General features: G+C 47.8%; 118 protein-coding genes and 1 riboswitch (2 of these 119 only partly in view). Of the genes, 49 read left to right on the top strand and 69 right to left on the bottom strand.

All coding sequences use genetic code 11. The features are described 5' to 3' along the window. A protein-coding gene (gene dndD / locus NOM72_RS12265) for a DNA sulfur modification protein DndD (RefSeq protein ID WP_255999248.1) crosses the window boundary here: on the bottom strand, window positions 1-331 show its beginning. It extends 1,925 nt beyond the left edge of the window; 331 of the gene's 2,256 nt are visible here — the first part of the coding sequence; its start codon is at window positions 329-331; its stop codon lies beyond the left edge, outside the window. Window positions 332-518: 187 nt separating this feature from the next. Here dndD and NOM72_RS12260 point away from each other — a divergent pair, with 187 nt between their 5' ends. After that, a complete protein-coding gene (locus tag NOM72_RS12260; RefSeq protein WP_075642729.1) occupies window positions 519-908 on the top strand; it encodes a RidA family protein in 390 nt (129 codons plus the stop codon). A 56-nt stretch (window positions 909-964) separates the two neighbouring features. Here the strand turns inward: NOM72_RS12260 and NOM72_RS12255 are convergent, their stop codons facing one another. Beyond that, window positions 965-1,780, bottom strand: coding sequence for a hypothetical protein (locus tag NOM72_RS12255; RefSeq protein ID WP_075642730.1), 816 nt, complete (start codon window positions 1,778-1,780; stop codon window positions 965-967). Window positions 1,781-2,132: 352 nt separating this feature from the next. Between NOM72_RS12255 and NOM72_RS12250 the strand changes: the two genes are divergently transcribed. After that, complete coding sequence (locus NOM72_RS12250; RefSeq protein WP_053452486.1) at window positions 2,133-2,684, top strand: DUF4352 domain-containing protein; 552 nt, start codon at window positions 2,133-2,135, stop codon at window positions 2,682-2,684. A gap of 19 nt (window positions 2,685-2,703) precedes the next feature. On the opposite strand, the gene NOM72_RS12245 is transcribed toward NOM72_RS12250, so the two are convergent. Both NOM72_RS12245 and NOM72_RS12240 read right to left on the bottom strand, forming a co-directional pair. Beyond that, on the bottom strand, window positions 2,704-3,057 hold the full coding sequence (locus tag NOM72_RS12245; RefSeq protein WP_255999247.1) for an SND2/TMEM208 family protein: 354 nt from the start codon (window positions 3,055-3,057) through the stop codon (window positions 2,704-2,706). Next, on the bottom strand, window positions 3,054-3,434 hold the full coding sequence (locus NOM72_RS12240) for a hypothetical protein (protein ID WP_255999246.1): 381 nt from the start codon (window positions 3,432-3,434) through the stop codon (window positions 3,054-3,056). Before NOM72_RS12240 ends, NOM72_RS12245 begins: the two co-directional genes overlap by 4 nt. A gap of 149 nt (window positions 3,435-3,583) precedes the next feature. Between NOM72_RS12240 and NOM72_RS12235 the strand changes: the two genes are divergently transcribed. The 5 genes from NOM72_RS12235 (at window position 3,584) to NOM72_RS12215 (ending at window position 8,516) form a co-directional block, all read left to right on the top strand. After that, entirely contained in the window at window positions 3,584-4,264 is a 681-nt protein-coding gene (locus NOM72_RS12235) for an ABC transporter ATP-binding protein (protein ID WP_255999245.1), read from the top strand. Beyond that, window positions 4,257-5,288, top strand: a complete 1,032-nt coding sequence (locus tag NOM72_RS12230) for an ABC transporter permease (protein ID WP_255999244.1) — start codon at window positions 4,257-4,259, stop codon at window positions 5,286-5,288. The genes NOM72_RS12235 and NOM72_RS12230 overlap by 8 nt, the downstream gene beginning before the upstream one ends. 73 nt (window positions 5,289-5,361) lie before the next feature. After that, window positions 5,362-7,440, top strand: coding sequence for a methyl-accepting chemotaxis protein (locus NOM72_RS12225; protein ID WP_174315941.1), 2,079 nt, complete (start codon window positions 5,362-5,364; stop codon window positions 7,438-7,440). A gap of 21 nt (window positions 7,441-7,461) precedes the next feature. Next, complete coding sequence (locus NOM72_RS12220; RefSeq protein ID WP_255999243.1) at window positions 7,462-8,112, top strand: Type 1 glutamine amidotransferase-like domain-containing protein; 651 nt, start codon at window positions 7,462-7,464, stop codon at window positions 8,110-8,112. Further along, the gene (locus tag NOM72_RS12215) at window positions 8,109-8,516 is read left to right on the top strand and encodes an NUDIX hydrolase (RefSeq protein ID WP_075642738.1); all 408 of its coding nucleotides are present in this window, start codon (window positions 8,109-8,111) and stop codon (window positions 8,514-8,516) included. The genes NOM72_RS12220 and NOM72_RS12215 overlap by 4 nt, the downstream gene beginning before the upstream one ends. 47 nt (window positions 8,517-8,563) lie before the next feature. On the opposite strand, the gene NOM72_RS12210 is transcribed toward NOM72_RS12215, so the two are convergent. After that, window positions 8,564-9,655, bottom strand: a complete 1,092-nt coding sequence (locus NOM72_RS12210) for a GGDEF domain-containing protein (protein ID WP_255999242.1) — start codon at window positions 9,653-9,655, stop codon at window positions 8,564-8,566. Between the two features lie 145 nt (window positions 9,656-9,800). Here NOM72_RS12210 and NOM72_RS12205 point away from each other — a divergent pair, with 145 nt between their 5' ends. Together NOM72_RS12205 and NOM72_RS12200 are read left to right on the top strand one after the other, a co-directional pair. Beyond that, a complete protein-coding gene (locus tag NOM72_RS12205; RefSeq protein WP_193748178.1) occupies window positions 9,801-9,977 on the top strand; it encodes a hypothetical protein in 177 nt (58 codons plus the stop codon). 89 nt (window positions 9,978-10,066) lie between these two features. After that, window positions 10,067-11,716 (top strand): methyl-accepting chemotaxis protein, encoded by a 1,650-nt coding sequence (locus tag NOM72_RS12200; protein WP_255999241.1) that lies wholly within the window; start codon window positions 10,067-10,069, stop codon window positions 11,714-11,716. A 48-nt stretch (window positions 11,717-11,764) separates the two neighbouring features. Here the strand turns inward: NOM72_RS12200 and NOM72_RS12195 are convergent, their stop codons facing one another. Next, entirely contained in the window at window positions 11,765-12,292 is a 528-nt protein-coding gene (locus NOM72_RS12195) for an NUMOD4 domain-containing protein (protein ID WP_058265510.1), read from the bottom strand. A 132-nt stretch (window positions 12,293-12,424) separates the two neighbouring features. Here NOM72_RS12195 and NOM72_RS12190 point away from each other — a divergent pair, with 132 nt between their 5' ends. Then, window positions 12,425-13,003, top strand: a complete 579-nt coding sequence (locus tag NOM72_RS12190; protein ID WP_174315936.1) for an AAA family ATPase — start codon at window positions 12,425-12,427, stop codon at window positions 13,001-13,003. A gap of 38 nt (window positions 13,004-13,041) precedes the next feature. Here NOM72_RS12190 and NOM72_RS12185 read toward each other — a convergent pair whose 3' ends face one another. Genes NOM72_RS12185 through NOM72_RS12175 form a run of 3 tightly spaced genes read right to left on the bottom strand, consistent with a single transcriptional unit; the run spans window position 13,042 to window position 15,470 of the window. Beyond that, the gene (locus NOM72_RS12185) at window positions 13,042-13,383 is read right to left on the bottom strand and encodes a GNAT family N-acetyltransferase (protein WP_052017220.1); all 342 of its coding nucleotides are present in this window, start codon (window positions 13,381-13,383) and stop codon (window positions 13,042-13,044) included. Next, on the bottom strand, window positions 13,384-14,430 hold the full coding sequence (locus NOM72_RS12180) for a DNA alkylation repair protein (protein WP_035399137.1): 1,047 nt from the start codon (window positions 14,428-14,430) through the stop codon (window positions 13,384-13,386). It abuts the gene before it with no gap. Further along, window positions 14,427-15,470, bottom strand: coding sequence for a bifunctional transcriptional activator/DNA repair enzyme AdaA (locus NOM72_RS12175; RefSeq protein ID WP_087681842.1), 1,044 nt, complete (start codon window positions 15,468-15,470; stop codon window positions 14,427-14,429). Before NOM72_RS12175 ends, NOM72_RS12180 begins: the two co-directional genes overlap by 4 nt. Before the next feature lie 162 nt (window positions 15,471-15,632). On the opposite strand from NOM72_RS12175, the gene NOM72_RS12170 reads away from it, so the two are divergent. The 4 genes from NOM72_RS12170 (at window position 15,633) to NOM72_RS12155 (ending at window position 20,150) form a co-directional block, all read left to right on the top strand. Beyond that, window positions 15,633-16,208, top strand: a complete 576-nt coding sequence (locus tag NOM72_RS12170) for a class I SAM-dependent methyltransferase (RefSeq protein WP_255999240.1) — start codon at window positions 15,633-15,635, stop codon at window positions 16,206-16,208. After that, window positions 16,186-16,875 (top strand): response regulator transcription factor, encoded by a 690-nt coding sequence (locus NOM72_RS12165; protein WP_023466854.1) that lies wholly within the window; start codon window positions 16,186-16,188, stop codon window positions 16,873-16,875. The genes NOM72_RS12170 and NOM72_RS12165 overlap by 23 nt, the downstream gene beginning before the upstream one ends. Continuing rightward, window positions 16,872-18,221: a sensor histidine kinase gene (locus NOM72_RS12160; protein ID WP_174315933.1), complete on the top strand. Its 1,350-nt coding sequence runs from the start codon at window positions 16,872-16,874 to the stop codon at window positions 18,219-18,221. Before NOM72_RS12165 ends, NOM72_RS12160 begins: the two co-directional genes overlap by 4 nt. Window positions 18,222-18,356: 135 nt before the next feature. Further along, window positions 18,357-20,150 carry an acyltransferase family protein gene (locus tag NOM72_RS12155; protein WP_053452470.1) on the top strand — a complete coding sequence of 598 codons (1,794 nt, stop codon included), beginning with the start codon at window positions 18,357-18,359 and terminating at the stop codon, window positions 20,148-20,150. A gap of 50 nt (window positions 20,151-20,200) precedes the next feature. Here the strand turns inward: NOM72_RS12155 and NOM72_RS12150 are convergent, their stop codons facing one another. The 3 genes from NOM72_RS12150 to NOM72_RS12140 all read right to left on the bottom strand — a co-directional run bounded on the left by NOM72_RS12150 (window position 20,201) and on the right by NOM72_RS12140 (window position 23,148). Continuing rightward, complete coding sequence (locus NOM72_RS12150) at window positions 20,201-21,253, bottom strand: copper resistance D family protein (RefSeq protein WP_081637447.1); 1,053 nt, start codon at window positions 21,251-21,253, stop codon at window positions 20,201-20,203. Further along, entirely contained in the window at window positions 21,187-21,714 is a 528-nt protein-coding gene (locus NOM72_RS12145; protein WP_255999239.1) for a copper resistance CopC family protein, read from the bottom strand. The genes NOM72_RS12150 and NOM72_RS12145 overlap by 67 nt, the downstream gene beginning before the upstream one ends. Window positions 21,715-21,777: 63 nt before the next feature. Beyond that, window positions 21,778-23,148 (bottom strand): hypothetical protein, encoded by a 1,371-nt coding sequence (locus NOM72_RS12140; RefSeq protein WP_023466846.1) that lies wholly within the window; start codon window positions 23,146-23,148, stop codon window positions 21,778-21,780. A 245-nt stretch (window positions 23,149-23,393) separates the two neighbouring features. On the opposite strand from NOM72_RS12140, the gene NOM72_RS12135 reads away from it, so the two are divergent. Continuing rightward, entirely contained in the window at window positions 23,394-24,413 is a 1,020-nt protein-coding gene (locus NOM72_RS12135) for an MSCRAMM family adhesin SdrC (RefSeq protein ID WP_255999238.1), read from the top strand. A gap of 66 nt (window positions 24,414-24,479) precedes the next feature. On the opposite strand, the gene NOM72_RS12130 is transcribed toward NOM72_RS12135, so the two are convergent. The 3 genes from NOM72_RS12130 to NOM72_RS12120 all read right to left on the bottom strand — a co-directional run bounded on the left by NOM72_RS12130 (window position 24,480) and on the right by NOM72_RS12120 (window position 27,183). Beyond that, entirely contained in the window at window positions 24,480-24,965 is a 486-nt protein-coding gene (locus tag NOM72_RS12130) for a FixH family protein (RefSeq protein ID WP_075642746.1), read from the bottom strand. Next, entirely contained in the window at window positions 24,958-26,325 is a 1,368-nt protein-coding gene (locus NOM72_RS12125) for a PepSY-associated TM helix domain-containing protein (RefSeq protein ID WP_255999237.1), read from the bottom strand. Before NOM72_RS12125 ends, NOM72_RS12130 begins: the two co-directional genes overlap by 8 nt. A 276-nt stretch (window positions 26,326-26,601) precedes the next feature. Further along, complete coding sequence (locus NOM72_RS12120) at window positions 26,602-27,183, bottom strand: DedA family protein (protein ID WP_053452466.1); 582 nt, start codon at window positions 27,181-27,183, stop codon at window positions 26,602-26,604. 272 nt (window positions 27,184-27,455) lie between these two features. Here NOM72_RS12120 and NOM72_RS12115 point away from each other — a divergent pair, with 272 nt between their 5' ends. After that, entirely contained in the window at window positions 27,456-28,241 is a 786-nt protein-coding gene (locus NOM72_RS12115; protein WP_023466838.1) for an NUDIX domain-containing protein, read from the top strand. A 48-nt stretch (window positions 28,242-28,289) separates the two neighbouring features. Here NOM72_RS12115 and NOM72_RS12110 read toward each other — a convergent pair whose 3' ends face one another. Then, window positions 28,290-29,138: a VOC family protein gene (locus tag NOM72_RS12110; protein WP_058713453.1), complete on the bottom strand. Its 849-nt coding sequence runs from the start codon at window positions 29,136-29,138 to the stop codon at window positions 28,290-28,292. Between the two features lie 121 nt (window positions 29,139-29,259). Between NOM72_RS12110 and NOM72_RS12105 the strand changes: the two genes are divergently transcribed. After that, on the top strand, window positions 29,260-29,610 hold the full coding sequence (locus NOM72_RS12105; RefSeq protein WP_023466835.1) for a winged helix-turn-helix transcriptional regulator: 351 nt from the start codon (window positions 29,260-29,262) through the stop codon (window positions 29,608-29,610). Window positions 29,611-29,714: 104 nt separating this feature from the next. Next, window positions 29,715-30,497 (top strand): nucleotidyltransferase domain-containing protein, encoded by a 783-nt coding sequence (locus NOM72_RS12100; RefSeq protein WP_058265499.1) that lies wholly within the window; start codon window positions 29,715-29,717, stop codon window positions 30,495-30,497. A gap of 260 nt (window positions 30,498-30,757) precedes the next feature. Here NOM72_RS12100 and NOM72_RS12095 read toward each other — a convergent pair whose 3' ends face one another. The 3 genes from NOM72_RS12095 to NOM72_RS12085 all read right to left on the bottom strand — a co-directional run bounded on the left by NOM72_RS12095 (window position 30,758) and on the right by NOM72_RS12085 (window position 34,028). Further along, complete coding sequence (locus NOM72_RS12095; protein WP_058713454.1) at window positions 30,758-31,342, bottom strand: DUF4352 domain-containing protein; 585 nt, start codon at window positions 31,340-31,342, stop codon at window positions 30,758-30,760. 168 nt (window positions 31,343-31,510) lie between these two features. After that, window positions 31,511-32,446 carry an NADP-dependent oxidoreductase gene (locus NOM72_RS12090; protein ID WP_255999236.1) on the bottom strand — a complete coding sequence of 312 codons (936 nt, stop codon included), beginning with the start codon at window positions 32,444-32,446 and terminating at the stop codon, window positions 31,511-31,513. Between the two features lie 112 nt (window positions 32,447-32,558). Beyond that, window positions 32,559-34,028: a methyl-accepting chemotaxis protein gene (locus tag NOM72_RS12085; protein ID WP_058713456.1), complete on the bottom strand. Its 1,470-nt coding sequence runs from the start codon at window positions 34,026-34,028 to the stop codon at window positions 32,559-32,561. A 153-nt stretch (window positions 34,029-34,181) separates the two neighbouring features. On the opposite strand from NOM72_RS12085, the gene crcB (NOM72_RS12080) reads away from it, so the two are divergent. Next, a complete protein-coding gene (gene crcB, locus NOM72_RS12080) occupies window positions 34,182-34,580 on the top strand; it encodes a fluoride efflux transporter CrcB (protein WP_058713457.1) in 399 nt (132 codons plus the stop codon). Then, window positions 34,581-34,931, top strand: coding sequence for a fluoride efflux transporter CrcB (gene crcB, locus NOM72_RS12075; protein ID WP_255999235.1), 351 nt, complete (start codon window positions 34,581-34,583; stop codon window positions 34,929-34,931). 54 nt (window positions 34,932-34,985) lie between these two features. Here crcB (NOM72_RS12075) and NOM72_RS12070 read toward each other — a convergent pair whose 3' ends face one another. From NOM72_RS12070 to NOM72_RS12020, 11 genes are all read right to left on the bottom strand, one after another. Further along, a complete protein-coding gene (locus NOM72_RS12070; RefSeq protein ID WP_255999234.1) occupies window positions 34,986-35,840 on the bottom strand; it encodes a DegV family protein in 855 nt (284 codons plus the stop codon). Between the two features lie 70 nt (window positions 35,841-35,910). Continuing rightward, window positions 35,911-36,939: an aldose epimerase family protein gene (locus tag NOM72_RS12065; RefSeq protein ID WP_081637451.1), complete on the bottom strand. Its 1,029-nt coding sequence runs from the start codon at window positions 36,937-36,939 to the stop codon at window positions 35,911-35,913. 92 nt (window positions 36,940-37,031) lie between these two features. Continuing rightward, entirely contained in the window at window positions 37,032-38,708 is a 1,677-nt protein-coding gene (locus tag NOM72_RS12060) for a LytS/YhcK type 5TM receptor domain-containing protein (protein WP_255999233.1), read from the bottom strand. Window positions 38,709-38,887: 179 nt separating this feature from the next. Then, on the bottom strand, window positions 38,888-40,204 hold the full coding sequence (locus NOM72_RS12055) for a hemolysin family protein (RefSeq protein ID WP_023466825.1): 1,317 nt from the start codon (window positions 40,202-40,204) through the stop codon (window positions 38,888-38,890). Between the two features lie 36 nt (window positions 40,205-40,240). Next, a complete protein-coding gene (locus NOM72_RS12050) occupies window positions 40,241-40,609 on the bottom strand; it encodes a MerR family transcriptional regulator (protein ID WP_035399153.1) in 369 nt (122 codons plus the stop codon). 156 nt (window positions 40,610-40,765) lie between these two features. Then, complete coding sequence (locus NOM72_RS12045; protein ID WP_053452457.1) at window positions 40,766-42,901, bottom strand: (Fe-S)-binding protein; 2,136 nt, start codon at window positions 42,899-42,901, stop codon at window positions 40,766-40,768. 177 nt (window positions 42,902-43,078) lie between these two features. Next, on the bottom strand, window positions 43,079-44,413 hold the full coding sequence (locus NOM72_RS12040) for an alkaline phosphatase (protein WP_050677287.1): 1,335 nt from the start codon (window positions 44,411-44,413) through the stop codon (window positions 43,079-43,081). 104 nt (window positions 44,414-44,517) lie between these two features. Further along, on the bottom strand, window positions 44,518-44,955 hold the full coding sequence (locus tag NOM72_RS12035; protein WP_053452455.1) for an NUDIX domain-containing protein: 438 nt from the start codon (window positions 44,953-44,955) through the stop codon (window positions 44,518-44,520). A 57-nt stretch (window positions 44,956-45,012) separates the two neighbouring features. Beyond that, complete coding sequence (locus NOM72_RS12030) at window positions 45,013-45,432, bottom strand: hypothetical protein (protein WP_023466820.1); 420 nt, start codon at window positions 45,430-45,432, stop codon at window positions 45,013-45,015. Next, the gene (locus tag NOM72_RS12025) at window positions 45,422-45,844 is read right to left on the bottom strand and encodes a YwiB family protein (RefSeq protein ID WP_235147615.1); all 423 of its coding nucleotides are present in this window, start codon (window positions 45,842-45,844) and stop codon (window positions 45,422-45,424) included. The genes NOM72_RS12030 and NOM72_RS12025 overlap by 11 nt, the downstream gene beginning before the upstream one ends. A gap of 108 nt (window positions 45,845-45,952) precedes the next feature. Further along, a complete protein-coding gene (locus tag NOM72_RS12020) occupies window positions 45,953-47,611 on the bottom strand; it encodes a glycoside hydrolase family 13 protein (RefSeq protein ID WP_255999306.1) in 1,659 nt (552 codons plus the stop codon). Between the two features lie 391 nt (window positions 47,612-48,002). On the opposite strand from NOM72_RS12020, the gene NOM72_RS12015 reads away from it, so the two are divergent. The 9 genes from NOM72_RS12015 to NOM72_RS11975 all read left to right on the top strand — a co-directional run bounded on the left by NOM72_RS12015 (window position 48,003) and on the right by NOM72_RS11975 (window position 57,783). After that, entirely contained in the window at window positions 48,003-49,439 is a 1,437-nt protein-coding gene (locus tag NOM72_RS12015; protein ID WP_023466816.1) for an NAD-dependent succinate-semialdehyde dehydrogenase, read from the top strand. Further along, window positions 49,436-51,064 (top strand): acetolactate synthase large subunit, encoded by a 1,629-nt coding sequence (locus NOM72_RS12010; RefSeq protein ID WP_255999231.1) that lies wholly within the window; start codon window positions 49,436-49,438, stop codon window positions 51,062-51,064. The genes NOM72_RS12015 and NOM72_RS12010 overlap by 4 nt, the downstream gene beginning before the upstream one ends. A 5-nt stretch (window positions 51,065-51,069) precedes the next feature. Further along, entirely contained in the window at window positions 51,070-51,396 is a 327-nt protein-coding gene (ytxJ, locus tag NOM72_RS12005; RefSeq protein WP_029343222.1) for a bacillithiol system redox-active protein YtxJ, read from the top strand. Window positions 51,397-51,700: 304 nt separating this feature from the next. Continuing rightward, the gene (locus NOM72_RS12000) at window positions 51,701-53,236 is read left to right on the top strand and encodes a DHA2 family efflux MFS transporter permease subunit (RefSeq protein WP_023466811.1); all 1,536 of its coding nucleotides are present in this window, start codon (window positions 51,701-51,703) and stop codon (window positions 53,234-53,236) included. 119 nt (window positions 53,237-53,355) lie between these two features. After that, window positions 53,356-53,652, top strand: coding sequence for a metal-sensitive transcriptional regulator (locus tag NOM72_RS11995; RefSeq protein WP_023466810.1), 297 nt, complete (start codon window positions 53,356-53,358; stop codon window positions 53,650-53,652). A gap of 13 nt (window positions 53,653-53,665) precedes the next feature. Next, on the top strand, window positions 53,666-55,795 hold the full coding sequence (locus NOM72_RS11990) for a heavy metal translocating P-type ATPase (RefSeq protein WP_255999230.1): 2,130 nt from the start codon (window positions 53,666-53,668) through the stop codon (window positions 55,793-55,795). After that, window positions 55,792-55,998: a heavy-metal-associated domain-containing protein gene (locus NOM72_RS11985; protein WP_023466808.1), complete on the top strand. Its 207-nt coding sequence runs from the start codon at window positions 55,792-55,794 to the stop codon at window positions 55,996-55,998. The genes NOM72_RS11990 and NOM72_RS11985 overlap by 4 nt, the downstream gene beginning before the upstream one ends. A gap of 86 nt (window positions 55,999-56,084) precedes the next feature. After that, the gene (locus NOM72_RS11980) at window positions 56,085-56,309 is read left to right on the top strand and encodes a hypothetical protein (protein ID WP_023466807.1); all 225 of its coding nucleotides are present in this window, start codon (window positions 56,085-56,087) and stop codon (window positions 56,307-56,309) included. Window positions 56,310-56,481: 172 nt separating this feature from the next. Then, window positions 56,482-57,783, top strand: coding sequence for a globin-coupled sensor protein (locus NOM72_RS11975; RefSeq protein WP_023466806.1), 1,302 nt, complete (start codon window positions 56,482-56,484; stop codon window positions 57,781-57,783). A 56-nt stretch (window positions 57,784-57,839) separates the two neighbouring features. Here NOM72_RS11975 and NOM72_RS11970 read toward each other — a convergent pair whose 3' ends face one another. Together NOM72_RS11970 and NOM72_RS11965 are read right to left on the bottom strand one after the other, a co-directional pair. Continuing rightward, on the bottom strand, window positions 57,840-58,448 hold the full coding sequence (locus NOM72_RS11970) for a class F sortase (RefSeq protein ID WP_035399163.1): 609 nt from the start codon (window positions 58,446-58,448) through the stop codon (window positions 57,840-57,842). After that, window positions 58,420-59,208: a DUF4397 domain-containing protein gene (locus NOM72_RS11965; RefSeq protein WP_023466804.1), complete on the bottom strand. Its 789-nt coding sequence runs from the start codon at window positions 59,206-59,208 to the stop codon at window positions 58,420-58,422. The genes NOM72_RS11970 and NOM72_RS11965 overlap by 29 nt, the downstream gene beginning before the upstream one ends. Before the next feature lie 220 nt (window positions 59,209-59,428). On the opposite strand from NOM72_RS11965, the gene NOM72_RS11960 reads away from it, so the two are divergent. Both NOM72_RS11960 and NOM72_RS11955 read left to right on the top strand, forming a co-directional pair. Continuing rightward, complete coding sequence (locus NOM72_RS11960; RefSeq protein ID WP_023466803.1) at window positions 59,429-59,887, top strand: Lrp/AsnC family transcriptional regulator; 459 nt, start codon at window positions 59,429-59,431, stop codon at window positions 59,885-59,887. Beyond that, entirely contained in the window at window positions 59,887-60,480 is a 594-nt protein-coding gene (locus tag NOM72_RS11955) for a LysE family translocator (protein ID WP_023466802.1), read from the top strand. The genes NOM72_RS11960 and NOM72_RS11955 overlap by 1 nt, the downstream gene beginning before the upstream one ends. 45 nt (window positions 60,481-60,525) lie before the next feature. Here the strand turns inward: NOM72_RS11955 and speB are convergent, their stop codons facing one another. The 3 genes from speB to NOM72_RS11940 form a co-directional block, all read right to left on the bottom strand. Continuing rightward, window positions 60,526-61,398, bottom strand: a complete 873-nt coding sequence (speB, locus tag NOM72_RS11950) for an agmatinase (protein ID WP_023466800.1) — start codon at window positions 61,396-61,398, stop codon at window positions 60,526-60,528. Between the two features lie 114 nt (window positions 61,399-61,512). Beyond that, complete coding sequence (speE, locus tag NOM72_RS11945) at window positions 61,513-62,355, bottom strand: polyamine aminopropyltransferase (RefSeq protein ID WP_023466799.1); 843 nt, start codon at window positions 62,353-62,355, stop codon at window positions 61,513-61,515. 144 nt (window positions 62,356-62,499) lie between these two features. After that, window positions 62,500-63,171, bottom strand: a complete 672-nt coding sequence (locus NOM72_RS11940) for an NAD(P)H-dependent oxidoreductase (RefSeq protein ID WP_035399166.1) — start codon at window positions 63,169-63,171, stop codon at window positions 62,500-62,502. Between the two features lie 377 nt (window positions 63,172-63,548). On the opposite strand from NOM72_RS11940, the gene NOM72_RS11935 reads away from it, so the two are divergent. Both NOM72_RS11935 and NOM72_RS11930 read left to right on the top strand, forming a co-directional pair. Further along, window positions 63,549-65,105: a BCCT family transporter gene (locus tag NOM72_RS11935; protein WP_035399263.1), complete on the top strand. Its 1,557-nt coding sequence runs from the start codon at window positions 63,549-63,551 to the stop codon at window positions 65,103-65,105. Between the two features lie 90 nt (window positions 65,106-65,195). Beyond that, window positions 65,196-66,041 (top strand): metallophosphoesterase, encoded by an 846-nt coding sequence (locus tag NOM72_RS11930; RefSeq protein WP_023466795.1) that lies wholly within the window; start codon window positions 65,196-65,198, stop codon window positions 66,039-66,041. 35 nt (window positions 66,042-66,076) lie between these two features. Here NOM72_RS11930 and NOM72_RS11925 read toward each other — a convergent pair whose 3' ends face one another. Together NOM72_RS11925 and NOM72_RS11920 are read right to left on the bottom strand one after the other, a co-directional pair. Further along, window positions 66,077-66,571: a YwhD family protein gene (locus NOM72_RS11925; RefSeq protein ID WP_023466794.1), complete on the bottom strand. Its 495-nt coding sequence runs from the start codon at window positions 66,569-66,571 to the stop codon at window positions 66,077-66,079. Window positions 66,572-66,636: 65 nt separating this feature from the next. Then, entirely contained in the window at window positions 66,637-67,161 is a 525-nt protein-coding gene (locus NOM72_RS11920) for a hypothetical protein (protein WP_023466793.1), read from the bottom strand. Window positions 67,162-67,329: 168 nt separating this feature from the next. Between NOM72_RS11920 and NOM72_RS11915 the strand changes: the two genes are divergently transcribed. Next, window positions 67,330-67,515, top strand: a complete 186-nt coding sequence (locus NOM72_RS11915) for a 2-hydroxymuconate tautomerase (RefSeq protein ID WP_023466792.1) — start codon at window positions 67,330-67,332, stop codon at window positions 67,513-67,515. 72 nt (window positions 67,516-67,587) lie between these two features. Continuing rightward, on the top strand, window positions 67,588-68,232 hold the full coding sequence (locus NOM72_RS11910) for an NAD(P)-dependent oxidoreductase (RefSeq protein ID WP_255999229.1): 645 nt from the start codon (window positions 67,588-67,590) through the stop codon (window positions 68,230-68,232). A gap of 54 nt (window positions 68,233-68,286) precedes the next feature. Here NOM72_RS11910 and NOM72_RS11905 read toward each other — a convergent pair whose 3' ends face one another. From NOM72_RS11905 to NOM72_RS11895, 3 genes are all read right to left on the bottom strand, one after another. Next, complete coding sequence (locus tag NOM72_RS11905) at window positions 68,287-69,465, bottom strand: NupC/NupG family nucleoside CNT transporter (RefSeq protein ID WP_023466789.1); 1,179 nt, start codon at window positions 69,463-69,465, stop codon at window positions 68,287-68,289. A 122-nt stretch (window positions 69,466-69,587) separates the two neighbouring features. Next, the gene (locus NOM72_RS11900; protein ID WP_255999228.1) at window positions 69,588-70,445 is read right to left on the bottom strand and encodes a phosphotransferase family protein; all 858 of its coding nucleotides are present in this window, start codon (window positions 70,443-70,445) and stop codon (window positions 69,588-69,590) included. After that, on the bottom strand, window positions 70,442-71,749 hold the full coding sequence (locus NOM72_RS11895; RefSeq protein WP_023466787.1) for an HD domain-containing protein: 1,308 nt from the start codon (window positions 71,747-71,749) through the stop codon (window positions 70,442-70,444). Before NOM72_RS11895 ends, NOM72_RS11900 begins: the two co-directional genes overlap by 4 nt. A 145-nt stretch (window positions 71,750-71,894) precedes the next feature. Here NOM72_RS11895 and lipL point away from each other — a divergent pair, with 145 nt between their 5' ends. Together lipL and NOM72_RS11885 are read left to right on the top strand one after the other, a co-directional pair. Beyond that, on the top strand, window positions 71,895-72,716 hold the full coding sequence (gene lipL / locus NOM72_RS11890) for an octanoyl-[GcvH]:protein N-octanoyltransferase (protein ID WP_023466786.1): 822 nt from the start codon (window positions 71,895-71,897) through the stop codon (window positions 72,714-72,716). Between the two features lie 16 nt (window positions 72,717-72,732). After that, window positions 72,733-73,581: a DegV family protein gene (locus tag NOM72_RS11885; protein WP_255999227.1), complete on the top strand. Its 849-nt coding sequence runs from the start codon at window positions 72,733-72,735 to the stop codon at window positions 73,579-73,581. A gap of 67 nt (window positions 73,582-73,648) precedes the next feature. Here NOM72_RS11885 and NOM72_RS11880 read toward each other — a convergent pair whose 3' ends face one another. From NOM72_RS11880 to NOM72_RS11840, 9 genes are all read right to left on the bottom strand, one after another. After that, a complete protein-coding gene (locus tag NOM72_RS11880) occupies window positions 73,649-73,864 on the bottom strand; it encodes a hypothetical protein (protein WP_255999226.1) in 216 nt (71 codons plus the stop codon). Continuing rightward, on the bottom strand, window positions 73,857-74,267 hold the full coding sequence (locus NOM72_RS11875; RefSeq protein ID WP_255999225.1) for a hypothetical protein: 411 nt from the start codon (window positions 74,265-74,267) through the stop codon (window positions 73,857-73,859). Before NOM72_RS11875 ends, NOM72_RS11880 begins: the two co-directional genes overlap by 8 nt. Continuing rightward, window positions 74,267-75,787 (bottom strand): flotillin lipid rafts scaffold protein FloT, encoded by a 1,521-nt coding sequence (locus NOM72_RS11870; RefSeq protein ID WP_023466783.1) that lies wholly within the window; start codon window positions 75,785-75,787, stop codon window positions 74,267-74,269. The genes NOM72_RS11875 and NOM72_RS11870 overlap by 1 nt, the downstream gene beginning before the upstream one ends. Beyond that, on the bottom strand, window positions 75,784-76,305 hold the full coding sequence (locus NOM72_RS11865; RefSeq protein WP_133208251.1) for an NfeD family membrane protein: 522 nt from the start codon (window positions 76,303-76,305) through the stop codon (window positions 75,784-75,786). The genes NOM72_RS11870 and NOM72_RS11865 overlap by 4 nt, the downstream gene beginning before the upstream one ends. Continuing rightward, window positions 76,295-76,522 (bottom strand): hypothetical protein, encoded by a 228-nt coding sequence (locus NOM72_RS11860; RefSeq protein ID WP_255999224.1) that lies wholly within the window; start codon window positions 76,520-76,522, stop codon window positions 76,295-76,297. Before NOM72_RS11860 ends, NOM72_RS11865 begins: the two co-directional genes overlap by 11 nt. Before the next feature lie 152 nt (window positions 76,523-76,674). Next, window positions 76,675-77,862: a multidrug effflux MFS transporter gene (locus tag NOM72_RS11855; RefSeq protein WP_255999223.1), complete on the bottom strand. Its 1,188-nt coding sequence runs from the start codon at window positions 77,860-77,862 to the stop codon at window positions 76,675-76,677. Window positions 77,863-77,873: 11 nt separating this feature from the next. Next, window positions 77,874-79,007 carry a YfbR-like 5'-deoxynucleotidase gene (locus NOM72_RS11850; protein WP_023466777.1) on the bottom strand — a complete coding sequence of 378 codons (1,134 nt, stop codon included), beginning with the start codon at window positions 79,005-79,007 and terminating at the stop codon, window positions 77,874-77,876. A 51-nt stretch (window positions 79,008-79,058) separates the two neighbouring features. Further along, a complete protein-coding gene (locus NOM72_RS11845; protein WP_133208250.1) occupies window positions 79,059-79,823 on the bottom strand; it encodes a TerC family protein in 765 nt (254 codons plus the stop codon). Window positions 79,824-79,988: 165 nt separating this feature from the next. Continuing rightward, window positions 79,989-80,846 (bottom strand): TerC family protein, encoded by an 858-nt coding sequence (locus NOM72_RS11840; protein ID WP_035399265.1) that lies wholly within the window; start codon window positions 80,844-80,846, stop codon window positions 79,989-79,991. Window positions 80,847-81,175: 329 nt separating this feature from the next. Here NOM72_RS11840 and folE2 point away from each other — a divergent pair, with 329 nt between their 5' ends. From folE2 to NOM72_RS11820, 4 genes are all read left to right on the top strand, one after another. After that, window positions 81,176-82,081, top strand: a complete 906-nt coding sequence (gene folE2, locus NOM72_RS11835) for a GTP cyclohydrolase FolE2 (RefSeq protein WP_035399184.1) — start codon at window positions 81,176-81,178, stop codon at window positions 82,079-82,081. 109 nt (window positions 82,082-82,190) lie between these two features. Next, entirely contained in the window at window positions 82,191-83,957 is a 1,767-nt protein-coding gene (locus tag NOM72_RS11830) for a LytS/YhcK type 5TM receptor domain-containing protein (protein WP_023466773.1), read from the top strand. Then, window positions 83,938-84,633, top strand: coding sequence for a LytR/AlgR family response regulator transcription factor (locus NOM72_RS11825; RefSeq protein ID WP_023466772.1), 696 nt, complete (start codon window positions 83,938-83,940; stop codon window positions 84,631-84,633). Before NOM72_RS11830 ends, NOM72_RS11825 begins: the two co-directional genes overlap by 20 nt. A 139-nt stretch (window positions 84,634-84,772) precedes the next feature. Further along, window positions 84,773-86,566, top strand: coding sequence for a carbon starvation CstA family protein (locus NOM72_RS11820; RefSeq protein WP_023466771.1), 1,794 nt, complete (start codon window positions 84,773-84,775; stop codon window positions 86,564-86,566). Between the two features lie 61 nt (window positions 86,567-86,627). Here the strand turns inward: NOM72_RS11820 and NOM72_RS11815 are convergent, their stop codons facing one another. The 12 genes from NOM72_RS11815 to pta all read right to left on the bottom strand — a co-directional run bounded on the left by NOM72_RS11815 (window position 86,628) and on the right by pta (window position 100,057). Next, window positions 86,628-87,452: an energy-coupling factor transporter transmembrane component T family protein gene (locus NOM72_RS11815; RefSeq protein ID WP_023466770.1), complete on the bottom strand. Its 825-nt coding sequence runs from the start codon at window positions 87,450-87,452 to the stop codon at window positions 86,628-86,630. Further along, the gene (locus NOM72_RS11810; RefSeq protein WP_255999222.1) at window positions 87,443-89,146 is read right to left on the bottom strand and encodes an energy-coupling factor transporter ATPase; all 1,704 of its coding nucleotides are present in this window, start codon (window positions 89,144-89,146) and stop codon (window positions 87,443-87,445) included. Before NOM72_RS11810 ends, NOM72_RS11815 begins: the two co-directional genes overlap by 10 nt. 70 nt (window positions 89,147-89,216) lie before the next feature. Beyond that, entirely contained in the window at window positions 89,217-89,768 is a 552-nt protein-coding gene (locus NOM72_RS11805) for an ECF-type riboflavin transporter substrate-binding protein (RefSeq protein WP_023466768.1), read from the bottom strand. Continuing rightward, window positions 89,765-90,622, bottom strand: coding sequence for an SAM hydrolase/SAM-dependent halogenase family protein (locus NOM72_RS11800; protein ID WP_029343188.1), 858 nt, complete (start codon window positions 90,620-90,622; stop codon window positions 89,765-89,767). Before NOM72_RS11800 ends, NOM72_RS11805 begins: the two co-directional genes overlap by 4 nt. A 372-nt stretch (window positions 90,623-90,994) precedes the next feature. Then, entirely contained in the window at window positions 90,995-91,438 is a 444-nt protein-coding gene (locus NOM72_RS11795; protein WP_023466766.1) for a GDYXXLXY domain-containing protein, read from the bottom strand. After that, window positions 91,435-92,622 carry a DUF2157 domain-containing protein gene (locus tag NOM72_RS11790; RefSeq protein ID WP_255999221.1) on the bottom strand — a complete coding sequence of 396 codons (1,188 nt, stop codon included), beginning with the start codon at window positions 92,620-92,622 and terminating at the stop codon, window positions 91,435-91,437. The genes NOM72_RS11795 and NOM72_RS11790 overlap by 4 nt, the downstream gene beginning before the upstream one ends. A 168-nt stretch (window positions 92,623-92,790) precedes the next feature. Then, entirely contained in the window at window positions 92,791-94,770 is a 1,980-nt protein-coding gene (locus NOM72_RS11785) for a methyl-accepting chemotaxis protein (protein WP_023466764.1), read from the bottom strand. Between the two features lie 155 nt (window positions 94,771-94,925). Further along, complete coding sequence (locus tag NOM72_RS11780) at window positions 94,926-95,225, bottom strand: rhodanese-like domain-containing protein (RefSeq protein ID WP_023466762.1); 300 nt, start codon at window positions 95,223-95,225, stop codon at window positions 94,926-94,928. 120 nt (window positions 95,226-95,345) lie between these two features. Then, window positions 95,346-96,722 carry an amino acid permease gene (locus tag NOM72_RS11775; protein WP_058714056.1) on the bottom strand — a complete coding sequence of 459 codons (1,377 nt, stop codon included), beginning with the start codon at window positions 96,720-96,722 and terminating at the stop codon, window positions 95,346-95,348. Window positions 96,723-96,942: 220 nt separating this feature from the next. Further along, on the bottom strand, window positions 96,943-98,244 hold the full coding sequence (locus tag NOM72_RS11770) for a nucleobase:cation symporter-2 family protein (RefSeq protein WP_035399197.1): 1,302 nt from the start codon (window positions 98,242-98,244) through the stop codon (window positions 96,943-96,945). Next, window positions 98,241-98,825 (bottom strand): xanthine phosphoribosyltransferase, encoded by a 585-nt coding sequence (locus NOM72_RS11765; protein ID WP_023466757.1) that lies wholly within the window; start codon window positions 98,823-98,825, stop codon window positions 98,241-98,243. The genes NOM72_RS11770 and NOM72_RS11765 overlap by 4 nt, the downstream gene beginning before the upstream one ends. Before the next feature lie 75 nt (window positions 98,826-98,900). After that, window positions 98,901-99,000: riboswitch (purine riboswitch) on the bottom strand. A gap of 70 nt (window positions 99,001-99,070) precedes the next feature. Continuing rightward, on the bottom strand, window positions 99,071-100,057 hold the full coding sequence (gene pta, locus NOM72_RS11760) for a phosphate acetyltransferase (RefSeq protein ID WP_035399200.1): 987 nt from the start codon (window positions 100,055-100,057) through the stop codon (window positions 99,071-99,073). Between the two features lie 345 nt (window positions 100,058-100,402). Between pta and hemQ the strand changes: the two genes are divergently transcribed. After that, window positions 100,403-101,179, top strand: coding sequence for a hydrogen peroxide-dependent heme synthase (hemQ, locus tag NOM72_RS11755; protein ID WP_023466755.1), 777 nt, complete (start codon window positions 100,403-100,405; stop codon window positions 101,177-101,179). Window positions 101,180-101,282: 103 nt separating this feature from the next. Further along, on the top strand, window positions 101,283-101,432 hold the full coding sequence (locus NOM72_RS11750) for a hypothetical protein (protein ID WP_023466754.1): 150 nt from the start codon (window positions 101,283-101,285) through the stop codon (window positions 101,430-101,432). 97 nt (window positions 101,433-101,529) lie between these two features. Here NOM72_RS11750 and NOM72_RS11745 read toward each other — a convergent pair whose 3' ends face one another. Then, on the bottom strand, window positions 101,530-101,898 hold the full coding sequence (locus tag NOM72_RS11745) for a DUF423 domain-containing protein (protein WP_023466753.1): 369 nt from the start codon (window positions 101,896-101,898) through the stop codon (window positions 101,530-101,532). A gap of 2 nt (window positions 101,899-101,900) precedes the next feature. After that, entirely contained in the window at window positions 101,901-102,506 is a 606-nt protein-coding gene (locus tag NOM72_RS11740; RefSeq protein ID WP_023466752.1) for a trimeric intracellular cation channel family protein, read from the bottom strand. Between the two features lie 165 nt (window positions 102,507-102,671). On the opposite strand from NOM72_RS11740, the gene NOM72_RS11735 reads away from it, so the two are divergent. From NOM72_RS11735 to NOM72_RS11720, 4 genes are all read left to right on the top strand, one after another. Continuing rightward, complete coding sequence (locus NOM72_RS11735) at window positions 102,672-104,300, top strand: ABC1 kinase family protein (protein WP_255999220.1); 1,629 nt, start codon at window positions 102,672-102,674, stop codon at window positions 104,298-104,300. Window positions 104,301-104,442: 142 nt separating this feature from the next. After that, a complete protein-coding gene (locus NOM72_RS11730; RefSeq protein WP_200934669.1) occupies window positions 104,443-105,294 on the top strand; it encodes a GRP family sugar transporter in 852 nt (283 codons plus the stop codon). A 17-nt stretch (window positions 105,295-105,311) separates the two neighbouring features. Continuing rightward, entirely contained in the window at window positions 105,312-106,097 is a 786-nt protein-coding gene (locus NOM72_RS11725; protein WP_023466749.1) for a glucose 1-dehydrogenase, read from the top strand. A 32-nt stretch (window positions 106,098-106,129) separates the two neighbouring features. Beyond that, a complete protein-coding gene (locus tag NOM72_RS11720; RefSeq protein WP_023466748.1) occupies window positions 106,130-107,107 on the top strand; it encodes a cation diffusion facilitator family transporter in 978 nt (325 codons plus the stop codon). 41 nt (window positions 107,108-107,148) lie between these two features. On the opposite strand, the gene NOM72_RS11715 is transcribed toward NOM72_RS11720, so the two are convergent. The 3 genes from NOM72_RS11715 to NOM72_RS11705 all read right to left on the bottom strand — a co-directional run bounded on the left by NOM72_RS11715 (window position 107,149) and on the right by NOM72_RS11705 (window position 108,912). Continuing rightward, window positions 107,149-107,841 (bottom strand): thermonuclease family protein, encoded by a 693-nt coding sequence (locus NOM72_RS11715; protein WP_255999219.1) that lies wholly within the window; start codon window positions 107,839-107,841, stop codon window positions 107,149-107,151. A 93-nt stretch (window positions 107,842-107,934) separates the two neighbouring features. Further along, on the bottom strand, window positions 107,935-108,585 hold the full coding sequence (locus tag NOM72_RS11710) for an SDR family NAD(P)-dependent oxidoreductase (RefSeq protein ID WP_255999218.1): 651 nt from the start codon (window positions 108,583-108,585) through the stop codon (window positions 107,935-107,937). Between the two features lie 60 nt (window positions 108,586-108,645). Beyond that, window positions 108,646-108,912 (bottom strand): DUF5327 family protein, encoded by a 267-nt coding sequence (locus tag NOM72_RS11705; protein ID WP_058265458.1) that lies wholly within the window; start codon window positions 108,910-108,912, stop codon window positions 108,646-108,648. A 57-nt stretch (window positions 108,913-108,969) separates the two neighbouring features. Here NOM72_RS11705 and NOM72_RS11700 point away from each other — a divergent pair, with 57 nt between their 5' ends. After that, entirely contained in the window at window positions 108,970-109,938 is a 969-nt protein-coding gene (locus NOM72_RS11700) for a Gfo/Idh/MocA family oxidoreductase (protein WP_255999217.1), read from the top strand. 32 nt (window positions 109,939-109,970) lie between these two features. After that, a complete protein-coding gene (locus NOM72_RS11695; RefSeq protein WP_035399214.1) occupies window positions 109,971-111,632 on the top strand; it encodes a glycerol-3-phosphate dehydrogenase/oxidase in 1,662 nt (553 codons plus the stop codon). A 46-nt stretch (window positions 111,633-111,678) separates the two neighbouring features. On the opposite strand, the gene bcaP is transcribed toward NOM72_RS11695, so the two are convergent. The 3 genes from bcaP to msrA form a co-directional block, all read right to left on the bottom strand. Continuing rightward, window positions 111,679-113,115: a branched-chain amino acid transporter BcaP gene (gene bcaP / locus NOM72_RS11690; RefSeq protein WP_255999216.1), complete on the bottom strand. Its 1,437-nt coding sequence runs from the start codon at window positions 113,113-113,115 to the stop codon at window positions 111,679-111,681. Between the two features lie 208 nt (window positions 113,116-113,323). Then, window positions 113,324-114,637, bottom strand: a complete 1,314-nt coding sequence (locus NOM72_RS11685; protein WP_023466741.1) for a DUF2252 domain-containing protein — start codon at window positions 114,635-114,637, stop codon at window positions 113,324-113,326. A 68-nt stretch (window positions 114,638-114,705) separates the two neighbouring features. Next, on the bottom strand, window positions 114,706-115,343 hold the 3' portion of the coding sequence (gene msrA, locus NOM72_RS11680) for a peptide-methionine (S)-S-oxide reductase MsrA (RefSeq protein ID WP_255999215.1). It continues 310 nt past the right edge of the window; 638 of the gene's 948 nt are visible here — the last part of the coding sequence; its start codon lies off the right edge, out of view; it ends in the stop codon at window positions 114,706-114,708.

Below are 115,343 nucleotides of genomic sequence, written 5' to 3'. Positions count from 1 at the left end.
TTTCTTCAGACTGAACAGGCATTTTAAAATTTAATGTCTGTTTCCCATAATATGTTTTATAGTTATTTAACTTCAACTCAATAAAATCAACCGCTTGAACTTGGAGTTTTAGCGCTGAATCGTCCGATAAAATCTTTTTCTCTTTCGAGTATTGAATAATTTCTTCTTTAATTCGTTGTCTTCTTTTAGCACTTGATCCGTTTTCTGAGTAATGATCAATTTTTGCACTTTGTAAAATTTTATAAAGTGTATTAGGGAAAATATTATTATTAAGAGCCGCTTCTTTAAGAATATCGACTTCTGTTTTACTTTTAAGTGAAGAATCTTGCATTGTTACTACCTCCGTTATCTTTACAAAAAGACTAAATCTTATTACATTAATCAAGAAGTGACTAAACTTATTTTGTAACTTCAAAAAAATTGTATCTATTAACTAATTTTATCATGCGTATTTACATTTTAGTTCATAGATTACCACTATATTTTTCAAATCCCAAAAAAATAATGGAGGTCAACTAATGAATAACTTTAATGCTATAAACACAACGAACGCCCCTGCTGCGATCGGTCCTTACTCGCAAGGCTTTATCGCAAACGGAACACTCTATGCTTCCGGTCAAATCCCGATTGATCCGGCAACAGGTGAACTCGTACCAGGCGGAATCACGGAACAAACGGAACAAGTTATGCGAAACGTCGATGCCATCCTGAAAGAGGCAGGACTAACTCCCGACCGCGTAGTCAAGACAACATGCTACTTAACGAGCATGGAACACTTTGCTTCTTTTAATACGATCTATTCCGATTACTTCGCACCACACAATCACTTCCCAGCTCGGTCTTGTATCGCGGTTAAGGAACTACCAAAAGGTGCATTAGTTGAAGTCGAGATTTTAGCTATACTTTAAAAAAAGCTCCCGCCTAACATTTGTATTACGTAAAGGCGGGGAGTTTTTTAAGAAATTTATTTTTCTTTAAATCTTACTTCATTAATACTGCTTATATAGATAATGTCCCCGTTAGAGATGTTCAAACTATACTTTTGAATTCCATTTTCACCTGATTCATCTAAAATTTCATTCACATTATTCCCAACCTCACTATATACAAAAAAATTACCTGTCCCCGATGGAGTTACATCATATCGTCCTTCTGCTATATCTAATCCGACTTGCCAATAGCCAGGCGTTAATTTATTCATTTTCTCCGTGACAGCTGGTTTAAAGTTAACTGAATTGATTCCTGATATTTCAATTTCAAGTCCCTCATTTATCTGGGTAGTCACACTTTTTACACCAAATTCTTCTGTAGGATCTAGAATCTCGTTTATAGGTATATCGCCTTTAATAAAAAAATTACCTGAATTACTAGCCGTTATTACATATCTACCTACCGGAACATCTTGTCCACCAATAAACTTGCCAGAATTTAAATCAGTTTCACGTGCTGTAGAATTATCTCTTGTCAGTTGATTGTTTTCTTCACTATCACTTGTGTCTTCAGACTCATCTGAAGATTCAGATTCACTAATTTCTTGTGTTTCTTCTATTGATTGTCCTTGTTCTATTTGAGACTTATCTTCACCAATTTCGCTTTGATCAGACGAAAAATTAGACACGAATATGGTGACAAAAATTATTGAACCAACAGTAGAAAAAAATATTCTAACTCCTTTAGTAAATGCTCTCTCCCTCCACATCAAAATTAATCCAACTGGAAAAAACACAAATAATAATATAAGTATGAACAAATCAGATTGAAACACAGTTTTTTTATTCATTTTTATCTCCTTTCAGGAAATCACAAAATAAATAGTTAATATATATTATATAGTATTTTTATTTTACTTTATGTAATTATTTATAATATTATTTTTATAATTTCCTATTTTTTCGATTTATAGGATATTAAAAAAATGAGTTTAAGATTAGAAGCATGCAAAAGTTTAAAAATTATTTTAATATAAATAAATTATGGTATTAATTTGGTTTTTATGATAGATTATTATTAATTCTTACTTATTTTATATTAAAATTTGTTATTTGGTAAAAAGTATAGCATTTTTTCCATTTTAATAAGTGTAGGAAATACATAGCAATTCTTATTGAATTCGAAGGGATCGGTTTATCAGTATGAAAAAGCTTCTTAAATTGGTACTTGGTTTGATCATCGCAATCGTCATTCTTATCGTTGCAATGGTCGCATGTACATCATTCTTCGCAAACGAAGTAGACAAAGAGCTCAAAAAAGGAGGAGAAGTCACTGCAGTCGATTCAAAACAGGCTAAGGGCGATAAACAAAAAAATACACCTAAGCATTTTGCATTCGGCGATACGATCAAAGTCGGTGATGTACAGCTCACGATTTCAAAAGCTCAAAACCAGTCTCCTGCTCAATACAGCGAATCAAAAAATGGCAATGTCGTTGTATTTGATGTAACAGCAATCAATAAAGGCGATGATTCTGCTTTCATCGATGATACGGAATTCAACCTCTATATCAATGATGAACAAGTCGATTCTTATTTCGGAGATGACATGGCAATCAGTGGTGATTTAAACAAAGGTAAGACGTTAAAAGGTAAACTCTTTTACGATGCACCAAAAGGTCAGTCCCTCGAACTTATCTACAAACCTTCTTTCTCATGGAACGATAACGAAGTCGTCTTTAAAGGTAAAAATTAATGAGTAAGCGCTCCTAGTTTTAAGGAGCGCTTTTACTTTGTTTTGCTCGTCGTTGAATCGCATGCATCACGATTGGTATTTGTACAACCAGATTCAAGATACTTACTCCGATCACCAGTTGACTGACCGTCAATGGATTGAAGTACCCTTCGCCATATCCTCTCCCTACGCTGAGCGCGATCCCGTATGAAATCGCAAACGAAACTAGATTGCCGATGACAATATATTTCGGTTTCCCACTCCGCGCAAGTGAATACGATAGAGCACCGAGTCCAAACAAAAATAAGACATAGCCTAGAAGTGAACCTTCTTTCCAATCAAAATAGGGTCCAAACCAAGCAAAGGGAATCACATACAACCATGTTCGTTTCATCGCTGCCCCTCCTGACTCGCTTGTGATGTGAAAAAAAGATACAACGCGTCACGGATGTTTCTCCATCCAGGTGGATAGACATTTGACTTGCTGATACAGACGGTTTGGTTATTCGTTGTTACTTCAAGCGTCCAATCCGTCCCGTCTAGCATCTCATGGACTGACTCAGGATACGTCCCCCACGCTACTAGATCATACTTACTCATCCACGTATCCATGAACGCTAGATCGTCTTGTGTCAGTATGCGTTCTCCAAGTGCTGTCAATCGATTTTCTTCATCTTCTGCTCGAACTGTTTGACTTGCACGGTCCCACCAAAACGTTTGTCCTATTCCCCTTCCGGACTCGCGGTAATAGATCTGTTTTACTGTCTCCATCATAATCATCCCCTAAATTTGATGTTCCCAGTATACTCCATTTATTATTTTCAACCTGTTACATTTTTTACTATGGTTCTACTGATTTCTATTGCTGTGAAACATTTTTCTTCTTCTATCAGTAGATGGAGTGAAAGGAGATGTTTACTATGCATGTATCCATACAGCAAGCTGGATATGACGTCGGTCAGCCTGTCTTACAAGAGATTGAGTTTACCTTACAGCCTGGAGCCATCACCGGTTTGATTGGTACGAACGGTGCGGGAAAAAGTACGACGATTCAAGCGATGTTCGGTACGCTACCTTGGGTCGAAGGAGAGATCGATTTACCGGTCTCACTCGCCTATATTCCGGAGCTGCCGACCTATTACGAATATTTGACGCTCGCCGAGCACCTTGAGCTGGTCGCCTCGCTCCACGAGACGGATCATGCCTATACAGAACGACTCTTACAGACGTTTGAACTGCATGCCGTCACAGGTGACTATGTCTCTTCTTTCTCTAAAGGAATGAAACAGAAGGTGATGCTCGTCTGTGCTTTGATGCAACGCGCGGACTGCTTAATCATCGATGAACCGTTCGTTGGTCTTGACGCGGTCGCGACGATTCGCTTGTTACATTTACTCGAAGCAGAACGAACGCGTGGCGTAGCGATTCTGCTCGTCACCCATGTCCTCGATTCCGCGGAACGTCTGTGTGACGACTTCGTCTGGATTGATCAGGGGCGCATCAAACATCAAGGAACACTCGCTCAAATCGGTGAAGCCTCTGGTCAACCCGGCGCTCGCTTGTTCGACATCATGGAAGCGATGGTGCTCGAGCATGATTGAAACCTTTTTGAAGCAACGGATCCGTCGACGGCACGCGGAACAACGTCGCTTCTTTCGAGAAATCTTTGACTGGACGATCTTGCTGTATCTCGTCGTTCCTGTCGGTCTGTTCATCATCTATGAGACGGTTCAGATCTTAAACGGTCAAGCTGACTGGGTTCAAACAGTTCCGGTCGCTTGGATTTTACTCGGTTGGATCTTGTATGGATTCCTGCCCGCTTTTTACGCTTGGTTCGAACCCGCAGATCGCCTCTTCTTCAAACCGGTTCCTAGAGCGATCGTTCGAATGAAGTGGTATTCCGTTCGGTATCACTTCGTGCGGATTTTTCTAATGACTGCCGGATTACATCTACTCTGTTTTCCGTTACATAGCATCCGGTTTGACCAATCTAGTATCACCGTACTGCTGATTAGTCTCGTGCTCTCTTTGCTCCAACCGTTCTTTAGCTTCTGGACGTATCGGTTATCCGGGCAACGGTTCTTGCGGAAATGGAGCGGTCATCTCGTCCTAGCAACCGGACGTATCACTCTGTTGCTCCTGCTTTGGCTGCAACCGCATCCTGTCCTCTTCGTTGTCGCACTGTGTGTGTTGTTGCTCGGATCCCTTCATGTCCGGCGCTGGTCACGGCGCGAGGACGGATTAACGGAGGACATCCTGCTATCGACGAAACGACAGTCGAGTTTATCGGCGACCGTCCTTGAATTGAACGGTGCCTTACCAAAACCGTCGCATCGAAAGCGTCCGTTCCTTCATCTGCGATTATTCAATCAGACGCATCAGCAACTCCCGCTGATCACGTATCTGCGGGATTCGAGTAAACGTCGTTTCTTACTTCAGCTGTTTGCTGCGATGAACTATGGTCTTCTCGTCTTACCATGGATCGGACGTGGTCTTGTCATCGCCTTCGTTCTGTTCGTCCTGTATCAAGAAGTAAAACAACACGCTCTGTGGTTTAGACAGCAGCGCTTCTATCGGCTCGTTGACTCTCGTATTACAGCTTCTGCGGAAAATAAAGTCATTTAAAAGATATGGGAATCCAATATCTCTTCTCGTATTCCTTTCGTACACTAAAGGTAACCTAAAACGAACGGAGTGTATGCGTATGAAGTGGGGTCTGTATCCGAAAATGTTACTCGCTTTCCTCGGTCTTGCGATCGTACCGATCGTCTTGATCGGTTCGTTTTTGTATGTTGAAACGAAGAGTGCCTTAACGGACGAAGCTTACGCGAAACTTGAGGCGATTCGTGATGCTAAAAAAGCGACTGTCACGCAACATATCGATGAGAAATTTTTGAACCTCGAAGCATTAGCAGAGAACGAACAAGTCCAGCAAGCATTCGCTCCCTTAACGAAACAGTTTGCGGACGGTGGACTGGCAAACGACGCCTACCAACAAGAAGCCAAAAAATTCGATACCTACTTCAATCAATACATCGAGCAGTTCGGCTTCTATGATGTCTTCTTTATTGATCCGGACGGAAATGTCGTCTATACGGCGTTCAAAGAACCGGATCTCGGTCAGAATGTCGTCACCGGTGATCTCAAATCGTCAGGGCTCGGAAAAGCGTATCAGGACGCCTTAACAAAACAAACAGGCGTCATTGCTGATTATGCGTACTACGAACCGTCAAAAGCTCCTGCTGCTTTCTTTGCGATTCCCTATGTCGACCCAAAGACGAACAAACCACGTGGAGTTCTTGCGCTTCAGCTCGCCGGTGATCGAATCAATCAGATCATGAAAACAACGGCTGGACTCGGCAAAACCGGTGAATCGTATCTTGTTGGTGCCGATCAACGCTTACGCTCTGATTTCCGAGCGACAAAACAGACCGAAGTCGGTGAAAAACGTATCCAGTCGACGCCAGTCAAACAAGTCATTGCCGGTCAGACGAAAACGACAGAAACAACGGACACCGATGGTCATGAAGTCGTGACGTCCTTCACACCACTAAAAATCGCTGGTCTCAACTGGGGACTGATCACAGAAGTCCATACGGAAGAAGTGTTTGCTTCTTTATCTGATTTCGTCCAAAAGCTATTGATTGCGTTAGTGGCGTTAATTGCTTTGGTAGCACTTGCTGCGATCCTCTTCACACGCACGCTCGTCCGACCGATTCGCGCGTTACTGCATAGTGCGGGCGCGATTGCCGAACACGATTTATCACAACCGGTCGTTGCGACGTCACGTGATGAAATTGGACAGCTCTCCCGTTTATTCGAGACAATGCGCCTCTCTTTAATCAATTTGGTACAGCGAGTCGATGCAATGTCACGGACGATTGATGACTCTCTCGCTGAGCTCGTCGTTGAAGCCGAAGAGACCGGACACGGAACAAAAGAGATGGCAACAGCAATGACTGGAATTGCCGCAACCGCCCAGCAACAGTCTGGCGCATTTGATGGGCATACAGCGTCCTTACAATCCTTGACGGCAACAATCGAGCAAACTGCGCAGACATCGGCTCTCGTCGTCGATAACGCTAGTCGTTCAGAAAATCTTGCAACGACCGGACGTTCGGATCTCCATGCCGTTACGGAACAGATGCAATCGATTCAAAATGCGATTGATGAGGCGGCCGATAAATCACGTCGCGTCCAAATCGCTTCCGAGAATATCTTAGAGATCATCAGTATCATCGAATCGATCGCTAACGAAACGAATCTTCTCTCATTAAACGCTTCGATCGAAGCCGCACGTGCCGGGGAACAAGGCAAAGGATTCGTTGTCGTCGCGCGTGAGATTCAGAATCTTGCCAACCAATCGAAACAGTCAATGGTTCGTGTCCAGGAAACAATCGATTCGATCCAACTGGAGACAAAACAACTCGAAGACGCCATGGCACGCGGAACTGTTGCCGTTCAAGACGGTGTCGTTCGCGTCACGGAAGCGACGAAATCATTTGATTCGATCGTCACCCAGTCAAAAGGGGTTACTGTTGATATGGCCGCCCTTTCGGAAACGAACCGGGATGTCTTATCGACCGCTTCCCACCTCGTCGCGCAAGCCGAACAGTTACGCGCCGGAATCATTGCCAGCGCCCAAGACAACCAACATGCATCCGAGCAATCACTCGCTTTCAGCGAACGAATGGATGTTGTGCATACGCTGACGGAAGAGATTTATACGCTCTCCCGTGAGTTGCACGAGACGATCAACCGCTATACACTGGATTAAACTTGAAAGGAGACATGCCTCATGCCGACTCACTTATTCCTCTTTGGAGGCGGTCCTCCTTTTACACCGAACTTACGAACACGATTTGCCGCATTAACGAACGGTGGACCGGTCGCGATTCTATACGTTCCACGAACCGGTAAGGACTGGACGAGCTACGCCTCGATTTATACGAAGCCGTTACAGGAAGATGGCATTTCGTCTTTCGTCCATCTGCCACTATCTGACGCACCAACAGACGGACAACTCGCGCAACTGAAGCAGTGTCAAGGCATCATCATCTCCGGTGGCGAGACCGAATTGTATCAGCAATACTTGGTCGGCACACCGATCGGTGACATCATTCAGTCGCGTTTCGCAGATGGTGTTCCGGTCGCCGGCTTTTCAGCCGGTGCCCTCATTTCGCCCGAACGGTGTATTATTACGGAGATCGACCAACGCGACAATCAACGTCTTCGCTTGCCTGGTCTTGCCTTACTGAACGACGCGGTCATCTGTGTCCATTACGAGACGTGGGGCGAAGCCGCCCATCTCACGCAATCCTTTACGGAAGAAAGCACAGACCGTGCTTTCGGGCTTGCTGACGAGAGCGGAATCTATCTACGCAATCAGCACCTCGTCGAAACAGAAGGAACCGATCCCGTCGTATTGTCGCGGAGTCCCGTCAGATGACAGCGATCGTTCCTGCCGTCAAAGGCATCATCATTCACGAGCAACGTCTCCTGATCGTCCGCCGGGCTGCTGCTGACTTCGGTGGCGGCACGTGGGAATGTCCGGGTGGCAAGATCGACTTCGGTGAATTGCCAGTCGATAGTCTCGTTCGCGAGATAAAAGAAGAGACACAGTTGACGGTTACCCCAGAGCGTCTCCTCTATGCCTCGAGCTTCCTGACGCATCCCGATCGGCAAATCATTCTCTTGATGTACATCTGTTCGACGAATCAGACAGACGTTCAATTATCAGTGGAACACGACGCTTATCTCTGGGCGGACGAAACAACAATTCGTCAGTTAATTGCCCCGAACATTTTGGCTGATTTTGAACGCCATGATGTATTTTCGTTATTGCATCGCTAAACACAGCTGCCCCGCCTGACCAATCGGTCGAGCGGGGCAGTTTGTATTTACAGTAAAGGATCTCGATAACAGACAACACGATTTCGGCCAGTTTGTTTGGCTTCATATAATGCTAAGTCGGCTTTCTGGACGGTCTCAAATACAGTCGATGCTTGATCGGATGAAGCGGCACCTAGCGATAACGTGACATGAAAAACGGGGTGCTCTTTATAAACGAAGTGTTGATCGGCGCAGGCAGATCGAATCCGTTCCCCCAGTCGTTCCGCTTGTCGAAGTGGTACGTCCGGCAACAGTAAGACAAACTCTTCACCACCGTACCGACCGACGACGCCCTGTTCTGGACAATACGATTGCAAGAGATGGCTGAGTTGTCGTAAAACGACGTCACCCCCTTCGTGTCCGTATGTATCATTGATTGATTTAAAATGATCGAGATCGAGAATGAGGACGGAGAAGACTGTTCCGTTCTGAGCGTACTCGGCTAACGTTTCATCTAGCTTCCGGCGGTTTCCCAGTTGCGTCAACTCATCCGTTAAAGCCAGTTCCTGTTGCGTATGTACGAACAAAAAGTGCTTTCTTAGTTCTTGTAAGAAACGATAGGTGACGTAACCACCAATCATGATGACAATGATATAGACGAGCGCAATCTCTAAAAACCGCTCGAACGTGTTCGTTAATAAATAGAGCGCCGGTAAGCTGTATGCGATACCTGTTCCAAGCAACACGAGATAATCCTTCATCCGCTGAGCAGCGAACCGTCGATAAATCGTCGCTGTCACGAGTAACGCGACACAGATCAAGGTCGTCAGAATCAGTCCTTGGTATTCGCCAGCTGGTGTCACCGCAAATCGGGCACCGATGATGAACAGCATCGTGATGCTACCGCTGACTAATCCGCCGTAAAAGTACGCCGTGACGAGCGCAACGAGACGCAAATCAATCTTTGCAACGTCATAGGAGATACTGTTAAAGATCAATAGGGCACCAATCACACCCGCGATACAACCGATCACGAGTCGGACTTGTAAGGAGGAATTGGGCGAAATTCTCTCGATCCGTCGTAGTGGTAAAAACGCAAACAACAATGTCGCAATCAACAGTGAGAAGTTCAACAACAATGAATTGAGCAACGTAAGCACGACGACATCCTCCTCATTCCATTTCAGATGTTTACTCTATTCCCTCCAAATTACACATTCCCCTCTTTTTCCAAGGTTTTCAAACAAGAGGAGAGGGAATCAAACAAATATGTCTATCGTCTACATCATTAAGGGGGAATCTTTCATGAACCGTCAAGCCGAAAAACGAAAAAGTAAAATGCCGTTCTTCATCATTCTCGTCATCGCTATCTTCGTCATCGTTGCTGCTGCGTTGATCATTTACGTCACATCCGAACCAAAAGAAGAGACACAAGCACTTATGACACACCTTGCGACTGTCCTACCGATTTACGTGAACTAGATTCACAAGACCTTTACACAAGCCGTACAACACCTTCATACATGTTGCGACCCCTCCTTCCGATAGGTACACGGGAGGAGATGTTTTTTATGCTTATGAAAAAACGATTATTAGCACAACAACTAAATGGATGGCTGATTCCGATCGTTGCCATCGGACTGATTGTGATCAGCGGTCTAAGCGTTTACGCATCGTATCAACAATCCGTCGCAGCAACTGAGGAACGGCTGATGCGTGAGTTAACGATGTTCGACGCGAATGTCCGGGCAACGTTTCTTGCGTATCCGGATGACACCACAGACCGCTCGCGTGCCATCAAACGATTGCAACAGCAACAGCGAACCGACTTATCACGTGACGACTATTCGATTCGTTTTCAAAGCCTGAAAACGAGTGAGGCGTTCCGACCGCTAACACTCGAACCGGCAAAACGAAAACAACTACTACAGCACTTAAAAACAGCCCGTACATATGCTTTTTCGAATCAAGACCAGTTTCTTGTCGCAATGACGATTCCGGAACTCGATGACGTCATCTTGCTGACGACTGATCGCGATAAATTAATCGCCCCTGCTCGCGATTTAGCTTGGACACTCGTCTGGGTCAGTGTGATTACGCTTGTCAGTATCAGCCTCTTGATTCGCTCACGAATTAGAAAACAACTCGCCCCACTATCGAAACTCGCCTTACAGATTGAAGAAGCGCATGCGAAGCGATCGTATCGTCCATTAACGCTCAAAACGACGACCTTTGAATTACAACAACTCACGTTTCAATACAATCAATTAATGCAACAAATCGGAGATTTAACGGCTGAGATGCAACAAGCGAGTCAGGAACTCGAATCCGTCCAGCCCCACTTTTCCTCACGCTTATCCGCAATGGATCAATCGGTCCAAGCCGTCGATGAAGTCGCCGGTTCTTTACTTGCGCAATCGTCGCAAATGGATCAGACAATCGTCGCCTCGACACGTTTGACCGCTCAAGGGCACGATGCGTTAAGTGAGATGCAAACGACACTTCTCAACAGCCAACATGCCGTAACCCGTTTTCAACAGACTGTTCAGACGAATCACACGACACTTGAGACCTTACAAGAGGAAAGCCAGTTACTAAAGGAACAATCCGCGACGACAGAGCAGATTTTGCAACAGACCTCACACCTACAGCAACAGATGGAGACCTCAATCTCGCACATTCAGCGCGTTGCTGAAGAGACGCGCCGCTTGTCGCTGAACGCGCTGATTGAGGCAACCCGTGCTGGAGAAGCCGGTCGTGGCTTTATCGTCGTTGCCAAGGAAGTCGAAAAACTCGCAATCGATATCCGAACGAGTACAGATCACATCCGTCAAGTCAATCAGACATGGACGGCGGGACTCGATCAAGTCGAACAAGCCATCGTGCAGATGACCGAACGTTTTCTCTCAACATCGCAACAGCTCGAGACGGCAACGGCACACTTGCAACAGATGCTGACTGAAGCGACGACGATCGAAACGACACTGGGTACCGTCGAACACCAACGTCAAATCGTCGCAGATGTTCAGTCGAACATGCAGGAACATCTGCAGTCCGTTCAGCAGTTGATGTCGGAGCTCTCTTCTTACAGCCAGGTGCTTGGGGAACAGATGCAACACCACGTCACTCAACAGACGGAACTGAAGACACATAGTGCGGTACTCGAGTCAAGGATCAGTTCGTTGCAACAGACCGTTCGCTCGAATGAATCGCCGTCTTAAATCAAAGGAGCGCCTCCCATCTCTGGTAAGCGCTCCTTTCCTCTATTTTCAGCCGATATAACGTGCTTCCTTTTTATCGATAATGTTGCGGATCCGGTTTTCCGTCACCTGATACTGCTCTGCCAATTGACGAATCGTCTTCCCTTTTTCATACTGCGCGCGAATCGTTCGAATCTGAAACGATGACAGCGTCACATGTTGACCTAACAAGAGATCAAATTCACCCAGCAGTTCAGTATACTGTTGATCGATCGAAGGCAAGACGTCTAAGTTCGACAACTGATCGTCAGCCCGTTTACCATTGCGCCGGACGAGTTGCGCCTCCGTGACGTCTGCCATTAGAAAAGCTTGTGCAACAAGTACACCGACCTGGACACGTTCTCCTCGACCACGTTGATAAAGTGTGACTTTCCGGTATCCTTCCCGATTGATCCGTGGACGGAGCAAGACACCTTTTCGGCGTTGCTGGACACCGCGACACGTCACGATCGTTCGGTCGAGCGATCTTACGCGACCAAACGATGAGACTTCATATATACCTACATAGCCGATGACGGCTTTCCATTGTTCTTGCATGATTGTCCTCCTTCAGACAAGGACACGACGGGACTTCATACTTGAATTATATCAAATTACGAACAAACGTTCTAGTGATGTCACTCGTCGGAATGTGCTATTCTTAGCAGAAAAAGGAAATGAGGTTCATCTATGAAATTCGTCTTGTTACTTGGTCCCCAAGCGGTCGGAAAGATGACGATCGGTCAGGAAATCGAACGATTGACGGAGATGAAAGTCTTCCATAACCATCAGACAATCGATCTGTTATTGCCTTATTTTGATTTCTCTGAACCCGCACATCACCGCTTAAAGGATACGATCCGGCGCGAGATGTTCAAGGAAATGGCGAACAGTTCGCTCGAAGGTGTCCTGTTTACATTCCTCTGTCTATTCGGCGTCGAAGGTGGTGGTCTCGAGTTCATTGAAGAGACAGTCGAATTATTCGAACAAGCGGGTGCTGACGTCTATATCGTTGAACTCGATGCGCCGGTCGCAACACGCCTGCACCGGAACACGACCGAAAACCGATTGACACACAAAGTAACGAAGCGTGATCTCGCTGCTTCTGAACAGGACTTACGCGAGACGGCGGACGGATACCGGACACGTTCGCTTCCAGGTGAACTACCGGACGTCAACTACCTCTTCCTCGATACGGAACAGTTAAGCGCGCGTGAAAGCGCTGAAGCGATTTGCGACCATTTCAACTGGTCCAAAACAACGGTCTAATCACAAACGAGCCCCGTCCTGCTCAAGCAGGCGGGGCTTTAATGATAGAGTTTGCGTTCATATCGATTCGCCTGCAACTGAAATCCGTTCCGACGCCAGACCGCCGCACTGCCCGCTTCGCCGTAAACATACGTCAGTAATAACGTCCGTGCGAGATACGACAAAATCGACGTCAACGCTTCTGTGATGTATCCGTGCTGATCATCCTCATCAGTCGTCGTATAACGTAAGTTTCCGGTCGATGCATTCCATGTGAAGGTAATCGTCCCGACAATCGTTTTCTCACGCAACGCATGCAACGTCCACTTGCAACCCGATTCTTCATCCGTTGCTTCGACAAACAATCGTGACGTCGTAAAATCCGGATGTCGTCCTTTCATTCAGCTCTCCTCCTCGACCTCAAACGTTGCTGTCGCGTAAACCTCTCCGTTAATTAAAATCGTTAATGTATGTGTACCAGGATAATGGACACGCGTCGTCATGTTCCGAAACGATTGGCGTCGTTCAACTTGTAAGACACCTTTAACTTCCCGCTCCCGCAGTTGAAACACCTTCCGACTCGTTCCACGTTGTTTGACGTAATCGATCGCGTATTCAAGACGCAGACGTTGCTCGACGGAACTGTTTACTTGAAACGAAAACTGTAACTCTTGACCAATCGTCACTGGTGAGACGACCAAGTCCGTCACCTCGACCTCACCTTGCGTGACGTGTCCGAACAACTGTAATACTTCTGGATTTCCGCGCTTCAGTAACGTCCGGGAAGCGTGACGTAAAATCCAGTCTGTATTCGGATCTGTTCCTAAGTGACGTTCGATTCGCTCGATCAGGTATTCCGGATGTGTCTTTGAAATATCGTTCAAGTGATTGGCGACACTTTTTCGGACGTAAAGTGACGGATCCTGTAGTAAGGCGTCAAGAATCGGTAACGCCGGACGCGGATCAGCAATCAAACGCGGAATCGCTTGTCCCCACGGCAGACGCGGGCGTGTTCCTTCAGACGCTAAGCGCCGGACGTGTTCATCGTCTGATGTTGTCCATTTAAGTGCCTGCTCGAGGAAACGTTCCTGATCAGCAAGTAAAAAGCGACGAACGGCGAACTCCGACGTCGAATGTTGCGTCAACTTGGCAAGTATCTCTATCGCAAGCGTCCAGTCAGAAAGGTCTGCCGTTCGTTCGACATACTCTGGAAAAACAATTCCCGGTAGCCCAGTAAACTGCGGTGCGAGTCGCTCTAGCTCCGACACCGAGTCCGGAAACGGTGGCAAGATCGTCTCCAGCGTCTCCGCCACACGACGGACACGTTGTTTAAACGCGAGTTCTTCCCAGTCTCCCTGCTCGACTCGTCTTCGAAAATCCGGTACATCGACCGCTGCTCCTAAGCGGTCGAGCCAACTCGGTGAAAATACATCTTTAATCAAACTCATCCTTCATCCAGTCCTCTCTGTGTGCGCTCCAGTTTGAGCAATGTTTCCTTGCGTGCGAGTCCACCCGCGTATCCACCTAAATCTCCATTCGTCCGAATGACCCGATGGCACGGAATGACGATTGCCAGTTGGTTCGCTCCATTCGCTCGTGCGACGGCACGAACAGCAGTCGGTTGACCGATCCGGATCGCCAGCTCTTGGTACGAGATCGTCTCCCCACTCGGAATCCGCTCGAGTTCTTCCCAGACGCGGCGTTGAAATGGTGTCCCGTACCGCATCAGTGGCGTCTGAAACGATACCGGCTCTCCTTTGAAGTAACGACGGAGCTCCGCTTCGATCTGTCCAAAGACCGGTGATTCCCCGGGAACGATGACAGCGCGCGCTTTTTGACGTAATTGTTCGATTTCCCGCTCCAGTCCACGTCGGTCGACGAACTCGAGCAGATGTAAGAGTTGATCGTCGGCAATCGCCAGCATCGAACCGAGTGGTGTATCAAGCCATTTCGCGCGTAAGACCTGCCCGTCAAAGCGCGACGGTGCCTGCCCGAGAATCCGTGCTGACGCCTCACGAAAACCACTACTCGATTCATAACCTCCAGCCAACTGCCCTTCGATGATCGGCTTACCGGTCCGGATCTCCTTCATCGCAAGCCCCATCCGTCGTGCCCGAGCATACGCGACGAACGTCATTCCGAAGCGTTTCTTGAACTGGCGGCGTGCCGTTGATTCATCGAGACCAAGTGCTCGAAAATCGGCTTCCTTGAATCGTTTGTCTGGTTCTGCCTCGACCGCTTCGATCAAGCGTTGAATCGTACCATGATCGCCGGGATAAGCAAGCGGATGACAACGACGGCACGGTCGATAAGAGGCAAGTAATGCCTCTTGCGCCGTCTCAAAAAACTCACAGTTCTCTGCTTTCGGTTTTCGTGCCGGACACGTCGGACGGCAAAAGATGCCGGTCGTCTTGACACCAACAAAAAACGTTCCTTCGTACGTCGCGTCCCGGCGAACGAGCGCTTCATAATACGTGTGATGTTCCATCGCCTTCCCCTCCTTTGTCCTTAGTATACCGGCTTGTCCGGTCATCATGTCGCCGAAAATCAGGCATTGATATGTTTAAGATTCACTTAAGAAACATCGTCCTGTTTTCGAAAGGGACGATGTGCATACTACATGATATACTCAACGGAAAGTAGGGTTTTCATGTTTGATTTCTTAAAAGAAGCACTTCACGCACCACTCCGTGTCGGAGCCGTCGCACCGAGCAGTCCACGTCTGGCTGAAATGATGGCACGACGCGCCGTCGCCGATCGTCCACGCCAAATTCTTGAAGTCGGAGCGGGTGACGGAGCGATCACCAAAGCTTTACTGGCCGCTCGTTCACCGGAGACACATCTCTTGATTTGTGAACGGAGCGAAACGTTCCACCCGGCACTCGAGCAGTTGCTAGCTCAAGAAACGAATGTCACTCTCTTCATTGGTGACGTTCAAGGATTATCCGATTCATGGAGCGGACAGATCGACGTCATCGTCAGTGGTCTCCCGTTCGCGTCGTTCCCGGCAGCGTTGCGGCATGACTTATTAGCACAATTCCAAACGTTACTACGACCAGGCGGTCACTTCATCGCCTTTCAATACACCCGGTTCCAGTTCAAGATGTTCCGGGACTATTTCCAAGAACACAGTTATTCGCACACGCTCTACAATCTGCCCCCGGCTTATGTTTTCGAGGGGGTACAACAGGAGGAATCTACACATGCCCACGCTCTTGATCGTTGACGATGAAGCAGACATCCGTCAATTGCTTCGACTGTATTTAACCAATGAAGGGTACGAGATCCTCGAAGCCGAAAATGGTGAGGAAGCGTTAGCGACTCTTGCAACGCGTCCAGTTGATGCGATGTTACTCGACGTGATGATGCCCGTTCGCGATGGCTTCTCGACCGTTCAAGCTGCGCGCGCTGCCGGTCACACGTTACCCGTCTTGATGCTGACAGCGAAACGCGAAGACATGGATAAAATTCAAGGTTTGACCTTCGGGGCGGACGATTACATCGGTAAACCGTTCAATCCGCTTGAAGTCGTCGCCCGCGTCAAGGCGCTGTTACGCCGCGTCAGTCAGTATCATGTCCCGACTACTGCTTCAGCGATTCAGGTCGGTCCGTTCACACTCAAAGAAGACGAACGCGTCATCTTTAAATACGATGTACCGCTCGCCCTGACACGCCGTGAATTTGATTGCCTGGCGCTCTTTTTGAGTCACCCCCGTCGTGTCTTCTCGGCTGAAGACCTGTATGAACGGGTTTGGCAGGAGGAAGCACTTGGTTCCGCGTCGAACGCTGTCATGGTCCTGATCCATAAGCTCCGCGACAAGATTGAGGATGTCCCGAAAGAACCGCGCCACCTCCAGACGGTCTGGGGCGTTGGTTATAAGGTTGAGCCATGAGACGGATCAAACTAACTGTTTGGATGCTCGTCTTACTCTTACTCGCCGCGGTTTTAAGTACGGCACTCGCCTGGTTGCTTGCGAGTCAGTTGCCGCTCGGTACGAAGACGGTTCCTCGGTACTATTACACGACAGAGCAAGAAGTCGTCCAAGACGTAAAACGTGATATCGCCCGTTACGAAAACGGGCAATCACCGAACGGTCCTTACGAGTGGGCCGTTTACAGTGCCGATAGTCGTCGCCTCGATGCATCTGACAAGTTTCCGGAAGACTTGACGCCCAGCCGGTTACTCGCTGCTCAAACACCGACGGAGCGAGAGCCGTCCGACATAGGAACGATCCGGACATTGCACCACATCGAAGCGATTTCCCTACCAAATGGGGCGTCCGGTTTTTTCCTGACGGTACAGACAGATAAACCGAGACTCAATGAATATCAAATCGGGAATTCGAACGCCTTCTTCGTCTTACAAGTCGTCTTGTTCATCCTCTTTTTACTACTCTTGACGCGTTGGATTGCCGGATTGTTCCGGGAACTCGAACGACGACTCGAACGGTTGACGGTCGAACCGCCACCAACTGAATCACTCCCACCGGTCAGAGGACCGAAGGAGTTTAAACTGTTCGCCCAATCGATCGAACGAATCGAACAGGAACTCCGAACGTTACGGATGCGTGATCAGGAGCGGTTCGTAGAACAGTTGCGCTTGATCACTAGTCTTTCGCATGACTTACGGACACCCTTGACCTCAATCCAAGGTTTCATCCAGTGGCTGACGGAAAAACATGAGACGTTATCCGCGACAGAACGCGCGGAACTTCTAGCGATCGTCATCCGCCAGTCGGAAACGCTCGCTGCCCGGATCGATGAACTGTTCACGCTCGCTAAATTATCGAACACCGATTATCCAGTCGAACGGATCTCACTCGATCTCGTGACCTTAACGGAACAAGTCCTGGAGCTGTTTCCCGGCATCGATGGCGTCATCGATGGTCCACCTCACGTGACATTGTTCGCCGATCCGATGCTCTTACGGCGCTTGCTTGAGAATTTGATTCGCAATGCGACGCTTCACGGAACTGGTGACCTTCGGATTTCGATCAAAGATGAAGCAGAAGGCATCCAGCTGATCTGCTCAAATGCGATTGAAACGACCTATACGCTAGAGGAACTAAACACGTGGCTGACGCCATTCGGGACGTCGGATGCTTCTCGCTCGTCTGGTGGCTCCGGCATCGGTCTGTCAATCGTTCAGCAAATCATGGCACGTCATGCGGGTAGTGTCGCATTGACTTCACAAGACAACCGCTTCATCGTGACCTGTCGTTTTCCACATGTTTCATAAGCCTGCATCCGATGTGCGCATCGGGTGCTTTTTTGGTCAGGTTGTTACTTCTTAGACACTTCTTTGAAATTGGAATTCGATACACTAAAGACTGTTAGAAATTAGTTGTCGTTTTAAAGGAGTTGTTCGTGTCTTATGAAATCCTCGTCTCGTTCGATTACATATATGCCAGGGCTTGATGGCTTACGTGCCTTCGCTGTTCTATCTGTCATTCTCTACCATCTGTCGGTTTCATTCTTCTCCGGTGGTTTCCTCGGTGTTGATCTCTTTTTCGTCCTATCCGGTTATCTGATTACCGGTCTCTTGTTACGCGAGTGGCAGACGACCGGACGCCTCGATTTGAAACGATTTTGGATTCATCGCTTCCGTCGCCTGTTCCCGGCCCTATTCGTCATGCTGTTACTCGTTCTCGGGTACGTGACCATCTTTGAACGCGAACTGTTGCATACGGTTCGCCAAGATAGTGCCTTTGCGCTCATTTACGGGACGAACTGGTGGTATATCTTCCATGACGTCTCCTATTTCGAGTCGTTCGGTAAGCCATCACCGATTCAAAACCTTTGGTCACTCGCAATCGAGGAGCAGTTCTACCTGCTATTCCCGATCTTACTTTGGTTCGGAATGAAAAATCGTCGCTTGTTCCTGCAATTGATGGGCGTTGCGATCGGTGCATCCGTGCTTGCGATGGCGATTCAGTTCACACCTGGTGAAGATCCAAGTCGTGTCTACTATGGCACGGATACTCGGTTATTCGCCCTATTGATTGGGAGTCTACTCGCTTTCGCGTGGCAACCAACCCGCTTTAAGCTCGATATCCCAAAACGTGGTGTCCGGTTACTGAATCAAATAGGTGCCGTTACTTTGCCACTCTTGCTTATATTGATGATTGTCACAAGTGAGTTCGGAAGCTTCTTATACCGGGGTGGCTTTTTCCTTGTCGCCGTCCTTGCTGCACTATTGATTGCTACAATTGCTCATCCGGCGTCGATTTGGAGTCAATGGTTTGCGCATCCAGCACTTGTTGCGATCGGTAAACGATCGTACGGTCTATATCTGTGGCATTTTCCCGTCATCACACTGATAACGCCAGTCGAGCAAATCGGCACGTTCTCATTACTTCGGACCGTGTTGATCGTCGTCGTGCTTGTCGCCTTAACTGAAGCATCGTATCGCTTTATCGAACGTCCGATTCGTCAGCACGGACTATCCGGTTATTTAGAACGTCTGTCGTTACATCCGCGACAGTTACGTCAGTTTTCAACGATGCAGTGGACGAGTGTTGCCGTGTTGACGATTCTCATCGTCAGCTTCATCGGTAACTTATCGATTCTTGCTGTCTCCGATACGCCGAAGCCAGAACCTGCTTTCGAGAAGATAGCGGCGCCAAAAGAAAAACCGAAGCCGATCCTGAAACCGACGACACCAAAAGCAAAGCCCGATCAGCGAAAAATCTGTCGACCGACGCTTGCGATCGGGGACTCGGTCTTACTCGGTGTCGAAGATTATCTCGGCAGTACGCTCAAGCAATTGACGATTGATGCGAAACTCGGTCGTCAGCTGCGAGAAGCGATTCCGCTGAGTGAGCAGTATGCCGCGTATAATCGACATGGACGCCAAGTCATTCTCCACCTCGGAACGAACGGTAGCTTCCGAAAGGATCAGTTGAACAGTTTGCTCGATCAATTCGCAAATGCCGATCACGTCTATCTGGTCACTGCACGCGTCCCGCGTCCGTGGGAAGCAGAGGTCAATCAGATGTTACGCGAGGCATCGAAACGGAAGCGAGTCGAACTGATCGACTGGCATGCTGTTGCCGTCAAACATCCATCTTACTTCGAAGCAGATGGTGTCCATTTGAATATCAAGGGCGCACGTGCCTATTCGAAGATTCTTGCGAAAGCAACGAATTGCGCTGTTTCAACGAAATAAGACCACGTCAAACAAGGTAGCGGAACGATCCGCTACCTTGTTTTTTATACTCATCCTGTCGCTAGCAACCCAAGATAAATCAAACTGACGCTGAATAAACTCAGCAAGATACCCACTGCATGCCGACGATATCCTAGTAAAAGCAGTGGTAAGGTTGCAATCCCCATCATCAAAACCCATCCATTCCCCACTGGATCACCGGTCGGTAGTTGCCCTAGCGTCGGTTGTTCGAGACGGCTGAGTGAAGCACTCGCCATGAACAGCAATACTAAAATGATACTCTCCATCCGGAGTAACGGACGCGGATCGTACGTTGAGTCAAAACGCAACCGACGCCGAACAAGCGTGCCATTACAGAAAGCATAGAACAAAAGCGGTAACAATAAAAGGTGCTTCAGCAACAACGCTTGACCGTATGGCACGCCCCAGAGATTCGGATAACGTTCAAGCGGAATCGCCAGTTGCATCAGTAACAGCCCTGACAGGATGACACCCGTAAAGGCGATCCGGGCAAACGGACTGAACCAACTTAAAAAGGCAGACCAATGAACGGTCGAGCGAGCACCGATGGCTACCCAAAACACGACACCGATCCAAGCTGTCACACATAAGAAGTGACTAAACTGAAGCGTCCACCCGAGCGCACCGTATTTGGCCGCCGCGTGACTCGTTCCTGCGATGCCAATCCATAACGGGATCGTCAAGAGTGCGAGCAGGATGGATCGTCGCTTTTGCCATGCGAATACGATCAATAGGAGTAAAGCAGAGAAGTAAACGACAAGAAACATCCGACCGATATGCAACTCCAGTAATCCTGTTCGAAGAGCCTCTGTCATCGTTTGCGTCGAAAGTAGAAAACGAACGGCACCAAAGACCGGGATGCTCGTTCCAAGAACGAGCATCCCGAGTCCCGCTACCGCCCACGACGTACCGTCCATTAATAGCGGTTTTCGTTTCGTTGGGATGAAGCATAATACCAAATAGCCCATCCAAAGCGCTCCACCCATATAGACGAGTAGTTCTCCTAGAAACGCACTCATGTCGAACGACGACGTAACACGAGAAGGATGACGATACTGATTAACAGTCCCCCGACGATCCATGGGAGCAGTGTCGGAACGAGTCCTTTTGAAACAGGCTCTGCTTCAGGAACGACTGCTGCTTTTTTTTCCATCGGCTCAGCCTTTTCTACAGTGCTTGTTTCAGCTTTTGCCGCACCCAGTACCGTAAAACGGATCGTTCCTTTCACGGGATGACCATCATCTGAAATCGACGCCCACTTGATCGTGTATTTTCCTTCCGTTAAAGGCTCTGAGACGACAGCACTCAGTTCATTTCCGATGATAAGTGGTTTCGCAAGGGCTTGTTCAACTCCATTCGCGTCTACTATACGTAAGGTGCTCGTTTTTTCAACAGCCTCACTGAACGTCAAGCGGATCCGATCGACGGGTTCAGATAATGCCGATCCATCTGCCGGATTCGAGCTTTTTAAACTCGTGTGTGCTTCGACCGATATGGGCAACAGACAAATGAGGAACAGAAGGGCAAATCGGATGATGCGCATGTCGTTTACCTCCTTTCTGCTTGATGTGTACAAGAAAACCCGCTGTCACCAGCGGGTCGTCCTTTATTGTTGCGGGCGACGACGGAGTGCGAAGAATCCAAGGATCGATGCTGCTGCGATACCAAGCAGTGACCAGACGATACCTGTCGTCGATGCTTTTTCTTGCATACCACCGAGACCAGTGTTCGGCATTCCAGATGGTGCACCTTTGAATTTATCTGGGAACTGATCGACGATTGCTGTCGCAGTCCCTTCCCCTACACCGTACATATGCGCGTACGCTTCACGAATCGCTGGGTACGTTTTGTCGTAATCTTTTTCATTATAGCTATTGAAAGCAAGCAAGAGTTGGTCAATGTGAACCTTTAATCCTTCTTCCAAATCTTTCGCTTTCAAACGTCCTTCTGTTGCTGCATCGAGGAATGCTGCCTGTTCAACACGGTACTCATCAAGTTCCTTCACAGCCATGTCGCGTGCTTGATCATCTTTCGCACCTGTTGCTTTGACATAGTCAACGAAGTAGCCGATGTGGCTCGACCAAATCTTCTTGAATTGTTGCGCTGCTTCACTACCATAAACAGAGCCAATCGAAGCTGTCAGGTCATCCGTATTTTGATTCAAGGCACCGGCCGCAGCGTCAAAGTCTTTTGCTCCGTCAATTCCTTTTTGCATCGCGAGCACTGCAAGCGCCGCATGTTCAGAGAAGTTTCGGTTCAGTCCGGCACGAAGATCAGCTGCTGGTGTATCAACTTTCGTATTTTTGAATTTATCTGGGTACTGATCGACGATCGCACCAGATAACCCTTCTCCCACCATATACATATGCTCGATTGCTTTACGTAGATTACTGTAGGCAGCATCATAATCACCAGCAACGTAGCTATCAAACGATGTTAACAGTTGCGTGATATGGACTTTTAGTCCTGCTTCGAGATCCGCTGCCTTCAGACGTCCTTCCGTTGCTTTATCGAGGAACGCAGCCTGTTCGACACGATACTCATCAAGCTCTTTCAATGCTTTTTGTTTCGCGTCTTCGTCCTTGGCACCAGTTGCTTTGACGTAATCGACGAAGTAACCGATATGGCTCGCCCAGATTTCTTTGAAGGCAGCGCCTGCTTCTTCCCCGTAGACGGAACCAACAGCTGCCGCTAAATCATCCGTGTTTTGATTCAAGGCACCGGCTGCCTGCTCAAAATCTTCTTTACCATCAATTCCTTTTTGCATCGCAACGACTGCGAGATACGCGTGTTCAGATAGAATTTGATCGAGTGTCGCTCGTAAATCCGATGCTGGAGATGAGACATCGAGGGAGACTTTTCCTGAACTGTGAGACATCTTACTATGGTCCTCATGACCGTGAGCACTGACACCTGCTGCTGGAATCAACAATGCGGCACTAAGCGGAACAGCGAGATACGACTTTTTCATCTTCATCTTATGAACACCCCTTTGATTTTTTGGACTTCACATAGATAACGTAAGGAGTTCACGAATGGTTTTATCTTTTTACATTTTTTATTTAAAATATTTTTTCTGACGAAATAAACTTATGTAGCACTTTCATTATTTTTTAGTTTTTATTTACTCATTTCGCGAAATAGCCAACTTATTTTCTAATCATTTCATTAGAATCTTCTTATAACCTCATCTTTTATCTTTTATAGAACAGGAGTGGACTTATGAAACGGATTGTCATTGGCGCAGTACTTGCTTCGCTCGTCGTCTCGCAAGCAGTTGGACCTGTAGAAGCAAAAAGTAAAGCGAAGAAGAAACCTGTCGTGCAAGTCGATCGAGACAAAAATGGGATTCCAGATGCTTGGCAAAAACAATATCATTTGGGATATGGAAAACAAGTCGCAACAAAAGATCACGATCGCGACGGTTTGATGAATGTACAAGAGTATCAACTTCGTCTCAACCCAACTAAATCGGATTCGGATCGTGACGGGATCAAGGATGGGAAAGAGGATTCGGACCGCGACTCACTCACGAATCAACAAGAATACACAGCGCATCTAAATCCGTTGAAGAAGGATTCTGATCAAGATGGTATTTCTGATAATAAAGAAGACCAAGATCAGGATCGATTGACGACACGAGAAGAGTTCATCGTCGGTACGCAACCATTGAAAAAGGATTCAGACCGTGATGGCATCAAAGACAATGAAGAAGACCGGGACCGGGATACGCTTATCAACGAAGACGAATTTGAACTCGGTTCTGATCCAACAAAAGCAGATAGCGATCAGGACGGGACTCGAGATGATCAGGAAGATACGGATCAAGACGGCGTTCAAAATAATCAAGAACTCAAACGGATCATGATCAAAGTGACGGATACGAATAAGAAAAAGTTCGAGTGGCGTTACAGTAATGAACATCAACGGAAAGAATTGCGCTTTAAAGACGAGATCGGTATTACTGACGTTGCGACGTTAAAAGATCGTCTTCTCGTCACACCATCGATGACGGAAGAAGAATTATTAACGTTAGTCGCACAGGCGCTTCAATTACCAAACATCAAAACGTTACACGTCCAGATCAAGTTCTATAATGGACAGGAACTCGAATCAGAAGATGAGCACTCGGATGACGATGATTCTTCGGATGACTCAGAAGATGATGATCAAGATGATGATTCAGACGATCATGGAGACGATGACGGGGATGATCACGGAGATCATGGTGATGACGATTAATCGTCTATACGAAAAATGAGAGGACGGAATAGTATTCCGCCCTCTCATTTTTTATTTCATTATTCTTCAATGATGGTGACCGCTACTTCCGCCAGCTGGTTTTGCTCCACCTTGTAAGATTTTTAAATCTTCTTTCGATAACTCACCGACGATGAACTGCCGTGTTGGCATGATCATCGCACTTTCACTGCTTGCATGCGCTTTGACATAATACAAGCCGGATTTCGGTAGTACCTTCGCAATCGTATAGACACCTGGCTTTGTCTCTTCTGCCGGTTCCATACTATAGCGTACTGTTCCATCCGCTTTCCAGATTTCGAAATGTACATAATCGACTTTTTGAACCGGTTTAGCTTCACGCCAGACTGTTGCTTCAAACGTCTGCTTTTTCTTCGCATCCGGTTGTAAGTCCTTTGGGATATTCATTTTGATCGATAACGGCTTAGCTACGGCATACTGTTCTGCTGCATCGGAATCGACCGCACAGCCAGCAAGACTCGTCGTCGTGACGAGCAGTCCACCGAGCATGAGTGTTTGTATCGATTTACGCATTGAAGAACCTCCTTACACTCGGAATACGACGGATGACAAGGAAATCGACCAGCCAGACGACGAGCAACGATAGACCGACGAGCGGGAAGACGATTCCCAGCACGACAAGCACAGCGAGGAATCCTTTCAACATGAATGCTTTCGGTCCTTTCGGCGCCCCCATCCCTTTACTTGGTTTTCGCTTCAGCCAGAGATAGAAACCACTGACTGCCACGAGAATGATTCCGAGACAAATCAACAGACTAATTAACTGATTGAACCAGCCGAATTCCGTTCCCTTGTGGAGTGTGATCCCGGTCGCGACGATCTTTCCGACGATACCATAGTTGTCATAACGATAGTCGGCGAGCACGGCACCGGAATATTGATCGAGATGGATCGTCGCTTCATTCTGTGCTTTCGCTGGATACGCAGACAGCGTATAGACACCGATCGGATCACTTGGAATGCTGATCTTAAAGCTTGGATCCATCCCTTGTTGTTTGCCGATTGCAACGATGTCATCGATCGAAGCCGGGACGGCTCCTTCGACTTTTGATTGCGGGACATCAAGTGTTTCGGCAGCCCACGGGACTTCCGCGATATCCTTCGTTTGAAGTGTTGACGTCGGTGCCTCCCCACCCCAGATGGACGGTGGATAACCAAGCCCTTGGTTCGTGACGAGTGACTGGAAGTTCGTTCCCCAGAAACCGGACCACGGTAAGCCAGTCAAGATCAGGAACAGCATCCCTGCTGTGATCCAGAATGCTGGAACAGCGTGGAGATCACGACGGAATAACTTCTTACCTTGACGAAGACGTGGGAACAAGACACCTGACAGTCCCTTTTGCTTACGCGGGAACCATAGGAACAGTCCCGTCACGATCAAGACGATTGCCCAACAGGCGACGAGTTCAACGATCCGATCGCCAGTCGTTCCCGCCATCAGTTCCCCGTGGATCTCTTCGATTTTATTCATGATCCGGTCATCGTCAGATAATGTTCCGATGATCTTACCAGAATACGGATTGACGAAGACCGTCGCCGACATGTCTGGTGACGAGACCTTCACTTCACTGGATCGATCGTCGGATTCACCCGGTCGGTACGACGTGACAAGTGCATCGGGATACTTCGCTTTGACGCGATCAATCTGTTCCGTCGCAGTGATGCGATCTGCTTGTGGTGTAACTTCATAATACGATTGATACAGGACGTTTTCGATTTGTGGCTTAAAAAGATAAATGGATCCTGTCACAGCAAGCATGACTAGGAACGGTGCAAAAATGATACCAGCATAAAAATGCCACCGCCAAATCGTCCGGTAAGCAGAAGAAGTCGGTGCTTTTTTGACCGTCTCTTCCGTCTGCATGAGATTCATATGTATCCTCCTCTGGCAATAAATATGTCCACTCTGTGAACACCTCCTAGTATAAGCGTTTACAATCCAATTTCAGCCACTTGCTTGTGACGATAAATTGCCAATACAGTGTGTAAATCAGGTAGCTTTTAAGAAGTGAAAAACGTCTTTTTTTGACAATGATTTCACTTTTCTTGTAGATTACTTCTTATTTCAAAAAACTATCCTTATTCATAAAACCAAACTTCATCTAAAAAAGCGAATCCTGATCTGGATTCGCTTGCTCGTTTGATGTTTTTATATTGAAGAACTTTCCTCGACTGATTCCTTTTGACGCCGATGATATACGATACCTGTTACTACTAGACCGATTAAGATGACTACGATCGCACTGATGATTCCGGGATTCACCTGAAGCCAGTTCCACAGCTCCGACCACGTCACAGCTTCTCCGATCCGGACGATCAAAAAAGTCCAGAGTCCTGTATAAACGCCTGCTGCTAAGAATGTCATTACTAAATAACGAGGTAACGGATAACCGAGGAGTCCGGCGACATAATGAATCGGATGTCTGACGCCGGGTAAGAAGAACGATAGTCCGATCGCCCATAACCCGCGTCGTTCGATGATCGTTTCTGCTCGTTCTAAGAAACGTGACTTCATCCAGCGTTTGACGAGCGGAATCTCACGGAAGAACCGAGCAAGTAGATAAAACCACGTAAAGGCGATGAAGAAGACCGGCCATGCGGTCAACCAGATGACGACCGGATACATCCCCTCTCGTAATCGAAGTGCTGCAAAACTCATCATCAAGACATCGTCCGACAATGGGGTGAACATGATTCCGCCAGCCAGGCGGACGAGTGCCATGATATCCATCACGTATCCCTTCTTTCTGTTTCTCTCTACTTTCAGTATCCCCGATTTTTCTGAAGTTGAGCCCTATCCATTTCTTAAGTTCTTCTTTAGTTATACTTTTCCGATCAAAAGAGATCATCATCGATGATTTAAAGTCACGTAGACCGTAGGACATGTATACGCAATCGTTCAATAAAAACTCCTTTTCCCACATCGAGAAAAAGGGTTTCATCCGTCCGTTCGAGAAGGGGTACAACGTACATCTGAACGCTCATCTGATAGGAGGAATTTCCATGTTACATCGCCGGAAGACCTATACGATTCGTCCCGAACGCCTAGAAGAATTCACTGAGTTTTTCCATACCTATTTGTACCCGCTCCAAGTCAGCCATGGTGCCCGTCTTGTTGGTCGCTGGGTGACCGAGGCAGAAGATGAAGTCATCGCCATTTGGGAATATCGCGACCGTGAACATTACGAACAAGTCGATCGTGATGTCCGCAACAGTGCTTTACGTCGCGAAGCGATGAAGAAGCGCGCGCGTCTCGGCAAAAACCTTTATATCAAATCCTATGAAGATTTCATGACAGCGACCGGTACGTATGCTCCCCCTCGCGCGATCGTCAGCGTGACCGCGTACATCACGAACGATGCCGGTGAAGTCCTGCTCGTCCGCAACCTCCACCGGGGTGATACGTATGAGATGCCGGGTGGACAAGTCGAAAATCACGAGTCGATTCTTGACGCCATTAAACGGGAAGTCAAAGAAGAAACAGGTGTTGATGTCACAATCGATGGCATCACCGGTATCTATCAAAATGTCTCAAGTCACGTCCTGTGCGTTTGTTTCCGTGGGAAAGCCGTTGGTGGTGAACTCGCGACACAAGAAGGCGAAACGACGGATGTCGGCTTCTTCCCACTGACACGTGACTCGCTGAGTGAGTATATCAAACGGGAACACTTCCAGTTGCGGACGCTTGATGCAATGGATCCCCATTACTTCCCGCATGCCTTATATAAAGTCAGACCGTATGAACTGATCAGTCGGTACGACGGTAACGCAACGTCGTCTTCACGGTAAACCAAAAATCCCCTTACAGTGTTTTCACTGTAAGGGGATTTTTTTCGGTTACGTTGTCAATCGAGCGGTAATTCCGGCATCATCGGTGACATAGACATCGCCTGCTTGATCCGTAACGGTATAAGCGGAAGACTTCAACGCCTCGATCGCTGCTTGGAGCGTCGCTTGATCCGGATAACGTAGTGTCCAGTAGACGAGTCCGACCGCATCTTCCGGATTCGTTGGTGCGTTGACACCAGACCAGACGTTCAGACCGATGTGATGGTGATAGCCACCGGCAGCAACGAACAATGCACGCATCCGCGAAGCGTCAGCGGCAACTTCAAAGCCGAGCGTCTCGACATAAAATGACCGTGCTGCTTCGAGTGTCTTGACGTGGAAATGGACATGTCCCATGACCGTATCGCTCGGCATGCCATACCAGTCTTCTTCTCCCGCTTCGACGAGCATACTTTGCCAATCGACGGGATCCGTCGTCATCTTGACATCACCATTAGCTTCATACGTCCACGTCTCACGTGGACGATCGGCATAAATCTCGATCCCGTTCCCATCTGGATCCGATAGGTAAAAGGCTTCACTGACGAGATGGTCGCCTTGACCAATCTCGATCCCTTGTGCAATCAGATTTCGGATGACGAAACCAAGTTCTTTTCGGTTCGGTAGCAAAATCGCAAAATGATATAATCCGGCGACCGAGTTCGGTGGAAAACGGCGGGCATTCGGATGGACTTCAAGCTCAACGAGTGGTGTATCTTGTGCGCCGAGCACCGTCAACTGATCCGTTTGCGTTAGCACGCGTAATCCGAGTGACGTTGTATAAAATGAAATCGAACGGTCGAGGTCCGTGATACGCAAGCGAACAGGACCGAGTGTGATTTGTGGATGAATGGACATGTTGTTTCCTCCTTCAATGAAATAGCTCGTATCCCTATTATTACGCGGAAGCGATCGAAGCGGAAGTAGGCACGAATAAGTGGTATAGTATCCTAAACGATACCATGAAGGAGGAAGACCGATGGAAGAGACACCAAGCTGTCGCGTCGAGACAGCGCTCGAAATCTTGACCGGAAAATGGAAGCCGTCGATTTTACTCGTCTTGATCACACACGGAACGCTCCGCTTCAGTGAACTGAAACGACAATTGCCGAACATTACGCAAAAAATGCTGACGGCTCAACTGCGTGAGCTCGAACTGAACGATATCGTCCATCGCGAGATTTATCAAGAAGTCCCACCCCGTGTCGAGTACTCTCTGACGGATTATGGTCGGACGCTCATTCCAGTTCTTGACGCGATCAATGCATGGGGTGAACAACACGTCCTTCATCTCGAACATAAAGAAAAACTCGCTTCTGCTTCTCAATGAGAAATCCATTTCGATGTGATTTCTCATTTTTTCATGGAAAAACCTGTCTATTTTCCCGTATACTGACTTAATAGACTTCTGTTTTTAGAAAGGAATGAGTCCTCATGCATCAACTTCATGCGATCGAGCAACTGGTTGCTCGACTCAAACAAGATCCTGCAGTCGAAGCTATCTTCTTGAAAGGATCTTTTGGACGGGGAGAAGAAGATGTTCATTCAGACATCGATCTATACTGTCTCGTCTCAGAAGAACGTCAAACAACATTCTTATCGCGTCGTTTGTCCCACCTTTCTGCTTATCGTTCAATCATCTGGAAAGATGAGATTGATATCATCGCCCCACAAATGATCGTCGTCTATGATGATCTGCTACATATCGATTTGTTTACGGTGACGCTTGATTCACTGAACCATAAGGATCAATTACGTGTCTTGTATGATCCACAAGAACAGTTGACGGACTTTACGAATACTTGCGACTTAACGCTTTCTGCTCAGGAAGCGACTGACGAAGCGATCGATGCTGTCTGGTTCTTGTTCCAATATAAAAAAGCAGCAGCACGGGGAAATGACTTATGGGCAGTCGAGATGCTCCGTAGTGCCTTGATCAAGTTCGCAAAAGTATTACTCCATCATCATGCTCCTGAACGAGCGCAACTCGGATTAAAGACGATTCCGACAACATTGCCAGACCATCCACGCCTTGCTCTTGAAGCGGTCTATGACGTCTTGACACCCGCAACGCACGCTGAAGCGGCTCAACGTTATCTAGCATGTCTAGAGACTGAACGGAACACGCTCGACCAGACGCTCGCCTCTCATCCAGAGACGCTCGCTTTACTCGATCGATTAACGCCTGAACTCTCGATCCAACAATCAGGACGGTAACAAGAACGGGCTGACTCAAAAGTCAGTTTCCACAAAGATAAGAGTATCAGAATGATGATCTGCCACCCTTATCTCGTAACAAAAAGAATGACGCGTCACACGCCACTCCTACAGGAACAAGCGCATTTATGCGCTGTCAGAGACAAACAAGACCCGCTTTCCTGCTTAAATGAAGCAGGAAAACTAGCTTGTGTCTCGCCTGAGGAAAGGGCGTGAAAAGACGCGTCATTCTTTTATTGAGTCTCTTCTATGGTCACTCATTACTGTGTCAATTGAATCTCTTTTGATTGTCCACCTGCCCAGCCAAAGCCAGACGAGACTTCAAGCATCGGATTTTTCACCTGTTTCGGTAATTCAAAGACGATGTTGCCGGTTTTCTCGATATTCGGGTTGATCGTCTCTAAGAAGAAGCCCATCCCGTCTTCATTCGCATAAAGATCGAGTTCCGTATCGGCTGAGTATTCCGTATCGCCGACATTGACTTTAAACATGTTGCTGTCGACGAATCGCTCTTCCTTATCTCCGTTTAGAATCGTCAGACCGATGACTAAGAATTGTCCTGATGTTTTCTTTTCTCCGAGAACGTTCGACAACGTATCGACCATCTTGACGTCGTTGACGACGTACGTCAGTTTCCCGACCTTTACCTGATCATTCACCCCGTACGTTTTGTTGACCGGTTTTGCAACTGCTTTTGCCTTCACTGGTTTTGCTTCTGATTTGACTGCTTCTTGTTCGACTTCTACTTTTTTCTCCGGTGCTGCTTGTTCTTCGTCATCTCCTAGATTCCCGAGAATAACTGCGCCGATCACGATAATTCCTGCCCACTTCAATCCTTTTTTCATGTTACTTCCTCCTTTTAATGTGGCTGACTCACGTCTGATAGCCCTAGTATAGGAAGAAGCAACCCCTTATCCTTTATACTTTTTTAACCAGGTTATTTTTTGTTTATGGTTCGATAAAAAGATTGACAAAAAATAAAAGAGAACGCTGATTTCAGCGCCCTCCTCTTCTTATTCTCCCTTGACCCGAATGACGATTTTTCCTTTTGCGTGCCCTTCTTCGCCATAATCATGTGCTTCCTTGATTTGATCCAGATCAAAGATCCGGTCAACGACAGGTTGTAGCTCGCCACGTTCGACAGCTTTAGCGATATGCTGTAAACGCTCACCCGTCGGTTGCATGAAGACATATGCAGATCGCGCATTATGCTCTTTCGCTTGCTCTTCATCCGGTGGTGTGGAAATCGAGACGAGCATGCCGTTCGGCTTCAGCATCTGATACAGTTCCCCTTGATTGTCGCCACCCATCGTATCAAATACAAAATCGATGTCGCGAACACGATCGGCCGGATTTTCCTGTTTGTAGTCAATGACTTCGTCGGCTCCAAGTGCTTTTACCCAGTCAACGTTTTTCGTACTTGTTGACGTGATGACGTACAACCCGTTCGCTTTTGCGAGTTGAATCGCGACCGTTCCGACACCTCCTGATCCGGCACCAACGAAGATCCGGTCACCTGGCTTCGCATCCATCACTTCGAACATGACCTGCCACGCTGTATGTGAGACGAGTGGAAGAGACGCTGCTTCTGCGAAACTGAGCGATTCTGGTTTTTTGACGACGAGATGCGCATCGACTGCGACATACTCTGCATACGTTCCTTGACGGGCGATTTCCGGGCGGCTGAAGACGGCGTCCCCGACTTGAAGATCCGAGACGTTTTCTCCGACTTCCTGAATCACACCAGCAACGTCCCAACCGATGACGAGCGGCATCTCATAGCTCAACATCTGACGCAAATATCCTTCGCGTAGTTTCCAATCGACCGGGTTTACACTCGCGGCGTAGACTTCGATTAAGACATCATCTGGTCCGATGACCGGCTTTTCCAGTTCTCCGACCTTGAATTGTTCCGATCCACCATACTGTTCAATGTAAGCTGCCTTCATCCGTTGACTCCTCCTTCAATATTCGTTCCCTATCTTCTTCCCCGTCCGTTCCACCGACAAACAGTCTGAAGATACACAACAGCTCCCCATCGATCGATGAGGAGCTGTTTCGTTAACGACTCGTTTGCTGAAGAGTGGATGCCGTTTCGTTTAAGGCATGAATCGCCTGTTGCAGTTCCATGACCTGTCCAACTTGATGACGCGTCAGACCAGATAACGACTCACTTTGCGCGAGCAACGCATTCATGAACGTATCAAGTTGACCGGCTGCTGCCGTGATGGCGGCAAGGCTGCTCGTCATCGTCGCGAACTGAGTCTGCGCTGACTGGATTGATCCAACAACTTCCGTTGTATCCGTCTCGATCGTCTGTAGCGCTAACTGACTCTCTGCCATGCGTTCTTCCTGCTCACGTAACAATGTCGTACTCGCATGAATCGAGTTCCCTGTTTGCGTGACGTCCTGATCAACACGTTCGATGATCGCATTGATTTCCTTCGACGCTTCTGCCGTCTGTGCTGATAGATTACGAATTTCTTGCGCAACGACCGTAAAGCCTTTTCCGAACTCGCCGGCACGAGCTGCTTCGATCGATGCGTTAAGACTAAGCAGGTTCGTTTGCGCCGCAATCGCATTAATGCTCGACGTGATGGCGACGATTTCCTGGAAACGTCCAGCAAGCTGTCCGAACGACGTGACCGACTCATCCATGCTCGTCGTCAATTGTTGTAAGGATTGTCCGGCAAGACCAATCGTCTGCCTGCTCTTTTCGGCTGTCGTTCGCGAGGACGAACTGCGCTCGAGTGCGTGGTCGACCGAAACGGTCACATCCTCCATCCGGTTGACTTGCTGGTCGTTCAATTGGCGAATTTCACGAATCGCTTGAACGCTTCCTGCTGCATCATGTGCCAGCTGTTGCATCGCCAGATCAACCTGACTGAAGGAATCCTTCGCCGCGTCGACCGTTTCACTCATCTCTTCCGTAAACGTCGTTACTTCCGTTGCGGTTGCTGCCGTTTGTTCGAGAGCAATTTGCGACGTCGCCGCGTAGGCTTCCGACCGTTCTTGTTCTTGGCGGACGGCTAACATGACGTTCCGTCCAAAGACAGCGACAAAAACAGCCGCTGAGAAAATCATCAAATAGATGACATAGGCGACGATCAAGTCGAATGTATTCGTAAAGACAATCGTTCCCAGCATTGTGAATACTGCCATCTCAATGAGTCCAAGGATTCCGGCGAGAATGACCAAACGCGGAATTAAATAGACGATTGAAATCGTCAAGTAGAGATAGACGATCGTCCAAATGCTTGGCGACGGCAAGGTCACCAAAACGAGAGCGAGTACGAAATACGTTAACGTCACTTGGACGTACTTCCCGCTCGGACGATGTCCAAGTAGGCGGTTGCCCACAAGCAACGCGACCGTCAAGATCAAACCACCGACTAAAAACTGATAAAACACACTGATTGGGACGTAATTCATTTGCGCAAATAAGAAAATCAATGGATGCGCAATCGTAATTAACGTTGCAATCAGGCGGGACAAAATCTTTGTACTTTGTTGCTCGAGGGCAGATACCATCTTGTTCAAACTCCTTCACCTTATTAAAGTCATACAGTTGTTCATCGGCAAAAAGAATTCATTCGTTAAGTCTCTCGAGTGACTTTTTTTCTTGACGCTTTCTTGAAAGCGGGAGTACGGTTAACGTAGACTTTTTCAGAAAAGAGGATTTCTATGCTGTATGTACTCGTAGGCCTCGCAGGTGTTCTCGGTGCCTCGGCACGGTATGGGCTCGGACTGCTGATCGGCGACTTCACGACTGGTCCGTTTCCGTGGCCAACGCTTGCGATCAACTTGATCGGGAGTTTTCTTCTCGGCTATGCGACACACTTTTTATTTCGAACGAAACTCTTACATCAATATGCGATCACAGCCATCGGCACGGGTTTCATCGGCTCCTTTACGACGTTTTCGACATTCAGCGTTGAGACGGTGACCTTACTTAATGAACATCATTTAGCGGACGCGTTCCTCTACGTACTCGTCAGCCTATTTGGCGGTTTGTTCCTGTCTTATGTCGGTTACGCGCTCGGAACACGACGACTGCGTCACGTGACGAAAGGACGTGAGTGAATGACGCTACTTGCTCTCGCCATCGGTGCTTTTTGCGGCGCCATCAGTCGGTTTGCCGTCAGTCAATGGATGAAGACGGTTTGGAAACGTGAATTTCCACTAGCGACGTTCCTGATTAACGTAATCGGTTCGTTTTTGCTTGGTCTCGTCATCGGTGCGCATCTCGATACGACATGGACGTTACTCTTAGGTACTGGTTTCCTTGGATCGTTTACAACGTTCTCGACGTTCAAAATCGAGACATTGCAGTTATTTCAGGAAGGAAATCGTAAAGTACTTACCCTCTACCTCATCTCGAGCTACGGTTTCGGAATTCTTGCAGCGTTCCTTGGAATTACACTTACAGCTTGAACGAAACAAGAGGCGACGGAAAAATCCGTCGCCTCTTGTCGTATCCGTTTTAATTTAATCATTCATCCAGAATAGACCAACCGTCTCTGCTCCGGCATGCGTCCCGATTGCTGGTCCGAACGTGCCTTCGAGAATCGTCAAATCCGGGAACTTCGCTGCGACTTGCTGCCGCAGTTCCGTTGCCATTTCCGGTGCCATCGTCGTCGCGACATAAATCCGGTTCTTATAGAACGTGTGCTGACGCATCGATTCGTCGATTTGTTTAACCATTTCAATGTAAGCTTTCTTTAAAGAACGTGCTTTTTTGAATGGTACGATTTTTCCTGCTTCATCCGTCGTGATGATCGGTTTGATGCTGAGTAGGTTCGCAAGGAACAAGTCACCAGATGAGACACGTCCACCCCGGCGCATCGTCTCCATATTACCGACGATCATATAGAAATGGGTCTTTTTCGTCAACGCTTGTAAGGCTGCGACGATTTCCTCGACGGATTTCCCCTGTGCCGCGAGCTCCATCCCGTAACGAATGAACTCTTGTTGGTTCTCAAACGCTGTATGAGAGTCGATGATATGAACCGGGAAGCTGGCTGCTTCCGCTGCTGATGCTGAACTTTGGACGGTACTTGAGAGCCCGTTCGTACAGTGCACTGCAATGGCACAGTCATAACCTTCTTCTTTCAGACGTTCATATGTTCCAACGAACTCCCCAAAGATTGGTTGTGATGTTTTGGCAATCAGCTTTTTGTCCGCATCTAGCGCACGGAACAAACGCTCGACCGTGATCGCATTCTCTTGGTACGCCGTATCACCGAGTAAGATTTGAATCGGTACGACATTGACGCCGATCGCTTCTGCCTCTTCCTTCTTGAAATAGGCCATACTATCGGTCACCCATGCTATTTTAGTCATTTTCCTTAGCCTCCGTTAGATTCTTCTCGCTTTATCCTACCATATACAGAAGTGGAAATCGCAAGAAACGTCATGACATCATCTGAAAATGAAACGATGTACGCTTATGATAGTGCTCATCGGCATGCAAGACGACGGAAGGAAAATTCGGTTGGTTGATCGCATCCGGTAATCCTTGTGTCTCAAAACAGATTCCGAGGTATGGGGTTGCGCGTCTTCCACAAATCGTAAACTCGCCCGACAAATGATTAGCAGTGTAGACGACGACTCCCGGTTGATCCGTCACGACGCGCAATCGCCGCCCGCTGATTGGCTCATCGAGAACGATTTCTCCACCCTCTCTAAGCAGGAAGGGATGATCAACCCCACTACCTGCTTGGCGGAGTTGTTCATCTGATGCATGTGTCACTTCATGCAGGGGACGGGTATCGAGAAAATCAAAGACGGTGTCTGTCACCGGGAGAATATCACCGGTCGGTACCGCATCTTTCGTCAACGGAACATAAAAAGGTGCATCCATTCGTAACAGATGCTGTTCAATCGTCGTCTTCGCCTCACCCGTCAAGTTAAAGTACGTATGATTCGTCGGACTGAATGGTGTCGAAGCTGTCGTCTCCGCTTCATAATGGATATGCAGGACGTTCTCGTCCGTCCATTCGAACGTCAGCGTGAACGACAAGTGCCCCGGATAGCCGTTCTCACCACTTGGACTATCTAAACGTAAAACAAGTTTGTCGTCGTTGATTTCGTGTGTGAACATCCGGTTCGCCCAATTTTCGCTTCCTCCATGGAGGTGATGTTCACCCTCATTTTGTTCGAGTACATACGTCATTCCTTCCAACGCAAACGCACCATTCGCAATTCGTCCTCCGACGCGTCCGATCGTGGCGCCTAAGTGATGCGGATCATCTTGGTATTCTGATAGGTCGTCAAACGCGAGTACGACATTTTCGACCATTCCATGTTGATCCGGAACCCGGATGGCAAGAATTTTTGCGCCTCGGTTCAAGATATCGATACTATGCCCATGCACATTTTGTAACGTGAATCGTAACAAGGACTGATCTCCTAGTTGCCCTACTTCTGTTGTCGTAATCATCATTTGCTTCCTCCTGTACGATACGTTTTCCTGTTTTCGTATTTACCCTCGGAACGAGACAAAAAAACAACAATGGCAAAAGACCATTGTTGTTACAGAGACGGAAGTGGTAATCGCACTTCGATCCGAGTCCCTTGATGGATGATCGAGTGGACGTGTAATGTTGCAGTCGGACCGTATGTCACGTCTAATGCGCGTCGAATCAGGAACAGATTCGAATCCCCCGTTTCCTGTTGATTCAGTTGTTGCATCACAGCAAGCGGCATCCCTTGTCCGTTATCCGTGACTTCGATGACCCAGTCTGTCGTCGCCTTGAAGGCACGGACATCAATCCGGTGATGGCGCCCTGCCTTTACGAACGCATGACGCAGTGCATTATCGACGAGCTGTGTCACAAGGAACGGGAAAACGAAGTATTCTTCAACAGCGGTCTCGATATCAAGATCGACCGTGATATCGGCGGAGGTCAGTTGATTCGGGCGACGTCGTGTTCCTTCTAGTGATAAATAGGCTTTCAGGGTCGCCAGTTCCTCACGGAGTGGATGTTCATCATGCCGCGTCGCTGTCGTCAACAGTTGAAGTAGCGCATTCAGTTGATGTTTCACAGGAGTTCCTGGATCAGCTGTCCGCTGGATTTCTTCGATGATGCCTTTCAGATAGCTGACGTGTAACATCGGTTTCATCTTTCTTCCGCTTAACCGGAGCAACTGATCTTCTCGATGCATATGCAGCTCTCGTGCTAATAAACGGACGAGTTGTTCCGTCATCCGCTCGACGGTGTCGTCAAATAAGTCTTTCGAAAAGTAACAGATGACACCTGCCTTTTGACCGTTAATGCGCATCGGATGAAAACTGAGAATTTGTCCCGTCTGCTCGTCTTCCTGTCGGACGGGTTCTTCTGCTTCGATCCATCGTTGTTCCTCACGTCTCGGTTGCTCTCCACAGACTGCTGGTTGCTGGTCCGTCATATCGATGACGACCTCTGTCGCCCCGAGCACGACGATCCGTTGCATCTTCGTCTCCTTCAATAACGTCGCTCCGATCTGTCGCGCGACTTCCGAAGTCAATCCCTGCTTTCGTAAGGGTTGTAATGCTTGCAGTAGACGATCGGAACGCTCGGTTTGCCGGACGAAGAGTGCTCCTTCGAGTCGAAGTTGTGTCCGTAAAATCATGATGAACAGTACGACCCCACATATGTTTGCGAACAGTAACGGAAAAGCAGCACGACTCATCAAATCAAGTGCTTTTGCCGTATCCGGTGCAAGTAATAGCGTGATTCCACTTTCAAACAGTAATGCTGTCAAGACGATACCGATGGGCGGAACAATTGCATAACCATCATGCAAACGCCAGCGTTTTCGATACCAGCCGCTCGCAAGTCCAGCGAGCATGGCGATGATCCAACCGGCTTCCGCCCCTAACGAACCGAGTACGTAGCGGTGTAGACCAACTAAACATCCCGTAATGCCGCCAATCACGGGTCCACCAATCAATCCGCTCGTCACGATGACAGCGAGTCGGGTATCAAGCAACAAGGCATCTTTTTCGACGGCTAATCCGAGTAACGGATCAATCGTCGTATCTTGCGAAAGTTCAATTCCTGCATAGTTCATCAATATACCGGATGACACGAATGCGAAGAGCAGTGGAAGGTTCATTCCGCGGTCCATCTTGAATATGTATCGGGAAATGCGCCACTGGGACAATAAAAAGGCTAACAGTGCTAACATACCTAAACGACTCAGTAAGAATGGAATCTGCTCGAGCACGGAATACCTCCTCGTTTCATAGGACGCGAATCAACAATAAAGTCGTATTAGATTACATTCCCGCTCCTCTCTGCATTCTCCTATCATGACGGCTGAAAGTTCGCACAATCCGTCCATTCTTGATTTTTTGACTGATGCGATGAAAAAAAAGCCGGCTCCTCCATGAGGAACCGACCATCTTATGCTTCTGCTTGTTCAGCTGGATGCAACCAAATCTTGACGCGGTTGATTTGATAGTTTTCCATCTCCATCACTTCGACGGAGAAGTCCGGTGTGTCGATATGCTCACCTGGCTGAAGATCGATGTTGTGCATCTGAATCCAGCCACCGATCGTATCGACATCTTCGACATTCGTAAAACGAATATTGAAACGCTCTTCCAAGTCAGCGAGCAAGACTGTACCGTCGAGTAGGAACTCGTCAGATTTGACCTGTTCGATTTCTTCGACTTCATCTGCATCGAATTCATCACGGATTTCACCGACGATTTCTTCGAGTAAGTCTTCCATCGAGACGAGACCTGCTGTTCCGCCGTATTCATCGACGACGAGAACGAGATGGGTGCGGGTCCGTTTCATCTTGCGAAGTGTCTCTTGAAGCGACGTCACTTCCGAAACAACCGGTAAATCCTTGATATAGTGTGTCACCGGATGCTCATTGCCGTTCGCATAATCCGTCAAGACTTCCTTGACGTTGACGTATCCGAGAATCCGGTCCTTATCATTTTCTTCTGTAACCGGGTAACGCGTGTACGGATTATCCATGAAGATTTCCATCAGTTCATCCTTCGTCAAACGTTCTGAGATCGTCTCCATCCGCATCCGCGGCACCATCAAGTCTTTGACGATGTGCTCATCAAACGCAAAGACGTTTTGCATGAGGGCAAGTTCCGTTTGGTTGATTTCACCACTTTGGAAACTTTGCGCCATAATGATTTTCAATTCATCTTCCGAGTGGGCTTGTTCGTGCCCTGCAGGTTTGACACCGAACAGACCGAGGAATAAGCGCGCTGAACCGTTGAGTAACCAAATGAATGGGTACATGATTTTACCGAACACATAAAGTGGACGGGCGAACAACAATGTCATGCGTTCTGCATACTGAATCGCAAGCGTCTTCGGAGCGAGTTCACCGATGACGACGTGTAAGAACGTGACGGATACGAATGCGATACCAAACGACAAGAGTGTCGAAACAGCAGCAGAGATCCCGAAGTCATCGAAGACAGGGTGCAAAATCTTTTCAACAGTTGGTTCACCAAGTGCCCCAAGACCAAGTGCCGTGACCGTGATACCAAGCTGACAGGCAGACAAGTAGTAATCAAGATCGCCCGCGATTTTTTTCGCAAGGACGGCACTTTTGTTCCCTTCTTGAATCATTTGATCCAAACGCGACATCCGAACCTTAACGACAGCAAATTCCGATCCGACGAAAAACGCCGTCAACGCAATCAACAAGACCACTAAAAATAAATTGATGAATAATATAGTATCCAAAATCCCCTAAACAGGGGTCACCTCCATTGTTTTGTATTAAAGCTGTGCAATCAAGGAAGCAATCAATGTTAGACGCCGGGACAGTTCTAAGCGGATCGCTTGTTTTTCGACGTCCGTCGAATGTAACAAACGCTGCTCGAGTCCTTCAACCGTCGCCTGAAGTTGTTTCACTTCCTGATAAATCGTCTCCCCTGTTTTTTGTTCCCGTTCCGTAAAAGAAGCAAGAATCTCTTGCAGGGAAAGCCGTTGAGACTTCAAATATTCAATCTTTTCGATTTGATGAATGACCGATTCGTCATACAGACGGTAGCCAGAAGCGGTACGCTCTGGTGTTAACAGACCGAGTGATGTGTAGTAATCGATCGTTCGTTTTGATAAGCCGGTGGTCTCCGCGACCTGACCGATTCGAAGTAACGCCTTCCCAAAAGATTCTCACCTCCTTTCCATAGCTAGTTCTTTTATCTTATCATGTCAAAACCATACAGTAAAACGTCGCGCTTTTTAAGAGAAAAAAAACGACTACTCCCGTTCGCACGAGAATAATCGTTTCATCCCACTTTTTCATACGGTTGCTACAGGTTCTTCGACTGGTACACCGACGATCGAGCGTTCCAGTAATTCAACGACATCGTACGTAGCAACCGCCTCGTCGACTTCCTTCGCCTTCGTGCCGTCACTGAGCATCGTCAGACAGTACGGACATGCTGACCCAATGACAGACGGTTGGACCGTCAACAATTGTTCCGTCCGTGCGACGTTGACGCGTGCGCCGACTTTTTCTTCTTGCCACATCATCCCGCCGCCAGCACCGCAACACATCCCTTTTTCCCGATTGCGTTCCGTCTCGACGAGCGTGATTCCTGGAATCTTCTCGAGAATATAACGTGGTGCGTCGTAAATATCATTGTAACGACCGAGATAACACGAATCGTGATAAACGACACGCTCCTTGACTTCATGGAGCGGTGTGATCCGTTTCTCGTCAATCAGTCGTGCGAGCAATTCCGTATGGTGATACACTTCAACGTCCGGACTCAGTCCGAAATCTGGATACTCGTTTTTAAATGTATTGTAGGCATGCGGATCAATCGTGACAATCTTTTTGACGCCGTATTTCTCAAATGATTTGATGTTTGCTTCTGCGAGTTCTTGGAACAAGACTTCGTTCCCGATTCGACGTGGTGTATCGCCCGAGTTTTTCTCATCGTTTCCGAGAATCGCAAACGAGATATTGGCCTCGTTAAGAATACGTGCAAACGCCATCGCGATTTTTTGACTTCGGTTATCGTACGATCCCATCGCACCAACCCAGAACAGGTACTCGAAGTCTTCGCCCGCTTTTTTCTTCTCCTTTGCTGTCGGAACGACGAGTTCATCCCTATTTTTCCGCCAGTTTTCGCGTTCTTTCCGGTTCATCCCCCACGGATTACCTTGACGTTCGATGTTCGCCATCGTCCGTTGCATCTCCGGATCCATCTTGCCTTCCATCATGACGAGATGACGACGGAGGTCGATGATCTTATCGACATGTTCGTTCATGACTGGACACTGATCTTCACAGTTCCGACAAGTCGTACACGCCCAGATTTCTTCTTCCGTAATGACGTTCCCAATCAATGAATCGGGAACGATATCCATCTGTCCGGCTGCTGCCAGGGAAGCGATTTGATTACCTTGCGATCCTTCGAACGCAAAGGCAGGTGCCCATGGCGAACGTTGAGTGATCGCTGCCGTTTTCATGTTGAGATGGTCTCGTAATTTAACGATTAAATCCATCGGCGACAGCATCTTCCCCGTTCCGCTCGCTGGGCACATATTCGTACAGCGTCCACACTCGACGCAAGCATACAGATCAACGAGCTGTTTCTGATTGAAATCTTCGATTCGGTTGACCCCGAAGCTGAATTCCGCTTCATCGTCTTCTGCCTCTTCCATGACCGATAGATCAATCGGTGCCAAACGCCCGACTTTCGACGTTCGACCGAGCCAAACGTTTGCTGTACCGGCAATCAAGTGCGCATGTTTACCTTGCGGGATGTAAACCATGAAGCTAAGTAAGAACAGTAAGTGCGCCCACCAGAAGAAAACGAATAATCCAAACGCAATTGACTCCGGCACCCAACTGAATAAGAACGCGATGCTTGAAGCAACCGGTTCACCGAGCGTCGAATGATTCTCATAGACAAGGAAGAAGCCGTTTCCGAACAGGACGGCGACCATCAAACCACCGATGAAGATCAACGCAAGACCTGCCATGAAATTCCGCTTCAAGCGGACGAGTTTCTCGACGTACCGGCGATAAAATCCCCAAACGACGGCAATCAAGATGACGAGCATAACGATTTCTTGGAAGAATGTAAAAATCGGATAAAGCGGACCGAGTGGGACGTGCGGGAAACGCTGACCGACGGCGAGTCCTTTCCAGATAAAATCGATCGCTCCGAATTGAACGAGTAAGAAGCCGTAGAACATCATGACGTGGATGGCGCCACTTTTCTTATCCTTTAATAATTTTTTTTGACCGAAGACGTTGACTAAGACCGCGTCCAATCGTTCTTTGTTCGTCAGTGTCCATTCCGCCTTTTTCCCCCGTTTAATGGCGGCATAACGACTTTTGACGAGTGACGTGAACAGATAGCCCGCATAGCCGATGACGAGTAGGAAGGCAATCCAGTTGATGAGTAAAAACGTATTCATGTTCGAACAAACCCCTTTCCCCCTAAAGCAGTTGTGTTGAAATGAGTATAGCATATAGTGAATGGCTATTCATTCATTTTTTTCATTTAGTTTTTACTGTGTCACAGAAGCAGATAAGTACTCAAAAAAAATCAAGCAGTGAATCATCCACCGCTTGATTTAATCACGTCCAATACATCATTTTTTTAATTTCATCGCATTGGCCATCAGACCAGGGATGTCCGTATTTTCATGCAATCCACTGAACTGTTCGCTTTGTGGACCGTACGCGTAGAGCGGAACGTCAACACCTGTATGCACGGCAGTCGTCCAGCCGACATACGCTCGTTTACTGATCATCTCATTCAATGTCATGACGCGTTTCTTCGCATCCACTTTTTGCAACGTCTGAATTTCCTCAGCCGTCAAATCAAACGTCGTTTCTCGTTTGACGACAGTTGCGATGTTCGATAAGTCGTCGTTGAACTGACGAACCATCTCATCTCCCGTCGCCTTGACGTTTTTCAAGACTTCCGGTTTCGCTACGTACTCATCGTATCCACCGACTGACATACCACCTGTATCATGGTCACCGGCAACGACGACTAAAGTATGTTTATCTTTTGCAGCAAAACGAAGCACTTTTTCGACAGCCTGGTGGAACGCTTCTGCATCCTTCATCGCCCAAGCAGCATCATGCGCGTGACCCGCCCAGTCAATCTGACTTCCTTCTACCATCAAGAAGAAGCCATCGCGATCTTTCTTCAATGTTTGCAGGGCTTTCGATGTCATCGTCGCAAGACTCGGTTGATTCGTGTTTTCCCGGTCCAGTTCTGGTGCCATTCCTTCTTCTGCAAACAATCCAAGAACTTTACGACCGTCCGTCTCATTTAGACTTTCGAGTGAATCCGCATACTGGTATCCTGCTCGTTCTGCTTTCTTCACTAGATTACCAGCCTCTTGAACGCCACCATTTTTCTGATCAAAAAAGAACTTCTGACCGCCACCCAGTAAGACGTCGACTTTCATTTCATCCATGTATTGCTTCGCGATGTCCGCTTCGTTCGCGCGCGTTGCGACGTGTGATGCAAAAACAGCTGGTGTCGCATGGGTGATAGCTGATGTCGAGACAAGTCCTGTTGCTTTGCCTGCTTGATCCGCCCGATCAAGAATAGACGCCACTTCTTTTCCACTTGGATCCATACCGATTGTTCCGTTGTTTGTTTTTGTTCCTGTTGCCATCGCCGTTCCGGCAGCAGCTGAATCGGTCACTTTCGTGTTTGCCGAATACGTCCGCATCATTCCTTTTAAGTGACCGTCGAGTTCCGTCTCCTCGCCTCCTTGATACCAGCGATAATTCGTTGCATAGGCAGCTGAATAACCGTCCGGGATCATGAAGATGACATTTTTAACCTTCGCTTGTTTCGTGTTTTGTTTTGCCTCGACCGGCTGAGCCGATTCATATGTATAGCCCGCAACTCCCGTCATAAGCACTGTACCGAGAATACCTGTCGCCATCCATTTCTTGTTCATTTGTGTTTCCTCCCTGTTCACGATGATGGTTTCATCATACCGAGCGAATGTAAATGAACGATGGAGACCGCTTTAAGGGATGTAAAGAAACGATGACAGCCGAGTTACCACTTCATCTCTTCAAACATGTAATAGCCTTTGTGCTGTTCTTCTAAATATGCCGATAATGGAAGACGTACGTCTTCACTCGTGATGTACTCCGCTAACTCTGTTTGGTTGATCCACTTCGTCTCAATGATTTCTTCATCGGGATCACTTGGATCAAGTACACCACTCACTTCGCAATCAAAATAAGTCACGAGGCTGTGCGCTTGATAAGTTGGCATGAAGTTCTCCGTTAAGAAGGCAAACGACGACGATGTGACCGTCAAACCGGTTTCTTCTTCCACCTCGCGACGCAGTGCTTGCTCGAGGGTCTCTCCAGACTCAATCTGTCCACCGGGTAAGCTCCAGCGTTTCTCCTGACCCGATTGATTATGGACGATGAGCAGTTGATCGCCCTTACGGATGACCGCGACGATGATTCGATAGAGTGGATACATGACGCTTCCTCCTAAAAAGACCACCTTGCCTAAAACAAGATGGTCCACTGTGATTGTTTATTCTAAGCCGAGCGACTGTGGCAGACGGACTGCACGTGCGAAGGCATTTTTATAGTCCTTTTTCGCGACTAACTTTTCGACTTCACGGATTGCTGGATGCTGTTCGTCCGCGAACGCACCAAGAATCGTCAAGTAACGCTCGTATACTTGATCGTCTTCCTGACGTGCTTTCAAGAGCGCAGTATACAGCATGACGGTATCTTCACCGTATAAGACCGGTAATTCTTCGTTAATTAAAAGCAGTGTATCAATCGCTTCTGGATCGACCTTCGGATTATATTCCGTGATGACCTGCTCTGCGAGTCCTTCGAGTTGATCGCGCCATTCGTTGTAACGCGGCTCATCGTTCTCGAGCCACTCAAACCATTCCTCTTCCAACATCTGCTCCATTTGACGTACTGTTTGTTCAAATGCCATTCGTCTCACTCCGTTCCCAAGTTAAATCAATCATATACGTACCGACTGCTTGTCCATTCATCTTTAATGTATAGCGAAACTGCATCTGCTGCCGTTTCATCTCAATCGTCTTCGTGTCCGTTTCCATCAACATCTGACCGAATTGACTGCCATACTGGCTTTTGGTCGTCTCTCCTAAAATGAAGACATGATGCATCGCAACAGGACCTTTGCGATTCAAAGCGATCTGGTCTTTTGACCATTTGATCGTCGTATCGATCGGTTGTTCATCCGGCTGAACGAACTTCACGGCAAAACCGTCTTTTGTTTCGAACAACGTGCCGTCCGCCTCAAGTTCGACCGATTCACGCATCGGACCGTCTTCGATCGTCGTCACCTGTCGTAATGACACCGGGTACTTTACTGGTTTCACTTCTATCACCTCATCGTTTAGCGTACACGATTTTTTCGTCTGATGCACCTTCTGCTTACATGCAAGAAAAAAACGGATTCGACAACTATCGAATCCGTTCAAAACATATTAGCGCACACGGTACAGACGAGCTTCGAATGGACGAAGTTCCAGCTCTGTTCCTTCATGGTGCATCGTCGGATAGTTGCCGAGCAACATATTGTCCGAGTGCAAGATGATGTCCGTATCGATTTCTGCTGTTTCGCCTTTTAAGTTCGTAACGATCAAGAATTGTTCGTCACCAAACGTCCGTGTATACGCGTAGACTTTCGTATCTTCCGGTAAGATGAGATCATACGCGCCATAGATCAATGTCTCTTCCATCTTACGGATTTGGATCATTCGTTTGTAGAAGTTCAAGATCGAATCTTCATCTCGTTCTTGGGACGCGACGTTAATGTCCGCGTAGTTCGGGTTGACACCGAACCATGGAGATTGATTCGAGAAGCCGCCGTTTTGCTCATTTGTCCACTGCATTGGTGTGCGTGAGTTATCACGGGACGAGTTCCAGATGACTTCCATGATTTCCTCATGTGTTTTTCCGGAAGCAAGTTGCATCTCGTACATGTTTTTCGTCGCGACATCATCATAATCCGAGATGTCCGGGAATTGAACGTTCGTCATCCCGATCTCTTGTCCTTGATAGATGAACGGTGTGCCTTGCATGAAGAAATACATCATCGCAAGCGACTTCGCGCTCTCTTTCCAGTACTGTTCCTCGTCGCCCCAAAGAGAGACCGAACGAACCTTATCGTGGTTTTCGAGGTACAACGCATTCCAACCTGTTGCTTCAAGTCCTTTTTGCCATTTCGTCAGCACTTGCTTCAGTTTGACGACGTCGACGCCTTTTTCAGCGTCTGCGCGCCAGAGATCCATGTGTTCGAACTGGAAGACCATGTTCATCTTACCGTTCTCTTCTCCGACCCAGAGATCCGCTTCTTCCGGTGTGACGCCATTTGCTTCTCCGACTGTCATGATATCGTATTTCGAGAACGTCTCATCCTTCAACTCTTCGAGATACGCATGGATGCCTTCTACGTTCATATGCATATCGAATGAAGGGACATACGGCATACCAAGCGGATTCGGGAGATCAGCGAATGATTGATCCTTGTTGATGTGACTGATCGCATCGATTCGGAAACCGTCGATACCTTTATCGAGCCACCAGTTGATCATCGTATAGACCGCTTGACGCATGTCGCGGTTTTGCCAGTTCAAGTCTGGTTGACGACGAGAGAAGACGTGCAGGAAGTACTGCTCTGTCTTTTCATCATATTCCCATGCTGATCCACCGAAAATACTTTCCCAGTTGTTCGGTTCTCCACCATTAACGGCATCTTTCCAGATGTACCAATCGCGTTTCTCATTGTCTTTCGACGAACGTGATTCAAGGAACCACGGGTGTTCATCCGATGTGTGGTTAACGACGAGATCAAGCAAGACCTTGATGTCGCGCTTATGCGCTTCTTCCATCAAGAGATCGAAGTCCGTCATCGTACCGAACTCATCCATGATGTCTTCATAATCACTAATGTCATATCCGTTATCGTCGTTCGGTGACTTGAACATCGGGCAAATCCAAAGAACGTCGACGCCAAGATCCTTCAAATAATCCAATTTTGCGATGATACCCGGAATATCGCCGATTCCATCGTTGTTTGCATCGTAAAAGCTGCGTGGATAGATTTGGTAAGCAACTGCTTCTTTCCACCAAGCTCGTGTAATTGTTTGTTGGGCCGTTTCAGGGCGCGGTATCATTTGTGTCATGTGTCGTGAATCCTCTCGTAGGTCAGTCTTTGGGGTGTTGTTTTCATCAGTTATTGAACTTCTATACACATAGCGCAACCGATTGCGCAATTCCTCTACCTTCATCTTATCAAATCCACTTTTAAAGTCAATGTTTCGGGGGTGATTCCACCATTTCACATCAACGGTTGTCACTCTTCGTTCACACTGAATATTTCAGATCGTTTTACATTACATTTACTGAATTATCCTACACTGTTTATCGGTCGATTTCTACCCTTTTGCATAACCTTTCCTTCCGAAAGTGAATCTTTTTTTCTTCGTTCGGGTATACCCTTACCAATGCATGTAAAAAAGGGGGATTTTCATGATGAAGGGACAATTCTTTATTGGTGGACAATGGCTAGATCACGGACGAGAACGGACAGATGTTACGAATCCAGCAACTGGAGAAGTCGTCGGTAGTGTACCAAACGGAACAAAATCAGACGTCAACGACGCAGTAGAAGCAGCACGGAAGGCATTTCCTGACTGGTCGAAGCGGACAGTCTACGAACGTGCCGAACTTCTCGAGAAGTTATATGCGAAGATGATTGAGAAAAAAGATGAACTGGCTCGCCTGATGACGCTTGAAATGGGGAAACCGCTCGCTGAGTCAGAAGGTGAAGTGCAGTATGCCGCAAACTTCGTCAAATGGTTTGCAGAGGAAGGAAAACGCGCTTATGGGCGTGTCATTCCAACGCATGATGCGAGCAAACGACTTCAAGTCATCAAACAGCCGGTCGGTGTCGTTGCTGCGATCACACCATGGAATTTCCCGGCTGCCATGATTACCCGAAAGCTTGCTCCGGCACTCGTCGCCGGATGTACGTTTGTCATCAAACCACCAACAGCGACTCCGCTTACCGCGCTTCGTCTTCTTGAACTTTGTCAGGAAGTCGGGATTCCAGAAGGCGTCGTCAATGCCGTTACAGGGAGCGGGAAAGCACTCGGTGAATCACTCGCGACACATCCGCATGTCGATAAAATCACCTTCACTGGTTCAACTGAAGTCGGACGGACGCTGATGGCTCAGGGAGCAGAGACGATCAAGGCGATGTCACTCGAACTCGGAGGACATGCACCGATTCTCGTCTTTGATGACTGTGATCTTGATTTAGCTGTCGCTGAGACGATTAAGTCGAAATTCCGTAATGGCGGTCAAACGTGTGTCTGTGGAAACCGGATTTACGTATCCGACTCGATCTATGACGCGTTCGTTGAAAAACTCGGGCAAGAGACAGCGAAGCTGAAAACCGGAAATGGTCTTGATGCTGAGACGAAGATTGGACCGATGATCAATAAAGCGGGTTACGATAAAGTCAAAAAACATGTTGATGATGCGACATCCGCTGGTGCACGAGTCGTCACGGGCGGAACAGGAACGACGGATGAGGAGAACGATGTCTATTATTATGAAGCAACCGTTCTCGCGGACGTAAAACCCGGCATGCTGATCATGAACGAGGAGACGTTCGGACCTGTTGCTCCCGTCCAGCGTGTCAGTTCTGATGAGGAAGCAGTTCGTTACGCCAACCAGACACCGTTCGGTCTCGCTTCGTACGTCTTTACGAAGGATTACGCGCGTGCGATTCGTGCGATCGAAGGGCTTGATTATGGAATCGTCGGCTGGAATGATGGTGTTCCTTCTGCTGCGCAAGCACCATTTGGTGGAATGAAACAGTCCGGTCTCGGACGTGAAGGTGGTAGTGAAGGACTCGAAGCCTATCTCGAAACGAAGTACATTTCCATCGGTGGACTAGCGTGAACGCGGCGAATTGGTTCGTCCAATGTTTAGAGGCAGAGGGCGTCACGCATATCTTTGGTGTTCCCGGTGAGGAAAACATCACATTACTCGAATCACTCAGTCGTTCATCGATCACGTTCATCACGACGCGTCACGAAACGAATGCTGCGTTCATGGCAGCGATGTTCGGTCGCCTGAGTGGGCGACCGGGTGTCTGCCTATCGACACTTGGTCCCGGTGCGACCAATATGATGACCGGTATTGCAAGTGCGACGATGGATCATTCCCCTGTCGTCGCGATCACAGGTCAAGGAGCGACAGCACGGCAACACAAAGCATCGCATCAAATGTTTGATCTCGTAGACCTCTATCGTCCGGTCACGAAGTCTAGTACGTCCGTTCTGTCGGCGGAGGTCATTCCGGAAATCGTTCGACGTGCCTTTGCGACAGCAAAAAGCGAAAAACCAGGGGCAACCCATATCTCTTTTCCAGAAGACATCGCAACACAAGAACGTGATCAAGCAGCGACACCCCTACAGCAGGACAGTACACCAACGCATCTCCATTCCTTGACGATTGATGATCCCGATGCCTTACGTCTGATCGAACGAGCAAAACGTCCGGTCATCATTGCTGGATTTGGCATCCATCGGCAGCAAGCACTCGATGCGTTTCGAGCATTCGTCGAAAAGCTCCAAGCTCCCGTCGTCGAGACGATGATGGGAAAAGGAGCGATTTCTTCACACCATCCGCTTGCTGCACACACGATCGGTTTACCAGACGTCGATTACAACCAGCGGATTCTCGATGCGAGTGACCTCATCATTACGGTGGGCTACGATATTACGGAGTTACCTCCGCAAAAATGGAACCCGAAAAAGACACCGATCGTCCATTTGGATACAAATCCTCACGAAATCGATGCCTATTATCCGGTCGTCGCAAACGTAGTCGGACCACTCGTCGATATGCTGACTGTATTGACTCCTTTACTGCCCGAGCGTGCGTGGAACGACTGGCAACAAGATCGCGATAAATTACGCGACGAGATTCAAGAAACGTACTCGCTTGCCTTGCCTTTACATCCTCAAAGTATCGTTCGTGAACTCGAACGAACCGTCGGGGAGGATGGCATGGTCTTCTCGGACGTTGGTGCACACAAAGTCTGGCTCGCACGCCATTATCAAACGACACGTCCGGATCAGTTATTCATTTCCAACGGATTTGCTTCGATGGGCTATGGTTTATCGAGTGCGCTCGCAGCCAAGCTGTTATATCCGGACCGGCGAATCGTCTGTGCCGCTGGAGATGGTGCCTTTTTGATGAATGGTCAGGATCTCGAGACCGCCGTTCGTTTGAAGCTTCCACTTGTCGTGTTGATTTGGCGTGACGGTACCTATGGACTGATTGAATGGAAACAACAACAAGCGTATGGGCGGTCGTCCTACATCACGTTTGACAATCCAGACCTCGTTCAACTGGCTCATGCTTTCGGCGCACTCGGTCTTCGTGTCGGTGAACACGGTTCCCTTGCACATTGTCTTGACCAAGCATTTGCAAGTGATGGACCCGTTTTAATTGACTGTCCGGTCGATTACCGGGAAAATCTAAAGTTAAGTGAACGTCTCCGGACGTATGGAGGGTGATATACATGACACAACCACGTAAACTGCAATCTATTTCTGATTTTGATCAATTTGCGTCCGAACATACCGCGTTCGTGATTTGCAAACACAGCACGACATGTCCGATCAGTGCCGCAGGATTCTCGGAGTATACGAAATTTGCAGATGAAACGTCTGTTCCAACAGCGTATCTTTTCGTCCAAGAAGCTCGGACCTTATCGAATCACATCGCCGAACATTACAGCGTTCGGCACGAGTCACCACAAGTCTTGTTCATTCAAGACGGTAAATCGGTCTGGACAGCCTCGCATTACGACATCACGAAAGATGCCCTCGAAACGAACGTCCAGTAATGCTAGCTGTGAAACAAGCCTCCGGCTGTTTCAAACTGAAGACAAAGCGCAATTTTTCTTTAACGAGAAGGATTGCGCTTTTTTGTTTACCACGAATCGTTATCCTAGGAAGCGATGTCGAGTGTACAACATGCTTCTTTCTTTGTTTACTTCACTAGAAAAACGCTTTCAATCTTACATAAAAAATAAAATTATCTTTCTTAGCTATTATTATTTGTAATTCGAACTAAATCGGATTAAGATAAACTACAGATAGAACGACCGTATAGAAATATGTACTGTTAGTTTAGTTAGGAGGATATTCATGCAACAAAGTGCAACTCACACAGCTCGAGCTCCTTACGGAATTCTCGCCGTTTTGATGATCGGGGCATTCATTGCTTTCTTAAATAATACATTGCTCAACATCGCCCTGCCTTCAATCATGAAGGACCTAGCGATCGAACCATCAACTGCTCAATGGCTGTCAACTGGTTTCATGCTCGTCAACGGTGTCTTGATTCCGACATCTGCGTTCTTGATTCAAAAATATTCGGTTCGTCGCCTCTTCTTACTCGCGATGACTCTCTTCTCGGCTGGAACGATTCTTGCCGGCTTCGCAGAAGTCTTCCCTGTCTTGCTTGCAGGACGGATGATTCAAGCATCTGGTTCTGCGATCATGATGCCGTTACTGATGAACGTCATGCTCGTCAGTTTCCCGATTGAAAAACGCGGAACCGCAATGGGCTTCTTTGGATTAATCATGATGGGGGCCCCAGCAATCGGACCGACGTTGTCTGGTTGGATCATCGAGCACTATGATTGGCGGATGTTGTTCCACTTCATCACACCAATCGCCTTGATCGTGCTCGTTGCTGGTTTCTTCTTACTTCGTGACGTCAAGGAGCGGTCTGCCACTCGGATCGATCTCGCTTCCGTGGCACTTTCGTCACTTGGTTTCGGTGGCTTATTGTACGGTTTCAGTTCTGCCGGCTCTAAAGGTTGGGATAGCTTCCACGTCTATGGAGCGCTGATCGTCGGAGTCATCGCACTCGTGACATTCATTTACCGTCAGCTCCATATGGAACGTCCGATGCTCAACTTCAAGATTTATCGTTACCCGATGTTCGCCTTGTCTTCTGCCATCTCGATGGTCGTCACGATGGCGATGTTCTCGGGCATGTTATTGCTTCCGATCTATGTCCAGACGATTCGCGGTATCTCACCACTTGATGCGGGTCTCATGCTATTACCAGGTGCCATCTTGATGGCCGTCATGTCACCGATCAACGGGAAACTGTTTGATAAGATCGGTGGACGTCCTCTTGCGTTGACTGGTTTGTTCATCACAGTCGTTACCAGTTACTACTTCAGTCAGCTCGAGATGGATACGACGTATACGCATCTGATCGTCCTGTATTCGTTACGGATGTTCGGGATGTCAATGGTCATGATGCCAGTCTCGACGAACGGTTTAAACCAGTTACCAACGCGCTACTATCCACACGGAACAGCGATGAACAATACGTTGCAACAAGTATCCGGTGCGATCGGAACAGCCTTGCTCGTAACGATCATGTCGACGCATGCGAAGACACGTGGGACAGAACTCGCGGCTGAAGCGGCGAAGAACATGACGAGTCAACCGACAGCTGAAGCGGCTGCTGCTCTGAAACAGCAGATTACGATGCAAGCGACGCTTGACGGAATCAACTATGCGTTCTTCATCTCGACGTTCATCGCTGGTCTAGCATTCGTCCTTGCCTTCTTCATTAAACGGGCGACACAAGCCGAAGATATCATCAGCGATCAACGCTCATTGAACGAAACGATCGTCAAACCACAAGTTTCCAATCAGTAAGTGCAAAAGCAGTCGCCTCTCGCGACTGCTTTTTTTATTTCTTAAACTATATACTGGTACCCCCCATACCTATATGTTAGAGTAAAGATAACAACAAGATCACCAAAGGAGGCACGACTATGACACACGATCACCCCGTCGTTCCACGAACGAATGAAGAACAAGATGCGTTGATGAAGCGATTGAAGCGCATCGAAGGACAAGTCCGCGGGATTGCTAATATGGTCGCTGAAGATCGGTATTGTATCGACATTTTGACGCAAACGGCATCAATCCAAGCAGCTTTGCGGCAAGTCGAACTACAAATCATCGAACGCCACGTTAAGATGTGCATGCATGAAGTCGCCACCCGTCAAGATAGTACGGACGCTTACGTCGATGAATTGATGTCGGTCATCGCTCGATTGAAAAAGTAAGGAGGGTTTTCTGATGTCAAAAACGATTGAGTTTGATATTGAAGGCATGACGTGTGCCGCCTGCTCCGCCCGGATTGAAAAAGTCCTCAACCGGATGGACGGGGTTGAAGCAACGGTCAACTTGCCGCTTGAAACCGCTCGTGTTTCGATTTCTGATTCTTATGACGATCAAGCGATCATCGAAAAAATCCGAAAAATCGGCTACGGGGCAACGGTCAAACAAGCACCACACGCAACAAAATCGAATCGCCGGATGCTGTATCGCTTTATGATCGCGGCCATTCTATCGTTACCGTTGCTCGCGAGCATGCTGACGCATATTCCAAACAGTCCGTTCCACCTTCCATTCTTAATGAATCCGTGGCTACAGTTTGCTTTAGCGACACCGGTGCAATTCATCATCGGAGCGCCCTTCTATAGTGGGGCTTATAAAAGTTTACGGAGTGGGAGTGCCAACATGGATGTCCTCGTTGCACTCGGAACATCGGCAGCCTACTTTTATTCCGTTGCTGAAATGCTACTCGTCTCTGATATGCCGCATCTCTACTTTGAGACGAGTGCGATTCTGATTACACTCGTCTTACTCGGCAAGGTCCTCGAAGACCGTGCGAAACAACAGACGACGGGAGCAATTAAAAGCCTGCTCTCCCTACAAGCAAAGGAAGCCGTCATCTTAGAGGACGGACAGGAACGAACGGTCTCCATCGATGCAATTCAAACCGGGATGATCTTACTCGTAAAACCTGGGAATAAAATTCCGACAGATGGTATCATTCGCTCAGGCGACGCGTATCTCGATGAATCGATGTTGACCGGTGAATCTGCGTCTGTTCATAAAACGGTTGGGGCATCCGTCATTGGTGGTACGCTGAATACGAACGGATCTTTACAAGTCGAAGCGACAAAGATCGGACAAGCGACGGTTCTTTCACAAATCATTCGTGTCGTCGAACAAGCGCAGACTGAAAAGGCACCGATTCAACGACAAGCCGATCGGATTTCTGGTGTGTTCGTGCCGATCGTCGTTGCCATCGCGCTTCTGACGTTAGCCGCTTGGTGGATGATCAGTGGATCCTTTGCGGAAGCGATTCGTCCTGCCATCGCGGTGCTCGTCATCGCTTGTCCATGTGCACTCGGACTTGCGACACCGACTTCGATCATGGTCGGAACTGGAAAAGGGGCTGAACGAGGGATTCTCTTTAAAGGGGGCGCTCAACTCGAGAATCTTCAACATGTCGATGCTGTCGTCTTTGATAAGACCGGAACACTGACAGTCGGTCGCCCTGTCGTCGTCGAAACGTTCGGTACGGAGACAGCGCTCGATTTCGCTGCTGCGCTTGAACGGCAATCGGAACACCCTCTTGCTCGCGCCATCACAGCAGAACGGGATGTCGTCTTTGATATCGAACGGTTCCACGTCGAATCAGGACGTGGGATCACGGGACAAATCATGGGACATGATCTCATCGTCGGATCGGCGCGAATGATGCAGGAACGAAACATCATTCTTCCTGATTGGACATCACCTGGAGCGACTCTCGTATACGTCGCTGTCGATGGAGAAGTCGCGGCCGTATACGCCATCCGTGACGCATTGAAAGATTCAGCGAAAGAAACGATCCGGCGTTTGCGCGAGACAAAAGAAGTATATCTCCTGACCGGTGATCGCCGGGAAGTCGCTGATCATTTAGCAACAGAACTGGGACTGGATCCAGCGTTCGTCTTTGCTGACGTTTTGCCGATTGAAAAGGCAGATGTCATTCAGTCACTTCAACAAACGAAACGTGTCGCGATGGTCGGAGACGGTATCAATGATGCCCCTGCTCTCGTAACAGCAGATGTCGGCATCGCGCTCGGTAGCGGAACGGACGTTGCCCTTGAAGCAGCCGACGTGACGCTACTTGGACACGACTTAAAACAAGTTTTACTTGCGATCGAGCTGAGTGAGCAGACGATGAAAAACATTCGTCAAAATCTCGTCTTTGCACTCGGTTATAACACGATTGGTATTCCGGTCGCCTTTCTCGGTCTGCTTGCCCCATGGCTTGCGGGTGCCGCGATGGCATTCAGCTCTGTCTCTGTCGTGACGAATGCGTTACGATTAAAACGTACCCCACTATCTGAAGGAGGAACATCATCATGAAAGAAACAACATTATCTGTTATCGGTATGACATGCAATCACTGTAAAGCAAGTGTCGAATCAGCTTTATCTGAAGTCGAAGGTGTACAACATGCTACTGTCTCACTCGAACAAAACCAGGTTACAGTCCAGCACGAGGATGTTCCTCGTGAACGTCTCGTCGATGCGATCGAAGAAATCGGCTACGATGTACCGACTGCTTAAATTTTCATGCCAAACTGCTTCTAACACGCAGTTTGGCTTTTTTATTTTTTGAAAAGCGGGAATGTACGGAGTAAGGAGGGGTTCGTATGGTACCGAAAATCGAATTCGTAGAACACTTCGACGACAACAAAGGAAAACGATTTAAAATCGAACTTTGGAATCTCGGAACCTTCACATTCAGTGCCGAGTCAGCTCGTGGACCTGTCACCCGTTTCACCTCCATTGACATTCAATTCGTTCAAGCTTGCGTTCAACGAATGCGCTCGATCGTGGACGCCAAAAAAGCATTTCAGGAAGACCAACCAGTCTAATCCTGTTCTTTTTCCATTCTCCTCATGGCGCTTGCCATGAGTTTTTTTGTTTCCGGTCAATGTTTTTCAATATTTTTGTCTTTTTTTTCGAAAACCAGTATCGCTTCGGCAAGATGAACCGATAAGAAACAGACATCATTTTATTCACATCTTGAGTATTGGAGGCAACTACGTGCGTAATCCTTTTAAAAGTAAGACTACTTCGGCTTATCAAGCTACCATCGGCTTTCCTGATTCCCGTCTCATTACGAAGACGGCAGATCCTGATCTCACATCCCGTCTCGTATACATGGGGTATACAGAAGAACAACTACAGACACTTAAATCGATGGCACCTGTCGTTCAAGGCATCTTAGATGAGGTTCTTGAACAGGTCCTCGATCATCTTCTATTAAATCCTGAGATGGCAACCATCGCAAAACAATCGTCGACACGCGAACGACTGAAGAAAGTCTTTGCTGACTACTTCACGAGTCTACTGACAGGAAATATGAACGAGTCATTCCTCGCGATGCGTACGCGAATGGGACAGACACATAAACACAACTTCGTTCCCGTCACTTGGTTCATCGCTTCGTATGCTGCGTTTCAGACGTTGTTGATTCCAAAAATCGTCGAACACTATCAGCATGACCCAGCACAACTGACAACAGCTGTGCTTGCATTGACTCACGCAATGAACTTAGACGCTCAGATCGTGACGAGCCAGTACGTCGATTCTCGCTTGAATGAAGTGACGACGGCGAACGAGTCACGCCGTCAACTTTTGACGGACGTCGTTCGTGTCAGTCAAGAAGTCGCAAGCTCAGTTGAGCACACGGATCATGCCATCATCGAGACGAGCCGACGTGCTTCACAAGTATTAGCAGAAACAGCTCAGACGGAGCAGACAAGCCAGCAACTCGTTCAAATGACGATTGCTAACGAACGACAGATGCAACAGATGGAGCAACAATTCGCTCAATCGACACAACAAGTTGGTACTTCGCTTGAAAGCATCCATGAATTGAAGACGACATCGGATGAGATCGTCCAGATGACGCAAAGCATCGAAGCGATCGCCAATCAGACGAACTTACTCGCGTTGAATGCTTCGATTGAAGCAGCACGTGCCGGTGAACACGGTAAAGGATTTGCTGTCGTCGCGACGGAAGTTCGAAACCTTGCCGAGAATGCGAAATCGTTGAGTAGCAGTATCAACGGTCTGATTCAAAAGAACAATGGTAATATCACACAACTCGTTTCTCAGATGGAAGACATTACACGTGCCAACACCGCATCTCAGCAAGAATTGCAACAAGTTAAACAAGGAATTCAAACCGTTAAGAGTGAAATGGAGAATTCCCTCACCTTGTTTGGACGCAACAAAGAAAACCTCGGGCAAATCGTCGAGACGATCCAAGGTCTCAGTAAGACGACACAAGGCTTGACGACACTGACGACGGATCTTGTCGCTGCTTCCGAAACACATTAAAAAATAGGCAATTCTTATTCTCGGTTTTAACCGAAATAAGAATTGCCTATTTTACTTTACTCGTCTTGTTCTGCTGTGACGACAAGACGCTGATCGTATCCTTTTGATTCTGAAAACGTACCTATACATGAAATGAGCGTCAGTTTATTCATGACGGTCGCACCGAAGATTGATCCGACAGGTGCTTCATCGACAGGATAGGACATGACGTTCGTCACCACGTACGATACCTGTTGTCCTGTTTTTCCCGTCACTTCAATCCGTTGCCCTTTTTTCATCTTGGCTAAATCATAAAAAACAGCGGGACCTTCTTGATCATCCAAATGTCCGGCTAGCACGACATTTCCGGTTTGTCCGGCTTTTGCTCCGTATTTATACCAAGCGACCTGATCGGTCTGTTTCGGAACATCCATCCGTCCTTGTTTATCCTTCCCGACGACTTCGATGTTCGCTTTCACATCGAGCGTCGGAATTGTAATACGCGTTGGTATGAACGCCTCTTCGTCCACCTTTTCGGATGGCGTGGACGAAGAAGACGTCGTTGTTTCGGTTTGTTTTGGTTTTTCCGGCTTTGTAGCATCTGGAGGTGATCCCGATTGACATCCGGCTAATACGAGTAAGAGAAGAAGACTACTCTTAAGCGTTTTGTTTACGACGGACGACATACGCTGTTCCTACTAACAAGGCAGCTGCTGCTGCGACTGCCCATGGTGTAGCAGAAGCCGTATCAGATGAACCACCAAGTCCTGTTTCTGGCATTGATGCCATTTCACCACCGTCTGGGATCAAGAGGACTTCAAATGCTGGTTCGCCTTCAAGTAAGCCGATTGCGAGTGCTGTATAGTTTTTGCCACTGTCGAGTTTGACACCATCCAGTGCTTTGACGACATCCGTTGCGCCTGCAGGACGGACTTCAAGGTCATACGTACCTGCATCGAGTGTACCGTAGTCAGAGACTTTTGAGAATTCAAGGTTACTGAAGAGTGGGTCTCCACCTTTTGGTGCGACATCAACAGCTGGCGCATCTGGTGCAAAGTGTGCGACACGAACCATTGATTTTCCATCTTCGCCTTTACCATTGTCTTCCATGACCGCGAGTTTGATATCAGCTAATTTGCCGATTGCTGCGACCGAATAGAATTTACCAGCTTCTACGTTGAGTGTTTGAGAGAGCACAGGATCTTTCGTAGTTCCTGCAGCGAATACTTCTACTTTATGTTCGCCAGCTGGTAGTGTGAGATAATCTGTGACATCTTTGAATTTTGCTCCTGATACCGCTTTTTTGCCATCGACCGCGATATCGACTGCCGGAGCATCTGGTGAAGCATGAATGACACGAACCATTGCGTCATCTGCTGCGCCTACTGGTAGCACGAATAGTGCAAACAGCAACGTAGCGGTCACAAACGATAAGAGTTTCTTCATCTTTTTTCCACCTTTCTGATTGTCAAATGTACATCGCTCTCAAACCAATGTTCTTACACTTCAGAACATTTCCTTCGTGGTGACATCTTAAACTTAAGATACTGCCGTAAATGTGTAAAGATTTCAGTGTGCTATGAACTTGTTCTACAAACACATTGACTTTTTCTTTCTTTTCGAAATAAAATATCTTAAATAACAATAGAAAAGAAGGTTAAAACCTATGGATTCCTACGATTTAAAAATTATTACTTTTTTGAAAAGGGATGCCCGGATGAAATGGTCAACACTTGCACAACACATCGGCTTATCGGCACCGGCTGTTGCAGAGCGCGTCGCACGCTTACAAGAGCAAGGTATCATCCGTCAGTTGACGACGGTTCTAGACCCCTCCTCCTTTGACTATCGTCTTGCTGCATTCGTCGCTGTTTCACTCGAGCGACCGGAACATCGAGCGCCATTTCTAAAACGGATTCAAGAACTTGAGTATGTACTGGAATGCCATCACGTCGCCGGGGACGATGATTACCTACTTAAAATCCGTTGTCGGGATACAGAACAACTTGATGAAATCATCACCTACCACATCAAAGAATTAGCAGGTATCCTGCGGACGAAAACGACGATCATCATGCGAACGGAAAAGGAGTCGCTTCATTTTCCGTTACCCGAGGTCGACTGATGTTTACGACTGGTTTTGGAATCGGGTTTGCCTTAGCCGCCCCCGTCGGTCCGATTGGCCTCTTATGCATGCAACGAACTCTTCGACATGGACGAATTTCCGGAATTGTTTCCGGACTCGGAGCCGCAACGGCAGACTTTACTTATGGATTGCTTGCCTTATCTGGTTTTTCACTCGTCCAATCTTTACTCACCCAAGCATCCTGGATGCAACTGATCGGCAGTCTGTTTTTGTGTTACATCGGCTGGTCGATGTTTCAAGCTTCTTCGACCGCCTCAATTTCCGATACAGCCTCGTCACGGTTAAGTAGCTATCTATCCGTCTTACTCCTGACGTTCTTGAACCCCATGACGATCACGCTATTCCTGGCGTTGTTCGCACGATTTAAATTGACGATGACGAACGGACAGGATGCCTTTTTGTTTCTAATCGGTATTTTTCTCGGTTCTGCCACTTGGTGGGTCATCTTGGCGAACATCACACACCTGCTCAAGCACCAGCTTGCGACACCCACTTTACGTATCATCCAGTGGACGTCTGCCAGTCTAATCATCGGATTCGGTGCGTTCGGGATCATTCAATTCTTCCTCTAAACAAAACAAAAGAGACCGACATCACGTCCGGTCTCTTTTGCTTTTTCATTTAATGAATCCAATCATCATTTCGCGTAATACTTTCGCTGCCGCGATCGCTGTCATGTCGGATTGATCGTACGCTGGGCATACTTCTACCAAATCCGCGCCGATGACGTCGACGTCTGCTCGTGCGATCATATGAACGACTTCAAGTAGTTCCTTCGTTGTCACTCCACCGATTTCTTGTGTACCTGTCCCTGGTGCTGCTGACGGATCGAGAACATCGATATCGATCGTGACATAGACCTTTTTACCGGCAAGTGTCGGAAGAACTTGACGAAGCGGCTCGACGATCTCGTATTTGAAGAGGTTGTAGCCTGACGTTTTCGCCCATTCGAACTCTTCTTTCATACCTGAACGAATTCCGAATGAATAGCAGTTCTCTGGTCCGATCAAGTTTGCGATTTTCTTAAGTGGCGTCGAGTGCGACAATGGCTCTCCTTCATACTCATCGCGTAAGTCCGTATGCGCATCAAAGTGAAGCACGACGAAATCATCGTAGTGTTTATCGAACGCTTTGACGACTGGCCACGTGACTAAATGTTCGCCACCCATACCGAGCGGGAACTTGCCTGCTGTCAGTAACGAATCGACGTATTCTTCAATCATATCAAGTGATTTTTGAGCATTCCCGAATGGTAACGGGATATCTCCCGCGTCAAACAACTTCGCGTCGGCGATGTCACCATCTAAGTACGGGCTATATTCTTCTAAACCAAGAGATACTTCACGGATACGTGCCGGACCAAATCGTGAACCCGGACGGAAACTGACCGTCCAGTCCATCGGCATGCCGTATAAAATTCCTTTTGCATCTTCGTGAGTCGGTTGACTCGCGATAAAGACTTTTCCTGAATATGCTTCATCAAAACGCATGATCCATTCCCCCTGTTCATTTGCCGTTTGCTGATACAAACGTCTGTTTACCTGACAACAGAGCGATTTCGAAGATCGAAACCGCTCTGTTCATGTGTGCTATAGTGACTGAGCTCAGCCGTTCGTCAAATCTTTAACGAATTTCGGAAGTGCGAAAGCTGCCGTGTGAAGCTCAGGCGTGTAATACTTCGTGTCGATCTCGTGGAAACGCTCTGGTGCAACAGCAAGCGGATCGTGTTTCTTTGATCCGATCGTGAACGTCCAAAGACCACTTGGGTACGTCGGAACGTTAGCGATGTAGAGCTTCGTGATTGGGAAGATTTCTTTAACATCACGTTGGACATCACGGATCAAGTCTGGTGTGAACCATGGGTTATCCGATTGTGCGACGAAAATACCGTCTTCTTTCAATGCTTTTGAAATACCAGAGTAGAAGCCTTTCGTGAACAAGTTGACCGCTGGACCAACTGGTTCAGTCGAGTCGACCATGATGACATCATACTCGTTTTCTGCTTCTGCGATATGCATGAATCCATCCCCAACGATGACTTCGACGCGTGCATCGTCCAATCCACCTGCAATGTTCGGGAGGTATTTTTTCGAATACTCGATGACTTTTCCGTCGATTTCAACTAAAACAGCTTTTTCGACGGACGGGTGTTTCAAGACTTCACGGATGACTCCGCCGTCTCCTCCACCAACGACCAGAACCGATTTTGGATTCGGGTGTGTGAACAACGGGACGTGCGCGACCATCTCGTGGTAAACGAACTCGTCCTTATCTGTCGTCATGACCATTCCGTCAAGTAACAACATCGTACCGAACTCGTCCGTTTCAACCATCTCTAGGCGTTGAAACTCCGTTTGTTCGCTCTCATAAACGTGGTTGACACGGAATGTGATACCGTAATCTTCCGTTTGGTGTTCCGTGAACCATAACTTTAATTTTTGTTCCATTTGCGATAGAACCCCTTTCTTTCATCAAGACAAAAGTTGTTCGTATGCGAGTGGCGTTTACGGCGCTTCTTAATCATACAAATGCGAGTATACCGAATTTCGAAAGAAACTTCTATATAATTCGAAAATTTTTGTCTTCTGTCTTTACTCGACGAACGTCACGATTTCATCAAGTGGACGACGTTGCTTATCACGTTTTGGTTCGTCTGCCCGGTAACCGAATGCGACCATGACCGGCACCGTGAAAACAGAACGATCGAGCAGTCCACGATCGACGAGTAATTGCTCGACGGCTTGCTGGTCGAATCCTTCGATTGGACATGAATCGATACCGATTTGTGCTGCCGTCGACATCATGTTTCCGAGTGCGATATAGGCTTGTTTTGCTGCCCAGTCTTCCATCGCTTTTGGGTTATCACCAATCGCGAAATCCTCCTCTAAAAACAGACCATAACGCTTCGTCCGTCCGGCCTTTGCTTCTTCGGATAGACCAAGGAAATCCATCATCTGCGTGACATGTGGACCATTTGCCTGCATTTGTTCTCCTGTCCGGGCGAGGAACAAGACGAAGTGACTCGCTGTCGGCAATTGTCCTTGTGCGCCCCAAGAGATTTCTTTTAATGCGTCTCGGATTTCTGGATTTTGAATGACGAGCATATTCCATGGCTCATATCCGAACGAGCTCGGTGACAGACGCGCCGTTTCTAAAATGAACCGAAAATCGTCTTCTGGGATCATTTGACCATTAAATGTCTTGGTCGCATGACGAGATTGAAATGCTTCGAGAATCGCTTGTTTTTGTTGTTGTTTTTCCATTGGAAATGCCTCCTTCAAAATGATGACTGCTTTTGTTATATCAAATCTGATTTCAGACCGCCTCTGATTTGCTCACATCAAGCTTTACGTTAGTTTTAAGACGAAACGGGAAATAATAGTATTAACGTTTTCCTTTTTTTATTTCCACATTATTTTAAAAACGCTTGATTGCAATCTTTTTTGCTTATCCTTCCATGAAAAACATTGATCTCTTTATTCTCATTTCCCGGTCGATTTGCTTTTCCACACAAATGTTTGTTACGGTAGTACCCTGCGTGATTAGGTTTTGTTATCGGATCGACGGGGTAATGATAATGTCGTTGCCATCATTTGATACAGAACAACTATGTAAAATTCGAAAGAAGGTGTTGAACACGATGGAAAATAATCGAAAAAGTAAGATCACAAAAGTCTTTATGGTATCCGTCATTTTCTGTGTGCTCTTTACCATATGGGGAATCTTACCGGAATCCCTAATCGGTGCAGCTAGTCTCGGAAATGTCACAGCTAAAGCACAATCCTTTGTTTCTAACGGATTTGGCTGGCTATATCTTCTCGGCATGAGTGCTTTTTTAATCATTGCTATCTTTTTAATCTTTTCCCGCTTCGGTTCGATTCGACTCGGTAAGGATTCGGACCGTCCTGAATATGGTCTCATTTCTTGGTTTGCTATGCTCTTCAGTGCTGGTATGGGAATCGGGCTTGTCTTCTGGGGTGTCTCAGAGCCATTGACGCACTTTCATACACCGCCAGTCGCAACAGATGATCCAACGGAAGCAGCACGCCTCGCGATGCGCTATTCATTCTTCCACTGGGGATTACATCCTTGGGCATTATACGCGATCGTCGCGCTTGCTATCGCTTACTCGACATTCCGAAAAGGACGTCCAGCTACGATTGGTGACACTGTCGCTTCATTGATGAAGCCTCGGTATGCTTCTGCCGGTAAAGGTACCGTCGAAGTACTCGCCATCGTCGCAACAGCATTTGGTGTCGCGACGTCGCTCGGTCTCGGTGCACAACAAATCTCAGGTGGATTGAACTTCCTAACGAGTAGTATTCCTAACTCCTTCCTGACACAAATGATCATCATTGTCGTTGTGTCTGTACTTTACATGATGAGTGCGGCATCCGGACTCGATAAAGGAATCGTTCGTCTCAGTAACGCCAACATCGTCCTCGCCGTTCTGTTGATGATCGGCGTCCTGTTCCTCGGACCGTTCAGTTTCATCATGGACCTCTTCGTGCAAACAACAGGTGCTTATTTGCAAAACTTACCGGTCATGAGTTTCCGGGCATCTGCCTTTAATCCAGACGAACGAGGCTGGATCAACGATTGGACGATCTTCTACTGGGCATGGTGGATTTCCTGGTCACCATTCGTCGGTACGTTCATCGCCCGTGTCTCGAAAGGACGGACGATTCGTGAGTTCGTCATCGGGATTATGCTCGTCCCAACGATCTTTGGTCTCCTTTGGTTCTCTGTCTTCGGTGGATCAGCGATTTGGAACGAATTGTTCCAAAATGTCGATCTGATCTCGACGGTCAACGATAAAGGAGTCGAAACCGGTATGTTTGCTCTATTTGAAACATTCGGTGGCTTAGGCACGTTCCTTAGCATCGTCGCTGTCTTCTTGATTACGACGTTCTTCATTACTTCGGCTGACTCCGCGACATATGTTCTCGGTATGCTATCGTCTGGTGGTAGTCTCATGCCAAGCTTACGCATCAAACTTGCTTGGGGTATCATCCAGTCTTCAATCGCCGCCGTCTTACTTTATGCCGGAGGATTGAGTGCCCTACAGGCAGCAGCTGTTCTAGCCGCCTTCCCGTTCATCTTCGTCGTCGGAATGATGGTCATCGCCCTGTTCAAAGATTTATCGGAAGAACCCGATGCGCAAAAAGAAGTCACAGACTTAAAACAAGATGCCTAAATCGTTTTGAATTCCTCCTTCCGTCGCATACGGAAGGAGGTCTTTTTTGTTATCCTGAATTATGCAAAGTAGAAAGAAATGAGGTGGCTCATGCGAAAACGTACACGCTGGTTAGTATCCCTCAGCGTCCTCGCATTAGGAAGCTGGTTTTTATATCGTGAAAATAACATCATTGATGTCTCACAGGTGACGGTTACGTCAAATCGCTTACCGGAAGCATTTGATGGTTATCGTGTCGTCCAAGTAGCAGATTTACATGGCAAGGCGTTCGGGAATGAACAAGAACGACTACTGAAGAAAATTGATCGCGAAAAGCCGGATCTCGTCGTCATGACTGGCGATTTGATTGACTCGAGGCGAAACGGTGAAGAAGCTGCCCTTACACTCATGAAAGCGCTCGTTGATCGATACCCGGTCTACTTCGTCACCGGGAATCATGAGGTTCGGCTCAATCTAACGATTTTGCCAAAGCTTGAGCAACTGGGTGTCACCGTTCTCCGAAATCAATCACGTGTCATCGAATACCAAGGTCAATCAATTTCGCTGATCGGTATCGATGACCCGACGACGACACGGTGGCGCGAAGGGCTATCAGAACCGGATGGCATTCGTCAAAGTCTCGATCAAGCATTGCAAGACGTATCACCTGATGCGTTTCGACTTTTGCTTGCGCATCGTCCGGAATATAAATCCTTGTATGCCGAGCGTTCCGTTGATCTCGTCTTATCCGGTCACGCCCACGGCGGACAGATCCGCCTGCCGTTTACGGAAGGTCTGTATGCGCCTGGTCAAGGATTCTTTCCAACCGTGACGGCAGGTCGCTATCAGGAACAGCAGACCGAACTGATCGTCAGTCGTGGTCTCGGAAACAGCCTGTTTCCGTTTCGTCTGTTCAATCATCCAGAACTCGTCGTCTTGACGCTGAAACGACCATGAAAAAAGAACGTGTGCCGCGGCACACGTTCTTTTGTTTAGACCAACGCTTCATGTAAAGCAGCGTCAGCATTTTCCCACATCTCAGGTTTGTGTGTCTGCAAGAAATCACGTAACAATTCTTTTGAACGCTCATCCATATGATCGACGACAATCCGTCCTTTAAGAGATTTATCCATCTTATTGACGTGATCAGCAAGAATCTTGAATCCGCGACGCGCTTCCGCATCGACTAGCAGATCGCACGCAGCCACACCACCGTAATAGAATCCTTCTGGCTTACGACCGACCGTCACCCAGACGATCCAGTACAGTTTGCCATTCGGCGTATCGGCTTTATCCGTCGTGAACTTGACGCGTTTCTCGATTGCTGCTTTCGCGTGCATCGCACCCATGTCGATGTAAGCTTCACCGTCTTCAGGAGAAATGATGACGGGTGACATACTATTTAAGCTAAGTGTCCCGACACCAAATCCTCCGTGACCGTCTGTAGAGTTATCTGAAATGATATTAAAGTTAATCTTTTTTTCCATCGTGTTTTGTCCCCTTTTAATCCTGTTGCTTCTATCATACCGTATTCCGAGGTGTCTGCAACCAGTCACTCATAACGAAGTAACTGTAATTGTTCCTCTGATGCTCGGCGAATCGTCGGGAGACGATAACACGTCATGGACGCAATTTCCTCATGTGCCGGAGGATTGACCTCTTCAAGATGAAGCAAAGCGCGGTCAAACAGGGTTTGCGCCGCACGACCGAACAAAAAGAGACGTTCCAGCGAAGAACACCGCGACCGAATCGCACGTAACTGATGCGCGAGTTCGCGTACCTTCGCCTCGACCTCTTCTTCCATGTCAGCCGTCGGTTTTCGATTTTGAAACAACGGTTTGAAACGTACATCGTCTTCAAGCAACGTCAACATCCCGTATCGCTTTGCTTCTTTTTGATTCAGCAGTTGAGCGAGTTCTTTATCCGTTACGAGTCGTCCGAATGGAATGTTCTGTTCAAAGACGATATCTGCGACTTCGAGTCCTTTAGCACCAGACAACGGATAATTCGTATCTTCCGGTAACGCCCGATCAAAAATCAGTAACGTATGAATCTTCTTCCGTATGATTGCGTCCATATGTCTCTCCTTTTCTGTCGTATGTGTATGACTACCTTCGCTTCCGACAAGAATAGCTCCTACCTTATACCCTTCTTTTTCGAAAACGATGTTCGAATTGACGAATCCCCTATCGAATGCGCTATACTGATGGCGTATCGTCATCATGCTAGAGGGGGAAATGAAGTCATGCCATATGTTACGGTTAAAATGTTATCGGGTCGTACAGTCGAACAAAAACGCGCTTTGATTGAAAAAGTCACGGAAGCGGTGTCGGAAACGACGAATGCTCCTAAAGAAAACATCACGGTCTTCATCGAAGAGATGGAAAAAACAGATTACGGTCAAGCTGGCGTCATGTTCGCGGATAAATAAACAACAAGAGACGTCCGGTCGTTACCGTGCGTCTCTTTTTCCCATCTACTTGATCTCTAAGGAGGAATTCTTATGACTACTGTTACTGTACTTGGTGCGACCGGTCGAACGGGTCGACCTTTGATTGATCGATTATTAGAAGATGGCTACGACGTTCGTGCACTCGTACGTTCCACGTCACCGGGCTTACCCGTCCATGATCGCCTTCATATCCTGACGGGAGATGCGACAAATCCAGATGATCTCGAACAAGCACTCGCAGGAAGTACCGCTGTCTTCAGTTGTCTCGGTACCGATCAACAGCAGGTACTCTCGACAGCGATTCCACATCTCGTCACGAAGATGAAGGAAGTAGGTATCGAACGGATCGTCTTCATCGGTACAGCAGGCATTCTCGATGCATCAGAAGAACCAGGAAAGTATCGTTTCCAATCGAGTGAGTCCCGTCGACGCTCGACGATTGCAGCAGAGGATCACTTGAAAGCTTATTTGACCTTAAAGGATGCAGACGTCGACTTCACCGTCATCTGCCCAACACAACTGACGGAAGACAAAGCACTTGCTGCTGACGACCTGTTGATCGAGGCGACACGCTTCACTGCACCGACAGGACCGATTCCCCGGGAAAACGTCGCGCAGTTCGCCGTTGAAGTCTACCGTGACGGAACCCATCATCGCGTCCGTGTCGGGATTGCGTCGCACGGTACGACTAAATGACAGACAAAAAGAGCAATGGATCAATGATCCATTGCTCTTTTATAAGTGTATCTCTTAAAGCAAGACGCTGACGACGATTGCCGTCAAGACACTGACGAGTGTTGCGCCGTAGAGTAACTTCAGACCAAAACTAGCCGCAACGCTTCCTTGGCGGTCGTTCAATCCTTTAACCGCACCAGCGATGATTCCGATTGACGAGAAGTTCGCAAACGAGATCAAGAAGACAGAAACGATTCCGAGTGTGCGTTCCGAGAATTCTTTTGAGTATTCTGGAAGGCTCAACATCGCAACGAATTCGTTCGTGATCAATTTCGTTGCCATGACACTACCGGCACTGACAGCTTCCGCCCATGGAATACCCATGATGAAAGCGAACGGTGCAAAGATGTATCCGAGGATTTCTTGGAACGAGATGTTTAGAACCATCAAGAAGATATCGTTGACCATACCGATCAAGGCGTTATAACCGATCAACATCGCACCAACGATGATTGCGACTTTGAATCCATCCATGATGTATTCGCCGAGCATTTCGAAGAACGTTTGTTTTTCTTCGACGATTTCAAGAATATCTTCTTCCGGATCAACCGTGTATGGGTTGATGATCGAGACGATCATGAAACCACCGAACAAGTTCAATACGATTGCTGTAACGACATATTTCGGTTCTACCATCGTCATGTATGCACCGACGATCGACATCGAAACCGTCGACATCGCTGACGCACACAATGTGTAGAGACGGTTTGCTGGTAATTGACCGATTTGTTTTTTAACTGTGATGAATACTTCTGATTGTCCGATCGCAGCTGAAGCAACCGCGTTGTAAGACTCAAGACGTCCCATACCGTTGACTTTTGATAGGACGAAACCGATACCGCGCATTAAGAGTGGTAAAATCTTCGTGAATTGTAGAATCCCGATCAAAGCAGAGATGAAGACGATCGGGAGCAAAACATTGATGAAGAATGGTTGTGCGCCTTCGTTCGCTAAACCACCGAAGACGAAATCAATTCCGATTGCCGCATAACTAAGCAGTTTTTCAAAGACTTTCGCGACGCCACGAATGACGATATATCCGAACGATGTATTGAGTAAAATGAACCCAAGTACGAGCTGAAGAACTAGCATGACCGCAAGCGGTTTCAATTTGATGCCTTTACGGTTACTGCTGACAAGGAGTGCCAAGCCGAAAACGATAGCCAGTCCGAGTAGTGCGATAAGATATTTCATGAAGTACCCCTCTATCTATTAGTTGTTTATCAGTTGTACATTCGTACGATGTCTGACGTTTAATCTCTTTCCAAGTAATAGAATAATCAATATTTCGAAGAACTACAAGAGGAAAAGTTCATTTAGTAACCGCTTTCGTTATTTTCATAGACTTTCAAGACAAACTTTTCCAAGCGTTCCCGAACATTGTCCTGACTAAGGTTTTGCCTTCCATATGCTTTCCACCCCGGATAGACGTCGATCGTTTCAGGTCCAAAATCAAAAACAGCCCGAATATCCCACGCGTGATCGTAAGAACGTTTCGTCTGTTTGAGGTAACTTTTTAAAAAATGATCCGCCATCTCAATGGATTCAAGCAAGGCAAGATTCAAACGACAATGCGCAAGGTCGACTTCAATGGGACCTACACACGCATTAATCCAATCAATCGTATGGCACGTTCCATTTATTTCGTATAACACATTGACCGGATGAAAATCCCGATGAATGAATCGGATCGTTTGACTTTCGTCCGGTTCGACCGCCAGTAGCTGACGCCATCTCTCCGGATGCTGCGTCCACGTCGGAACGTGACGTTCCGTCGCATACGGCTGATAGACGTATCGAGATTCTGGTACCGGTAGCGAATGGATTGCCGCGAGCATCTGTGCCAATCGTTCGACATACTGCTCATCCACCTGATCAAGCCGGATCTCTCCCGGTGAACGCGTCATATATAACCACGGCGGTACTTCGTCTCTAACATCAGTTTGATAGTCCAACACATCTGGTGCTAAGTCACCTGCTGCTTGTAACGCAAACACCTCGTGCAAGACAAGATCCGGCTCCTCATGTAGCCAGTCTTGATTCGTATGGACACGAAGAATTCCCTCACCGACCCGAAAAACAAGGGAGGATGTCGCGCCTTTTAAGACTTCGACCTCTCCTCCCTCCTGTCCAAGCTGTTGCAAGATTTTCGTAAGGACAGCGGACGATATCATGATGTCACACTACCAATCAATAACTGGTCGATCTGCATCTTCTCATTCGCATGTTCGCGCAAGTCGTGCAAAATTTCTTGCGGGAAGAACAGCTTCTCATCCGTCTGGCGTGACGTCGCGATGGCTTGAACGAGTGGTGAAACTTGCGAAATCTCTTTCATCTGCCCATCCTTCATCTGTAACATGATCGGTTGCTTACTAATTTCACCGTTATCTCCATATAAATCGTAAGGAAGACGACTGAGTTTATCTTCAAGCAGATAATACGTCGGATTCAAGCCGATTGCTTCAAACAACTCACACAACTTATCGTGGACGAGTTCACGCTTTTCAGCCGGATAATCGACATACTTGAACAACTTTCGGTCAACGAATCGCCTCGAGAGATCAGCAAGGATTGGATCCTGCTCGTTCGCCCACTGCTGAAAGTAAAAGTAGACGATCGTCTCATCGAGCCCAAGGAAATCACGCAACTCCATCTTCTGATCAAATAGCGGCATCAAATGAATCGGTGCAATCGCAAACGGATATGCGGACAGGTACAACTCCTGCGCCCGCTCAAGAATAGCCTTTAATAGGTAATCACTCGACCGTGTTACCGGATGCAGGTAGACTTGCCAATACATCTGATACCTTCGCATGATGTAGTCTTCGATCGAATGCATCCCTGATTGTTTGACAACCATCTGATTATGGGCAGGACGCAATACCCGAAGCATCCGCTCGAGATCGAATTTTCCGTAGCTGACACCGGCAAAGTGCGCATCGCGTAATAAGTAATCCATCCGGTCGACGTCAAGTTGTGAGCTGATCATCGTGACGAGCAGTTGATTCGGATGCGTCTTGTTGATGATAGACGCTACTTCTTCCGCAAATCCGTCTCCGACTTGGTCGAGGACTTTCTTGATTTCCGTATCCCCGAGGATGATCCGCTCTGTCCACGTCTCGTGGTTAACACCGAAGACGTTCTCGAATGCGTGCGAAAACGGACCGTGTCCGACATCGTGTAAGAGTGCCGCAGCCAGCGTCAACTCCCGGTACTGATCGTCCCAATCGGCACGACCGTTGAATACATCGATCAGTTGGCGCGTGATTTCATAGACACCGAGCGAATGATGGAACCGTGTGTGCTCTGCTCCATGAAACGTCAAAAATGATGTTCCCAGTTGCTTGATCCGGCGTAGTCGCTGAAATTCACGTGTACCGATCAGTTGCCAAATTAACTGATCACTGACATAGATATAGCGATGAACAGGATCTTTGAAGACCTTCGTTTCCTTTAATTGTCCTAATGATTGATACATATGTTTCTCTCCTTTAAATCGAGTCTATGTCGTTGTTGTTCGGTTTTGTTTCCAAGGATTCCTGTCTCGCGCGGCGCTTCGCACAGAAACTTTACACACCCTGTGCTATAATGATGTCGCAAATCTACAATAAAGGAACGAGCCTATGGGAATCGAACTCTTAAAACAAGAACATTATCGTATTTTTGATCAAACGTCACTCGGAACTGCTTTCCATGCGACACAATCGTTTGCGATGGACGACACATTATGTGCCTCCGTTGCAACAGAAGGAGCCGCACTCCGCTCTTGGATTCACCACGAAACCGTCGTCCTCGGCATCCAGGATGCCCGTCTTCCTCATCTTGCTGACGGTGTAGCCGTTCTGCATGAACATGGTTTCTCGCCCGTCGTTCGTAACTCAGGTGGTCTTGCCGTCGTCCTCGACGCCGGTGTCTTGAATATTTCACTCGTCTTACCGGAACGCGGTGGGATTGATATCGACAGCGGTTATGAAGCGATGCTTGCGCTCGTTCGCCGCATGTTCGCACAAGAAACGGACGCGATCGTCGCTGGTGAAGTCGTCGGATCGTATTGTCCCGGTTCTTATGACTTATCGATTGCCGGTAAAAAATTCGCTGGTATCTCCCAGCGTCGTGTTCGTGGAGGAGTTGCCGTTCAAATCTATCTTTGTGTCAATGGAAGCGGAAGTCAACGCGCCGCTTTAGTCCGTGACTTTTACGCGGCAGCGCTTCAAGGTGAGACGACGAAATTCGTCTATCCGACTGTCGTTCCGGAAACGATGGCGTCACTTGAGGAACTGCTCGGTACTTCCTTGACGGTCGAGGAGTGCTTACGTCGTGCATATGAAGCGTTACTTGCGCTCGGCGCTGATTTGACGCCCGCAACTTTGACGGAACTCGAGAATCAGCGTTTCGGCGTCAACTTGAGTCGGATGCTTGATCGAAACGAAAAAGCCCTAGGTTAAGAAAGGAGAGAACGTGATGATCCGATTGATCACAGATAGTGGTGCTGATGCACCAAAAGACATGTTAGATGCTTATGATTTTACGGTCATGCCATTCGGCGTATTGATCGACGAAGACACGTTCTTCGACGGAGAATCGATATCTCCAAAACAACTGTATGATAAGATGCGTGACGGTGCAGCACCAAAGACATTCCAAGCAGAAGTCAGCCGGATGGTCGAGGTGTTCACGCGTCACTTCGAACAAGGGGATCCCTTCCTCTACCTCGCCTTCTCGAGCGAATTATCGGGAACATTTCAAACCGCGAAGATGCTAGCAGAGGAACTCGCTGAAAAATATCCGAACGTTCCTTATCTCGTACTCGATACGAAAACCGCTTCAACGGGACAAGGATTGTTCGTTCTCGACGTCGCAGAGTATGCAAAGACGCATTCGTTTGAAGAAACAGTGGCTTACGCTGAAGCCAAGGTGAATACGATTCGTCATCTGTTTACAGTCGAATCACTCGAATATTTGATGCGCGGTGGACGCGTTTCGCGAGCTAGCGCCTTCATTGGTGGTCTCTTATCGATCTTGCCACTGTTGACAGTCGAAGACGGGAAGTTGATTCCAAAAGAAAAAATCCGTGGTCAGAAAAAAGTCATGAACCGGATTGTCGAGTGGATGGAAGAAGCACGTCCAGCGATCGACGGACATCGGATCATGATTGGGCACGGGGATTCGATTGAACGGGCAGAACAATTAAAACAATTGATTGAAGCTCATTTTTCACCAAGCGAAGTCATCTTGACGATCGCTGGCGCAGCCATCGGTTCACATACTGGACCGGGACTCGTCGTCATTGGGTATGACCTTCCACGTTAATGGCATTCATCCTTATCTTATAGTACGACAAAACGGGACAGACTCTGTTTAGAGTCTGCCCCGTTTTTTATGAATTATATCCGAAGAACAGCAGTGCCATGCTTAATCCAAGCGAAGAGACGATGAACACGATCGCCATCCCACTCATTCCGAAGACTAACAGCTTCGGTAAATCACGTCGCTTCTTAAGAAGGGCAGTCAATAACCCGACGTTGATCAAGAAGACGACGAGGAACGGAAGCAACAGCATCCAACGATCTTGCAGTAGAAATAAACTATCCATTTCTTTGCTCCCTTCTTTCCGGTACCGAGAACGGTTGGAATAGATTCAGACATAGGAAACGGAATAAGAAGTAAGCGAACAGAAGTGTCGACACTACTTCGAAACCAACATATCCGGCATCACGCCACGTGATTCCTGTCGTCACCCCAGCGAACCAGTACGGGAAGTCGACCGTCAACAAACTGCACATCAAAGCGAGAACGGCTTCCTGACGTGTTTGTCGATCGTAAAGTGAGTAAGATACCTTCTTCATGTTAAATATATTCGCGATTCCGTCATCCGATGTGTACCCTTTGATGATTCCAATGACGCCACCTAGTACCGCCAGTGCATACCATGGAAGCGGCCAAGCGACATGAAAAAGCAGGAGTGCGAACACAATCAATAAGACGCGGATTGCCATCAGTCTTCTGTTTTCGACGCTGCCACCGCATCATGGGAATTCAAGTTGACCGTCAACGGTTTTGCTGTTCCTTTACCGGAGAAGTTCTCGATCAACTCTTTGACATCTAATCCTGACGACGCTTTTAACGTTTCTTGCAGTGACGCCATCAAATCCGTTGCGTAACCGGTGACACGGTTCGCACCGCCACCTTCACCACTACCTGTATCAACGACTGTAATTTTATCGATGTTGCCGAGTGGTGCTGCAATCTCTTTCGCGTACTCTGGCATCATCCGAATGACCATGTCGAGAATCGCTGCTTGTCCGAATTGTTCGAACGCCTGCGCGATTTTTTCTTTTGCTTCTGCTTCCGCAAGACCTTTCAAACGAATGATCTCCGCTTCTGTTTCCCCTTGCGCCCGCTCAGCGTCCGCTTTCGCAAGACCATCCAGACGAATTCGTTCTGCATCTGCTTTTGCCGATGCCTCGATCCGGTATTTCGTTGCATCTGCTTCCGCATATTGCTTCGCACGGTCCGCTTGGGCAGCTTGCTCAATCGAGTACCGATCGGCATCGGCGCGTTTTTTGACTTCCGCATCATATTGTTTCTCACGACGGAGGATTTCGCGTTCTTCGAGCTCGATTTGTTTTTGACGCTCGATGATTTTGATTTGCATCTGTTGCTCGGTGACTTCTTGTTGCGCGCGTGCATTCTCAAGATCATACGCTTGGTCGGCTTTCGCCTTCGCGATATCTTGTTCACGGCGGTAATCTGCCATCTTCAATTGATTTTCTTTTTCCGCTTCAGCGATTTCTGTCGCACGTTCGAGTTCTGCTTTTTTCGCATCTTTTGAAGCTTCCGCCCGTTTGATGCGTGTCTCTTTTTCCGCGTCTGCCGTTGCGATGTCCGCATCACGGCGAACCTGTGCAATCCGCGGTTTCCCGAGTGATTCTAAGTATCCGTTCTTGTCACGGACGTCTTTGATCGTAAAGGAAACGATGACGAGTCCCATCTTCGCCAGGTCTTGAGACGCGACCCGCTGGACTTCTTGTGAGAACTTATCACGGTTCTTATAAATTTCTTCGACGGTCATCGACCCGAGAATCGAACGCAAGTGTCCTTCAAGGACTTCACGTGCTTCGCCTTCTCGCTCCTCCTTTGATTTTCCGAGGAACTGCTCCGCTGCCGTCGCAATCTCAGAAATCGAGCTACCGATCTTGATGATCGCTGTACCGTCTGCCATGACCGGTACACCTTGCTCCGTATAGACTTCGGGTGTCGTGACTTCGAGTTTACTCGATAACAAGCTCAGTGGTGTCGCTTGTTGGAAGACAGGTAACACGAATGTTCCGCCGCCGCGAATAATCTTCACTCGGTTGCCGGACTCATCGGTATTGACGTTGCGTCCTCCGAGATAACTACCCGATACGATCAACGCTTCTTCCGGACCAACTGTTCGGTACTTCGTAATGAATAGGACGATCAATGCAACAATCAACGCGACCGCGACGATTGATACGATTAACACTGGATTCATGTAAACATCTCCTTTTTCCATTGTTGGGGGTACGTCACGACAGACGCGACGCCTTGTTTGATTTCGATGATGAGCACCTTCGTGCCTTGTGGTAAGGCAGGTCCTTCAAACAGAACGGCTGACTTTGATACGCGTCCTGAGACGTCATCAAGTAAGATTTCACCATATCCTTCAGTCGGAATCGGCACGATGACGGTTGCGCTGCGACCTTCTAGCATCTGTTCCGAAAATCCAAGCGACTGTTCGGCTTGTGCCATCGGAACGAATAAAAAGATATGCATCAGCGTCGTCACTAATATCGCAATCACACTGCTGATGATTAAAATCAACATCGAACGAAGCGGACTGAGCTGTTCGAGTCCGAATCCGATCGCTGACGTGATGATGACAAAAGATAAGATCAACGTGGGATGAAAGATTTGGTCGACGCCTGGAATGACGTCTGAGAATAGGATAGACACAAACACACCACAAGCAGCGGCCGCTAACGCATATAAATAAAGTGTACTAACGTCCATCTTCGTTCACCTCGATGTAAGTATGTGAGCCATACAGTTCGTGGTAAGCCCTTTGATAAGCAGTCCGGTTTTCCTCAAACAATAAACGAGCCAATTCTTTGTCTCGTTGATCGATTGCCTCTTCTTGACGGCGTAAGTATTTTTTCTGTGCGGCAAAATGACGTGCTAATCTTGCCTCAATCGACGGTTCTCGTTCACGCTGCAACTCCTGTTTCATCGCTCCACTCCTTTCTGAAGTACTGGCTTTCTTTCTCTTCTACGCTTATTTTTTAGAAAATGTTTCAAAATGAATTCCATTTATTTTCCTTTCACTAAAAGAAAAAAACGTTCATCCCCTACAGAGGACAAACGTTTTTGAATAATTAGCGTTTATGAACGATTCGGTCGACGAACAATCAGACCATAATAGAGAATGAGCGCCAGGCAATCTAAGGTCATGATGATCAGTCCCATCGGAACAGCCGATTGTTCTCCCATGATCCCGACGAGTGGTGACACGAGCGAGCCGACGAGCATCGGCAAGAGCCCTAAAAGAGCCGAGGCACTGCCTGCCGTTGCTCCGTAATTTTGCATCGCTAAAGTAAAACCGAGTGTCGAGATCAAACCGACGCTTGAAACGACGAAGAATAGTGGAATCATGACGAAGATCAGCTGATCCGTTAACGTCAAGGCGAGGAACAATAAGATACTCGCACTCGCAACGATTGTCAAACTGATTCGCATCAGCCGCTCTGAATCGACACGACCCGCAAGGCGACCGGCGATCTGTGCTGCTAAGATGATTCCGATTCCGTTTAAACCGAACAAAAAACTGAACTGTTGCGGTGAAGCGCCATAAATATTTTGTAAGACGAACGGGGAACCGGAGATGTAGGCGAACATCGCGCCCATGACGAATGCTTGCGCGAACGCATAGCCGATGAAGACGCGATCCGTCAACAAGCGTCCGAACGTCTTCAACGTCGTCGTCAGGTTTCCTTCGACACGTCTATCAAGCGGAAGCGTTTCCGGTAAACGGAGTGCGACGGAAAGTAACATCATTGTGCTTAAAATCGCAAGCAAGTAGAAGACGAAATGCCAGTCACCGAACCGAAGCAACTGTCCCCCGATGACGGGTGCGAGAATCGGTGCCGTTCCGTTGACGAGTGACAAGGCAGCAAAAAACCGCGTCAATTCAGGTCCGTCAAACAAGTCACGAACGATTGCCCGGGAAATGACGATTCCTGACGCTCCAGCTGCCCCTTGGATGAATCGAAGCGCGATCAACACTTCGATCGTCGGTGCCATCGCACAGGCGAGAGAAGCGAGCAGATATGCGAGCAGAGCAACCATCAGCGGTCGTTTACGTCCGCGAACGTCACTCAGCGGACCAACAATCAATTGTCCGAGCGCCATTCCGAGCATACAAGCCGTCAAACTTAATTGGATCAGTGATGCACTCGCATCAAACGAGCGTGACATATCTGGAAAAGCAGGTAGATACATGTCGATCGAGAGCGGTCCGAGTGCAGCAAGCGAACCGAGGATCAAGATCAACGTTAAGCGGCGTGGGGTCATGGTTTCTTTCGTCATGACGTCACGTAATCCAAATCATGCAAGACATAAGCGAGGAAAAAGACGACCGATGGATTTTCATATGTCATCTGAACCTTTTTGAGTTGTGCGCGGTAACCGGTCTCATACTCGACCCCGTTCAACTTCCGTTCCATGTTCATTTTAATCAATGCGTCGAGTTTATCGATCACATCGACCATCTGTCCTTCGTATGTCTCGTCTTTTGCTTCAACGACGAACCGACGGAACGGTGCTCGGATTTCTTTCGGTAGATTATTGATCAACGTCTCTCCTTCTGCCCGTTCGTAAGCTTCGAAGGCTGCTGCTGTGACCGGTGTCGCATGTTTGACAGGTCCAAGAACATCTCCCGTCGTTCCTTCAACGAGATCATGACACAAGAGACGCGAGACGACTTCTTCGATGTCGATCGTGACGCCGTACTTCTCTGATTCAATCAGACCATTGAAGATACCAAGCGAGGCTGCTCGAAACGCATGTGTCGCGTCGTTATCATCAATCGTATTGAAACGTCCTTTCCAGCGCCGAATCGTATCCATCATCAAGACGTTTTCAATGAAATGAGACATCTCATCCTCTTCCATGACCGACTGTGTCAAGCGACGGATTGAAACGAGTGGGTGTCGTTCTAGAACAGCCTGTAATTCCGCTGCTTTTTGTTCGAAAAAGACGGACTCCGTCATCCGTGCTTCCCTTCGTGCATACAACATCGCATCGAACGTATCGATGGCTTCGACGATCCGCCCTTCCGGCGATTCATCCTCTGCATGCACGAGGTATGTCGTGAACGCTGGTTGAAGCGACTTTGAGAGTAAGGCAACGAGCTGTTCACTTGCTTGTTGTTCCATTGCCTGAATGTGTGCATGTAACGTTGGCTCTTTTTTTGTCCGGTGTTTGATTGGTCCGGTGATGACTTCGTTCATGTCATGGAATAAGGCTTTTCCGAGCAATGTCAGGCGATCGACTGGTGTTTGCCCGTCTGCTTCTTCTAAATAGCTTGCCATCAAACTGAATAAGGCAACACGAAAGCTGTGACTGGCTGCGTTATCCGGAAAACGTGGTGCATATTCATCCCACCGTGGAACGTTTTGCATCCGCGTCAGCATCCGAATGAAATTACCGTTTTGCATGAAATCTCTCCTAACGAAAGACGGACAGAGAGTACCCTGCCCGCCATTGTATTATTTTGCTGATTTGGTTGAACTGCTTCCGCTACGGAACCAACCAATGATTAAAATCAGAGCAAGTACGACCCAGAAGATCGTTTGCCATAGTGTACTCTCTGGAAACTCATGCGGCAAGACGTCGATTGACGGATGCGCGAGTGTCATGACGACCAGTTTTACACCAACCCATGCGACGAGCCAAAAGGCAGCTTCTTCGATGCCTGGTCGCTTTTGGAGCAAGACGACGAACCAGCTCGCGAAGTAACGCATGATGACGAGACCAATGATCCCACTGAAGAAGACGACCCAGAATTGTCCTGTATTCAGACCACCGATCGTTCCACCAACCATCGGTAATGTCGTTGCCATGGCGACAGCAGCAAGCGTTGAATCGACAGCGAACGCCAAGTCAGAGAACTCGACTTTCACGACCGTCCACCAAAAGTTCGGTGAGGCTTTTTGTGAGGCAATCGTGTCCGGTACTTGGTGTTTATTCGATCGTGCCTCGACGATTCCTTTAAACGCGACATAAAAGAGATAAATTGCCCCGAGTGCTTGAAGTTCCCAAATCGTCGCTAAGTACGAAGCAAAGAAGATTGCCACGAAACGTAAGACGAGTGCTCCGACGAGACCATAGAAAAGCGCCTTTTTACGTTGATCGTCTGGTAACGGTCGGACGAGGACCGCCATGACCATCGCATTGTCGGCGGATAGTAATCCTTGCAAGATGATCAGTACGAGCCCGACGGTCGCATACTGTGTAATTAATCCAATATCCATACTAACGAATCCCCTTTATTGTTCAGTCTATTTATTATATGCCGGTCGATCGGAAAGAAAAAGATGAAAGCTCGACTCAAGTACTTAACCTTGTGTTTTATTCCCATTGTTTAAGAAAACCTAACACAAAAAAACGACCCGTCATCGACGGATCGTTTCCATTTCTTATAAGTTTTGATCAACTTTCTTTTCAGCATCTGGATTTGGTTTCGTTTTTGGTGAAGAGAACCAACCCCAAAGAGCAAGACCGACCATGACTGTCCAGAAGAAAGCCTGCCACGGTGTACTGTGGGCAAATCCTTCAGGAAGTTTTAAGGCTTCAAAGATTGTTCCTTCGATTGATGCGTGGTATTTCGGGTGTTCGAGCGCAAGAACGGCTAGCTTCACACCAACCCAGGCAACAATCGCAAACGCTGCTGTCTCAAGACCTGGGCGCTCTGCGAGTAATTTAACAAAGACACGTGCTGCGAAACGCATCAAGACGACACCCATCAAACCACCTGTTAAGATGACGATGAAGTGACCTGTGTTCAAACCACCGATTTCGCCTGATCCCCAGTTTGGAAGGGCAACGGCAAGTGCTACTGCTGCAAGAATCGAATCGACAGCAAACGCTAAGTCTGCAAATTCAATCTTCGCAACTGTCCGCCAGAATTCACCTTTTGAAACTGGCTCTTCCGACTTCGGTTCTTCATCTAGCTCATTTTCAGCCCCATGGTTCTCACCGAGCTTTCTGGCTTTAACGGTCTTATAAATATGCCGTAGTCCCATGATGAGCAAGTACGCCGCTCCAAGTGCTTGGATTTGCCAAATATCGACGAGGAACGAAATCGCGAACAATGCCGCGAATCGTAAGACGAACGCTCCAGCTAGTCCATAAAAAAGTGCTTTCTTTTGTTGTTCTCCTGGTAAGTGCTTGACCATGACCGCGAGTACGAGTGCATTATCCGCTGAAAGTAATCCTTCAAGCGCGATCAAGACGAGTACGACCCAGGCATACTGTAATAGTAACTGCCAATCCATCTCTGTCATCCCTTTCTCTTACTACCTGTAAAATAAAAAAACTTCAATTATTGACCATGACGAAAAAACAATGATTACACGTTCACCTGAACATATACTATAGGATAGTATACCCGATTGCAAGTAAGTTATTCCTACAGATGTAGAATGTGTCGATTTTGAGTCGTGCGAGTTTCGTTTATCGAACGTTCGTGATAAAATTCAAGACAATACTTCTAGCGATGAAAAGATGAAACACATTTGCGGAATCATCAGACTTGCTCGTCTCTAGCATTCCTGTCATGTTATTACTATTGAAACACTACAAAAGGACAAAGGGGCCAATGAATATGTCTACCTACCCGATTACGTTACCAACAAAAGAAGAGCGCCATAAGCTGTTCGGTTCGGTACCACCGATCAAAGGAACAAAACCGACTGAAAAAGATAAGATGGTCGACTTGCAAAATACACCGAAGAACTTCCTGTTCGCACTAGATGCTGTCGGAATCTCGAACGTCAAACATCCTGTCGTCATCCAAGACGGAGACAACACACAAGCGACAGTCGCGACGTTTGAACTGTCGACATCACTCGTACAAGACCGTAAAGGGATCAACATGAGCCGTTTAACGGAGCAACTTGATCAATACCACAACGAAGGTTGGACGGTCACGAACGAGTCACTCATTCAATTCGCGCGTGATTTAGCAGACCGCATGGAACAAACGGAAGGTCAATTGACGATCCGTTATCCATGGTTCTTCACACGTAAAGCACCTGCAACAGGTCTTAGTGGCTTGATGAATGCCGAAGTATGGCAAACGGTCAGCGTCAACACGGAAACGGACGAAGCGACGTTGTCTGTCGGCTTGACGATCAACGTCACGACACTTTGCCCATGTTCAAAAGAAATCAGCGAATACAGTGCTCACAACCAACGTGGTTACGTCACGATGGAAGCATCGTTACGTGATGAAGCAGAAGACTTTGACTGGAAACAATCATTGCTTGATGCTGCAGAATCCAATGCCTCAGCGCCACTTCACCCAGTACTCAAACGTCCGGATGAAAAGCGCGTGACAGAGATGGCATACGAAAACCCACGTTTCGTAGAAGATATGGTTCGCTTGATTGCTGCTGACTTGTACGAAATGGACCCAATCGCTTCGTTCTACGTCGAATGCCGTAACGAAGAAACGATTCACCAACATGACGCGATCGCACGGATCACGTTCGATAAAGACGCACAATAAGTAAGTCTGCCGTACTCCCTCTTAAACCGAGCGAGTACGGCTTTTTTGTGTGCCGGCATTGCTCTCTTTTTTACGAGCGTTTACACTTAACTCGAATGGAGGAATGCACATGTTAGAATTGATTCCTTTTTTACTCGAACGACTTGGTATCATGATCATCTTAGCGTTCATCCTCGCCCAGTGGGGACCGACACGACGGCTACTGCGTCAACCGGAAGCAGGCTGGCAATTCCGTGTTCTCGTCCTGTTTTTTGCGACGTACGGCATTTTAAGTAACTATACAGGGGTCAAAGTCGATTTAGCTGAATTCTTACCCCATGCTTGGCTCGAAGAAGTCGACGGAACATCAGCGATTGCAAACACACGAACGATGATCGTCGTCATCAGCGGACTGCTCGCTGGTCCGCTCGGTGGATTGATGACCGGACTCATCGTCGGGGTTCACCGGTATTCCCTCGGCGGATTCACAGCGTTCGCTTGCGCGCTTTCGACCGTCATCGCCGGTGGTGTCAGCGGTCTCTTACGCTCCTATTGGCGCGACCGTCTCAGTAGCCAAGCATTATTGCCCGTGTGTCTGACTGCTTTTTTAATGCTGTTTGAAATGTCGTTGATTTTACTATTCGCCCGCCCCTTTGATGCGGCAGTCGAACTCGTCCAGTTCATCTTCTTACCGATGACACTGATCAACGTCCTCGGTGTCTGGTTGTTCTTATCGATCATCCGCCTTGCTGCGCGAGAAGAGGAAACGGTTCGGGCACGAGAAGCCGAACGGTCGTTGCATATCGCCGATTTGACGCTTCCGCATCTGACGCGTGGTCTACATATCCATACGGCAGAAGCTGTCGCGGAAATTCTGTTGCAGCAAACGCGAGCCGAAGCCGTCTCACTGACGGATCGTTCCATCATCCTGGCCCATATCGGTATCGGGAGCGACCACCATCAAGCTGGGAGTCACTGGACGACGAAACCGACTGAGCATGTCTTGCAAGACGGACAAGTTCGTCTTGTGACGGAACGACTCGATATCGGCTGTCCCGTAACGGATTGTCCGCTTCAAGCCGGCATCATCGCTCCGCTCATCGTCGGGGAAACGACGATCGGGACGTTGAAAGTCTATTATCCTCATGCCGAATTGCTCGACGCCGTCGAAGTCGAACTCATTGAAGGATTAGCGAAACTGTTCTCGACACAACTAGCACTCGGGAACGCAGAGCGGCAAGCCGGTTTACTGAAGGATGCCGAGATCCGGGCACTCGAAGCACAAATTCATCCCCACTTCCTGTTTAATGCGATCAATACGATTTATGCACTGTGCCGGACGGATGTCGAACAAGCACGCACGTTGTTGCTCGAATTGTCGACGTTCTTCCGCAGTAACCTCCAAGGCGCACGATCGACGAAAATTCCGCTCCAAAAGGAACTCGAGCACATCGAAGCATACACATCTCTTGAAGCCGCTCGTTTTCCGAATCGCCCGTTTCTCGATATCGATTTAGCAGACGAGACGACGGCTTTACTCGTTCCACCGTTCATCTTACAACCATTGATCGAAAATGCGTTCCTTCATGCGTTTTCTTCTGAACAGACAGGATATGTCGGGGTGACGGCATGGTGTGAGGCAGACCAGCTGTGTCTCGAAGTCGTCGACAACGGACGCGGGATTGACGCCTCGCGCCTTGCCCGTCTCGGTCGAGAAGTCGTTCCGTCCTCAGGCACCGGTACCGCATTATTCAATACGGCAGAACGGATTCGAAGTTTATATGGTGAAAAGGGACAGTTTACGATCACGAGTGACGGTCAAAACGGCACGACGATCGCGATTCGTCTCCCGATTGAAGTCAGAAAGGAGATTCAGCATGCGCACCTTGTTGATTGAAGATGAACCGCTCGCACGTGACGAGCTCCGTTATCACGTGACCGCAGCCGGTCTTGAAGTCGTCGGGGAAACCGGTAGTGTCGAGGAAGCCGAACGACTCGTTCGCTCCCTTCAACCCGACTTAGTCTTTCTCGATATCGAGCTGACGGACGGAAGTGGTCTTGAAGTCGCTAAACGCTTAAAGTCGATGCCACGTCCTCCGGCTCTTTTGTTTGTGACGGCGTATGATGCTCATGCGCTTGAAGCGTTTGAGCTCAATGCCTATGACTACATCTTGAAACCATATGATCCGGCACGGATTGTCCGTGCGATTGAAAAAGTCGCGCGACCGCTGCCGAAAAAAGCCCCTCGCCTTGAACGTTTAGCCGTCGAGACGGGCGAACAACTGAAATTATTGTCTCCTCAAGATATCAATTATATCGTCGCTGAGAACGGAAAGACGAAGATCGTCACAGAGCACCATGCGTATCCATCGAACGAGACCTTACTCGAACTTGAACGAAAGCTTCAAGATCATCGCTTTTTACGGGTTCACCGCTCATACCTCGTCAACTTATCAGCAATCGATGCCATCGAACCTTGGTTCAACGGAGCCTATAATTTAAAAATTCATCAGATTGATGTGCCAGTCAGTCGGACGTATGTCAAACTACTGAAAGAAGCGCTCGGTATTTGAGCGCTTCTTTTTTGTGATTCAAGGTCCATTTTCAACCTTTCATCGAACGAAACCGACAACTCATCTAAAAATCAAAGAAAGCGCTTCCATAACTTGTATACTAAATCCATCATAGTTCATTCAAGAGGAGGAATTTTAGATGAGCGCTACTCCAATCGTTATTGCTGTCATCTGTATCTTATTAATCGCGTATCGTCTCTACGGCACGTTCATGGCTGCGAAAGTCTTAAAAATCAAAGATGATCGCGAAACGCCCGCTCATAAATTAGCGGATGGAAAAGATTACGTCCCAACGAACAAATGGGTCTCGTTCGGACACCATTTTGCGGCAATCGCTGCTGCCGGTCCACTCGTCGGACCTGTCCTTGCTGCTCAGTTCGGATATCTCCCCGGCTTACTGTGGCTCTTAATCGGTGCCGTCATCGGTGGAGCGGTCCATGATATGGTCGTCCTTTTTGCTTCGATGCGCCAAGATGGTCAATCGCTCTCTGAAGTCGCTAAAAAAGAATTAGGTCCCGTCGCTGGTTTTTGTGCCGGTCTTGCGATGCTTTTCATCATTACAATCACGATGGCTGGTCTATCGATGGTCGTCTTACACGCCCTTGAACATAACCCATGGGGTACATTCGCTGTCTTCTCGACGATTCCGATTGCGATGTTCGTTGGGATTTACTTACGTAAAGGTGGTAACTTAGCACTTGCTTCAACAGTTGGTTTCTTACTGATTCTAGCTGCGATTGGTTTTGGTCCTCAGTTAACGGAAACATTCATCGGCGATTGGTTCGATCTGTCGTCACGTCAACTCGCGATTGCTTTACCGATTTATGCATTCTTCGCTGCTGCACTGCCAGTGTGGCTCTTACTCGCACCTCGCGACTATCTATCGAGTTTCATGAAAATCGGTGTCTTCCTTGCTTTGATCGTTGGTGTCTTCATCATCAACCCAGACATTCGATTCCCGGCATTTACGAAGTTCGTTGATGGCGGTGGTCCAATCATCGCTGGTCCAGTCTGGCCATTCATCTCGATCACGATTGCCTGTGGTGCGATTTCTGGTTTCCACGCTTTCGTTGGTTCTGGTACGACACCGAAGATGATCAATCGGTGGAGTGACATCAAACCGGTCGCCTTCGGTGCCATGCTTGTCGAATGTCTTGTTGCCGTCATGGCGTTGATCGCTGCGACATCGCTTGAAGTCGGTGATTACTTCGCCATCAACTCAACACCAGAAGTATTCGCGACGCTTGGTATGAGCACGGTCTATCTTGATGATTTATCCCGTGAAATCGGTCTCGATCTGGCAGGTCGAACAGGTGGTGCCGTCTCACTCGCCGTCGGTATGACATTCATCTTCCGCGCCATCCCGTGGTTCAAAGAGATTGCCGGATTCTTCTTCCAATTCGTCATTCTATTCGAAGCGGTCTTCATCTTAACCGCAATCGATGCAGGAACACGCGTCGCCCGTTACTTGATTCAAGATTTCTTCGGGGAGTTCTACAAACCACTCAAACGTGTCGACTGGATTCCAGGTGCGATCTTCGCTTCGGCACTCGGGACGTTCTTCTGGGGCTATCTCCTGTTTTCGGGTGACATCGGTTCGATTTGGGCATTATTCGGGGTATCGAATCAGCTGATGGCTTCAATCGGCTTGATCATCGGAACGACGATCATCTTGAAAATCGCCGATAAAAAAGTCTATGCGCTGACGACGTTCATCCCGCTCGTCTATCTTCTGATCACAGTAACGTTCGCGGATATCTGGATGGTCGCAAACGTCTATGCGAATCCCGATTCTCCAGGTTTCAGCATCTTGAATACGGTCTTGTCCGTAACGATGGGACTGCTCGCGATCGTCATCACGATCTCAGCCGTCAAGAAATGGATTGAACTGTTGAATTCACCACGTTGGGAAAATCAAAAACGATCTGCGTAAGCGGATTGGTCATATGACAAAAGGCAGTGGACGCATCCACTGCCTTTTTCGTATCTCATTTTTAAAACGGATTATAAAAGCGATTACCATCATAGAAAGTGACGACGAATGACAAAACCGTCAAAAGTAGCACACAGCCGATCGCGACATAATCGATTCGTGTCATCGTCTGTTGGTTGTACCACGTTCGCTTTCGTCCGGCACCGAATCCACGGAGATCCATCGCATTGCTGACGGTCTCAATCCGCTCCAAACTCGTAAATAGCAACGGAAGTAAAATCTGGATGCTATTGCGTGCCCGCTGCCAAAGGGAGCCGTGTGAGACAGCAATCCCTCGTGCTTCTTGAGCGTTCGCGATCGTCCGGAAATCAGATTGAACGTCCGGAATATAACGGAGCGCTAAGGAGACCGCAAATGCGATCTTATACGGAACACCAATCCGATTCAAAGAAGAAGCGAACTCCGTCGGATGGGTCGTGACGAGAAACAACACAGCAATCGGAACGATCACACTGTATTTTAAGATTAAATTGAACAGATAAAATAATTGTTCTGCGGTCATCGTAAATCGTCCGATTCCTTCAAGTAAGACGTGACGCGATCCGTAGATTGCCACGCCCTGCTCTGGTTCGAACAGATAAACAGCGAGCGCATTAATCAGGACGAAAATCGCTGTAAAGATCAAGACGAAGCGGACTTCCCGAAACTGGATACGCGACAATCGGAATAACACGATACTGACTAACCCCATTACAAGTAAGACACGTGTATCATAGGTGAACATCGTTGCTGTCGTAAATAATAAGAATCCGATCAGTTTCGTCGTTCCCGTCAATCGATGAATCGGTGACGTTTTTTCAATATAGCCAAGCATTTCTACAGCCATTGTTCCCGCTCCTTTCGCTCCGCCGTAATCACGGACTCGACGAATCGTTCCGGATCGACTTCGAGGTGTTGCGCTAGCGTAAAGAGCGATGTTTGTTTTAAATGGGCATGATGCAGCAATTGTTCTTGATTCAGCAGTCCAAATGATGTTCCAGCATAACGGATACGCCCAGCTTGCACGAGGCAGACTTGATCGCTGTATTCTAAGACGAGATGCATGTCATGCGTGATGATGAGTAACGTCATTCCGTCCTGCTTCAATCCTTCTAAAAAGTCCATCATATCCGAATAATGCCGATAATCTTGACCGGCTGTTGGTTCATCGAGAATCATGATATCCGGTCGTCGAACGAGAATCGAAGCAATCGTCACTCGTTTCTTCTGACCAAAACTCAGTGCTTGGATCGGCCAATTACGAAACGGATATAATCCGCAACGACGTAATGTCTGCTCGAGACGCTCGTTTTCTTCCGCCTCACTCAGTCCGAGCGCCTGCATCCCGTAGCGGATTTCCTCCTGCACGAGGTGCTTCGAAATCATATGATTCGGATTTTGCAGAACGAATCCGATCGTTCCTGCTCGCTCTGCGATCGATTGGTTCGTGATGTCGATTCCGTCAAGCAGGATCCGACCAGCTGTCGTCCGTTGGTAACCACTCAACACTTTCGCAAGCGTGGATTTTCCGGCACCATTCTGACCAACGATCGTCGTCAGTGTTCCTTTTTGAAAAGTCGCCGTCACATTCTCAAGCACCGGCGTTCCTTGACGATAATGAAACGCCAACTGATTGAGTTCAAGCAATGAAGTAGAGGTTGCAACCTCTTTTTGGGGTGCTTTCTCTAAACGCTCTAACACGTTCGTCTGGTTGAATCGCTTTAAAAAGGGATCGATGCGGCTCGGCTGATCTGAAGGTTGAACGGCAAGCCCAGCCCAGCGTGCGGCACTGACATAGAGAGGTTCACGCAAGATCGCTTCTTGCAGTTTTCCGTTACTTAAGATGACATCCGGATGATCATCAGCGATGATTTCGCCATCGACCATGACGATGATGCGGTCAAACGGAATGACGAGTACATCCTCGATCCGATGTTCGACGACAATCAATGTGCGATTCGTATCACGTTGCAGTCGATCCATAAGCGTCATCGCCTCTTGTCCCGCTACTGGATCGAGATTCGCGAGCGGCTCATCAAACAGTAAGATGTCCGCATCTTCGACGAGGACTCCGGCTAATGCCGCCCGTTGTCGTTGTCCTCCTGATAGATCATTTAATCGTGCTTGCAAGAGCGTCTCGACATCCGTCATCCGTGCGACACGTTCGACGATCTCCTGCATTTCCGGTCGCCCAGTCTGTTTATTTTCGAGCGCAAAGGCGATGTCTTCGCCAACCGATAAACCAACGAACTGCGCATCTGGATCCTGTAACACCGTTCCAATATGCAGCGAACGATCAAATAACGATAACTCCCGGGCATCCTGCCCTTTGATCAGGACCTGTCCTTCCCACGTTCCAGAGTACGAGAACGGAATCAACCCATTGATGCACTGGGCGAGCGTACTTTTTCCTGAACCCGACGGTCCAACGATTAAGATGCGTTCGCCTGCTTGAATCGTTAATTGAATCTGCCGGAGTGTCGGTTCCGACTGACTCCGATATGTAAATGAAAAATCCTGAAATTCGATTACGTTTGTCATATCCTTCTCCCCCCAAGCTAAATGAGCTATGATCCTGCCGTCTCTTCGCACAGGATCATAGCTCATTCGGTCAAGCTTCGCGTTTCAAGCTGCCTGCTTTACTTCTTGTTTTCGCATAGGTGACGAGCAACAACGTTCCAATGACACCGACCGTCAAGATGTTCGATGTCGCAGCGACAGCCCCTTGGACGAAGACTTTGTTCGCTGGCTCCGTGTAAATTAAGATATCGAGTACCGGTGCAATGATGATCCAACCGATCGCTTGCACGATGGCTTGTGTGACATTGAATAAGACGATTTTACGTGTCGTCAATCCGCCTTCTTCTAGACGAATCCGGTTAGCGATCAATCCGATGCCAAAACCGACGAACCCGGATACGATGACCCAGCTCCACCACGGGGACCCATATAAAATCGCATCTTTTAATCCATGACCGATCAGACCGATCAAACCGGCTGTGACTGGTCCGAACAAAACTGCCATGAATGCGAGAAATGCATAGGATGTCTCAATTGACGTGTTCGGTACGCCTGTCGGAATCACAGCGAATCGACTTAAAATGATGAATACTGCTGCTCCGATCCCGGTTGCGACGATCTGTTTTGTCGTAAATCCTTTCATGTTCGATCTCCTCCTTTAATATGTTGTACGTTAACACTCCAATCATTTCCGATTCCAACCTCAAATGCATGCGCAAACGAACCTTGATTCAAGGCAAGAGCAATCTGATCCAGCGAGTTGATGTAGACGACGCCTGAACCAACCGGCACATCGGCGAACGAATGACCAAAGAGCAGTGTTTGTTCGTAAACAATCCGTTCTCGGTACGAAATCGTTACCTTGACGTGGCTACCGATGTCGAGACCCGCCTGACGGACGAGAGCGACCGGAATATTCGTCCAGACATTTCCGAAGCGAACATCGAGAATCTCGACGATACCGGTAACACCGGTATCTGACGACGAGGCAAGTGTCCGGTCGAGCAAGACGATGTCCGAAGCAGGTAAAACGGGTCCTACTTCCTCGAAGGTGATGACATGGCTCGATAACCGAGCACCCGTGAAGGCAAAGATATCTCGTCCGTGAAACGTATACGATTCACCCATTCGAGGTAAGCGATGCCGTCGATCATCGAGTTGCCTCACTTCAGCAATGTATCCGGCTTGCCAAAGATGCGTCAACGTTCCGTTATCTGGTGTGATGATGTATTGATTCGCATGCGTCCGCGCGACGACACTCTTTCGACTCGATCCGACACCTGGATCAACGACAGAAACGAACACCGTTTGCTCCGTCCAGTACGGTACCGTCTGCAGTAAACGATAGGACGCTTCCCAAATGTGGAAGGGCGGAATGTCGTGCGTCAAATCAAAAATCCGAATCTCTGGATTGATGCTATGCGCAACCCCATACATCGCACTCACTGCCCCGTCACTCACGCCAAAGTCTGATTGCAATACCAATGCTTCTGCCATCTCGTCATCCTCCTCCTGCGCGGACGTCCCCACAAAAAAGACACCACGCCCTTATCTCTCAGGACGTGATGTCTGTTCACGTGGTACCACCTTCGTTCATAGCTCAACTCACGTTCAGCCACCTCTAGGAGTACGAGACCCCCTGGAATGCTAACGGTATCCGTCCTACCGGTCGGTTCTACTAATGAACACGGTTCACGTTCTTCCGACTGCTCCGGGACCATCTTCAAATGACGAAATCGTCTCATTTCCAGCAACAGAGACTCTCTATCGATTTCTGATCACTTTACTCTTCCCGTCTACGCATGCAGATTTAGTTGTCTGAAAATTTAAATTAATAGTACAACCGTTTCATTCCTGACGCAAGGTTTTTTACTCAGAAATTTTTAAATTCGTCGTCCGGATCGTTCCCCATGGTGACACATCCGCACGGACTTCCAGTGCTTTTGCTTTTTCATATTGTTTTCCGCTTCCCTGTTCGACATAATACTGCGTCAATTGTGGAATCGACACGTACTGGTCATAATAGTCGCCGGCGACACTTCCAAAGAATCGTTCATTCGAAATCCGGTCGATTTGAGCATAACCAGAAGCATCTGTCTTGAAGCTGACATAAACACGCCCATTTTGAATCGTCGGACCTGGTTTTAAATCCGGATACTGAAGCATCACATATTCACCGTAAACGGGATCAAACGGATCAAACGGTTCTGCCCGAAAACGGTACGATGTTCCGAACCAGGAGGTTGCAAAAAAGCTGACAATCAACAGACCGACGACGCACGTCTGCAATACGGGCATGAGATAGCGTTTCATGACGCCACACCTCCTCTACGGCGTAACCACCATAAGATACCGGATAATAGGAAGATGAGTAGCGCACCGATGAGGAAAAATAAGGACATGTTCAACCGATCCCACGCATAGATGACGTATATCGCGATTTGAACGAGAATGAAATAGAGAAAGGCTGGCCAGACGATTGCATGACGGCGTTCTTGATACAACAAATAGACTAGCGCCGATATTTCAAAAAGGATGGCGAGTAGAATTGCCTGTTCATCGAGCCACAGGACTCCGACGAATCCAAGCGGAACGATAAACAATAAGGAGCGACGTTTTTGATAGAGGAAAATTCCTAATCCGATGGATACGATAGCTAACAGAATCGCTTCTGTCATAGATGGTAATGCGGCATTTGATTCCGCACGTACAGACAGATAGACGATCGAACTGATGGCAGCAACGACCAGATAGACCATTTCGACGATCCGACGATTGGACTTCTCACGAACAAGCCAGAGAACTGGAACGAGTAAAAATAGCGTCCAGACCGGCCACAGGAATCCGTCATATGATACAAGGAGAAACAAGGAGAGACCACTGAAGAAGAGAAACAGCCAGCTAAACAAAAGCGATGGCAGACGTTGGCTGAAGTAAAACCAACTGAACGACAGCACGACCATCAGACCGAACGATATCCAGTCGAGATAACTCGCCTGTTCTTGACCAAAACCACCGAGACTCGTGAAGATCGTCCATCCGGAAAGGAAGGCGACGACACCGTATGTTTCATGACGCCAAAGCACATAATGCGCTAACGCGGCGACAAACACACACCATCCGAGTAATGATCCTTCCATCGGCAAGTGGAAACTTTGAACAACGACGAGAATCGAGGCGCCAAACGCTAGGATTCCACCGATTCGGAAGACAATCGGATGCAACATACTCCGACGTTCCGAAAGATCCGCCATGACGTAACAGCTCCACATGAGTGCTACGACAAGTCCGATTTTCCATCCGACCGGCATGACTTGCCAGTTAGCGGCTAAAAAGCTGAACACAGCCAATACGACGAACGTACCCCCTACAATCAACAAGAGCGGTAGACGTTGCTTTTCCTTACGATTGTTCTCATAATCGACGATTCGTTTGACGGTTGCTTCGTCCAAAAGCCCCGCTTCACTCCACTCTCTCATCTTGCGTAACTGCTTCATCGCACCCACCTCCTTCGAAGTGTTTAGATATTTATTAAATTCCCGATTTAGTACCATCTCAAGCCCGGATTCACAAGGATTCCAAGCTATTTGTTCAGTTCGTCACAGAATGGTGACAGACGAAAAAAGCAAGGAAGACTAGCTTCCTTGCTTTGTATAATCGATGGCTTAAACACGGAAACGGGCAACGAGCACCTGTAATTCTTCCGCCATATCGGATAATGCTTTGGCTGATTGCGAAATCTCTTCCATCGCACTCAACTGTTCTTCCGTCGTCGCTGCGACTTGTTTCGACGCCGATGAATTCTCTTGCGCGATATGTGCGATTTCGGTTGCAGAGGCAGAAACCTCTTGAACGTTCGCTGCGATTTCCTCGACAGTTGCCGTCACATCTTCGATTCGCGGTGTCATCTCTTGCGTCCGTTCGAGAATCTTCTGGAATCGTTCTGCTGATGCTTCTGTCGTCGATAAACCGGCTTTCGTCTGTCCCGATACTTCTTTCATCATCGTGACTGACTGATCTGTCTCCTGCTTGATGTTTTGAATCAGTTGCGCAATCTGCTTCGTTGAATCCTGTGACTGCTCTGCTAGTTTACGCACTTCACTTGCGACGACGGCGAACCCTTTTCCGTTTTCGCCTGCCCGTGCTGCTTCAATCGCCGCGTTCAGTGCTAACAAGTTCGTTTGTTCGGCAATGCCATTGATGACATCGACGATTTTTCCGATCTCATTTGAACGATGTGCGAGTGAACTGATGACACCACCAAAGTTTTGAACAGAGGCATCGATTTCTTTCATCTGCTGGACGTTCTGCAGTACAGCAACTGTTCCGTTCTCAGCTTCTGTAGCCGTTGAACGTGATAGCTCTGAGACGTCCGTTGAGCTCTCAGCAATTCGCATGATGCCAGCTGTAATCGACTGGAGCGAGACGGCGTTCGCATCGAGTTGACGCTTCGATTGATCCGCTCCTGCTGCGACCTGTTGAATCGATCCCGCGATTTGTTCCGATGCGGACGTCGTCTGAGCAGAGTTCGCCATTAATTCCTGTGACGAACCGGCCACTTGTGTGATTGACTGATCGAGATTGATGATGATTGAACGGAGTGAGTCGACCATGACGTTAAAGCTTTGTGCGACCTGTCCAACTTCATCGTTTGATTCAACGATGACAGGTTCCGTCAAATCACCAGATTGAATCCGTTCTGCTCCACGTGTCAAATGACCGAGTGGGCGAAGAATCGAGCGAAGGATGAAGTAGATGAAGACGGCTGCGACGAGTAACATTCCGCCGATGACTGCGAGCGTTGTCCACAGAATACTCGACGTCGCATCGGTGATTTCATGATCGTACAGGGTTCCGGCAACCTTCCACTTCGTTAAATCGTTCGTCATGAAGTCCATCTGTTTACCTTCATTTTCGAATTCATACGAAAATTGTCCGGCTGGGTCATCGTAGAGTGGCGCAACCCAGTTCCCTGTTGCCTTTTCACCTGGTTTTAGCGTCGGGTGCGTAACGAACTTCTTATTCGAATCGAGAATCGTCACATAACCCTCTTTACCAATTTTAATCTTTTTCGCGATTTCCGCGATGCGGTCGACATCGACATCAATCGCCACGACACCTCTTCCGTTTCCGGTCGTTTGTGACAATGTCACCATCATCTTGTTCGAGGCAGCATCGACGTATGGATCGGTGATGACGACTTTTCCACCGGCTGCTTCAGCCGATTGGTACCACGAGCGCTCACGTGGGTCATAATCCTCGGGCATGACTTGTTCCGGGAAAATGTTCATATCCCCTTCTGTCGTCGCGAAATAGATGTTCGCCGCTTGCGGATGCATGTCGAGATATTCCGTCATTTTTTCCTTCAACGCTGCATTTTGTTTTCCTTTTTGATAGAGCGTCCCGTCAATTCGGTCCGCAAAAAAGGCGACATCGCGTCGCATCGGATCAATGATATTCTGAATCTCATCGTTCATTCGATCGACTCCACCATGTGCCGATTGTAGAATTTGCTCCGTCATTGTTTGTTTCGCCTGATTGTAGGCAACAAATCCGATCACGAGCGCTGGGATTACTAATAGGAGAATCGATGTCAGAATTAATTTTTGTTTGATACTCATCGTTCGTTTGATCTTTTGTTCCATGTGTCACTCCATTCTCGAGTGCAAGGACTCGCTATTCTACCTTCTTTATCGGAAGAATAACGAAAAATGTTCATAGAGAAATCGATAATCGTTCATTGATTCACATGAAAAAAAGACGACTCTCATGGAGTCGTCTTCCTTGGTAACGCTTCCTCTTATGCTTCTTGATCGCCCTTCCAGTTCATCATGCCGCCTTCGACGTTGACGATGTCGTATCCATATTGCTCGAGGAAACGACCGACGTTTTCGCTTCGCGCGCCCGCTTTACAGATTAAGTAGTAGGTTTCACCTTCTTGCAGCTCCGTATAGCGTTCACCGATTTCAGACATCGGAAGGAAGCGGACGTTCGGAATATGTCCTGCATCGTATTCATCCTGCTCCCGGACGTCAACGACGTGTAACGCCTCGCCTGCCTCTAATCGCTCTTGTAACTCGTCTACATGAATCGTTTTCATTTCGTATGACCTCCTGTATGGTTCTGCCGTAAGTGTAGCAAATTCATCATCAAAACAAAACGAAACCGTTTGATACGAAGTGATGAAAAGGCGGACCCGTTTGCGGATCCGCCCATCTCATTATTCTCCTGATGCTCGACGCGTCGATTGACGTGTCTCCTTATGCATTCCCCGTGCATAATAGACGGCAATCAAAATCGCGTACCACAGTGGTCCAACGACCAGAGCGATCCGTGTACTTGCGTCAAATGCCATCAAGACGATGACACCAGCAAGTGCCGCAAGGGCGATATAGTTGGCAACCGGGAAGAACGGAACAGCAAATTCTGCTGAACCATGTACCTTCCGCGCCCGCATTTGTGCGATCAGAATCATTGCCCACGTCCAGACGGCACCGAACGTTGCGATACTCGTAACGATTGCAAAAACATCTTCCGGTAAGAAGTAGTTCAAAGCGACACCGACGAGCAACGCGACACCTGAAAGAATCGTCGCTAGAGCCGGTACACCGTTTTTCGAGATTTTCGAGAAACGACGTGGCGCTTCACTGTTCTCGGATAAGTTCATCATCATCCGGGCTGTTGAGAAGATACCCGAGTTACATGACGAGAGTGCTGCCGTTAAGACAACAAAGTTGATGATGCCGGCTGCTGACTCAATACCGAGCGATTGAAATAGTAATACGAACGGACTACTATTGTTCGCACCGACTTGATCCCACGGATAAATCGATAAAATGACGAAGAGCGCTCCGATATAGAATACTAAGATCCGAAGGAAGACGTTATTGACGGCTTTTCGAATCGTTTTCTTCGGATTCTTCGCTTCCCCTGCTGTGACCCCAATCACTTCAATTCCTAAGAACGCAAACATGACCATCTGCATGGCAAGAAGTACTCCACCGAATCCGTTCGGTAAGAATCCACCATGTGACCACAGGTTCGAAATCCCAACCGGTGTGCCGCCGTTTCCAAGACCAATGACAATCGTCAAGGTCCCTAAGATGATCATGGCGACGATCGCGACGATTTTAATCAACGCAAACCAAAATTCGAATTCACCATAAAATTTAACAGCAATGAAGTTGATGCTTGTCATCAAGACAAGTGCTGCCAGTGCCCATACCCACCCCTGAGAATCCGGGAACCATACTTTCATGTAAATACCGACTGCTGTGATTTCCGCCATACACGTAAAAATCCAGAGTAACCAATAATTCCAACCTGTTAAAAAGCCAGCTAATGGACTGACATACTTCCGGGCATACTCCGCAAAACTACCAGCCACCGGCTCCCGCACTGCAAGCTCCCCAAGTGCTCGCATGATAATGAAAATGATGACACCACCAATCAGATAACCAAGTAAGATCCCTGGTCCTGCTAATTGGATCGCTTTTGCTGACCCTAGGAAGAGTCCGACACCGATTGCCGCCCCCAGCGACATCAGTGTAATATGACGTTCTTCCAGTCCCCGATTCAACTCTGTCTGTTGTTTCATTTTTACGACGTCCTTCCCGTCTCTGTTTGTTTCTTAGCAGTTCCCCGTACCGCTACGTTGTCAGTATAAAGAAGATGTGTCGATTTTGTAAACGTTTTCAATGTATATTTCTTACCAAATCCACATACTCGGAATATTCTGATTACGTTAGCAGTATAAAAAAGGAACCACCTGCTACTATGTAGTATACAGGATGGCTCCTTTCGGAAAGTTACAATTGTTATTCAACTTTAGCAAGTGGTACATCCGGTGACTCCGACTTACTCGTCAATCGGAAGATTCCATTTAGCAATAATGCCGTTAGTGACCCTGCGACGATCGGGCTATCCGTCAAGACACGGATTTGTGACGGGAGACCGGCTACGATCTCAGGATTCATACTGATTCCTAGACCAATTCCGAGGGCAAGTGCCACCGTGATGACGTGTTCATTCTTCGAGAAATCGACCCGCGACAGAATACGAATCCCGCTCGCTGCGACCGTTCCGAACATGATCAACATCGCCCCACCTAGGACAGGTTTTGGAATCAACGTCGTGAACGTCGCCACTTTTGGTAAGAAGCCGAGCAAGATTAAAAATCCGCCCGCAAATAAAATGACTTTACGTGTCTTCACGCCAGTCAACTGAACTAGACCGACGTTTTGGCTATAGGTCGTATACGGGAAACTATTAAAGATACCGCCAACGATCGTCGCGACACCCTCTGCCCGGTAGCCACGTGCTAGGTCTTTATCCGTCAAACGGCGATCCGTGATCTCACCAAGTGTCAAGAACACACCTGTCGATTCGACCATCGAGACGAGACCAACCAGCGTCATCGTCAAGATCGCCGTCGCATTGAATGTCGGAACACCGAAGTAGAATGGCGTCACCATTTGGAACCATGACGCTTCCGCCACCGGACTGAAGTCGATCATCCCCATGCCAAACGCAACCAGTGTACTGATCATCACAGCAATCAAGACGGCTGCTGCTTTTGAAAAGACCGTGCCGTAGCGATTCAAGATTAAAATCAAGACGATCGTTAGTCCGGCGAGTCCAAGATAACGTGCGTCACCAAAGTCCTTCACCCCTTGTCCGCCCCCGATATCGTTGATTGCAGCCGGAATCAAGGAAATCCCAATGATCGTCACGACAGAACCAAGGACGACTGGCGGGAACAGGACTGCAATCTTACTAAACCAGCCTGAGATGACGAGAATGATCAACCCACTCGCAATTAAAGCACCATAAATCGCCGTAATCCCTTGAAGACTACCGATCGCGATCATCGGACCGACTGCGGTGAAGGTACAACCGAGGACGACAGGAAGACCGACGCCTGTATATTTCGTGACGAGCACTTGTAGTAAGGTCGCTACGCCACACATGAAGAGATCAATCGCCACTAAATAAGCAAGTTCTTCTCCCGACAATCCGATCGCACTCCCGACGATCAGCGGAACTACAGCTGCTCCTGTGTACATCGCGAGCACATGCTGAAGTCCGAGACTAGCGGCTTTGAAGTTCGATAGTCTCATACGGTCACCGAGTCAACGAACGTCGCTTTTCCATCCTTCAACGACTCCACGCGTGCGAGTGACTCGACGCGGAACCCGGCTTCGATTAACTTTTGACGTCCCGGTTGGAACGACTTTTCAATGACGATTCCAAAACCAGCAACTTCCGCACCTGCTTGCTCAACGAGGCGAGCAAGACCAAATGCTGCTTCCCCGTTCGCGAGGAAATCGTCGATGATCAGAACTCGTTCACCCGGTTGTAGGTATTTTTCCGCAACCGTAATCGTACTCGTTTGTTGCTTCGTAAACGAGAAGACTTCAGCTGAAATCGTTCCTTCATTCAAGGTGACGGATTTCGTCTTACGGGCATAGACCATTGGTACCCCTAAACGGAGCGCCGTCATCATTGCCGGGGCAATACCACCTGCTTCGATCGTCAAAATCCGCGTGATACCGGCATCTTGGAAGCGATCCATGAACTCATAGGCGATTTCCCACATCAAGGTCGGATCGACCTGATGGTTTAAAAAGGCATCCACTTTCAATACTTGATCCGATAATACGATTCCCTCTTGATTAATCATGTCGTGTAGACGTTTCATACATGCATTCTCCTCTTTAAAAACGAAAAAACGTACAGCCGCTACCCGGGGGCAGCCACTGTACGCCAAAAAAGAGAGCAGTAACTCACCACCCGTAGTCGGACCGTTACGGCGATCCGGTAGAGACTCGTGGGCCAATTCCCACTATTATACGAGCGTTGCTATACGTTTACGTTTCGTGATTTTCGTGATGTGTACCATTGTACGGGGTTTAGCGAAAAAGTAAAGACTTTTTCACACCGTGCTTAGGCTTGGCGTTCTTCGACTGCTTGCGCTGCCGTGATGATCGCGAGTTTGTAGACATCCTCTTCGTTACAACCGCGTGAAAGATCGTTGACCGGTTTGTTCAACCCTTGAAGGATCGGACCGATTGCTTCGAATCCACCAAGACGTTGTGCGATTTTGTAGCCAATGTTTCCAGCTTCAAGACTTGGGAAGATGAAGACGTTCGCTTGACCTGCGACATCTGATTCTGGTGCTTTTGATTTCGCGACGCTTGGAACGAATGCTGCATCGAATTGGAGTTCGCCATCGATTGCAAGCTCTGGTGCACGTTCTTTAGCAATGCGTGTTGCTTCAACGACACGCTCTGTCTCTGGTGATTTTGCTGAACCTTTTGTCGAGAAGCTGAGCAATGCTACTTTCGGATCGATACCGAATGTTTTTGCTGTTTTCGCAGATGCGATTGCGTTTTCTGCTAGGTCGTTCGCATCTGGTGCGATGTTGATCGCGCAGTCTGCGAAGACGTATTGCTCATCGTCACGTACCATGATGAAGACGCCTGATGTTTTTTTATATCCTTCTTGCATTTTGATGATTTGAAGTGCTGGACGAACCGTATCACCTGTTGCGTGCATGGCACCCGATACAAGACCTTCTGCTTGCCCTGTGTGAACGAGCATCGTACCGAACGTGTTCACGTCTTTTAAGATGACAGCACGTGCTTGCTCTTCTGTTGCTTTCCCTTTACGACGCTCAACGAACGATGCGACGAGCTCATCGATTCCAGCGTAAGAAGCAGGATCAATCGTATCAAGTCCCGTGACATCGATTCCGTTCGCTGCTGCTGTTTCTTCGATTTGTACACGTGGTCCGATGACGACCGGTGTGACGAGACCGTCTTTCTTCAAACGGACAGCTGCGCCAAGAACACGCGCGTCAATTCCTTCTGGGAATACGATTTTCGGTTGGTGCGCTTTAATCTTTTGTTCTAACATATCGAATAGTTGCATGAGTTTCTCTCCTTTTTAGGTAAACACGACGTCGTCGATTTGATCCATTTTCTTTTCCATCGTTTATTATACACAGTTCTCAATCGTTGTTAAAACAATTTGCAAAAAAGTTATCTAACAAAAGCACTGAAGCCATATTCACTGACTATTACAGTCATTTTCAAGAATGGTACAGAGACTATTTCCAAGCAACGTAATCTCCACTTCCCCTTTTACCCACTCTCTGCTTTTTTCATGTGTTACGATCTCATGGACAAAGACCTTTTCGGGCGAAGCGTTTCAGTAGAATGTGATAAGATAGGATATGGAAAAAGACAATTTATTTCAGACTCAGGAGGTCATCCCATGCAACACCAAACATCTGAACCGACTGCTACGCAACAAGCCGCTGAAACACTCGACGGCTGGTATACATTACATGATTTCCGCCGGATCGATTGGTCACGCTTGAAACAAGTCGACGCGACAGACCGCGCGCGCATGATTGAAGAATTCCAAGCTTTCCTCTCAGAGCTTTCTGGTGTCGAAGCGGCAAAAGACGGAAGCCACGCACTTTACACGATCATCGGTCAAAAAGCCGATCTCGTCTTGATGGTTCTTCGTCCAACGATGGAACAAATCCAAGACGTCGAAGTCAAAATGCAAAAACTTGATCTCTATGATTACTTGATCCCGACGTATTCTTACGTTTCTGTCGTCGAACTCGGTACGTACCGTGGTTCAGGCGAAGGAAACCCATACGAGAACCCTTACGTGCGTGATCGTCTCTATCCAATCTTGCCGCAAGCGAAGCACATCTGCTTCTACCCGATGAGCAAGTCGCGTCGCGATGGCGACAACTGGTACACGCTCTCAATGGAGAAACGTAAAGAGCTCATGTATCGTCATGGTATGATTGGTCGGAGTTATGCTGGGAAAATTCAGCAAATCATCGGTGGATCAACTGGATTTGACGATTGGGAATGGGGCGTCACGCTCTTCTCAGACGACATTCTTCAGTTCAAGAAAATCGTCTATGAAATGCGTTTTGACGAAGTCAGCGCGAAGTACGGTGAGTTTGGTGAGTTCTTCATCGGGAACCGTCTCGAAAGTGAACAATTAAATACTCATTTTGCACTTTAATGTGTTGAATGACGTTTGATTGAAATATCTCATGGGAATATACTCCTTGCGGCTACAAAACAGGCTATAAAATAGTAGGTTGATTACGTAAGGAGGAATTACCATGGGGAATGCTATGAACCGATCGACACGATCGCGTGAATTGCAATTCGCTGTGCTTTCAAAAGAGCTGAAACCGGTTGCAGATCGCGTACTGGATCGCTATGAGCAAGCATTATCGAAGCTAAACAAAACTCAAACGACAAAACGATGAATTCGTTTTGATACCTACGCCTACTCCATCGCGAGTAGGCGTTTTTCATACAAAAAAAGACCGTTCTTCTTCATGACGGAAGAAAAACGGTCAATCCTCATAATCCTTTGTAGGCACCAATTGCGACAAAGATCCATGCTGCGATGAACAAGACGCCACCGATCGGTGTGATAGCACCCAGTTTTGTTACGTTCGTCAATGCCATGACGTACAGACTACCGGAGAAGAAGACGATTCCGGCGAGCATCAGCCATGCAGCTAATGACCATTGTGGAATCGATGCTTTTAATAAGAGTCCCCCGAGTGCTAGAATACCGAGCGAGTGTACCATCTGGTAAAGAACGCCTGTCTGCCAGTTCGCGAGCATCCGTTCCGTCAACATATCTTTTAAGGCGTGTGCACCGAATGCACCTAGTGCGACCGATAACATCATCGAGATCGCGCCAATCATAATGAACACTTTCATGCTTATTCTCCCCCTAACCGTCGTGCTGGTAAATTCCATTCATAATAATACGATAGCATACGTAAAACAGTGATGAGTCCGAGCAATGTGAACAAATGTAGAGGATTCGTCAATTGGAAACGATCAATCACAAGTGCTGCCATGACGGCCCACATCGCATAAATCTCTTTATGCAAGACGAGCGGTTTCCGACCAGCGAGTAAATCGCGAATCACTCCACCACCAACACCAGTCAGTACAGCAGCCGAAATCGTTGCTGACAATGGCAGTCCTTTTGCTGTCGCCATCAAAGCACCTTGAATCGCAAACGCAGACAATCCGAGCGCATCCGCAAGGACGCCCCAACGTGTCCAGTGCGGCAAGAACAACTGGGGTAACATGAAGATCAACAACGCAACGAGAATCGCGACTAAAAAGAGACCACCTTGCGACCAGAGAGCGGATACCGGTACACCAATCAGTAAATTACGAATGGCACCACCACCGAATGCTGTGATCAAAGCAAGTAACCAGACACCGAATAAATCATATTTTTCTTCCATCGCAACGATTGCTCCACTCATCGCAAAAGCGACCGTGCCGATGATATTCAATAAGTCCCAGGACATGCGCACATTTCACCTTTCTACAAAGAAATTCCAATACTTACTATACTCTCTTTTTAGTTTCCGTAAAGCATTAATTTTCTGTCACCGTTTCGACCGTTTGCGAGTGACGTTTTTAGGTAAAGTAACCTATACTGAAACAAACTGTACAGGAAGCTAGGTGACCGTATGAAACGTTGGGCGCTTTATCGCATCATCGTCATCGTGACGATGTTCGCACGTTACATCTTTACGATCTATCGATTCACCCGGAAAAACCGGCCAGGTACGAACAACGAAGAGTTTGAGCGCATCATGATCCGGATTGCGCGTGACTATAAGAAAAAAGCATTACGGTTAGAAGGACTATTGATCAAGCTCGGTCAGTTCTTATCGATTCGAGCTGATCTGTTTCCGCCATCCGTTTTGATGGAACTGACCGAACTGGTCGATAAAGTTCCTTCAAGTAAACTTGGAGAGTCACGTAAGATCATCGAAGAGGATTGGGGTATGCCGATCGAAGAGATCATCTCGGATATCAGTTCCCGTCCTGTCGCTTCTGCCTCGATTGGTGAGGTGTACAGCGGAACCTTAAAATCAAATGGTAAAAAAGTTGCGATCAAAGTTCAGCGACCGAACATCGAACAAATCATCAAAACCGATTTCCGTGCCATGCGCATCGTCATTGCCATGTTACGCCGGACTTCATTAAACAAATCGACTGATTTACAAAGTCTGTATCGCCAAATGGTCTTCGTCATCGGTGATGAATTGAATTACCGAACTGAATTAAAAAACGGTCTCTACTTTAAAAAAATGTATGAGACGAATCCTGTCATCTATATTCCGAGTTATTATGAAGAACATTGTACGAATCGTGTGCTCGTCATGGAATGGATTGACGGGACACGTATCACCGATCTCGATTATTTAGCGGAACATCAGATTGATCGTGACGAACTAGCGCGTAATCTCTTCTTGAACGCTGGTGAGCAATTACTGTTCGGCGGGAAATTTCACGCCGACCCACACCCGGGCAACGTCCTCGTCCAGTCCGACGGCAAAATCGTCTTGCTTGATTTTGGGATGATTGGAGCGACGACGCCTGATGACATGCGAGCGATTCAACGAATCCTCCAATCCTTCGTCACATTAGATTATGATGCGATCGTCGATGGTCTCGAAGATTTACGATTCCTGTTGCCGAATGCGAATAAGCAAAATATCCGACAAGCAATTGAAAAAGCGGTCACGTTCTATCTCGAGAGTGATATGGAAAACGTCGACACGAAACTGATTGAGAAAGTCTTGTCCGATATCGAATTGCTCGTCCGAAACGAACCGATCCAGCTCCCTGCCGAGTTTGCGTTCTTCGGTCGTGCTGCCTCGACGATTCTTGGGATTCTTCAGATTCTTTCACCGCAAATCAACCTACTCGAGTTAGCCAAACCAATGGTTCGGCGTTGGCTCGATGATGAAGGAAAAAACCAAAATCGTTATCTTCAAATCGCTGGATCGTACGGTGCGCGATTGCTCGCCTTCCCGCGTCTTGTCAACGACGCTCTCAGCGAACCGACGCGTTGGCGGATCATGGAGCAACAAAAGTTCTCTCGTGTCGCGAACATCGAGTCACTCAAAATCCGACAGTGGACGAGTTCACTCGTCGGAATCATCAGTCTTCCCTTTAGCTATCTCGGCTATTATTTTACGCAGTACGACGTCATGGGCATTTCCTTGACGATCGCCGTCATCGCTTTATGGAATGGTCGACGGATCGGACGACAAATTGTCCGGATCGCCGATGAACCGTTCCGTTAAATAGAACGACAATATGCGTCCACTTCGGTGGACGTTTTTTTATTTCAGAATAATTCCTCTTCGCGCTTCGAGGTTTTTCCTCGCGTCTCGCGGGGTACAGCTTCAAGTAGAGAGATAACAGTAAGGAGAGGTGAAACACTTGATTGATATTTTAATTGCCATCGTTCCTGCATTAATGTGGGGATCGTTGCCGCTCGTCGTCTCGAAAATCGGAGGTTCAACGGCGCAACAAATTATCGGTACGACTCTGGGTGCATTGCTTTTCGCGATCGTCACCTTCTTTTTTGTCAGCCCAGAGATGTCGACGACTGCTTGGGTTGCCGGATTCTTTTCTGGTGCATTCTGGGCGCTCGGTCAAAAAAATCAATTTGCCGCATTCCGTCAAATGGGTGTATCAAAGACGATGCCAATCTCAACAGGGATGCAACTCGTCGGAACATCGTTGTTTGGTGTTCTCGCTTTTGGAGAGTGGTCAACGACAACTGCGTTGATTCTCGGAATCAGTGCCCTTGTATTGATCATTGCCGGAGCAGCTTTCACATCTTACAAGGAAGATAAGAGTAAACAAGATGAGAATATCGGAAAAGGACTGACGCTCCTCCTCATCTCTACTGTCGGATATGTTGGCTACGTCGTCATTGCCCGTTGGTTCGATATCAACGGTTGGGAAGCTGTCTTACCACAAGCTGTCGGGATGGTCGTGAGTGCCATTCTTCTTTCTTTACGAGAAGGAGATCTCTTCACGAAAAAAACAGCCGGCAATACTATCGGTGGACTCATGTGGGCTGTCGGGAACGTCGCTTTACTGTTTGCCACAGCAAAAGTCGGGGTCGCAACGAGCTTCTCCTTATCTCAAACAGGGGTCGTCATCTCAACGATTGGTGGCGTACTCTTACTAAAAGAAACGAAGACAAAGAAAGAAATGACATTCGTCATCATCGGTTGTATTTTAGTCGTTGCTGGCGGGATCATGATTGGATTTACGAAACAATAATGAAGGAGTGAAGCATCATGTATGAAAGTTTAAAGGGAAAAGTAGCCATCGTAACAGGTGGATCAATGGGAATCGGTGAAGCCATCGTTCGCCGTTATGCAGAGGAAGGTATGCGTGTCGTCATCAACTATCGCAGTCATCCGGAAGAAGCGAAGAAAATCGCTGAATCGATTCAAGATAAAGGCGGCGAAGCTATTACAATTCAAGGAGATGTCTCGAAAGAAGACGATATGATCAACCTTGTCAAAGAGACTGTCGCTCACTTTGGTCAGTTGGATGTTTTCGTCAACAACGCAGGGATTGAAATGCCTTCAGCCTCCCATGAGATGTCACTCGAAGACTGGCAAAAAGTCATCGACGTCAACTTAACAGGTGCATTCCTCGGTGCGCGTGAAGCTCTGAAGTACTTCGTCGAACACGATGTTAAAGGTAGCATCATCAACATGTCGAGTGTTCATGAAATCATTCCATGGCCAACGTTCGTCCACTACGCTGCAAGTAAAGGTGGCGTTAAATTAATGACACAAACCCTTGCGATGGAATATGCACCAAAAGGAATTCGGGTCAATGCGATTGGACCTGGTGCGATTAATACACCGATCAACGCTGAAAAATTCGAAGATCCGGAACAACGAAAAGAAGTCGAGAGTATGATTCCAATGGGCAATATCGGAAAACCTGAGGAAATTTCAGCCGTTGCCGCATGGCTTGCGTCGGACGAAGCGAGTTATGTCACTGGTATCACACTCTTTGCGGACGGCGGAATGACACTTTACCCATCGTTCCAAGCAGGACGCGGTTAACCTATTTTGAATAGACAAGGAGAGAACCGCTCATGGCCACTTTTTTCTCATTGATCCGTCGCGGCAATAAGTCAGCACTTGCTGCTGCAATCGTCAACACGATCATTGCTATCATCAAGTTCGTCGCTTATATCTTGACTGGGAACGTTGCAATGTTTGCTGAAATGATGCATACGATCGGTGACGCGGCGAATCAATTTTTCGTCTATATCGGTTCTGCTCTAAGTAAAAAAGCACCAACGAAGCGATTCCCGAACGGATTCGGTCGCCTTGTTAACCTCGTGTTACTTGCTGCAATCATCGTCGTTGCGTTGCTTGCGTATGAGACGATTCGTGAAGGAATCTTGCATATCACACATGGTCCTGGCGAAGAGACGACTGGGCTTTGGATCATTTTGACGGCACTTGGAATTGGTGTTGTCCTCGAAGTCGGCGTCTTTTATAAAGCGATGATCGAGATTGCTCATGAAACCGGGCTTAAGTCTAGAGGGCTGACACTAGTTGGTCAAAGCTTCACCCATCTTGGGCAGGCAAAACCAGCTACACGTCTTGTCTTCATGGAAGATCTTGTTGCGACTCTCGGTGGTATCATCGCGATCATTGCCGTTCTGATTTCGCATTACACATCGTTTTATCAAGCAGAGGGCATTGCATCGATTTTGATTGGTCTGATGATGTTCTACGTCGTCTATAATGTCTTTATTCAAAATGCTGCCGGTGCGCTCGGTGAGATTGATGAAGTACTGACTGCTAAAATCGGTGAAATCCTATTACGTGATGAAGCGGTTCGTGATATTGAAAAGCTTGAAGTCATTAAGGAAGGGGATCACTTCCATGTCGAGACAGAGATTGAAGTGGATCCTAACTTAACGATTGCCCAAGCGGACGACATCAAGGACCGGCTTGAACTTCAAATCCGAATTCTTAAAGGAATCACCGATGTCACGATTTCCTTTGATGAAGATGATAAAGTACAGCAGTATCAATCCCCCTCACCACCTGTAGAGTAAACAAAAAGCCATCGATTCCGATGGCTTTTTGTGTGCATTCATTAGCGTGCAGCGCGGACAAATCCGGCTTCTTCTGCTTCTTTTTCCGTACAAAACTGTTGCTCTGGCTTCACTTCATCGTAGGACTGACCTCCCGGTACATGGTAGATTTTTTTACCCGACCGATTGATGTTGCCTTTGATTTCGCAGGATTTCGTTTCTGTAATCGCTTGAGCGTCGAAGCCACGATTCGTGACGTAGCCATCGTGCTCCCAAATCTTTTTCTTCGCCTGCTTGGCTCCCTGTTCGATCTGTTCGAACATATCGACATAACGTGTGTCCGGCTCATAGACGAATGCTACACGTGCGAGTCCTTTTCGGAGTAACTCCTGATTCAACATCTTATCGCCGTACCAGACGTATGCGAGTAATCTTCCGTATCGATCGGTCCGGGAATGATCACGCTCCAACCGAATTGCTGTCCCGCTCGGTAAGGTCTCTTTCGTAAACGCTGAAGCTTCCGTTCCATACGGTTGAACCGGTGTATCCGGTTTGACGGTTTCTGGTGTATCGACAAGGAGTAGACGAACGTCCTCCGTTTTCCCATCCGCCAACTTCACTTTTAACGTATCCCCATCGATGACGCGTTCGACCGTCGCCTTCGTGATTTTTTCGTCGTCCGGTTGCTTGATGCCAAGCAAATCGGTTTCTTCTGGTGCACAACCGATGAGAACGAATAAAAAAAGTAGACTCATCATTGCATATCGTCTCACTTCTGTTTCGCTCCTTTCCATGAAAATACGGATTCGGTCAAAGCCCGAACCCGCATACGCTATCTTGTTTATTCGTTAGTCTGCTGAAAGAACCGTTTCAACTTCATTTCGGTTAGTATAAAGTTGATAGAACGCTTCCGCTACATTTTTCGGATCAAGTGCCGTTCCACGCTTCACTTCCCCGGCAATCGTGACAGTTCCGACGTAGACACCGTCTTCCTTCAACGTATCATGTAACATATGCGTCACTTGGCGAACGCCTGCCTTCCCGATTGAAAGCCCTGGTAACGATTTGATCGCTTGCATCGCAGCGCCGCCTCCAGTAATCAGGATAACGCCGTCTTTTCGTTCCTGCATCGACGGAGCAACGAGTTGTGCGGCATGCAGTGCACCGAGCACGTCGATTTCGAACTCTTTCGTAATCTGTTCTGCCGAGACTTCGAGGACAGACGCTTGATGTAAAATCGAAGCATTGTAGACTAAGACATCGACTTGCCCGTATTGCTCCTCTGTCCATTCGATGAGGGATGCGATATCAGCTTTTCGTGAAGCATCACATTCCACTCCGACCGCTTCCACGCCCGCTTCTTTTAGTTCCGTGATGACGGCTGCGAGTGTTTCTTGCGTCCGCGCCGCACAAACGACTTGAAAGCCTTCTTGTCCGAATCGTTTACTGATTTCATATCCGTTTCCTGGTCCTGCTCCGATGACGATTACTGTTTTCATGACGTATCTCCCCTTCTCGTTTCAACTGTGATGGTTATTCCCTGAATCGCATCATTTCATTCAAAAATCGAGCAATGAAGTGCCTTTTTCTTCTTTCTCCTGCGAAACACCCATGAAACGCGCTAACATCGGATCGACTGTTGGTGTTGCCTGAGGTGTTGACGTAGGTAGCGATATCGTTGAACTTGATGTCGCCTCAGATTCAAGTAATAGTTCACAGTACGCCTTCATTGCTGCAATCTGCTCTTTCTGCGCGGCTCCTGTCGTTTGCTCAATGCGTTGCATCGCTTGACGCATCTTTTCGATGATGTGTTGTTCCGTAATCATCTTGTATTCCTCCTTATGGTAGATTGAGGGTATGAACTTGAAAAGGATGTGTTTTCCATGATTCGTACCGCTTTAGTTGGTTTTGGTATTGCCGGTGAACATTTACATGCTCCTTATTTACACGCACCTGATTATCAGTTAGTCGCTGTTCAGTCGAGTCGTCCGGAAGCAGTCGCTGCTTATGACGCGACGCTACCTGTTTATTCGACACTTGAAGCCATGCTCGCTAAAGAACAAATCGATTTAGTCGTCATCGCGACAGCAAATGAACGACATTATCCACTTGCGCGCCTCGCTTTGCTATCGGGCTGTGATGTACTCGTCGAGAAACCGTTCACTGTCACGCTTGAAGAAGCCGAAACGTTGACAGAACTAGCACGTATACACGATCGGTTACTGACAGTTTATCATAATCGTCGGTATACGAAGGACTTTCGAACGCTGATGACCTTACTCGAATCCGGACGACTCGGTACGATCCAGACGTTCGAAGCGCATTATGATCGCTACCGTCCCGATGTCCAGGATCGTTGGCGCGAACAGGACGTACCCGGTGCCGGTCTCTTGTATGATCTTGGATCACACTTGATCGATCAAGCACTTGTCGCCTTCGATGAAATTCCGGATCGTGTCTTTTGTGATCAAACGATTCAACGACAAGGTGGAATCGTCGATGACTACACACATCTCATTTTAGCCTTCGGCACACGACGCGCTATTTTGCACATCGGTTCCATCGTTCCGGCTGTCGGTCCTTCGCTAATGGTACACGGGACAAAGGCTAGCTATTTCGTCGATGAAGTCGATACGAAACGAGCGACGTATCAATTGGCTGAAGCAAACGGTCCCCTTGAAGACTTTCCTTTTGTCTCCGGGCAATTTGGGGATTATTATACAGATCTCGCCCCAGCCATTCGACAGCGAACAACACCACCTGTTTCTCCGAAACAGGCTGAACTCGTCATGAAAATCATTGATCGTGCTCAAAAGAGTGCAAAATCGGGTACATGGATAGAAGTAGACTAACTATCCATTCAGACGAACAGGGGGAAGACAAGATGTTTTCAAGTACGGAACGGACAGCTTGGTTAGAAGAGATGGGACAAGAACTTTTAGACGTGCTCGTCATCGGGGGCGGTATCACGGGAGCCGGTATTTTGCTTGACGCACAAAGTCGAGGCATGCGGACAGGATTGATCGAGATGCAGGACTTCGCCGAAGGGACATCGAGCCGATCGACGAAACTCGTCCATGGTGGATTGCGTTATCTGAAGCAGTTCGAAATCAAACTTGTTGCCGAAGTCGGAAAAGAGCGTGCCATCGTGTATGAGAACGCCCCACACGTGACGACGCCGGAGTGGATGATGCTTCCACTCGTCGAAGGCGGAACGTTCGGCAGCTTCTCGACATCGATTGGCTTACGCGTCTATGACCAGCTCGCAGGCGTCAAACGCAATGAACGCCGGACGATGCTCAGCAAAGAAGAAACATTACGTTACGAGCCACTATTACGTTCGGAACACTTAGTCGGTGGTGGTCGTTATGTCGAATATAAAACGGATGATGCCCGATTGACAGTCGAAGTCTTAAAGGCAGCCGTTGGTTACGGTGGACGTGCCGTCAACTATACGAAGGCTGAATCGCTCGTCTACCACAATGGAAAAGTTGTCGGTGTCGAAGTCCGTGACGTCTTAAGTGACAAAACGTATACGATTCGGGCAAAGAAAATCATCAATGCAACTGGTCCGTGGGTCGACGAACTACGAGAAAAAGATGGTTCGAAAGCTGGGAAATCACTCCACCTGACGAAAGGCATTCATCTCGTCATCGATCAAGCGCATTTCCCACTACAACAGGCCGTTTATTTCGACGTTCCAGATGGTCGGATGATCTTTGCGATTCCACGCGAAGGGAAAACGTATGTCGGAACGACTGACACGAACTATAAAGGAGATATTCTTGAGCCGGGTGTCACTGTGGAGGATCAGGACTATATCCTAGAGGCTACGAATCAAATGTTCAACGTCGAGTTACGACCTGAACACGTCGAATCGACATGGTCCGGACTGCGCCCACTCATTCATGAAGATGGAAAGGACCCGAGTGAACTGTCCCGAAAAGATGAAATCTTCGTCTCGAAATCTGGGCTGATGTCAATCGCTGGTGGGAAGTTGACCGGGTACCGGAAGATGGCAGAACGAATCATCGATATGGTCGCAGACCAATTCAAGACAGAAGAAAACCGGATTTACCTCGCTTCCCGTACGCACGATATCTTGCTTGGTGGTGGTCATCCACAAGGAAGTAAAGGATTTGCCCGCTACTTGAAGGAACAACAACCAAAAGGAGAAGCACTCGGATTGTCACCGAATGAGGCGACATGGCTCATCCAACGTTACGGTACGAACGTCGAACGTGTCTACGAGTTGATTCGGACACGTGGCGACGAGGCAGCTCGTTATCAATTACCGTTACACTGGTTCGGCGCCCTTCTATATGGATTAGAAGCTGAACTCGTCATGCAACCCGGCGACTTCTTGAACCGTCGTGCCTCGGCCGTCTTCTTTGATTTCCCTCACGCTGAACAGTACGCAGATGGTGTTCTCGCCTTGATGCGTAGCGAACTCGGCTGGTCGGCAGAAGATGAAGCCAAAGCCAATGAAAGTATTCGTCGTGAATTTGATGCGGTCCGCGTCAAAGGACCTGTTCCACTTTCATAACATCAGAAGACCCGATCGCCTTCAGGCGACCGGGTCTTTTTGTGTGTTACTGTTCTTCTTTTGAAGCAGCGAGTTCAGCCGCTGGCATATTTCCGGGATGCAGGTTCGAACTCTTACGCGCAAAGGCGAAGTAGAGTACTAAACCGATTGCGAGCCAGATCACGAACGCGATCCATGTTTCGAGTTTCAAGTTGAACATCAAGAAGAGACAAGAAGCAATCGCTGCGATTGGCACATATGGCATACCAGGACATTTGAACGCACGCGGGAGATCCGGCTGTGTCTTGCGAAGAACCAAGACAGCGACGGAAATCAAGACGAATGCTGCCAGTGTACCCATGTTGACGAGATTCGCAATGACATCGAGCGGAACGAATCCAGCAACGAGTGAACTACCTAATCCAATCATCCACGTCGCCTTGAATGGTGTTTGGTACTTCGGATGCACTTCAGAGAACACTTTCGGGAACATTCCGTCACGCGAGATGGCGAATGCAAGACGCACCATTCCGTAAGTCATGACGAGAATGACTGTTGTGATCCCGAGGATCGCACCGAGATCGATGAATCCAGCTACCCAGCTTTGACCGGCCATTTGAATCGCAAGTGAGACTGGATGATCGACACCAGCAAATTGTTGGTACGGTACGATACCCGTCATGATGGCTGCGACGATGACGTAAAGGACTGTACAAACAGCGAGTGAACCGATGATCCCGCGTGGCAAGTTTTTTTGCGGATCGCGGACTTCTTCAGCTGCTGATGTGACGGCATCAAAGCCGATGTACGCGAAGAAGACGATTGCGGCACCCGAGAAGACGCCTCCCCAACCAAATGGTGTGAACGGTGTCCAGTTCGATGGCTCAACGTAGCCGACACCAACAACGATGAAGAGAATGACGACTGCGACCTTGATGACGACCATGATGTTGTTGACACGTTTCGTTTCCTTGATTCCCATCGACAACAATGCCGTAATGGCAAAGAGGATTAAGAATGCTGGAAGGTTGAAGTATGTCTTGGCCCCCTCGACTGCTCCTGGAGCTGCTGAGAGTGCCGTAGGAATATGAATATTGAATCCTGCGAGCAAGGACTGGAAATACCCAGACCATCCGGCTGCAACGGCACTGGAGGCGAGTCCATATTCAAGGATTAAGTTCCAGCCGATGATCCAAGCGAAGATCTCACCCATCGTCGCATACGTGTACGTATAGACGGATCCACTGACCGGAATCGTTGATGCGAATTCAGCGTAAGCAAGAGCAGCTAGACCACAGGCGATAGCAGATAGAATGAAGGATACGATAAGTCCTGGTCCTGCAGTTAAAGCTCCTGTTCCCGTCAACACGAAGATTCCGGTTCCGATGATGGCGCCAATTCCTAAAAACGTTAAATCCATCGCGCCAAGATTTCGAGCAAGTCCACTATTGCGTTTACTTGCAGCAATCATAGCGGAAACATCTTTTTTCCGCGTCAAACTCATGATGTACTTCCCCCTATATCTTTTTTTATTTGTCTTACGAAGCGAGTCGTTCGCAAGAACTTAATCAAAAATTTACGAAGTTTTCTGATAAATTGATATAGGTCATTATACCTATTTGTTTTTTGACTGACGCTTTCATCTGCTAAAGAATAAAATTCTCTTCAAAAATAAGGGATGTGTAACTGCTGTTACACACCCCTTGAATGATTCAGGATTCGATTGTTTTGGTAGCTTCTTTACGTGCCTTGATCCACTCTAAAAACACTTGATAATCCAGCTTTGTTCGCTCAACATACGCACTTGACCAACGCTCGATTTGTTCTAAGAAAGCAGTATCTGAAACACCGATGGCCTGGATGATTTCGACGTCCGCATGATGCGTTAAAACTTTTTCTTTAATACCAGCATCCTGATCCGCCCGTGCATGGATTTTTGCGGTAATTTGACCTTGAATACAAAGAACGTTTTCAAGGTCTTCCTGACTTTTTATGTGCTTCGCCTTTAATTTTTTCTTATATGGCGAACGTTCACGTACATAATATTCTTTACCATCTATCGTTAAATAACCGAGATACGGATCTTCATGTGCTTGCATCGCTTTTTGTGAAGTGATGATTCGTCTCCCTTGATGAATCGCTTCAGCTTCTGGACGATAGACGGGTAAAAATAACGAAGGGACAGAAGTTTGTGCCTGTTTCATTTCAAGAATCAAATCTTCTTCGCCGCCTTCTCCCTCAATAAGGAGATAGTAGCGTTCAAGACCAATCGATGCCGTTCCACTATCTAGTTTACGTACAATATCCTTGATTGTATAAAAGGATTCTGTTCGCCGATCCTCCGTATCAATCGTCTCGATATAAGAATACCAAGCACCTTGGATGGCTTTTACTGTTGCGTCATCCACTATTTCCATGTCGGGTAACGCACGAAATCGTCTTGTTCCATTGATGATTTCTGTTCGCTCTCCCATTAATTCCTCACGTTTTTTTTCTGCTTTTTTGATCAACTTTTTAATCGGTCCTTTTGTATTGTCTCTTGTAAAGCAAACATCACTTGGATCTTTTCCGGACGCATATTTTTTTAAATCATGTAAGTATTTAAAGACGTAATTTTGGATGGCAGGTGCTGGGTCGTAGCCCGCCTCTTCTGCAAACAATCGAACAGACACTGCCATTCGAATTAAATCATATAGATAAGAACCTAAGTACCCTTCATCAAAGTCATTGACGTCGTAGATGATTTCCCCCTTCGCATTTCCATGAACACCGAAGTTTTCAAAGTGAAGATCACCTTGAATCCAGGTCGGTTTATCCTGCGGTGTATCAAAACCGAGTGGAATGCGAGTGACATCATAATAAAAAAGATGCGAACTTCCTCGGAAAAAGCGAAACGGACTCAAACTCATTTTGTCGTACTTTTCTTGTCGTGCCGCCTCGTTAAGTTGACGAATTTCATGATCATAAAAATCAAGGACCTTCGCAATCGTCATCTGTCGGATTTCTTCATACACGGGCTGAAACATTCTATCCACTCCTCTCGAATTGTAAAAAAGAGCAGTCAAAACGAAATCGTTTGACTACTCCTTGTGTGTTACTCGAAATGTTTTTTATATTCCCCATATCCTGCCGAATCAAGCTCCTCGAGCGGAATAAATCGTAACGCCGCTGAGTTGATACAGTATCGAAGTCCACCGAGTTCCGTTGGACCATCATCAAAGATATGACCGAGGTGACTATCTGCACTCGCAGAGCGAACTTCTGTCCGTGTCATCCCATGACTCGTATCGAGTTCGACTTCCATCTTGTCTTCTGAGATTGGTTTGGCGAAGCTTGGCCAACCGCAGTTTGACTGGAATTTATCTTTTGACGTAAAGAGTGGTGTCCCGTCAACGATATCGACATATAGACCTGGACGTTCTTCATCCCAGTATTCATTACGGAAAGCAGGCTCTGTCCCGTTCTCTTGTGTGACTTTATACTGAATCGGTGTCAGGCGCTGTTTCAGCTCTTTCTCTTTACCATGATCCTTCCACGCTTCTTTGATGAATTTTGCGCGACCTGAGCCGACACTATACATCTGATAACGGAACGGATTCTTTTTATAATAATCTTGGTGATATTCTTCAGCTGGCCAGAACGGTTTTTCTGGACGAATCTCTACCGCGACTGGACGCGAGAAGCGTCCTGATGCGTCAAGCGCTGCTTTCGAACGTTCAGCTGCTTCACGCT

This window comes from Exiguobacterium sp. LL15, from assembly GCF_024436095.1.
Lineage (GTDB): Bacteria > Bacillota > Bacilli > Exiguobacteriales > Exiguobacteriaceae > Exiguobacterium_A > Exiguobacterium_A indicum.
The sequence above is the reverse complement of the archived record's forward strand: the minus strand, read 5'-3'. Positions and strand labels throughout refer to the sequence as shown.

Bases quoted from the DNA above. Each gene is read 5' to 3' on its own strand.
- NOM72_RS12180 (WP_035399137.1), bottom strand. From the start codon at position 14,430: ATGAGTTTGATTAAAGATGTATTTTCACCGAGTTGGCTCGACCGCTTA.
- NOM72_RS11705 (WP_058265458.1), bottom strand. From the start codon at position 108,912: ATGATTACGGAACAACACATCATCGAAAAGATGCGTCAAGCGATGCAA.
- hemQ (WP_023466755.1), top strand. From the start codon at position 100,403: ATGCAACACCAAACATCTGAACCGACTGCTACGCAACAAGCCGCTGAA.
- NOM72_RS11720 (WP_023466748.1), top strand. From the start codon at position 106,130: ATGGCCACTTTTTTCTCATTGATCCGTCGCGGCAATAAGTCAGCACTT.
- NOM72_RS12105 (WP_023466835.1), top strand. From the start codon at position 29,260: ATGGAAGAGACACCAAGCTGTCGCGTCGAGACAGCGCTCGAAATCTTG.
- NOM72_RS11935 (WP_035399263.1), top strand. From the start codon at position 63,549: ATGGAAAATAATCGAAAAAGTAAGATCACAAAAGTCTTTATGGTATCC.
- NOM72_RS12120 (WP_053452466.1), bottom strand. From the start codon at position 27,183: ATGGATATCATGGCACTCGTCCGCCTGGCTGGCGGAATCATGTTCACC.
- speB (WP_023466800.1), bottom strand. From the start codon at position 61,398: ATGCGTTTTGATGAAGCATATTCAGGAAAAGTCTTTATCGCGAGTCAA.
- NOM72_RS12170 (WP_255999240.1), top strand. From the start codon at position 15,633: ATGTTTGATTTCTTAAAAGAAGCACTTCACGCACCACTCCGTGTCGGA.
- NOM72_RS12095 (WP_058713454.1), bottom strand. From the start codon at position 31,342: ATGAAAAAAGGATTGAAGTGGGCAGGAATTATCGTGATCGGCGCAGTT.
- NOM72_RS11965 (WP_023466804.1), bottom strand. From the start codon at position 59,208: ATGAAGAAACTCTTATCGTTTGTGACCGCTACGTTGCTGTTTGCACTA.
- NOM72_RS12230 (WP_255999244.1), top strand. From the start codon at position 4,257: ATGATTGAAACCTTTTTGAAGCAACGGATCCGTCGACGGCACGCGGAA.
- NOM72_RS11740 (WP_023466752.1), bottom strand. From the start codon at position 102,506: ATGTCCTGGGACTTATTGAATATCATCGGCACGGTCGCTTTTGCGATG.
- NOM72_RS11790 (WP_255999221.1), bottom strand. From the start codon at position 92,622: ATGAAGCAGTTACGCAAGATGAGAGAGTGGAGTGAAGCGGGGCTTTTG.
- NOM72_RS12070 (WP_255999234.1), bottom strand. From the start codon at position 35,840: ATGACTAAAATAGCATGGGTGACCGATAGTATGGCCTATTTCAAGAAG.
- NOM72_RS11735 (WP_255999220.1), top strand. From the start codon at position 102,672: ATGAAACGTTGGGCGCTTTATCGCATCATCGTCATCGTGACGATGTTC.
- crcB (WP_058713457.1), top strand. From the start codon at position 34,182: ATGCTGTATGTACTCGTAGGCCTCGCAGGTGTTCTCGGTGCCTCGGCA.
- NOM72_RS11715 (WP_255999219.1), bottom strand. From the start codon at position 107,841: ATGAGTCTACTTTTTTTATTCGTTCTCATCGGTTGTGCACCAGAAGAA.
- NOM72_RS11820 (WP_023466771.1), top strand. From the start codon at position 84,773: ATGAGCGCTACTCCAATCGTTATTGCTGTCATCTGTATCTTATTAATC.
- NOM72_RS11980 (WP_023466807.1), top strand. From the start codon at position 56,085: ATGGTACCGAAAATCGAATTCGTAGAACACTTCGACGACAACAAAGGA.
- NOM72_RS11700 (WP_255999217.1), top strand. From the start codon at position 108,970: ATGATTCGTACCGCTTTAGTTGGTTTTGGTATTGCCGGTGAACATTTA.
- NOM72_RS12135 (WP_255999238.1), top strand. From the start codon at position 23,394: ATGAAACGGATTGTCATTGGCGCAGTACTTGCTTCGCTCGTCGTCTCG.
- NOM72_RS12145 (WP_255999239.1), bottom strand. From the start codon at position 21,714: ATGCGCATCATCCGATTTGCCCTTCTGTTCCTCATTTGTCTGTTGCCC.
- NOM72_RS11785 (WP_023466764.1), bottom strand. From the start codon at position 94,770: ATGGAACAAAAGATCAAACGAACGATGAGTATCAAACAAAAATTAATT.
- NOM72_RS12130 (WP_075642746.1), bottom strand. From the start codon at position 24,965: ATGCGTAAATCGATACAAACACTCATGCTCGGTGGACTGCTCGTCACG.
- NOM72_RS12245 (WP_255999247.1), bottom strand. From the start codon at position 3,057: ATGAAACGAACATGGTTGTATGTGATTCCCTTTGCTTGGTTTGGACCC.
- NOM72_RS12215 (WP_075642738.1), top strand. From the start codon at position 8,109: ATGACAGCGATCGTTCCTGCCGTCAAAGGCATCATCATTCACGAGCAA.
- speE (WP_023466799.1), bottom strand. From the start codon at position 62,355: ATGGAACAAAAATTAAAGTTATGGTTCACGGAACACCAAACGGAAGAT.
- NOM72_RS12205 (WP_193748178.1), top strand. From the start codon at position 9,801: ATGAACCGTCAAGCCGAAAAACGAAAAAGTAAAATGCCGTTCTTCATC.
- NOM72_RS11830 (WP_023466773.1), top strand. From the start codon at position 82,191: ATGTTAGAATTGATTCCTTTTTTACTCGAACGACTTGGTATCATGATC.
- NOM72_RS12185 (WP_052017220.1), bottom strand. From the start codon at position 13,383: ATGAAAGGACGACATCCGGATTTTACGACGTCACGATTGTTTGTCGAA.
- NOM72_RS11960 (WP_023466803.1), top strand. From the start codon at position 59,429: ATGGATTCCTACGATTTAAAAATTATTACTTTTTTGAAAAGGGATGCC.
- NOM72_RS11860 (WP_255999224.1), bottom strand. From the start codon at position 76,522: ATGAAACAGGAGTTGCAGCGTGAACGAGAACCGTCGATTGAGGCAAGA.
- NOM72_RS12100 (WP_058265499.1), top strand. From the start codon at position 29,715: ATGCATCAACTTCATGCGATCGAGCAACTGGTTGCTCGACTCAAACAA.
- NOM72_RS11685 (WP_023466741.1), bottom strand. From the start codon at position 114,637: ATGTTTCAGCCCGTGTATGAAGAAATCCGACAGATGACGATTGCGAAG.
- NOM72_RS11875 (WP_255999225.1), bottom strand. From the start codon at position 74,267: ATGGCAATCCGCGTCTTATTGATTGTGTTCGCACTCCTGCTTTTTCAT.
- NOM72_RS12255 (WP_075642730.1), bottom strand. From the start codon at position 1,780: ATGAATAAAAAAACTGTGTTTCAATCTGATTTGTTCATACTTATATTA.
- NOM72_RS11990 (WP_255999230.1), top strand. From the start codon at position 53,666: ATGTCAAAAACGATTGAGTTTGATATTGAAGGCATGACGTGTGCCGCC.
- NOM72_RS12040 (WP_050677287.1), bottom strand. From the start codon at position 44,413: ATGAACAAGAAATGGATGGCGACAGGTATTCTCGGTACAGTGCTTATG.
- NOM72_RS12035 (WP_053452455.1), bottom strand. From the start codon at position 44,955: ATGTATCCACTCTATCGAATCATCGTCGCGGTCATCCGTAAGGGCGAT.
- NOM72_RS11845 (WP_133208250.1), bottom strand. From the start codon at position 79,823: ATGGATATTGGATTAATTACACAGTATGCGACCGTCGGGCTCGTACTG.
- NOM72_RS11870 (WP_023466783.1), bottom strand. From the start codon at position 75,787: ATGAATCCAGTGTTAATCGTATCAATCGTCGCGGTCGCGTTGATTGTT.
- NOM72_RS11970 (WP_035399163.1), bottom strand. From the start codon at position 58,448: ATGTCGTCCGTCGTAAACAAAACGCTTAAGAGTAGTCTTCTTCTCTTA.
- ytxJ (WP_029343222.1), top strand. From the start codon at position 51,070: ATGACACAACCACGTAAACTGCAATCTATTTCTGATTTTGATCAATTT.
- NOM72_RS12260 (WP_075642729.1), top strand. From the start codon at position 519: ATGAATAACTTTAATGCTATAAACACAACGAACGCCCCTGCTGCGATC.
- NOM72_RS11840 (WP_035399265.1), bottom strand. From the start codon at position 80,846: ATGGATTGGCAGTTACTATTACAGTATGCCTGGGTCGTACTCGTCTTG.
- lipL (WP_023466786.1), top strand. From the start codon at position 71,895: ATGGGAATCGAACTCTTAAAACAAGAACATTATCGTATTTTTGATCAA.
- NOM72_RS12015 (WP_023466816.1), top strand. From the start codon at position 48,003: ATGAAGGGACAATTCTTTATTGGTGGACAATGGCTAGATCACGGACGA.
- NOM72_RS11930 (WP_023466795.1), top strand. From the start codon at position 65,196: ATGCGAAAACGTACACGCTGGTTAGTATCCCTCAGCGTCCTCGCATTA.
- NOM72_RS12030 (WP_023466820.1), bottom strand. From the start codon at position 45,432: ATGGCATTTGAACAAACAGTACGTCAAATGGAGCAGATGTTGGAAGAG.
- NOM72_RS11695 (WP_035399214.1), top strand. From the start codon at position 109,971: ATGTTTTCAAGTACGGAACGGACAGCTTGGTTAGAAGAGATGGGACAA.
- NOM72_RS12195 (WP_058265510.1), bottom strand. From the start codon at position 12,292: ATGCAAGAACAATGGAAAGCCGTCATCGGCTATGTAGGTATATATGAA.
- NOM72_RS11855 (WP_255999223.1), bottom strand. From the start codon at position 77,862: ATGACCCCACGCCGCTTAACGTTGATCTTGATCCTCGGTTCGCTTGCT.
- NOM72_RS11995 (WP_023466810.1), top strand. From the start codon at position 53,356: ATGACACACGATCACCCCGTCGTTCCACGAACGAATGAAGAACAAGAT.
- NOM72_RS12085 (WP_058713456.1), bottom strand. From the start codon at position 34,028: ATGGTATCTGCCCTCGAGCAACAAAGTACAAAGATTTTGTCCCGCCTG.
- NOM72_RS12155 (WP_053452470.1), top strand. From the start codon at position 18,357: ATGAAATCCTCGTCTCGTTCGATTACATATATGCCAGGGCTTGATGGC.
- NOM72_RS11850 (WP_023466777.1), bottom strand. From the start codon at position 79,007: ATGCAAAACGGTAATTTCATTCGGATGCTGACGCGGATGCAAAACGTT.
- NOM72_RS12000 (WP_023466811.1), top strand. From the start codon at position 51,701: ATGCAACAAAGTGCAACTCACACAGCTCGAGCTCCTTACGGAATTCTC.
- NOM72_RS11825 (WP_023466772.1), top strand. From the start codon at position 83,938: ATGCGCACCTTGTTGATTGAAGATGAACCGCTCGCACGTGACGAGCTC.
- NOM72_RS11780 (WP_023466762.1), bottom strand. From the start codon at position 95,225: ATGAAAACGATTCATGTAGACGAGTTACAAGAGCGATTAGAGGCAGGC.
- NOM72_RS11910 (WP_255999229.1), top strand. From the start codon at position 67,588: ATGACTACTGTTACTGTACTTGGTGCGACCGGTCGAACGGGTCGACCT.
- NOM72_RS12090 (WP_255999236.1), bottom strand. From the start codon at position 32,446: ATGAAGGCAGCTTACATTGAACAGTATGGTGGATCGGAACAATTCAAG.
- NOM72_RS11895 (WP_023466787.1), bottom strand. From the start codon at position 71,749: ATGTATCAATCATTAGGACAATTAAAGGAAACGAAGGTCTTCAAAGAT.
- NOM72_RS12140 (WP_023466846.1), bottom strand. From the start codon at position 23,148: ATGAAGATGAAAAAGTCGTATCTCGCTGTTCCGCTTAGTGCCGCATTG.
- NOM72_RS12065 (WP_081637451.1), bottom strand. From the start codon at position 36,939: ATGATTACGACAACAGAAGTAGGGCAACTAGGAGATCAGTCCTTGTTA.
- NOM72_RS12150 (WP_081637447.1), bottom strand. From the start codon at position 21,253: ATGGATCGTCGGGGGACTGTTAATCAGTATCGTCATCCTTCTCGTGTT.
- NOM72_RS11915 (WP_023466792.1), top strand. From the start codon at position 67,330: ATGCCATATGTTACGGTTAAAATGTTATCGGGTCGTACAGTCGAACAA.
- NOM72_RS11750 (WP_023466754.1), top strand. From the start codon at position 101,283: ATGGGGAATGCTATGAACCGATCGACACGATCGCGTGAATTGCAATTC.
- NOM72_RS11710 (WP_255999218.1), bottom strand. From the start codon at position 108,585: ATGAAAACAGTAATCGTCATCGGAGCAGGACCAGGAAACGGATATGAA.
- NOM72_RS12115 (WP_023466838.1), top strand. From the start codon at position 27,456: ATGTTACATCGCCGGAAGACCTATACGATTCGTCCCGAACGCCTAGAA.
- bcaP (WP_255999216.1), bottom strand. From the start codon at position 113,115: ATGAGTTTGACGCGGAAAAAAGATGTTTCCGCTATGATTGCTGCAAGT.
- NOM72_RS11985 (WP_023466808.1), top strand. From the start codon at position 55,792: ATGAAAGAAACAACATTATCTGTTATCGGTATGACATGCAATCACTGT.
- NOM72_RS11805 (WP_023466768.1), bottom strand. From the start codon at position 89,768: ATGAAAGGATTTACGACAAAACAGATCGTCGCAACCGGGATCGGAGCA.
- NOM72_RS11955 (WP_023466802.1), top strand. From the start codon at position 59,887: ATGTTTACGACTGGTTTTGGAATCGGGTTTGCCTTAGCCGCCCCCGTC.
- NOM72_RS12225 (WP_174315941.1), top strand. From the start codon at position 5,362: ATGCGTATGAAGTGGGGTCTGTATCCGAAAATGTTACTCGCTTTCCTC.
- NOM72_RS12190 (WP_174315936.1), top strand. From the start codon at position 12,425: ATGAAATTCGTCTTGTTACTTGGTCCCCAAGCGGTCGGAAAGATGACG.
- NOM72_RS11795 (WP_023466766.1), bottom strand. From the start codon at position 91,438: ATGAAACGCTATCTCATGCCCGTATTGCAGACGTGCGTCGTCGGTCTG.
- NOM72_RS11775 (WP_058714056.1), bottom strand. From the start codon at position 96,722: ATGAAACAACAGACAGAGTTGAATCGGGGACTGGAAGAACGTCATATT.
- NOM72_RS11905 (WP_023466789.1), bottom strand. From the start codon at position 69,465: ATGAAATATCTTATCGCACTACTCGGACTGGCTATCGTTTTCGGCTTG.
- NOM72_RS11770 (WP_035399197.1), bottom strand. From the start codon at position 98,244: ATGAGACTATCGAACTTCAAAGCCGCTAGTCTCGGACTTCAGCATGTG.
- NOM72_RS11880 (WP_255999226.1), bottom strand. From the start codon at position 73,864: ATGGATAGTTTATTTCTACTGCAAGATCGTTGGATGCTGTTGCTTCCG.
- NOM72_RS12160 (WP_174315933.1), top strand. From the start codon at position 16,872: ATGAGACGGATCAAACTAACTGTTTGGATGCTCGTCTTACTCTTACTC.
- NOM72_RS11745 (WP_023466753.1), bottom strand. From the start codon at position 101,898: ATGAAAGTGTTCATTATGATTGGCGCGATCTCGATGATGTTATCGGTC.
- NOM72_RS11815 (WP_023466770.1), bottom strand. From the start codon at position 87,452: ATGGCTGTAGAAATGCTTGGCTATATTGAAAAAACGTCACCGATTCAT.
- NOM72_RS12235 (WP_255999245.1), top strand. From the start codon at position 3,584: ATGCATGTATCCATACAGCAAGCTGGATATGACGTCGGTCAGCCTGTC.
- NOM72_RS12220 (WP_255999243.1), top strand. From the start codon at position 7,462: ATGCCGACTCACTTATTCCTCTTTGGAGGCGGTCCTCCTTTTACACCG.
- crcB (WP_255999235.1), top strand. From the start codon at position 34,581: ATGACGCTACTTGCTCTCGCCATCGGTGCTTTTTGCGGCGCCATCAGT.
- NOM72_RS11920 (WP_023466793.1), bottom strand. From the start codon at position 67,161: ATGGACGCAATCATACGGAAGAAGATTCATACGTTACTGATTTTTGAT.
- NOM72_RS11765 (WP_023466757.1), bottom strand. From the start codon at position 98,825: ATGAAACGTCTACACGACATGATTAATCAAGAGGGAATCGTATTATCG.
- NOM72_RS11865 (WP_133208251.1), bottom strand. From the start codon at position 76,305: ATGGACGTTAGTACACTTTATTTATATGCGTTAGCGGCCGCTGCTTGT.
- NOM72_RS12110 (WP_058713453.1), bottom strand. From the start codon at position 29,138: ATGTCCATTCATCCACAAATCACACTCGGTCCTGTTCGCTTGCGTATC.
- NOM72_RS12250 (WP_053452486.1), top strand. From the start codon at position 2,133: ATGAAAAAGCTTCTTAAATTGGTACTTGGTTTGATCATCGCAATCGTC.
- NOM72_RS12240 (WP_255999246.1), bottom strand. From the start codon at position 3,434: ATGGAGACAGTAAAACAGATCTATTACCGCGAGTCCGGAAGGGGAATA.
- pta (WP_035399200.1), bottom strand. From the start codon at position 100,057: ATGCAACTATTCGATATGTTAGAACAAAAGATTAAAGCGCACCAACCG.
- NOM72_RS12175 (WP_087681842.1), bottom strand. From the start codon at position 15,470: ATGGAACATCACACGTATTATGAAGCGCTCGTTCGCCGGGACGCGACG.
- NOM72_RS11725 (WP_023466749.1), top strand. From the start codon at position 105,312: ATGTATGAAAGTTTAAAGGGAAAAGTAGCCATCGTAACAGGTGGATCA.
- NOM72_RS11940 (WP_035399166.1), bottom strand. From the start codon at position 63,171: ATGGAAAAACAACAACAAAAACAAGCGATTCTCGAAGCATTTCAATCT.
- NOM72_RS12200 (WP_255999241.1), top strand. From the start codon at position 10,067: ATGCTTATGAAAAAACGATTATTAGCACAACAACTAAATGGATGGCTG.
- NOM72_RS11885 (WP_255999227.1), top strand. From the start codon at position 72,733: ATGATCCGATTGATCACAGATAGTGGTGCTGATGCACCAAAAGACATG.
- NOM72_RS11800 (WP_029343188.1), bottom strand. From the start codon at position 90,622: ATGGCAGAAGCATTGGTATTGCAATCAGACTTTGGCGTGAGTGACGGG.
- NOM72_RS11810 (WP_255999222.1), bottom strand. From the start codon at position 89,146: ATGACAAACGTAATCGAATTTCAGGATTTTTCATTTACATATCGGAGT.
- NOM72_RS12125 (WP_255999237.1), bottom strand. From the start codon at position 26,325: ATGAATCTCATGCAGACGGAAGAGACGGTCAAAAAAGCACCGACTTCT.
- NOM72_RS12165 (WP_023466854.1), top strand. From the start codon at position 16,186: ATGCCCACGCTCTTGATCGTTGACGATGAAGCAGACATCCGTCAATTG.
- NOM72_RS12045 (WP_053452457.1), bottom strand. From the start codon at position 42,901: ATGAATACGTTTTTACTCATCAACTGGATTGCCTTCCTACTCGTCATC.
- NOM72_RS11925 (WP_023466794.1), bottom strand. From the start codon at position 66,571: ATGGAAAAAAAGATTAACTTTAATATCATTTCAGATAACTCTACAGAC.
- NOM72_RS11900 (WP_255999228.1), bottom strand. From the start codon at position 70,445: ATGATATCGTCCGCTGTCCTTACGAAAATCTTGCAACAGCTTGGACAG.
- folE2 (WP_035399184.1), top strand. From the start codon at position 81,176: ATGTCTACCTACCCGATTACGTTACCAACAAAAGAAGAGCGCCATAAG.